The sequence below is a fragment of the Rhodococcus sp. APC 3903 genome, from assembly GCF_030407755.1.
Lineage (GTDB): Bacteria > Actinomycetota > Actinomycetes > Mycobacteriales > Mycobacteriaceae > Rhodococcus_F > Rhodococcus_F erythropolis.
The window spans coordinates 56029-158183 of record NZ_JASDCV010000012.1; the positions used below are offsets into that span (position 1 = coordinate 56029).

Annotated in this window: 90 protein-coding genes and 2 tRNA genes (1 of these 92 running past the window's edge); 52 read left to right on the top strand and 40 right to left on the bottom strand. The window is 62.6% G+C overall.

The annotated features are described in order from the left end of the window. Positions 1-66 carry the 5' portion of a hypothetical protein gene (locus tag QMA15_RS32790; protein ID WP_283301934.1) on the bottom strand. The gene continues 243 nt to the left of window position 1, outside the view, so 66 of the gene's 309 nt are visible here — the first part of the coding sequence; the start codon lies at positions 64-66; its stop codon lies beyond the left edge, outside the window. A gap of 55 nt (positions 67-121) precedes the next feature. Here QMA15_RS32790 and QMA15_RS32795 point away from each other — a divergent pair, with 55 nt between their 5' ends. After that, the gene (locus tag QMA15_RS32795; RefSeq protein ID WP_306294056.1) at positions 122-313 is read left to right on the top strand and encodes a hypothetical protein; all 192 of its coding nucleotides are present in this window, start codon (positions 122-124) and stop codon (positions 311-313) included. A 92-nt stretch (positions 314-405) separates the two neighbouring features. On the opposite strand, the gene pnuC is transcribed toward QMA15_RS32795, so the two are convergent. Both pnuC and QMA15_RS18260 read right to left on the bottom strand, forming a co-directional pair. Next, entirely contained in the window at positions 406-1056 is a 651-nt protein-coding gene (gene pnuC / locus QMA15_RS18255; RefSeq protein ID WP_019744670.1) for a nicotinamide riboside transporter PnuC, read from the bottom strand. Beyond that, positions 1056-2774, bottom strand: coding sequence for a peptide chain release factor 3 (locus tag QMA15_RS18260; protein WP_007728924.1), 1719 nt, complete (start codon positions 2772-2774; stop codon positions 1056-1058). Before QMA15_RS18260 ends, pnuC begins: the two co-directional genes overlap by 1 nt. 239 nt (positions 2775-3013) lie before the next feature. Here QMA15_RS18260 and QMA15_RS18265 point away from each other — a divergent pair, with 239 nt between their 5' ends. After that, positions 3014-4648, top strand: a complete 1635-nt coding sequence (locus QMA15_RS18265; RefSeq protein WP_031331014.1) for a fatty acyl-AMP ligase — start codon at positions 3014-3016, stop codon at positions 4646-4648. Between the two features lie 3 nt (positions 4649-4651). Here the strand turns inward: QMA15_RS18265 and pth are convergent, their stop codons facing one another. Together pth and QMA15_RS18275 are read right to left on the bottom strand one after the other, a co-directional pair. Further along, positions 4652-5224 carry an aminoacyl-tRNA hydrolase gene (gene pth, locus QMA15_RS18270; RefSeq protein WP_003946229.1) on the bottom strand — a complete coding sequence of 191 codons (573 nt, stop codon included), beginning with the start codon at positions 5222-5224 and terminating at the stop codon, positions 4652-4654. Positions 5225-5329: 105 nt separating this feature from the next. Further along, a complete protein-coding gene (locus QMA15_RS18275; protein WP_020908579.1) occupies positions 5330-5938 on the bottom strand; it encodes a 50S ribosomal protein L25/general stress protein Ctc in 609 nt (202 codons plus the stop codon). Between the two features lie 290 nt (positions 5939-6228). Here QMA15_RS18275 and QMA15_RS18280 point away from each other — a divergent pair, with 290 nt between their 5' ends. Continuing rightward, positions 6229-7434, top strand: coding sequence for a GAF domain-containing protein (locus tag QMA15_RS18280; RefSeq protein WP_257237267.1), 1206 nt, complete (start codon positions 6229-6231; stop codon positions 7432-7434). Here the strand turns inward: QMA15_RS18280 and QMA15_RS18285 are convergent. Beyond that, positions 7431-8891 (bottom strand): FAD-dependent oxidoreductase, encoded by a 1461-nt coding sequence (locus QMA15_RS18285; protein WP_031331015.1) that lies wholly within the window; start codon positions 8889-8891, stop codon positions 7431-7433. The genes QMA15_RS18280 and QMA15_RS18285 overlap by 4 nt on opposite strands. Positions 8892-8973: 82 nt before the next feature. Continuing rightward, positions 8974-10155, bottom strand: coding sequence for an aminotransferase class V-fold PLP-dependent enzyme (locus QMA15_RS18290; protein ID WP_021332721.1), 1182 nt, complete (start codon positions 10153-10155; stop codon positions 8974-8976). 14 nt (positions 10156-10169) lie between these two features. On the opposite strand from QMA15_RS18290, the gene QMA15_RS18295 reads away from it, so the two are divergent. From QMA15_RS18295 to QMA15_RS18320, 6 genes are all read left to right on the top strand, one after another. After that, on the top strand, positions 10170-11444 hold the full coding sequence (locus tag QMA15_RS18295; RefSeq protein ID WP_021332722.1) for an APC family permease: 1275 nt from the start codon (positions 10170-10172) through the stop codon (positions 11442-11444). Positions 11445-11522: 78 nt separating this feature from the next. Next, on the top strand, positions 11523-12746 hold the full coding sequence (egtA, locus tag QMA15_RS18300; protein WP_019744662.1) for an ergothioneine biosynthesis glutamate--cysteine ligase EgtA: 1224 nt from the start codon (positions 11523-11525) through the stop codon (positions 12744-12746). After that, entirely contained in the window at positions 12743-14050 is a 1308-nt protein-coding gene (gene egtB / locus QMA15_RS18305; RefSeq protein ID WP_019744661.1) for an ergothioneine biosynthesis protein EgtB, read from the top strand. The genes egtA and egtB overlap by 4 nt, the downstream gene beginning before the upstream one ends. Position 14051: 1 nt before the next feature. Beyond that, positions 14052-14798, top strand: coding sequence for an ergothioneine biosynthesis protein EgtC (gene egtC, locus QMA15_RS18310; protein ID WP_019744660.1), 747 nt, complete (start codon positions 14052-14054; stop codon positions 14796-14798). Beyond that, positions 14795-15766: an L-histidine N(alpha)-methyltransferase gene (gene egtD, locus QMA15_RS18315; protein WP_019744659.1), complete on the top strand. Its 972-nt coding sequence runs from the start codon at positions 14795-14797 to the stop codon at positions 15764-15766. The genes egtC and egtD overlap by 4 nt, the downstream gene beginning before the upstream one ends. Positions 15767-15898: 132 nt before the next feature. Continuing rightward, on the top strand, positions 15899-17104 hold the full coding sequence (locus QMA15_RS18320) for a PQQ-dependent sugar dehydrogenase (RefSeq protein WP_020908570.1): 1206 nt from the start codon (positions 15899-15901) through the stop codon (positions 17102-17104). Positions 17105-17107: 3 nt separating this feature from the next. On the opposite strand, the gene QMA15_RS18325 is transcribed toward QMA15_RS18320, so the two are convergent. From QMA15_RS18325 to QMA15_RS18350, 6 genes are all read right to left on the bottom strand, one after another. Continuing rightward, a complete protein-coding gene (locus QMA15_RS18325) occupies positions 17108-17995 on the bottom strand; it encodes a cyclase family protein (RefSeq protein WP_279163672.1) in 888 nt (295 codons plus the stop codon). Beyond that, positions 17995-19575, bottom strand: a complete 1581-nt coding sequence (locus QMA15_RS18330; RefSeq protein WP_021345090.1) for an SLC13 family permease — start codon at positions 19573-19575, stop codon at positions 17995-17997. Before QMA15_RS18330 ends, QMA15_RS18325 begins: the two co-directional genes overlap by 1 nt. A 78-nt stretch (positions 19576-19653) precedes the next feature. Next, entirely contained in the window at positions 19654-20310 is a 657-nt protein-coding gene (locus QMA15_RS18335; protein ID WP_024487329.1) for a hypothetical protein, read from the bottom strand. A gap of 239 nt (positions 20311-20549) precedes the next feature. After that, complete coding sequence (locus QMA15_RS18340; RefSeq protein WP_019744654.1) at positions 20550-21530, bottom strand: ribose-phosphate diphosphokinase; 981 nt, start codon at positions 21528-21530, stop codon at positions 20550-20552. 72 nt (positions 21531-21602) lie between these two features. After that, a complete protein-coding gene (gene glmU / locus QMA15_RS18345) occupies positions 21603-23054 on the bottom strand; it encodes a bifunctional UDP-N-acetylglucosamine diphosphorylase/glucosamine-1-phosphate N-acetyltransferase GlmU (RefSeq protein ID WP_019744653.1) in 1452 nt (483 codons plus the stop codon). A 90-nt stretch (positions 23055-23144) separates the two neighbouring features. After that, positions 23145-23215 (bottom strand) — tRNA-Gln (locus QMA15_RS18350). Positions 23216-23369: 154 nt separating this feature from the next. Here QMA15_RS18350 and QMA15_RS18355 point away from each other — a divergent pair. The 11 genes from QMA15_RS18355 to QMA15_RS18405 all read left to right on the top strand — a co-directional run bounded on the left by QMA15_RS18355 (position 23370) and on the right by QMA15_RS18405 (position 37936). Beyond that, complete coding sequence (locus QMA15_RS18355) at positions 23370-24023, top strand: TetR/AcrR family transcriptional regulator (protein WP_019744652.1); 654 nt, start codon at positions 23370-23372, stop codon at positions 24021-24023. Between the two features lie 189 nt (positions 24024-24212). Next, positions 24213-24854: a ScbR family autoregulator-binding transcription factor gene (locus QMA15_RS18360; protein WP_003946317.1), complete on the top strand. Its 642-nt coding sequence runs from the start codon at positions 24213-24215 to the stop codon at positions 24852-24854. A 286-nt stretch (positions 24855-25140) separates the two neighbouring features. Next, entirely contained in the window at positions 25141-25587 is a 447-nt protein-coding gene (locus QMA15_RS18365; protein WP_020970291.1) for a holo-ACP synthase, read from the top strand. Further along, complete coding sequence (locus tag QMA15_RS18370; protein ID WP_003946296.1) at positions 25580-25822, top strand: acyl carrier protein; 243 nt, start codon at positions 25580-25582, stop codon at positions 25820-25822. The genes QMA15_RS18365 and QMA15_RS18370 overlap by 8 nt, the downstream gene beginning before the upstream one ends. Next, complete coding sequence (locus QMA15_RS18375) at positions 25819-27009, top strand: acyl-CoA dehydrogenase family protein (RefSeq protein ID WP_042952515.1); 1191 nt, start codon at positions 25819-25821, stop codon at positions 27007-27009. Before QMA15_RS18370 ends, QMA15_RS18375 begins: the two co-directional genes overlap by 4 nt. Then, positions 27006-27962 carry an amino acid--[acyl-carrier-protein] ligase gene (locus tag QMA15_RS18380; protein ID WP_021332724.1) on the top strand — a complete coding sequence of 319 codons (957 nt, stop codon included), beginning with the start codon at positions 27006-27008 and terminating at the stop codon, positions 27960-27962. Before QMA15_RS18375 ends, QMA15_RS18380 begins: the two co-directional genes overlap by 4 nt. Next, positions 27962-28948, top strand: coding sequence for a DUF1839 family protein (locus QMA15_RS18385; RefSeq protein ID WP_021332725.1), 987 nt, complete (start codon positions 27962-27964; stop codon positions 28946-28948). Before QMA15_RS18380 ends, QMA15_RS18385 begins: the two co-directional genes overlap by 1 nt. A gap of 2 nt (positions 28949-28950) precedes the next feature. Beyond that, positions 28951-31536: an O-glycosyl hydrolase gene (locus tag QMA15_RS18390; protein ID WP_021332726.1), complete on the top strand. Its 2586-nt coding sequence runs from the start codon at positions 28951-28953 to the stop codon at positions 31534-31536. 128 nt (positions 31537-31664) lie between these two features. Continuing rightward, on the top strand, positions 31665-35291 hold the full coding sequence (gene mfd, locus QMA15_RS18395; RefSeq protein ID WP_031331022.1) for a transcription-repair coupling factor: 3627 nt from the start codon (positions 31665-31667) through the stop codon (positions 35289-35291). Positions 35292-35298: 7 nt separating this feature from the next. Next, positions 35299-36135, top strand: a complete 837-nt coding sequence (locus QMA15_RS18400; RefSeq protein WP_046378951.1) for a MazG family protein — start codon at positions 35299-35301, stop codon at positions 36133-36135. A gap of 319 nt (positions 36136-36454) precedes the next feature. Then, positions 36455-37936, top strand: a complete 1482-nt coding sequence (locus QMA15_RS18405; RefSeq protein ID WP_019744644.1) for a sugar transferase — start codon at positions 36455-36457, stop codon at positions 37934-37936. Between the two features lie 60 nt (positions 37937-37996). On the opposite strand, the gene QMA15_RS18410 is transcribed toward QMA15_RS18405, so the two are convergent. Then, positions 37997-38518, bottom strand: a complete 522-nt coding sequence (locus tag QMA15_RS18410; protein ID WP_279163674.1) for a YdcF family protein — start codon at positions 38516-38518, stop codon at positions 37997-37999. A 53-nt stretch (positions 38519-38571) separates the two neighbouring features. Between QMA15_RS18410 and QMA15_RS18415 the strand changes: the two genes are divergently transcribed. Together QMA15_RS18415 and QMA15_RS18420 are read left to right on the top strand one after the other, a co-directional pair. Continuing rightward, positions 38572-39351, top strand: a complete 780-nt coding sequence (locus tag QMA15_RS18415) for an N-acetyltransferase (RefSeq protein WP_279163675.1) — start codon at positions 38572-38574, stop codon at positions 39349-39351. 92 nt (positions 39352-39443) lie between these two features. Then, complete coding sequence (locus QMA15_RS18420) at positions 39444-41213, top strand: hypothetical protein (protein WP_279163676.1); 1770 nt, start codon at positions 39444-39446, stop codon at positions 41211-41213. 15 nt (positions 41214-41228) lie between these two features. Here the strand turns inward: QMA15_RS18420 and QMA15_RS18425 are convergent, their stop codons facing one another. The 7 genes from QMA15_RS18425 to QMA15_RS18455 form a co-directional block, all read right to left on the bottom strand. After that, on the bottom strand, positions 41229-42326 hold the full coding sequence (locus QMA15_RS18425; protein WP_031333713.1) for a cellulase family glycosylhydrolase: 1098 nt from the start codon (positions 42324-42326) through the stop codon (positions 41229-41231). A 220-nt stretch (positions 42327-42546) separates the two neighbouring features. Beyond that, positions 42547-43632 carry a beta-xylosidase gene (locus QMA15_RS18430; RefSeq protein WP_279163677.1) on the bottom strand — a complete coding sequence of 362 codons (1086 nt, stop codon included), beginning with the start codon at positions 43630-43632 and terminating at the stop codon, positions 42547-42549. After that, complete coding sequence (locus QMA15_RS18435; RefSeq protein WP_242459854.1) at positions 43625-44713, bottom strand: glycosyltransferase family 4 protein; 1089 nt, start codon at positions 44711-44713, stop codon at positions 43625-43627. The genes QMA15_RS18430 and QMA15_RS18435 overlap by 8 nt, the downstream gene beginning before the upstream one ends. Then, positions 44710-46299, bottom strand: a complete 1590-nt coding sequence (locus tag QMA15_RS18440) for a flippase (protein ID WP_279163678.1) — start codon at positions 46297-46299, stop codon at positions 44710-44712. Before QMA15_RS18440 ends, QMA15_RS18435 begins: the two co-directional genes overlap by 4 nt. A 7-nt stretch (positions 46300-46306) precedes the next feature. Then, complete coding sequence (locus QMA15_RS18445; protein WP_229756551.1) at positions 46307-47329, bottom strand: glycosyltransferase family 1 protein; 1023 nt, start codon at positions 47327-47329, stop codon at positions 46307-46309. Further along, the gene (locus QMA15_RS18450) at positions 47257-48663 is read right to left on the bottom strand and encodes an O-antigen ligase family protein (RefSeq protein ID WP_290285750.1); all 1407 of its coding nucleotides are present in this window, start codon (positions 48661-48663) and stop codon (positions 47257-47259) included. Before QMA15_RS18450 ends, QMA15_RS18445 begins: the two co-directional genes overlap by 73 nt. An 11-nt stretch (positions 48664-48674) precedes the next feature. Continuing rightward, on the bottom strand, positions 48675-50441 hold the full coding sequence (locus QMA15_RS18455) for an alpha/beta fold hydrolase (RefSeq protein WP_290285752.1): 1767 nt from the start codon (positions 50439-50441) through the stop codon (positions 48675-48677). Positions 50442-50557: 116 nt separating this feature from the next. Here QMA15_RS18455 and QMA15_RS18460 point away from each other — a divergent pair, with 116 nt between their 5' ends. Continuing rightward, on the top strand, positions 50558-51694 hold the full coding sequence (locus QMA15_RS18460) for a glycosyltransferase (RefSeq protein WP_019744633.1): 1137 nt from the start codon (positions 50558-50560) through the stop codon (positions 51692-51694). Here QMA15_RS18460 and efeB read toward each other — a convergent pair. The 3 genes from efeB to efeU are packed head-to-tail and all read right to left on the bottom strand — an operon-like array spanning position 51667 to position 54995. Then, positions 51667-52947 (bottom strand): iron uptake transporter deferrochelatase/peroxidase subunit, encoded by a 1281-nt coding sequence (gene efeB, locus QMA15_RS18465; RefSeq protein WP_279163680.1) that lies wholly within the window; start codon positions 52945-52947, stop codon positions 51667-51669. The two genes, QMA15_RS18460 and efeB, sit on opposite strands and share 28 nt — an antisense overlap. Further along, complete coding sequence (gene efeO / locus QMA15_RS18470; RefSeq protein WP_046378946.1) at positions 52948-54078, bottom strand: iron uptake system protein EfeO; 1131 nt, start codon at positions 54076-54078, stop codon at positions 52948-52950. A gap of 14 nt (positions 54079-54092) precedes the next feature. Further along, complete coding sequence (gene efeU, locus QMA15_RS18475; protein ID WP_021345071.1) at positions 54093-54995, bottom strand: iron uptake transporter permease EfeU; 903 nt, start codon at positions 54993-54995, stop codon at positions 54093-54095. A gap of 140 nt (positions 54996-55135) precedes the next feature. Between efeU and QMA15_RS18480 the strand changes: the two genes are divergently transcribed. The 6 genes from QMA15_RS18480 (at position 55136) to QMA15_RS18505 (ending at position 59813) form a co-directional block, all read left to right on the top strand. Beyond that, positions 55136-55948: a lytic murein transglycosylase gene (locus QMA15_RS18480; protein WP_020908544.1), complete on the top strand. Its 813-nt coding sequence runs from the start codon at positions 55136-55138 to the stop codon at positions 55946-55948. 214 nt (positions 55949-56162) lie between these two features. Further along, positions 56163-57449, top strand: coding sequence for a phosphopyruvate hydratase (gene eno / locus QMA15_RS18485; protein WP_019744628.1), 1287 nt, complete (start codon positions 56163-56165; stop codon positions 57447-57449). A gap of 20 nt (positions 57450-57469) precedes the next feature. Beyond that, on the top strand, positions 57470-58201 hold the full coding sequence (locus QMA15_RS18490; protein ID WP_020908543.1) for a septum formation initiator family protein: 732 nt from the start codon (positions 57470-57472) through the stop codon (positions 58199-58201). Next, the gene (locus QMA15_RS18495; protein ID WP_020908542.1) at positions 58198-58743 is read left to right on the top strand and encodes a DUF501 domain-containing protein; all 546 of its coding nucleotides are present in this window, start codon (positions 58198-58200) and stop codon (positions 58741-58743) included. The genes QMA15_RS18490 and QMA15_RS18495 overlap by 4 nt, the downstream gene beginning before the upstream one ends. After that, the gene (locus tag QMA15_RS18500; protein ID WP_279163681.1) at positions 58740-59705 is read left to right on the top strand and encodes a Ppx/GppA phosphatase family protein; all 966 of its coding nucleotides are present in this window, start codon (positions 58740-58742) and stop codon (positions 59703-59705) included. The genes QMA15_RS18495 and QMA15_RS18500 overlap by 4 nt, the downstream gene beginning before the upstream one ends. Positions 59706-59739: 34 nt before the next feature. Further along, a tRNA-Leu gene (locus QMA15_RS18505) sits at positions 59740-59813 on the top strand. Positions 59814-59910: 97 nt separating this feature from the next. On the opposite strand, the gene QMA15_RS18510 is transcribed toward QMA15_RS18505, so the two are convergent. The 3 genes from QMA15_RS18510 to QMA15_RS18520 form a co-directional block, all read right to left on the bottom strand. Beyond that, positions 59911-60597, bottom strand: a complete 687-nt coding sequence (locus QMA15_RS18510; protein WP_029255863.1) for a hypothetical protein — start codon at positions 60595-60597, stop codon at positions 59911-59913. A gap of 548 nt (positions 60598-61145) precedes the next feature. Continuing rightward, a complete protein-coding gene (locus tag QMA15_RS18515; RefSeq protein ID WP_020908540.1) occupies positions 61146-61340 on the bottom strand; it encodes a hypothetical protein in 195 nt (64 codons plus the stop codon). A gap of 290 nt (positions 61341-61630) precedes the next feature. Next, positions 61631-62308 carry a tellurium resistance protein TerA gene (locus QMA15_RS18520; RefSeq protein ID WP_007728823.1) on the bottom strand — a complete coding sequence of 226 codons (678 nt, stop codon included), beginning with the start codon at positions 62306-62308 and terminating at the stop codon, positions 61631-61633. A 297-nt stretch (positions 62309-62605) separates the two neighbouring features. On the opposite strand from QMA15_RS18520, the gene QMA15_RS18525 reads away from it, so the two are divergent. The 8 genes from QMA15_RS18525 to QMA15_RS18560 all read left to right on the top strand — a co-directional run bounded on the left by QMA15_RS18525 (position 62606) and on the right by QMA15_RS18560 (position 72954). Then, a complete protein-coding gene (locus QMA15_RS18525; protein WP_279163682.1) occupies positions 62606-64909 on the top strand; it encodes an EAL domain-containing protein in 2304 nt (767 codons plus the stop codon). Continuing rightward, positions 64902-67277, top strand: a complete 2376-nt coding sequence (locus QMA15_RS18530; RefSeq protein WP_279163683.1) for an EAL domain-containing protein — start codon at positions 64902-64904, stop codon at positions 67275-67277. Before QMA15_RS18525 ends, QMA15_RS18530 begins: the two co-directional genes overlap by 8 nt. Before the next feature lie 46 nt (positions 67278-67323). Continuing rightward, entirely contained in the window at positions 67324-68175 is an 852-nt protein-coding gene (locus QMA15_RS18535) for an SDR family NAD(P)-dependent oxidoreductase (protein ID WP_135000444.1), read from the top strand. Positions 68176-68178: 3 nt separating this feature from the next. Then, complete coding sequence (locus QMA15_RS18540; protein ID WP_279163684.1) at positions 68179-69084, top strand: TIGR03619 family F420-dependent LLM class oxidoreductase; 906 nt, start codon at positions 68179-68181, stop codon at positions 69082-69084. A 68-nt stretch (positions 69085-69152) separates the two neighbouring features. Continuing rightward, positions 69153-69839 carry a nitroreductase gene (locus tag QMA15_RS18545; protein WP_020908534.1) on the top strand — a complete coding sequence of 229 codons (687 nt, stop codon included), beginning with the start codon at positions 69153-69155 and terminating at the stop codon, positions 69837-69839. Between the two features lie 73 nt (positions 69840-69912). Continuing rightward, positions 69913-71049 carry a methyltransferase gene (locus QMA15_RS18550; RefSeq protein ID WP_264613118.1) on the top strand — a complete coding sequence of 379 codons (1137 nt, stop codon included), beginning with the start codon at positions 69913-69915 and terminating at the stop codon, positions 71047-71049. A gap of 177 nt (positions 71050-71226) precedes the next feature. Next, on the top strand, positions 71227-72078 hold the full coding sequence (locus QMA15_RS18555) for a Bax inhibitor-1/YccA family protein (protein WP_007728810.1): 852 nt from the start codon (positions 71227-71229) through the stop codon (positions 72076-72078). Between the two features lie 120 nt (positions 72079-72198). After that, positions 72199-72954, top strand: a complete 756-nt coding sequence (locus tag QMA15_RS18560; RefSeq protein WP_279163685.1) for an enoyl-CoA hydratase/isomerase family protein — start codon at positions 72199-72201, stop codon at positions 72952-72954. A 66-nt stretch (positions 72955-73020) separates the two neighbouring features. Here the strand turns inward: QMA15_RS18560 and QMA15_RS18565 are convergent, their stop codons facing one another. Continuing rightward, positions 73021-74238 (bottom strand): acetyl-CoA C-acetyltransferase, encoded by a 1218-nt coding sequence (locus tag QMA15_RS18565; RefSeq protein WP_019744600.1) that lies wholly within the window; start codon positions 74236-74238, stop codon positions 73021-73023. A gap of 121 nt (positions 74239-74359) precedes the next feature. Next, positions 74360-75322, bottom strand: a complete 963-nt coding sequence (locus QMA15_RS18570; protein ID WP_173362664.1) for an SGNH/GDSL hydrolase family protein — start codon at positions 75320-75322, stop codon at positions 74360-74362. An 80-nt stretch (positions 75323-75402) separates the two neighbouring features. On the opposite strand from QMA15_RS18570, the gene QMA15_RS18575 reads away from it, so the two are divergent. The 3 genes from QMA15_RS18575 (at position 75403) to ilvA (ending at position 79304) form a co-directional block, all read left to right on the top strand. After that, on the top strand, positions 75403-76788 hold the full coding sequence (locus QMA15_RS18575; protein WP_003943292.1) for a cystathionine beta-synthase: 1386 nt from the start codon (positions 75403-75405) through the stop codon (positions 76786-76788). 44 nt (positions 76789-76832) lie between these two features. Beyond that, positions 76833-78005 carry a cystathionine gamma-synthase gene (locus tag QMA15_RS18580; protein ID WP_007728802.1) on the top strand — a complete coding sequence of 391 codons (1173 nt, stop codon included), beginning with the start codon at positions 76833-76835 and terminating at the stop codon, positions 78003-78005. Between the two features lie 135 nt (positions 78006-78140). Beyond that, positions 78141-79304, top strand: coding sequence for a threonine ammonia-lyase (gene ilvA, locus QMA15_RS18585; protein ID WP_230544056.1), 1164 nt, complete (start codon positions 78141-78143; stop codon positions 79302-79304). Positions 79305-79310: 6 nt separating this feature from the next. On the opposite strand, the gene QMA15_RS18590 is transcribed toward ilvA, so the two are convergent. Both QMA15_RS18590 and QMA15_RS18595 read right to left on the bottom strand, forming a co-directional pair. Further along, entirely contained in the window at positions 79311-80105 is a 795-nt protein-coding gene (locus tag QMA15_RS18590; protein ID WP_020970264.1) for an FAD:protein FMN transferase, read from the bottom strand. Continuing rightward, positions 80102-80347, bottom strand: coding sequence for a hypothetical protein (locus tag QMA15_RS18595; RefSeq protein ID WP_153211881.1), 246 nt, complete (start codon positions 80345-80347; stop codon positions 80102-80104). Before QMA15_RS18595 ends, QMA15_RS18590 begins: the two co-directional genes overlap by 4 nt. A gap of 205 nt (positions 80348-80552) precedes the next feature. On the opposite strand from QMA15_RS18595, the gene QMA15_RS18600 reads away from it, so the two are divergent. Beyond that, on the top strand, positions 80553-81653 hold the full coding sequence (locus QMA15_RS18600) for a C40 family peptidase (RefSeq protein ID WP_020970263.1): 1101 nt from the start codon (positions 80553-80555) through the stop codon (positions 81651-81653). An 86-nt stretch (positions 81654-81739) separates the two neighbouring features. Here the strand turns inward: QMA15_RS18600 and greA are convergent, their stop codons facing one another. Beyond that, positions 81740-82234, bottom strand: coding sequence for a transcription elongation factor GreA (greA, locus tag QMA15_RS18605; RefSeq protein ID WP_007726385.1), 495 nt, complete (start codon positions 82232-82234; stop codon positions 81740-81742). Between the two features lie 227 nt (positions 82235-82461). Beyond that, the gene (locus QMA15_RS18610; RefSeq protein WP_020970262.1) at positions 82462-82887 is read right to left on the bottom strand and encodes a DUF4307 domain-containing protein; all 426 of its coding nucleotides are present in this window, start codon (positions 82885-82887) and stop codon (positions 82462-82464) included. A gap of 303 nt (positions 82888-83190) precedes the next feature. Between QMA15_RS18610 and mca the strand changes: the two genes are divergently transcribed. Genes mca through QMA15_RS18625 form a run of 3 tightly spaced genes read left to right on the top strand, consistent with a single transcriptional unit; the run spans position 83191 to position 86427 of the window. Further along, entirely contained in the window at positions 83191-84069 is an 879-nt protein-coding gene (mca, locus tag QMA15_RS18615; RefSeq protein WP_020908526.1) for a mycothiol conjugate amidase Mca, read from the top strand. Then, positions 84066-84380: a hypothetical protein gene (locus QMA15_RS18620; RefSeq protein ID WP_007726381.1), complete on the top strand. Its 315-nt coding sequence runs from the start codon at positions 84066-84068 to the stop codon at positions 84378-84380. Before mca ends, QMA15_RS18620 begins: the two co-directional genes overlap by 4 nt. Positions 84381-84399: 19 nt before the next feature. Beyond that, positions 84400-86427, top strand: coding sequence for a thioredoxin domain-containing protein (locus QMA15_RS18625; RefSeq protein ID WP_290285784.1), 2028 nt, complete (start codon positions 84400-84402; stop codon positions 86425-86427). Here QMA15_RS18625 and QMA15_RS18630 read toward each other — a convergent pair. Continuing rightward, on the bottom strand, positions 86394-87062 hold the full coding sequence (locus tag QMA15_RS18630) for a hemolysin III family protein (protein ID WP_020970260.1): 669 nt from the start codon (positions 87060-87062) through the stop codon (positions 86394-86396). The two genes, QMA15_RS18625 and QMA15_RS18630, sit on opposite strands and share 34 nt — an antisense overlap. A 172-nt stretch (positions 87063-87234) precedes the next feature. On the opposite strand from QMA15_RS18630, the gene QMA15_RS18635 reads away from it, so the two are divergent. Beyond that, positions 87235-88002, top strand: coding sequence for an isoprenyl transferase (locus QMA15_RS18635; RefSeq protein ID WP_003945211.1), 768 nt, complete (start codon positions 87235-87237; stop codon positions 88000-88002). A gap of 6 nt (positions 88003-88008) precedes the next feature. Here QMA15_RS18635 and coaA read toward each other — a convergent pair whose 3' ends face one another. Then, positions 88009-88941: a type I pantothenate kinase gene (gene coaA / locus QMA15_RS18640; RefSeq protein ID WP_003945270.1), complete on the bottom strand. Its 933-nt coding sequence runs from the start codon at positions 88939-88941 to the stop codon at positions 88009-88011. Between the two features lie 172 nt (positions 88942-89113). Between coaA and QMA15_RS18645 the strand changes: the two genes are divergently transcribed. The 5 genes from QMA15_RS18645 to QMA15_RS18665 all read left to right on the top strand — a co-directional run bounded on the left by QMA15_RS18645 (position 89114) and on the right by QMA15_RS18665 (position 95666). Beyond that, positions 89114-90310 carry a DUF885 domain-containing protein gene (locus QMA15_RS18645; protein ID WP_069146350.1) on the top strand — a complete coding sequence of 399 codons (1197 nt, stop codon included), beginning with the start codon at positions 89114-89116 and terminating at the stop codon, positions 90308-90310. Positions 90311-90386: 76 nt separating this feature from the next. Beyond that, entirely contained in the window at positions 90387-91694 is a 1308-nt protein-coding gene (gene glyA / locus QMA15_RS18650; protein ID WP_020970258.1) for a serine hydroxymethyltransferase, read from the top strand. 152 nt (positions 91695-91846) lie between these two features. Then, on the top strand, positions 91847-93280 hold the full coding sequence (locus QMA15_RS18655; protein WP_019744590.1) for an amidase family protein: 1434 nt from the start codon (positions 91847-91849) through the stop codon (positions 93278-93280). Between the two features lie 26 nt (positions 93281-93306). Beyond that, a complete protein-coding gene (locus QMA15_RS18660) occupies positions 93307-94023 on the top strand; it encodes a LuxR family transcriptional regulator (protein WP_007726367.1) in 717 nt (238 codons plus the stop codon). A gap of 275 nt (positions 94024-94298) precedes the next feature. Beyond that, on the top strand, positions 94299-95666 hold the full coding sequence (locus QMA15_RS18665) for a PhoH family protein (protein ID WP_003945274.1): 1368 nt from the start codon (positions 94299-94301) through the stop codon (positions 95664-95666). A gap of 60 nt (positions 95667-95726) precedes the next feature. On the opposite strand, the gene QMA15_RS18670 is transcribed toward QMA15_RS18665, so the two are convergent. From QMA15_RS18670 to QMA15_RS18690, 5 genes are all read right to left on the bottom strand, one after another. Beyond that, entirely contained in the window at positions 95727-96131 is a 405-nt protein-coding gene (locus QMA15_RS18670; RefSeq protein ID WP_019744588.1) for a carboxymuconolactone decarboxylase family protein, read from the bottom strand. 30 nt (positions 96132-96161) lie between these two features. Beyond that, the gene (locus tag QMA15_RS18675; protein WP_019744587.1) at positions 96162-96587 is read right to left on the bottom strand and encodes a limonene-1,2-epoxide hydrolase family protein; all 426 of its coding nucleotides are present in this window, start codon (positions 96585-96587) and stop codon (positions 96162-96164) included. Between the two features lie 17 nt (positions 96588-96604). Continuing rightward, the gene (locus QMA15_RS18680) at positions 96605-98218 is read right to left on the bottom strand and encodes a serine hydrolase domain-containing protein (protein WP_259121093.1); all 1614 of its coding nucleotides are present in this window, start codon (positions 98216-98218) and stop codon (positions 96605-96607) included. A 97-nt stretch (positions 98219-98315) separates the two neighbouring features. After that, positions 98316-99887, bottom strand: coding sequence for an MFS transporter (locus tag QMA15_RS18685; RefSeq protein ID WP_060939512.1), 1572 nt, complete (start codon positions 99885-99887; stop codon positions 98316-98318). A 97-nt stretch (positions 99888-99984) separates the two neighbouring features. After that, positions 99985-100551, bottom strand: a complete 567-nt coding sequence (locus QMA15_RS18690; RefSeq protein WP_003945239.1) for a TetR/AcrR family transcriptional regulator — start codon at positions 100549-100551, stop codon at positions 99985-99987. 340 nt (positions 100552-100891) lie between these two features. Between QMA15_RS18690 and QMA15_RS18695 the strand changes: the two genes are divergently transcribed. Together QMA15_RS18695 and QMA15_RS18700 are read left to right on the top strand one after the other, a co-directional pair. Further along, positions 100892-101347, top strand: coding sequence for a nitroreductase family deazaflavin-dependent oxidoreductase (locus QMA15_RS18695; RefSeq protein WP_259121095.1), 456 nt, complete (start codon positions 100892-100894; stop codon positions 101345-101347). A gap of 59 nt (positions 101348-101406) precedes the next feature. Beyond that, positions 101407-102126 carry an NAD(P)-binding domain-containing protein gene (locus tag QMA15_RS18700; protein ID WP_019744583.1) on the top strand — a complete coding sequence of 240 codons (720 nt, stop codon included), beginning with the start codon at positions 101407-101409 and terminating at the stop codon, positions 102124-102126. Positions 102127-102155 lie beyond the last annotated feature (29 nt).

A 102155-nucleotide genomic window follows, 5' to 3' on the forward strand; every position in this document is an offset into this window, starting at 1 on the left:
GCGCCGTACGACGGTGCGACTCCGAGTCTCGAGTGTCCTCGATGATTCGCGTGTTGAAGCTGGCACTGAAAGGTCCTCTCCGCTGCTGTGTGCGGCCGTGGTTCGGGTAGGAAGCGGAAACGTGAATGCATCCGATTGCTTGGGTGCGGTCGACAGAAAATCCGCTGTGGCGGTGGCACTGCTGGAACCGTTGCTCGTGGAAAGGTTGCTCGCAGAACCGTTACCCGTGGGAAGGTTGCTCGCAGAACCATTACTCGCGGAACTACTGGCTCTCGATCCGTTGCCGGAACCGTTGGGGCCCGTTATTCCGTGAGAATTCTTGTCTTCCATTGTTCGCTCCTGATGCCCGTAAACAGACCGCTGGTTTGCTTAATCGACGCAAACATACCAGGAGTCTGTTTACTGTTACACCCCTTGTGGAGTTCGGCGTTGAATGCGCAGCCACATTGCGAAGCCCCACAGAACGAAGAATGCATAGACCAGATAGAGGATTGCCGACGGGTAGTACCCGGCCCGGAATAGAAGGGGAACGCCGACAGCGTCGACGCCGATCCAGATGAGCCAGAACTCGGTCCAGCCGCGTGCCATCCCGTACGTCGCGAGGATGGAGCCGGTGAAGATCCAGGCCTCCGCCCACGCTCCGTACGAGCCGAGAAGGTCGAAGATCCAGGCGAAAGCGATTGTGCCGCTTGCCATGACGGCGATCATGGCGACTCGCTCGCGAGTTGTCGCCCAGTGGGGCAAGACTGCGCGACCGGAGTCACGTGCCCCACGTCGCCACTGGGTCCACCCGTAGACGCTGACGGTGATGAACAACAACTGACGGCCGGCCTGGCCGTAGAGATTGAGCTCTTGCGGCGTGTGGAAAAGTGCGCCCATGAAGACCGTGAACAACAAGGCATTTCCGGCTATACCGACAGGCCACGCCCATACCGAGCGTCGCGCGCCCGCGATCGCGGAGCCTATTCCGAACGCGTTTCCGATGATCTCTCGCCAGAGAATCGTGGCGCTGCCGATGTGCAGTTCAGCGTCGAACAGCGCCTCGATCAGGCTCATCAGTCCGCAGCAGCGACGAGGGGTTCGAGCGTCAGATCCGGGAGTTCCTTCTGGATGTACTGCAGGCGCCACTTGTCACTGACAAGGGCGAGCAGGACACCGTCGGATCGGGTGAAGACCTCCACACCGCGCTGACGGTTCAGTTCGACCTCGGACGCGGCGTCGGTACGGCGGGCCAATGCGTAGCCGAGTGGTTCCATCTTGGCCTCGACGTTGAACTCGGCCTTCATGCGCGCTGCGACGACCTCGAACTGCATCGGGCCGACAGCAGCCATGACGGGGGAGGCGTCGCCGCGGATGTCGTTGCGGAGAATCTGGACGACGCCCTCGGAATCGAGTTGATCGACTGCACGGCGGAACTGCTTGTACTTGCCGGCGCTTTCGGCGCGCAGGATCGAGAAGTGTTCCGGCGCGAACGACGGGATCGGCGGGAACTCCACCTTCTTCTCGGTGTACAGCGTGTGGCCGGGTGCGAGTGCGGTGGCGTTGACGAGGCCGACGACGTCGCCGGGGAACGCGGATTCGACGGTGGAACGTTCACGGCCGAATACCGTCTGCGCGTACTTGGTCGTGAAGGGCTTGCCGGTTTGAGCGTGTGTGACAACCATGCCGCGCTCGAACACGCCGGAGACGATGCGCATGAACGCCAGACGGTCACGGTGCGCGGTGTCCATACCGGCCTGCACCTTGAAGACGACTGCACTGAACGGATCGGTGACCTCGCGCGGCTTGCCGCTGAGGTCTTCGCGGCCCCGCGGCGGCGGCGCCAATTCGACGAGAGTGTCGAGGATCTGGCGGACACCGAAGTTGAGCATCGCGGACGCGAAGATCACCGGGGACGTCTGACCGGCGAGGAACATCTCCTGATCGTGGTCCTGGCCGGTAGCGGAGAGCAGTTCACTCTCCTCGGCCGCGGTCTCCCACTCGGAGCCTTCCTTGGCGAGCGCCGCGTCGGCGTCCATGACCTCTTCGGGGGCGATCTTCGCGCCGCCTGCGGTACGGGTGAAGCGGACGTACTCGCGAGCCTCACCGTCTTCGCCGCGCCGCAACAGTCCTCGGAAGTCGCCGGCGATGCCGACGGGCCAGTACAGGGGAGTGGGCGTGAGGCCGATGCGTTCGCTGATCTCGTCGAGCAGTTCGAGAGGAGTCTGGCCGGGACGGTCCCACTTGTTGATGACCGTGATGACCGGAATGCCGCGGTGACGGCACACCTGGAACAACTTGAGGGTCTGCGGTTCGAGGCCCTTGGCAGCGTCGATGAGCATGACGGCTGCGTCGACGGCGGTCAGGACGCGGTACGTGTCCTCGGAGAAGTCGGAGTGACCGGGGGTGTCGACGAGGTTGATGACGTTGATCTGCTCGTCCGGGGTCTCGGACGAGTGGTAGTTGAACTGCAGTGCGGTGGAACTGACGGAAATGCCGCGGGCCTTCTCCATCTCCATCCAGTCCGAGACCGTCGACTTGCGGCCGGCCTTGCCGTGGACGGCACCTGCCTCGGAGATCTTCTTCGCGTGCAGTGCCAGCGCTTCGGTGAGTGTCGACTTACCGGCGTCAGGATGCGAGATGACGGCGAAGGTGCGGCGACGCTCCGCCTCGGCGGACAAGCCCTTGGTCGTCGTCGTGACCGCGACCGACCCGCTCTCGGTTGAATCGGGGCCTTCGGTGTCGGACTGGACAGTCGAGTCGGAAGGGACGGTCGAGTCGGACGGGGTAGTCAACGAAGAACCTCTCGAAGTGGGCGTCGGTGCCGGCGACGTGCCGGTGCGCGGACAGGTGGAGAGTGCGGCAGCACAACAGAGAAAGGATACTCGCAGACCACGAGGCAGTAGCCACTGCGGCGTAACACTCGGCGAACGATCGCTGATTATCAATGTATGTGTGTGTTCGAACACACAGCCATTTGTGTCCTGCGAAGAGTTGCACTGAATCGAAGAGTGACACTGACCGAGGAGTTGCGTTGAGCAAGTTCACCGAAGAGATGTACGCGACCGCCGCAGTCACCGACCGCGGCCTGGTGACGGGAGAGCCCGACAACGCTTTCCGTCAGACCTGGGGCGACATCCACCAGGAAGCTCGGCGCATGGCCGGTGGCCTGGCCGAGGTCGGCATCGATCGCGGCGTCGCGATCGGCATTCTCGCCGGACAGCCCGTCGACATCGCGCCTGCCTGCCAGGCGACGTGGATGCGCGGTGCGTCGGTGACGATGCTGCATCAGCCGACCCCCCGAACGGATCTGGGCGTCTGGGCTCAGGACACCGAGACGGTGATCGACATGATCTCCGCAAAAGCCGTCATTCTGGGTGCACCATTCGACGCGGCCAAGCCGCTCCTAGAAGAGCGAGGCATCACCGTCGTGACGGTGGACGAGCTTCGTAGCGGAACGTCGATCGATCCCGTGGAGACGGCCGAATCGGATATCGCACTCCAACAGTTGACGTCAGGTTCCACCGGTTCGCCCAAGGCCGTGCAGATCACGCACGAGAACTTCTACACAAATGCGTACGCGATGATCAACCGCATCAAGTTCTCCATCGAGGACGACGTGATGGTGAGCTGGCTTCCGCTCTTCCACGACATGGGCATGGTCGGCTTCCTCACGGTTCCGATGCAGGTGGGCGCCGAGGTCATCAGCATCACGCCGATGGATTTCCTGCGCACCCCGGTGCTGTGGGCGGAACTCATGGGCAAGTACGGCGGAACTGTCACCGCCGCACCGAACTTCGCGTATTCACTCTTGGCTCGTCGACTCGCACAGGCAGAAGACGGGGCAGTCGACCTCTCCAGCGTCCGATACATGTGGAACGGCGCCGAACCGGTGGATCCCGACACGATGGATGCCCTCGCCGAGGCCGGTGCGCGTTTCGGTTTGAACCCGACCGCGCTCGCTCCCGTGTACGGAATGGCGGAAACCACGCTCGCCGTGTCGATTCCGGATCCCGATCAAGGTCAGGTCCTCGACTACGTCGATCCCGACTTCCTCGAGTCGATGTCTCGGGCGGTGCCGTCCAATCGCCCCAACGCTCGTGCCCTCGCCACACTCGGAAAGATGGTGCCTGACCTCGAGGGACGCATCGTCGACCGCGACGGCCAGGTGCTTCCGGCCCGCGGCGTCGGAATCATCGAGGTTCGCGGCAAGGCAGTGACCCCCGGTTACGTCACGGTGGAAGGTCACAAGCCGGCGCAGGACTCCGACGGTTGGCTCGATACCGGTGACGTCGGGTACTTCACCGAAGAAGGACTGGTCGTGGTGTGCGGGCGAGTCAAGGACGTCATCATCATGGGCGGCCGGAACGTGTACCCCACAGACATCGAACGGGCAGCCGGAAGCGTTGCCGGTGTGCGCCCGGGAAATGCCGTCGCAATCCGTCTCGATGCCGGCCAGAAGCGTGAGAGCTTTGCGGTCGCCGTCGAGACCAACGCTTTCGAAGATCCGGAAGAGGTCAAGCGCATCGAGCGCGAAGTGGTCCACGCCGTGGTTGCCGACGTCGGTGTCCGGCCTCGCGCCGTTGCGGTTCTCGGCCCCGGCAGTATTCCGAAGACGTCGTCGGGAAAGCTCCGCCGCGCCAATTCGGCTGCCCTGCTGGGTAACTGACTGTCAGTGCAAGCGGTTCTGTGCGGCTTCGAGCCCGAGTTCGAGCAGTAGCTCGACTGCATCCGCAGCTTCTTCGCACACGAGATCGAGTTCTTTTCGCTCCGTGGACGAGAACGGTTTGAGAACGTAGTCCGCCGGGTCCATGCGGCCCGGCGGGCGACCGATCCCGACGCGTGTGCGCAGGTAGTCCTTGGTGGTCAACGAACTCGAAATGGACCGCAGACCGTTGTGTCCGCCTTCGCCGCCGCCGAGTTTGAGTCTGATGGTCCCGAAATCGAGATCCAGTTCGTCGTGGACGACGATGATGTTCGCGGCATCGACCGAGAAGAATCGCGCGAGACCGGCGACCGCGCCACCCGAGAGATTCATGTACGAGCGTGGTTTTCCGAGAATCACGCGTCGGCCGGCGAGGCGACCTTCGACGATTTCGGCGCCACTCTTCTTGTGTACGTTGAACTTTCCGCCCATGCGCCCGGCAAGGGTGCCGGCGACCATGAAGCCGACGTTGTGCCGGGTCTTCTCGTACTGCGGGCCGGGATTACCCAGGCCGATGACGAGGGCGGTATCTGTGCTCAACGGACGCTACTTTCTGGCTTGTTTTTCCTGCTACGCACGAACGGCGCGTCACTCCGAATCGGAATGACGCGCCGCGCGCAGTGAGTTCTGTTGGAACCGAGAGGATCAGGCCTCTTCTGCAGCCTCGTCGGCGGCGGGAGCTTCTGCGCCCTCTTCGAGGTCAGCCTCGGTCGGTGCAGCAACGACGTTGACGATCAGGGTGTCGGCGTCAGCCTGCAGGACGGAGCCGGCGGGCAGTTCGAGCTGGCTTGCCAGGATCTGGGTGCCGATTTCGAGGCCCTCGACCGAGACCTCGATCTGCTCGGGGATGTGGAGGGCGTCTGCCTCGATGGAGATGGTCGATGCATCCTGCGCGACCATGGTGCCTGCAGCAGCGTCACCGACGACTACGACGTGAACGTCGATGGTGACCTTCTCGCCCTTCTTGATGACGAGGAGGTCAGCGTGCTCGATGTAGCTGCGGATGGGGTGCACGACGACCGACTTGGTCAGTGCAACCTGCTCCGTGCCCTCGATGTCGAGGGTGAGGATGGCGTTGGTGCCCTGTGCGCGGAGGATGCGAGCGAAGTCGCGAGCCGGCACGTTGAGGTGGCGGGGATCTTCGCCGTGGCCGTACAGAACCGTGGGGACCTGGCCGTCGCGACGTGCGCGGCGAGCTGCGCCCTTGCCGAATTCGGTGCGGACGACGGCGACGAGGTTGTTTTCTTCAGACATGATGAAACGGCTCCTACAACTCACGGGGTTCGTGCTCGGTTTACTGACGTGTGGTTTTGCCTGCGGCAAGGCGGACAGGCGCGCACACGGCCAGGAGCGAAACGCTCGAGCTGAGCCGTAGCCGCGTCGATCACGGTAAACCTGCAACGTGTGGAACTGCTGCGATTCACCCTCGCCGAGACAACTTTGGATACGTTACCGGAGTTTGCTCCCCGCCGCTAATCGCAGGTGGTGGGGACCTGGCCGTGTGGACGTGGTTCGCGTCACATCGAAAGCGGTAGCCTGACGGAGTGACCACCGTGGGGAGCGCTCCCGAAGGCAGTCGGCTCGGTGCCGTCGTGCCGGGTACCGACCTGTCGCAGCATGCGCGCCTACTGAGCCGGGTGCACGACGCAGTTCTCTCGGGGCAGGAACCACCGGCGCAGCCGCGGACCGTCGTGGCGCGATCGTGGTCGCGGGTGGCTGCGGGTGGGCTCGCGCCCGATCATTGCGGCGCGTCCGCTGTCGCCGATTTCTCCGAGTTGGAGTCGAGGCGTTCGCGTACCGCGCTGCGCAGCGTTCTGCCCGAACTGAGAACCACGCTCACCGAGGTCGCCGAGGACGCAGGCTTCATCGTGGTCGTTGCCGACGCCGACGGTGTCCTGCTCTGGCGCGAAGGGGCGAAGACCGTCAAACGTGCGGCGGACGCACTCGGGTTTGCCGAAGGCGCGCGCTGGTCGGAGCAGTCGGTGGGTACCAACGCGATCGGTACCGCGCTGATCGAAGATTCTGCGGTGCAACTCTTCTCGGCCGAGCACTATGCGCCGACGCATCACAATTGGTCATGTACCGGCTCGCCTGTGCACGACCCCCGGACAGGCGAGATCCTGGGTGTGGTGGATATCAGCGGGTCCGCAGCCTCGGTGCATCCCACCACTGTCGCGCTGGTTCGCACCGCGGTTCGCCTCGCGGAGGCGACGCTGTGGCGCGAGCACGCCGCTTCGCTCGATCGCCTGCGCTCGCGGGCGGCGCCGTTGTTCGCTGCGAGCACGGGTCCGGCATTGGTGGTCGACGAGTTCGGCTGGGTGGCCGGCGCCAGCGGGATTGCCGCACCTGACCGCGTGGCGGCACCCAGTGCGGGCAAGCCCGTCGTCGTGCCAGGTCTCGGGATGTGTCTGCCTGAGCCGCTCGGTGACGGCTGGCTGTTGCGCACCGGCGTCGGCGGGCCGGTGATCGAGCTCGAGCTGTCACTCGGTGCATCGCCGCAGGTGACGGTGCGTGGTGATGCAAACTGGACGCGCGCGCTTTCGCCGCGTCACGCTCAGATCTTGCGTGCGCTGGCAGCTGTGGGATCGGCGGGCGTGGATGCCGCAGGCCTGAGCGAAGTGCTCTTCGGTGATCGCGAGCATGTGGTGGCAGTGCGCGCCGAGGTGTCCAGATTGAGGAAACACCTCGGCGCGGTTCTGCAGACTCAGCCGTACCGCTTTGCCGACGGCGTGCGGGTTGTGGTGACCTAGCGTGCTGCGCTGATTCCGGCACGACGTCCGAAGAAGCTGCCGTCGCCGAGACTGGTTCCGCTGGCGTAACCACCTGCGCAGACACCGGACGTGCAGCGCCCCGCTGCGAACAGTCCGGGGATCGGCGCACCCGAGACGTGCAGAACCTCGGAATCGACGGTTGTCTTCAATCCTCCCAGCGTGAATCCGCCTGTGCGGCCACGTAGATCGATTGCCGCGAACGGGCCGACGATCGGCTTGACCCACTCGGACTTCTTGCCGAGCACCGGGTCGGACCCTTCAGCCGCGTGACGGTTGTAGAGGTCGACGGTCGATTGCAGCGATCCGGCGGGAAGCCCCATCTCGGCTTCGAGTTCCTCGACGGTTTCCGCCACCCAGGTCGGCTGCGCCCGCAACTGCGCACTGGACGATTCGGCATTCATGCCTTCGTCATACGCAGCTTCGTCGATCACGAGGAATGCCTGGTTGTCCTGCTGGAACAGTGTTGCCTGTCCGATGCGGCCCGGGTAGGTGTCTTCGGGGATGTATCGCTGACCACGGCCGTTGACAAGAATGCCGCGCACCATCAACTGTGGGTCGCAGAAGAACGCGACCTCGGTGGCGTCCATGTGTGCGGTGTCGGCGCCCAGGGCCTGACCGATCTGGATTGCGCGGCCGTCGTGCGCTTCGATCGAGGCCGCCGGGTGGCCGAAAATACGCGGTGCGTTCGAGCGCACCATCTCGTTGTTGTACGCGAAACTGCCCATCGCAAGCACGACGCCTTTGCGGGCACGAATCGCGACGTCCTTGCCGTAGCGCTTCGCGACAACTCCCACGACCCGATCGCCGTCGGCCACCAAAGTCTGGACACGCAGATCGTATTCTGCACGGACACCGAGCTTTTCGGCCGTCTCGACGAGTGGCTTCATCAGCATGTAGCCGCCGCCCTGCTCGCCGGTCTTCTTCTCGCTCATCTGCGGGACGTGTCCGCGGGGCGCGGGATCGACGAGCGCGTTGAACGGTGCGGCGTTTTCGCCGCCTGAGTACATGAGGCCGTCGTCGTACGGCGGTTCCCAGCCGGGCTGACCCCAGAACGATTCCTTGAACGGGACGCCGGCGTCGACGAGCCAGTTGTAGTGATCGACGCTGCCCTCGCAGTACGCGTCGATCTTCGTGTCGTCGGTTCCGGGGCCGAGCGCTGCCTTCATGAACGTCTTCATGTTCTCGACCGAGTCCTCGAACCCGCACGCCTTCTGCAACGGCGTTCCACCGCCCAGGTAGATGAATCCACCAGCCAGTGACGCGGCTCCGCCCCAACCGCCCGTCCGCTCCAGGACGAGCACCTCGGCGCCCGCACGCGCTGCTTCGATCGCAGCGGTGACGCCGGCGATGCCGTATCCCGCGACGACGACGTCGGCCTCGTAGTCCCAGGTGGTGATGTCTGCAGCGGAGATCGGTCTGACGGTCGGGTCGGCCATGCGAAGCGTCCTTTCGGAAGACGAAACTACTGATCGCCACACAGTTGCAGTTTCGACTTCCGCGGATCAGGTGTGGTCCCGGTCAACGGGAGGTTTGTAATCTCCTGACCGCGCTAAGGAATGCGTCCAGGTCCGCTTCGTCGACGAAGTAGTGCGGCGATGCGCGAACCACGGCGTCGAGCCCGCGTGCATCCATGTCGAGGAGCGTGGACCCGCGACCGCTGACGGTGACGGTGATGTTCTGTGCTGCAAGCTGATCCCGCACGAGGTGCTCGGAAATACCTTCGACGGTGAAGGAAACGATGCCGCTCAGCTGGGTCCCTCGATCGTGGACGTCGACTCCGGGAATCGATGCCAGCCCTTGCCGCAGCGCGACTGCTCTGGATTCGATCTGTGCCCACACCGCGTCGGTGCCGATCGAGAGCAGATAATCGGCGGCGACGCCAAGACCCAGGCGCGCAGCGACACTCGTCTCCCAGAGTTCGAATCGTGTTGCGTCCGGTGCAGGGACGAAGCTGTTCTCGCTCGTCCATTCCGCTCCGTGCAGATCCATCGCAGCAGGTTCGAGCGCGTCGACGAGTCCGGGGCGGACGTACAGGAATCCGGTTCCGCGTGGCCCGCGGAGCCACTTGCGGCCGGTGGCGCTGAGGGCGTCGATGCCGAGTTCGGTGACGTCGATGGGCAACTGGCCGAAGGACTGGCACGCGTCGAGCAGAACGAGAGAGCCATGGGCTCCGGCCAATTCGACGACCTCGCAAACGGGGTTGATCAGGCCGCCGTTGGTGGGGACGTGGACGACGGAGACGAGGCGAACCCGATCGTCGAGCATGTTCTCGAGTGCGTCGAGGTCGATGCGTCCGTACTGATCGCTCGGGATGATCTCGACGTGGGCGCCGGTCGAACGCGCCCGCCCCAGGGCGGCGATGGCGTTGCTCGCGTATTCGACTCCGCTGATGAGGATTCGATCACCAGGTCCGAGCGAAACCGAGGCGAAGAAGTCGTTCCACGCGCGGGTCGCGCTGTCCGTCAACGCGATATCGGTTGCCTGAGCGCCGATGACCCGGGCCAGCGAATGCGGAACAGCAGCCAGGGCGCCGCTCTGACGAGCAGCTGCGACGTATCCGCCGACGTCGGCTTCACGTCGCAGGTGCTCGATCATCGTGGTCAGCACCGGCTCGGGCGGGAGCGAGGATCCCGCGCTGTCGAGGAACACCTTGTCGAGGCATCCGGGAGTGTCGCGGCGGATCGTGTCGAGATCGAACATGGCACCTTCCGTTCATGTCGGTGTGGTTCAAACTACCTGTGAACGAAGCTGTCCCGATGGAGCGAAGGCTGGGCACGGTCGATGCCGTGGTGATCGGCCTCGGCGCGATGATCGGCGCCGGAGTCTTCGTGGTGTTCGCGCCCGCTGCCGCAGTAGCCGGTACCGGGTTGCTTGTGGGCCTGGCGATTGCAGCGTTCATCGCATTCTGCAACGCGACGTCGTCGGCGCAGCTTGCGGCCAGATACCCCACGTCAGGTGGGACCTACGTCTACGGACGTGAGCAGCTCGGACCCTGGTGGGGGTTTGCCGCAGGCTGGTCGTTCGTGATCGGGAAGACCGCGAGTTGCGCGGCAATGGCCCTGACTTTCGCGACGTATGTTGCGCCTACCGCCTGGCGTGTTCCCGTCGCGGTATTGGTGGTGGCGGCGCTGGTTGCAGTCAACTACCGCGGAGTGACGCGGACGGCGCACATGGCCAGGGTGATCGTCGCTGTGTCGGCGACAGCACTGTGCGTAGCGCTGCTGGTTGCCGTCGTCGGTCCTGGTGCAGTGCGCGAGCTCCCGGATCTCGCGTTCGGGTCGTGGTACGGAATCCTGCAATCGGCGGGGCTGCTGTTCTTCGCCTTCGCCGGCTACGCCAGGATCGCGACGCTGGGGGAGGAAGTGCGCGATCCGCGCCGCACGATTCCGCGGGCGATCCTGATTGCTCTCACCGTCGCCGTCATCCTCTATGCACTGGTAGCAGTGGTGCTGTTGGTGACGTTAGGACCTGATCGGCTGGCGAACTCGGCACGGCCCTTGGCCGATGCAGTGGGCGCGACCGGGTGGAACTGGGCAGTTCCCGTAGTGGTGATCGGTGCCGCGGCGGCGTCGGCGGGGGCGCTGCTGGCTCTGATCGCGGGGGTGAGCCGTACGGCGATGGCGATGGCACGCGAGCGTGATCTGCCGGTTGCCCTGTCAGCCGTCCACCCACGGTTCGAGGTACCTCACCATGCGGAACTTGTGGTCGGTGCTGTCGTGATCGTTTTGGTGTCGACAACCGATCTTCGTGGGGTGATCGGCTTTTCGTCGTTCGGAGTGCTGCTCTACTACCTCGTCGCGAACGTGAGTGCGTACAGCCAGCGCGGGGTGGACCGGATGTATCCGAAGTGGCTGCAAGCGGTCGGCGCGGCTGGTTGTGTCGTTCTGGTGGTCACACTTCCGTGGATTGCGGTTGTTTTCGGGGTAGGTGTTGTTCTGGCCGGTTGTGGGTACCGGTGGATACGACTGAAGAAATTCAACGACACGTAACACCACAAAGGGTGCATCTCGGACGTTGGCGTTCTATCGTCGGTAGCGACCGCGAAGACCGCCCGAAGGGGAAGTCGAATGGTGACAGCAGCGTTGACAGCAGCACAGACCACGCAGGTGGATTCGCGTCCTGCGGCCGAGGCCTACGTCGGTGGTGTGTGCTTCAAACAGGGGCCACCCCGCTTGGTAGGAGCTGAACTCGAGTGGCTGACCAGCCACGTTCCCGGTGGAGAGAGGCCGTCAGCCGCGACTCTGGCAAGGGCACTCGGGCGACATGCACCCACCAGTATCGACCCTGATTCACCGGCGGCACCGCTTCCGCGTGGCAGCCTCGTCACCGTAGAACCTGGCGGACAAATAGAACTCTCCTCAGCGCCGCGCACGTCCGCTCGCGAACTGTGTGACTGCCTCGACGACGACCGTCGTACTCTCGAAACACTCCTCGCGCCGTACTCCATCGAAATCAGTTCGGCGGCGGCCGACGTCGCCCGCCCACCTTCCCGGATTCTCCGGCTGCCGCGTTATTGCGCAATGGAATCCCGCTTCGCCGGGATAGGACCGTACGGCACCTTGATGATGTGCAATACCGCGGCAGTACAGATCAGTGTCGATGCCGGCGGCAGCCCGGAGTCCATCGCCCAGCGTTGGCGGCTCCTCGGGGACATGGGCCCGGCTCTCATCGCAGCGTTTGCGTGTTCTCCACGCTTGCAAGGGGTTCCGAAGGGAGATTGGGCGTCCCAACGCATGCGGACGTGGCTCGAACTCGATTCCTGGCGAACGGTCGCAGTCCCGCAAGTGCAGGACTACGCCGGCTGGGCGCTCGATGTTCCGCTGATGTGTGTGCGAAACGAGGGTGACGATTGGACGGCTCCGCGGGGTGCCACTTTCGGAGACTGGATAGACGGCGCTGTGGATGCCGAGATCGGACGCCGACCCGTCTGGGCAGACTTGGACTATCACCTGTCCACGCTGTTCCCGCCGGTTCGCGCCGTCGGCCATCTGGAGGTTCGCTACATCGATGCGCAGCCGGGAGATCTGTGGCGAGTACCGGTAGCAGCGATCGACGCGTTGCTGTCCGGGCCTGCCGTGATGAGGGAGGCCAGTGATGCTGCAGCATCGACGGCCGGGAGGTGGCGGGACGCGGCGGAGTACGGATTGGACGATGTCGAACTGCGTTCGGCTGCAACCTCTCTGATGTCGCTTGCCGCGTCGTACGCGCCGGAGCCGCAGTTCGTTCGTCTTCTCGATGCTGCAGCCGAACGGTGTTGTCGCGCAATCGTGCCCGGTGAGAGCGACACATGACGGGGGAGATCACCAAGGAAGCGGTCGAGGCCGTACTTCTGCGAGCGCGTGAGCGGTCGACGCTGCTCACCGACTGCGTCGACGATACCGAATTGATCGCTCAGCATTCCCCGTTGATGAGTCCACTCGTGTGGGACCTGGCGCACATCGGTAATCAGGAGGAACTCTGGTTGGTTCGCGATGTCGGTGGCCGCGATCCGGTGCGTAGCGACATAGACGAGCTGTACGACGCTTTCAAGCATTCGAGATCGTCGAGACCCACACTTCCCCTGCTCAACCCGGCCGAGGCGCGCGAATACGTACGTACGGTCCGTGGGAAGGTCTGGGATGTGCTCGAAGCCAGCACGTTCGGTCGCACAGAACTCGACGTGGACGGTTTTGCCTTCGGGATGATCGCGCAGCACGAGCAGCAACACGCCGAAACCATGCTCGCGACACACCAATTGCGTTCGGGGCCCACGGCACTCGTTGCGACTCCCGCTCCGCAAGCGGCCCGCATGCCGGAACTCGACGAGGTCACCATCGCGGCCGGCCCCTTCGTCATGGGGACCGACGACGAACCGTGGGCACTCGACAACGAGCGCACTGCGCATCAGGTCTATGTCACCGACTTCGCGATCGACAGATTCCCGGTCACCAACGGGCAGTTCGTCGAATTCATCGAGGACGGCGGGTATTCCCGACCGGAACTGTGGTCTCGCGACGGTTGGCGGCATCGCGTCGACGCGAAACTTCGTGCACCCCTGTTCTGGGAACACGACAATTCGGGTTGGTGGCACGAGACTTTCGGCGTCGAGGCTCCGGTTCCGCCGGACAAGCCGGTCGTGCATGTGAGCTACTACGAGGCCGAGGCCTACGCCAGCTGGGCAGGCAAACGGCTTCCCACCGAGGCGGAATGGGAAAAGGCCGCGCGCTGGGATCCGGAATCCGGAAGATCACGACGGTTCCCGTGGGGGGACGCGTGCGCAGACGAGAATCTCGCCAATCTCGGTCAACGCCATCTCGGCCCCGCCGGCGTCGGTTCTTACCCAGCAGGGGCGTCAGCAGCGGGTGTCGAGCAGTTGATCGGCGACGTATGGGAGTGGACGTCTTCGGGTTTCCATCCGTATCCGGGTTTCCGGGCATTCCCGTATCGGGAGTACTCGGAGGTATTCTTCGGCGGCGACTACAAGGTGTTGCGAGGGGGATCTTTCGGGACCGACAGCGTTGCCTGTCGTGGGACGTTCCGTAACTGGGACCATCCGATCAGGCGCCAGATCTTCTCGGGTTTCCGTTGCGCCAGAACGATTTCGGGTAGACCCTGACATGTGTCGGCACCTCGGGTATCTCGGGCCGCCACGTTCGGTTCGTGAACTCATCCACGACGGCGAGAACTCACTGATGCGACAGTCGTGGGCACCTCGCGAGATGCGCGGCGGCGGGACCATCAATGCCGACGGATTCGGTGCGGTGTGGTGGAACGGTGGAAGACAGGGACGGTACCGCAGTATCTCGCCGATCTGGTCGGACCCGACAGTCGACGAGACGTTGTCCCACATCGTTTCCGGATCCGTTCTCGCCGCCGTACGTTCCGCGACGGAGGGGATGGCCGTCGAGATCGGTGCCTGCGCACCGTTCGTCGACGGAACCTACGCTTTCAGTCACAACGGAGCGGTATCCGGTTGGCCTGGATCACTTGCCGACTTGGCGGCAGAAGTTCCGGCCGTCGAACTGCTGAAGATGCCCGCCCCGACGGATGCTGCCTTGTTGTGGACAGTGCTTCGGCATCGGTTGAAGTCGAAGCCCGCGGAGGTCGCCGTGACGAGCCTCGTTCACGATGTGGCTGCGGCGGCGCCGGATTCACGATTGAACCTCCTGTTCGGCGACGGGCAGGAACTGTGGGCCACGGCGTGGGGCCACACGTTGTACACGCGGGTCGACGAGTCGCGGGCCCTGATCGTTTCCGAACCGTTCGATCGATCCCCGGACTGGGAGCAGGTGCCGGACCGGCACATCGTCTGCGCGCGTCCCGGCCATGTGATCATCACCCCGATCCCGATGGGAGAAAAATGAAAACCCCTACGCTCGAGGTTTATCTGACACCGGCCGAATCGGTCGACGCACTGCGAGCCGAGGCCAGGGAGGGTCTGACCGCTACGCCGAAGTGGCTCTCGCCCAAATGGTTCTACGACGCGCGTGGAAGTGAACTGTTCGAGGAGATCACGGCCTTACCCGAGTATTACCCCACCCGTACCGAACGCGGCCTGCTCACGCAGTACGCCGACGAGATCGCGGCGTTGACCGAACCCGAGATCCTGATCGAACTGGGTTCAGGTTCCTCGGAGAAGACGCGGTTACTCCTCGACGCGATGACGGCTCGCGGAACTCTGCGAACGTATGTACCGCAGGATGTTTCGGTGACGGCCCTCGAAGGCGCGGCGCAGCAAGTCGGCGCCGAGTTTCCCGGAATCGACGTGCTCGGAGTGGTCAGCGACTTCACCGGTTCGCTGCATCATCTGCCCGGTGGTGGACGGCGCGCGGTCGCTTTTCTCGGCGGAACTCTCGGTAATCTCGTTCCCGCAGAACGAGCCGAGTTCCTCTCGGGGATCGCAGCGGTGCTCGCTCCGGGGGAGAACCTGATCCTGGGGGTGGGATTGGTGATCGATCCGGCGGTTCTCGTGCCCGCCTACGACGACGCTGCCGGCGTGACTGCCCAGTTCAACCTCAACGTTCTCGCGGTCCTGAACAAGCAACTGGGAGCGAACTTTCCCTTGGAAGACTTCCGTCACGTCGCGCTCTGGGATGCCGAGAACCAGTGGATCGAAATGCGGTTGGAAGCACTTCGTGAACTCTCGGTGCATATCGACGACCTGGATCTGGAGATCACCTTCGCGGCGGGCGAGCAGCTGCGCACCGAGATCTCGGCGAAGTTCACCGAGGACGGGATTGCCGCGGAGCTCGCGTCCGCGGGCTTCGGGGTACGGAAGGTGTGGACAGATCAGGATCAGCGCTTCGCGTTGTTGTGCGCGCAGCGGGCGTGAGCGTTCACTAATCAACTCGAAACGCGGGTTTCCGCGTCTGGGAACGACTTCTGTGCGCTCGGTTCCGGCAGCGCAGACCGATTTGTCTGTTTATAGTGAGGCGCAGAACGGTTTCCGACCCGAGGAGAACGCGTGCGTCATCCGAAGCTCGCCGCATTGACCGTGGCCCTGACTGCAGTACTGGTGATGCCGGTAACGCAGAGCGTGGCTCAACCCTTCCCCTTCGACCCCGGCAGTTTCGGCAACGGCAGTACCGGATCGCTGGGCGGTGACGACCCGGACATTCCCATAGAGAACACCCTCCCGCAGCTGTCGGTCACCACACTCGTCGACGGACTCGATCACCCCTGGGACGTCGTGGCAGCCCCGGACGGCGCGATCCTGACGGGACAACGGTCCGGTGGATTCTTCGTTCGCCGAGGCGACAACACGACAGGTCCAGTCTCTGCTGACCTTTCGGATCTCTACGCTCAGTCCGAAACCGGGCTCATGGGCATCGCGCTTGCTCGCGACTTCGCTCAGTCGCGCACCCTGTACACCTGCCAGGGATTCAGCGCTGGGGGAGTCACGGACGTTCGAGTGATCTCGTGGACCGTCGACGCCGGATGGACCGCCCTCACTCGAACCGGAACCGTATTGCCAGGAATCCCGGTCTCGTCCGGGCGTCACGGGGGTTGCCGAATTCTGGCGGCCCAGGACGGAACGCTGTTCGTCGGGACGGGTGACACCGCGACGCCGAGCGTTCCGCAGGATCCGAATTCGCTGGGCGGCAAGGTCTTGCACATCAACGCCGACGGATCTCCAGCAGCGGGGAATCCGAATGCAGGCAGCCCCGTCTACACGCTCGGGCATCGCAACGTCCAAGGCTTGGCCGTGCAACCTGGAACCGGCCGGGTCTACTCGGTTGAACAGGGCACAAGCGTCGACGACGAAGTCAACCTGCTTACCCCCGGCGGAAATTACGGCTACCGCCCGGATCGGCTTCCCGGAACGTACGACGAATCCGTGCCGATGACCGATCCCGTGCGAGTGCCGGGAGCAATTGCGGCGGTGTGGCGTTCGGGTAGCTCCACGTTGGCTACCGCCAGCGCTGCCTTCACGGGCGGAGCGGCGTGGGGCGCCTGGGACGGTGCACTCGTGATGGGTGGTCTCAAGAGCAAGGAACTGATTTTCCTCCGCCTCAGTGCCGACGGACGCTCGGTCGACGCGCAGACCTTCGGATTGGTGAACCAGTTCGGGCGCTTGCGCTCGGTGACTCCGACGCCGGACGGCTCGCTCCTGGTGACCACCGACAACGGAGCAGGCGACAAGGTGCTGCGGGTGACGCCAACGCCCTGATCTTCAATACCAGGCAATGACCCGGCACGGACCACCCGAACCACCCGCATGCGTCGGCGCTCCCACCATCACCGTGGCGCCGACGGCCGGAAGTGCGGACAGGTTTGCAAGGGCTTCGACTGCGTACTTTCCTGAGCCCAAAGCGCTTCGGTGAGCCCCGTGGGTGGTGCTTCGGCCCGCGTCGATACTGAGGGTGTCCGAACCCACGGCCGCTATGTCGCGCTCGCGGACGAGAAAGTCGATCGCTTCGGGGGCGAATCCCGGAGTGTGTTGCACGCCGTGTACATCTCGATTCGTGAAGGCCCCGCCGGCACCGGCCCGGGTATCCCAACCCGAGTTCATCGCAACCAGGCTGCGAGGAGAGATCGTCCCGTGGACGGCTTCCCAATCGAGGATGTCCTGACGGGTGAGCAACGCGTCAGGGTCGACGGCGGCTCGGGCGCTGATATCGACGACCGCGATCGGTACGACGAGGTCGGTGACTGGAATCTTCTCGACGGTGATTCCGTCCGCACTGGCGTGCGCGGGCGCGTCGATGTGCGTCCCGGTGTGTTCCTCGAGGCGGAGTTCGTTGAGGTAGAAGTTTCCGCCGAAACCAGAGGACCCGAGCGAGCCCAGTGACCCGCCGGCGTCGGCGATCTTCGCCAGGTTCCTCATCTCGAACGAGCGCGCGCCCGGCCACACCGGGAAATCCGGGGTCAGTACATGGGTCAGATCGACGATGGTCCGACCCGATGGCGCTGCCGACGCAGTGGGCTGCACCGCGCCGGCCACGACGGTCGCACCGAGCGCAGTAGTGCCGAGCGCCGCGAACATAGATCGTCGGCTGACTTTCCGGCCCTCTCGTCCGATCGATTCGTAGACCTCCGACAACACCTTCGGTGAGCACATCAGAAACTCCAGATCACTGGGATCAACACCGTCGCAACTACCAGGAACCACAACAACATCGGGAGTCCGAGCTTCCAGTAGTCGCCGAACTTGTATCCGCCAGGTCCCATCACCATCATGTTCGCGGGAGTGGCGACGGGCGTCAGGAAGGAGGCTGCGGCAGCGACGGTCACCGTCATCAGAAGGGGCAGCACCGAGATATCGAGTTCGCTGGCGACCGAGATGGCGATCGGCGTGATGATCAGCGCGGTCGCGGTGTTGCTGATCAGCTGACCCAGCGTCGCCGTCACGACGAAGAGTCCGGCGACGACGACATACGGGCTTGCACCACCGACGACGTCGACGAAGGCATGAGCGAGTTTCTCGGCTGCGCCGGTCTGCTGGATCGCGGTCGAGAGCGGGATCATTCCGCCGACGAGAATCAACGTGGTCCACGAGATGGACCGATGCGCTTGCTCCACGCTGATCACTCGTAACAAAACCATCGCACACGCCGCGAGGAGTCCGGCTATCGCCGACGGCACCAATCCGAAGGTCAGCAACACGACCATCGCCGCGACGACGACGAGGGCGATGACCGCGCGAGTTCCCAACGGCGCTGCCTGCTTACGGATCTGACCAGGTGCGTCGACCACGAGGACATTCGGATCGACCGCGGTGTGGGTGTCGAGATCGTCCCAGCTGCCTTGCAGGAGGAGCGTGTCACCTGCCGCCAACTTGACGCCCTTCGGGCCGCAGTCCTCACCGGCACGCTGGACCGCGAGGATCACCAGATCGCCACTGTCGGTCACCATGCCGGGAAAAGCCCTGTCGCCGATCATTTCCGAGCGCGGCGGGATTATCACTTCGACCACACCGTCGTGCTTGGTGATCAAGGGCTCTGCGGACGGCGCATCCTTGCCCATCAACTGATACTGCTTCGCGAGGGTCTTGGCGTGCCGACTCAGGTCAGGCGACATCGACGTCCCCGCACGATGGGGGAGGACGTGAGGACCGAGAAGTACGGCGATCGCGATCGTTCCCAATACGAGCGGCGCACCGACCAAGGTGAAACTGAAGAACCCGAAAGCACCGGCCCCGGATTCCTCGGCGGCTTCGGAAACGATGATGTTGACCGGTGTTCCGGTCAAGGTGAGCATCGAACCGGCATGGGCGGCAAATGCCAACGGCAGAAGCAGTTGTGACGTCGACTTACCGAGACGCACTGCCAAGACGACCACCATCGGCACCAGCGCGGCTACGGCTCCGTTGACGCTGATCAATGCGGTCAACGCGGCAACCAGCAACATGATCGCACTCAAGAGACGGACTCGGGATTCACCGACTTTTGCCAGCAATTTCTCGCCCGCCCACGTGGTGACACCGGTGGCGTCGAGGGCTTCGCTGACGACGAAGAGCGCGGCGATGAACACCACCGTGGGATCGCCGAATCCGGCAAGCGCCTGCTCCATCGTGATGACACCGGTGGCGTAGAGCGCCAGGGCAGTGCCGATCGCGATGATGCCGACCGGGATTCGGCCGATCACGAACAGCGCCACGACCAGTGCAAGCACGACAAAGGTGATGGTGATGTCATTCACGATTCGTAAAGGTACCTGCTCATACAGAACGGCCCCGTCTCGCAAGGGAGACGGGGCCGTGGGACGGACGCGAAGGAATTAGTTGGAGGCGGCGATGCGAGCCTTCTCGAGAGCGGCCAGCGTGCGAAGAACCGTGGCCTTCTGCTTGTTGAGATCGCTCAGTCGCGCGCGCGCCGGCAACCCTTGTGCGAGTTCGGCGACCTTGATCTGCTCGTCGATCGAACCGAGCTGATCGAGAAGCCCTAGGACGCGAGCCTGGAGCGTGTCGATGTCCACGGTGTCCGTCTTGACCGGAGCGGCAACGCGCGTCGCTGTGCCCGTGCTGGCGGGGCGGGAAGCCCGTGCGGGTGACGTGTCGGCGACAACCGTTGCGGCACGGGGCCGAATTGCCTTGCGAACGGCGGCCGCATCGGGAAGGACGTCCATGCGGATCTCGTTCAGAACTCGGCGAGCCTCGCGAGCGTTGACGCGGTACTCGCGTTCTTCGTCGTCGTCGGACTGCAGCGTGCCGCCGAGCGGGCGCAGACCGTACATACCGAGGAAGCGCTTCGCGTCGTCGATGATGCCTTCGTTTTCACGACATTTTCCACAGCGGGGTTCGTTGCGGAACATGTCCACGGAGTTGTCGTCTCCGCACCAGACACAAGATCCTGGGCGCCACCGCCGGATCGTCGGAACTGATGAATTCAGGGAATGAGATTCGGGCCGGGATTCCAGGGTTTGCGCGTCGATCACGACGAGCCACACTAGGCGAAGATTGCGGCGCGGTGAACACCGCCCCAACATCGACCTGGGTTTCTGGTCGTGGGCGTGATCAAGATCATGCTGAATGCCGTATTCGGTGGTATTCGTGTGTCCCACAGGTGGTTTCATGATGACCGGGTGGTCTGTTTCTGTGGTGTTCACGAAGACGACGACGGGCGCGTACCAGTGACCGTGAAGTCACAGGTACGCGCCCGTAGAGCAGCGTGAGACTAGGCGCTGCCGTTGAACAGCGAAGTCACAGAACCGTTCTCGAAAACTTCCTTGATGGTGCGAGCCAGCAGCGGTGCGATGGACAGCACCGTCAGCGTCGGGAACTTCTTCGACTCGTCGATCGGAAGTGTATTGGTGACAACAACTTCCTTTGCGCCACACGTCGACAGGCGCTCGGCAGCAGGGTCGGAGAGGACGCCGTGGGTTGCAGCGATGACGACGTCACCCGCTCCGGCCTCCTTGAGTACCTTGACCGCGCCGGCGATGGTTCCGCCGGTGTCGATCATGTCGTCGATCAGGATGCAGGTGCGACCTTCGACATCACCGACGACGCGGTTGGACTTGACCTGGTTGGGTACCAAGGGATCGCGCGTCTTGTGAATGAACGCCAGCGGCGCTCCGCCGAGCGAGTCGGCCCATTTCTCGGCGACGCGAACGCGGCCCGAGTCGGGGGAGACCACCGTGATGTTCTCGAGGTTGTAGCCCGCGCGAATATGGTTGGCCAACTGGCTGTGTGCGTGCATGTGATCGACGGGGCCGTCGAAAAAGCCCTGGATCTGATCGGTATGAAGGTCGACCGTGATGATGCGATCGGCGCCGGCAGTCTTGAGCAGGTCAGCGATCAGGCGAGCGGAGATCGGCTCGCGTCCGCGGTGCTTCTTGTCCTGGCGGGCGTACGGGTAGAACGGAAGAACGGCGGTGATGCGCTTTGCCGATCCACGCTTGAGAGCGTCGATCATGATGAGCTGCTCCATCACCCACGTGTTCAGCGGTGCCGGATGACTCTGCAGGACGAACGCGTCGGAGCCGCGAACCGACTCTTCGAATCGAACGAAGATCTCACCGTTCGCGAAGTCGCGCGCGGTCTGCGGGGTGACGCGGATGTCGAGTTCCTTCGCCACCTGCTCCGCCAACTCGGGATGTGCGCGACCCGAGAACAACATCAGGTTCTTCTGGTTGTCGATCCAATTCGCAGTCACTGGTTCATGCCATCCTTTTGTACTTGCCGGTCGATCTGGTGGTGATCTGTGCTGTCAGGTAGTGCAGGGCTGTCAGGTTGTTGCAGGGCCGTCAGGTTGTGCAGCTGCTGCTGCAGCATCGGCCGCGGGCGTGCCGGGACGATTCTTCTGAACCCAGCCCTCGATGTTGCGCTGCAAACCACCCGAGACGGCAAGCGCCCCTGGCGGTACGTCGTTTCGCAGAACGGTTCCGGCCCCGGTGTATGCGCCGTCACCAACGGTGAGCGGGGCGACGAACATCGTGTCGGAACCGGTTCGCACATGCGACCCCACCACAGTACGGCTCTTGTTCACGCCGTCGTAATTGACGAAGACGCTCGAAGCCCCGATGTTGCTGTGATGGCCGATGGTGGCGTCGCCGACGTAGGTAAGATGCGGAATCTTCGAATGCTCGCCGATGTCCGCGTTCTTCGTTTCCACGTATGCGCCGATCTTCCCGTGGTCACCGAGGCGTGTAGCCGGCCGCAGGTAGGCGAAAGGACCGACGGTCGCGTCGGCTCCGATCACGGAGTCGGTCCCGTGGGAGCGGACGACTTGCGCGCGCTCCCCGACGCTCACGTTGTCCAAGGTGGTGTCGGGGCCGATCACGGCGTCCTCGCCCACCGACGTTGTGCCGGTCAACTGAACTCCGGGCAGGAGCGTCACGTCCTGTGCGATGTGCACGCCGCAATCGATCCACGTGCTCGCCGGATCGACGACGGTGACGCCGGCACGCATCCACGTCTCGAGGATCCGACGGTTCATCTCGCGGGCGAGCGTCGAGAGCTGCACGCGGTCGTTGGCGCCCGCGACGAGAACCGAATCCGCGATGTGCTGCGCGCGAACACGCTTGCCCGCGCGACGGGCGATCATGATCACATCAGTGAGATAGAACTCGTGCTGTGCGTTGTTGGAGTCGAGAGACGCCAGCGCATCGCGCAGAGTCTCGAAGTCGAAGGCGTAGACACCTGAATTGACCTCGGTGATCGAGCGCTGCGAATCGGTGGCTTCCTTCTCTTCGACGATGGCGTTGACTTCGCCGTCCGTCGTACGAAGGATCCGTCCGTAGCCGGTGGGGTCGAGGGCCGTCGACGTCAACACCGTGACCGCAGCCGCAGGGGCGGCAGTGTGCTGAGCGAGGAGGTCTGCGATGGTCTTGCCGTCGAGCAGCGGCACGTCGGCGGCCGTCACGAGTACGGTTCCGGCGAAGTCGGCCGGCAGACCTTCGAGTCCGCAACTGACGGCGTGCCCGGTGCCCTTCTGCTCGTCCTGAACGGCGACGGTGACGGGCCGGCCCAGTTCACCCGCGACTGCGTTGACTGCTTCGGTGACACGCTCACGATCGTGACCGACGACGGTCACCAGGTGCGTGGGGTTCAGTGAGGTTGCCGCGTGAAGCGAATGTGCCAGCATGCTGCGTCCGGCGAGAGTGTGGAGGACCTTGGGAGTCTTCGACTTCATTCGTGTACCGGCACCCGCTGCGAGAACGATCACGGCGGTCTGCACTGGTTTGAGCTCCCTCTGTCGATCAAACTGTCGATCAAGCTGTCGATCAAGACACGCATTTCCGCTCGGAAAATGCATGTTGTTCACCAGCTCCGCCGCCAGGACTCGAACCTGAACTATCTGAACCAAAATCAGAGGTGCTGCCATTACACCACGGCGGATTGCCACGCATTGCCGAGCCTTGCGGCCGAACGCGCGCAAGAATAATCGCATGCCGACCCGCCGTAGGTCGAACCGCTCCTCTGATTGGGTCCCCGAAGTCCCGATAGGCTGAGCGTCCACAGCAGTAATTTGTGTGTCGGCGAGAGGAAGACAATGGCGGCGGTGTCCGGTTCGGGTGGCGGGGATCCAGTTCCCGAACGAGTGACACGGATCCGGATGACCGGTACCCAACGTCGGCAACAACTGATCGAGATCGGGCGGGCATTGTTCGCCGAACGGGGATACGAAGCGACCTCGATCGAGGAGATCGCCCAGCGAGCAAACGTGTCCAAGCCGGTCGTGTACGAGCACTTCGGCGGCAAGGAGGGGCTTTACGCCGTAGTAGTGGACCGGGAGATGTCGCGACTCCTCGAGATGATCACGTCTTCGCTCTCGCAAAATCGCTCGAGAGTTCGAGTCGAGCGGGTTGCGTTGGCTTTGCTCACCTACGTGGAAGAGCACACTGACGGATTTCGGATACTCGTGCGCGATTCGTCCGTTGTTGCGCCCAGTGGGACGTATTCGAGCTTGCTCAACGATGCGATCAGTCAGGTGGGCTACCTGCTTGCGGGGGACTTCTCCAGACGCGGTTTCGACCCCGGACTAGCAACGATGTACGCACAGGCGCTTGTCGGCATGGTGTCCACTACGGCTACTTGGTGGCTCGACGAGCGGACTCCGTCGAAGGAAGTTGTCGCCGCTCACCTCGTGAATTTGTGTTGGAATGGGCTGACGAATCTGGAAGCCGACCCACAATTGGAGGGTTAACCAGGCGCGCCTGCCGCGCAGAGATGGATCGCGGTCTAAGCTGTGTTCGCTGTATCACGATCGTTTGATGGGCAAATGTCTCATTTGTTTGCAGGGTGGGTTGAATGCCGAACCGTGCCTTCCATTTTGACGCTGTGAACGGGTAAGACCAAGGATTCGTTCGATGTGTGGTGATTGGAGGCCGGATCGATGGTGAGGCAAGAACGGGCAGAAGCCACCCGTGATTCGGTGCTGCGCGGAGCAGCGGGTGTGTTCTTGCGCCTGGGTTATGCCAATGCCAGCTTGAGCGAGATCATCGCCGAGTCGCAGGTGACCAAAGGCGCGCTGTACTTCCATTTCGGGTCCAAGGAAGAACTCGCGCGGGCGGTGATCGACGAGGGTTCGGCGCGTTTCGACGCAAAATGTGAGCTCTGGTTGGACCGTCGCACTCCCGCACTCGAGTCGCTGATCGGTATTTCGTCGGTCATCGTCGACATCGGTGCGCATGACGCCATGGTTAGAGCAACGTTCCGCTTGTTGGTCGAGATCGGGGACTATCGGGGCTCCGGGCCGGCGACTCTGGACGTGTGGCTCGATATTTACCGTGAACTTGCCAGCCGTGCGGCAGACGAAGGTGATCTGCGTTCGGACGCGGATTCTGCTGACATCGCTCGTTTCCTGTTGGAAGTGGCGTCCGGAGTTCGGCTGATGGCAGCCGCGACCGGGACCGTTCGTGAGCTTTCGGACTCCATGAAGGCATCGTGGAACCTGATACTCCCGATCGTGGTCCCGGAATCGAAAGTGGAGTACTTCAGGCAATTCGCGGCCCGCCGCCTTGCCAGCGATCACTGAAATCACTGACTCTCCGCACTGCTCCTTTGGCCAGTTTGCTGCAAATGTCCTGGTAGCGACATTGTTCTCTTTGTTCTGCATTCGAAACAAACTAAGAGTATGTTTATAGTGTTGATGGGAATCTGGAAGTCTGATCTTGCCCATCATCTTCGGATTGCGGTATGTTCTACCGGTAGCTGAAGAATTGCTGAGAATGAAGGTTTGTCAGGGCAGGGTGACGGCGTCGGCGCACCGGGCAGCATAGGGGGCTGCCCGGCGTGTACGACCCCAGATGGGGAGTCAACAGATGGGTGACACTGCGCCGACGCCGATGCTCGATATCGGCCCGCGGATCGGCTGTGACGTAGTGAACGTCGTGGATGTCACTCGAAGTATCGAACTCTTCGGGCGGAGGTATCTCGATCGGACCTTCACCCCGCACGAATTGCAGACGTGCGCCGGGCCGGCACGGGATCAACGATTGGCTGCACGCTTCGCCGCCAAAGAGGCTGTTGTGAAGGTACTGCGGCCCGGTGATGTCCCCGTTCCGTGGAATTCCATCGAAATCACTCGGGCCGAGTGGGGTGGCTGTGGGGTGACGCTGTCCGGTAATGCCGCGGAACTCGCGCGGGCCCAGGATCTGCACGATTTTCAAGTATCTATCTCGCACGAAGCGGACGTGGCCATCGCAATGGTGATCGCAACACGCTCGGGCGCTCGCATCGAAAAGAAGGACGACATCGCTGATGATTGATCAGGCAATTCGGAAAGTGCTCGTCGAGCACGGTCGACTGGCAGTCGACGTGAGCACGATCGATGGAGAGGCCGATCTTTACGAGTTGGGTTTGACGTCGCACGCGAGCGTGAATGTCATGTTGGCGCTGGAGGATTCGTTCGACATCGAGTTTCCTGACGAGTTGTTGCGGAAGAGTACCTTCGCAAGCGTCAAGGCGATCGAGGGTGCGTTGACGGAGTTGGGTGCTGCATGAACGCTCCGCAATCGCAGTGCGCCACCGGGACAGCCCTCGAGCGGGCCACACGGTTGGCCGACGAAGTTGCAGCGGTGTGGGCCGACGAAGTCGATGCCGAGGCAAGGTTTCCGCGTGAAACTGTCGACGCCATGCGAAGCGAACGGCTGCTGTCGGTAGCTGTGCCGAGGGAACTAGGCGGCGAAGGACTCTCGCTGCAGGAAGTGTCGCAGATCGCCCGTGTGATCGGAACACGCTGTGCAGCAAGCGGAATGATTTTCGCGATGCATCAGACGCAGATCTACTCGTTGGTCAAGCACGGCAACACCGAAGCGCTACGCGGGTTTGTCGAAGAAACGGTCGACAAGCAACTGCTGTTGGCATCGGCAACCACTGAGCTGGGAATCGGTGGTGACGTCAGCCGGAGTTATTGCGCGGTCGAAGACTTGGGCGGTCATCTGCTGTTGATCAAGAACGCGCCTGTCATTTCGTACGGCGAACACTCCGACGCGATAGTCGTGACGGCTCGGCGAACCCCGGAGAGTCAGCCGAACGATCAGGTTCTCGTTGTGTGTCGTACCCCAGACCTGACGCTCGAACGCACCACCGAGTGGAACACGCTGGGACTCAGGGGAACTTGCAGTCTTGGTTACATCCTTCGGGCCACCTCGACGCCCGAGATGGTCGCCGACGTACCGTATTCCGATATCTCCACCCATACGATGCTTCCGGTCTCGCACGTCGTCTGGAGCTCGGTGTGGTTGGGAATTGCCGACGCTGCAGTCGAGAAGGCACGCAAGTACGTGCGTGCCGCCGCCCGCAAGCAGCCCGGAGTCACTTCCCCCGGAGCGCTGCGGCTCGCCGAAGTTGCTGCTTCGGCACAACAATTCGCCGATCTCGTCGACGCCTCTGCACGCAGGTACGACCGCGCAGTCCACGCTGCGGAAGGCGCCGCCGATTTCGAGGCGACAGGAGCGGTGGGCTTTTCGCTCGCGATGAACAACCTGAAAGTCACAGCCTCCACCGCGGTGGTGGAAATCGTGGGGCAGACAATGCTGATCTGTGGCATCTCGGGATATCGCGAGGACACCGAATTTTCGCTCGGTCGGCACCTTCGTGACGCGCACGGCGCAGCGGTGATGGTGAACAACGATCGAATCATGGCAGGTTCAGCTCACATGGCTATCGGATACCGGGGAACGCTATGACGACGGAGAATGTGACAACCGAGACTGTGACAGGCGAGACCGATCTGGATCGGGCTCGGGCTGCATTTCAACGCGAACTGCTCGTCGAAGGACTACTCGTCGAGACAGAGGTACCGGGACTCTACGGGCGTTCCGGCGTGTTCGAGGACATCGTCGACGGTATCGACCGAGTGGTGGTTGCAGCGGGGCCAGGCGACGCCGCGACTCGGCTGCGGTTCCCGCCGGTGTTCCCTCGTAGCAGTTTCGAGCGCACCGACTACATCGCTTCGTTTCCCAACCTCACCGGCGCCATCAACACCTTCGCTGGTTCCAATCGCGATCACGCGCGACTGCTGGCCGATCGCGCCGACGGACAATCGTGGGATCGCCACCTCGAGCCGACCGAGACCATGCTCGTCTCCGCAGCGTGCCATCCTGCCTATGCGCGATACACCGGAGTTCTCCCCGAAGGCGGGGTGCTGCTGGACATCTACGGTTTTTGCTTCCGGCACGAACCGGCGATCGATCCGGCTCGCATGCAAGCGTTTCGGATGCACGAGTTCGTGACGATCGGTAACGCCGCGGCAGCGCGAGCGCATCGCGAGCACTGGATCGAGCGGGGGCTCGAGGTGCTCGGCCGGCTCGAACTCGACGCCACCCCGGTGATTGCCAATGATCCTTTCTTCGGACGCGCCGGAAAGATGCTTGCAGCCAACCAGCGTGAAGAGAATCTCAAGACGGAACTGACGGTTCGGCTCTACGGAGATCTCGACGAGGGCACGGCGATCGTGTCCTCGAACAACCATCTCGACCATTTCGGTGTCAACTTCGACATCCGAACGGCGGAGGGGGAGGTGGCGCACAGCTCGTGCGTCGGCTTCGGGATGGAGCGAATCGCGTTGTCCTTGTTGCGGACTCATGGTCTTGATGTGGCTGCGTGGCCAACCTCCGTACGCGAACGAATGGGCATCTGATGTCCCGGCTCATCGACATTTCACCTGATCGCTACCAACCCCATTCGTTGCACCAGGACGACCGGGTGTGGGCGCAGACCAACTGCTATACGGATCTGTGGATCGAAGTGTTGCATTCGCTGGGATTGGACCCCGTCCCGGCGCTGGCATGTGCCTTCTCATCGCGGTTCGACGGGACTCAGTGGACGTTCCTCAAGCTCAAGGCCGAGGACATCTACGCGCTGTACGGAATCGAAGTCGCCGAGATGAACGTCTGGCGGGCCCCGCTGATCCATGTCGAGGACAACCTCGCGGTTGGGATGCTGTCGACGGTTGAAGTCGACGGATACTGGCTTCCCGACACTCTCGGAACGAGTTATCACGAGGGGCACACCAAGACCACGATCGTGCCCAATCGGATCGATCGCGTTGCCGGCGAGCTCGAATACTTCCACAACAGCGGGTACTACTTGCTGCGAGGCGACGATTTCTCCGGTGTCTTCGATCTCGATCGTTCCTCACTTCCTTCGTTCGTGCCCTACGTCGAACAGATCAGGTTGAATCCGGTTCACGCGACCAACGCCGGAAACATCGCCGAAGTGGCTCGGCGGAACGTAGCGGTTCGAGCCGCGGGTAATCCCGTGCGAGAGCTGGGACGCCGGGTGATCGACGACCTCGAATGGGTGCAGGGGGCGGGTATGGATGCCTTTCACCTCTGGTCCTTCGGGCTACTTCGTCAGTGTGGTGCCAGCGCGGAGCTGGCAGCCGACGCCAGCGAGTTTTTGGACACTGCAGGTTTCTCCGGGACAGGCGAAGCTGCGCCAGATTTCCGCAAAGTGGCGTCCGGGGCCAAGAGCGTGCAGTTTCAGATGGCGCGTGCCTCCAGGGGCCGCGCGGTGGACCCGCGTGAGCAACTCGACGAGATGGCCGTGTCGTGGAAGAGGGCGATGGAAGTCGTTGCCGACGCAATCGGCGTCGACTCCCATCGACACTTGAGGTTGGTCTAACAGTGCCTCGTTCGTCAGCAGACCTGCTGGCCGGCGCGATATGGCGATGCGCTGCAACCGAACCCGGATCCATATCTGATCCGGATGCCCTCGAAACCGTGACCGAGTGGGTCGCAGCGTCTGTGCCTGGGACAGTCGTTGGTGCGATTCAGGCGGCGCAAACGGACGCCGGACGCACGAAGTCCGTTGCATCGTCGTCGGTTTCATCGTCGTCGGTTTCATCATCGGACTGGTGGTTCGTGACTACCGTGGCCACGACCGGTGAGGGGTCGTGGCTGCTCCAGTTCGACGGTGTGACGGCGTTTGCCGATGTCTGGATCGGCGGCGTCCATGTCGCGTCCACTGAATCCATGTTCACGCCTGGGGAAGTGAGCATTCCGGCCGTAGTCGGCGCTGGTAAACGCGTCCAGGTCGCTATTCATTTTCATTCTCTGTCCGCGATTCTGAGATCGAGGCGTCCTCGAGGACGTTGGCGCTCGTCGATGGTCCGTGAACAGGGTCTTCGGTGGATCCGAACCACGATGCTCGGTATGGCTCCCGTATTCAGTGGCGTTCCGGTACCGGTGGGACCGTGGCGGGGTATCCGTTTGTTGGACAAGGGATTTGCCGCCGTAGTCTCGGCTGTCAAGCACGCGAGTGTTGACGGCACAACCGGTCACGTTGCCGTCAGCGCTCGGCTCACCGGATTGCCGGCCTCGCTGGAGTACGTGACCGTGCGCGTCGGCGAACACTCGCGACAATTGGCTGTAATTGCCGGACCGGACGGATTCCTCGAGGTGTCCGGCGTCGTCGAAGTGCCGGACGCGCAGTTGTGGTGGCCGCACACTCATGGCGCTCCTCGCACGTATCCGGTGACGATAGAAACGGTCGGAGTCTCCGAGCATCTCGGTTCAGTGGGCTTCCGGACGGTGGAGGCCGACAGATCCGATGGTGGATTCCGTTTGAATGTCAACGGCATCCGGGTGTACTGCCGTGGTTCGGTGTGGGTGCCGACCGACCCGATCTCGCTTCAAGACGACGCCGGCACCACTCGTGTCTTGGAACGCCTGGCTGAGGCGGGCCTGAACATGATTCGAATCCCGGGGACGATGGTCTACGAGAGCGACCACTTCTGGGAGGAATGCGCGCGACTGGGCATTCTCGTGTGGCAGGACATGATGTTGGCGACGCTTGATCCGCCCGACACCGACGAATTCTTCGAACTCGTTGCAGCAGAGGTCACCGCGTTCTTGCACAGAGTGCGTGGAAATCCCGCTTTGGCAGTCTTCTGCGGCGGCAGCGAGACCGAACAGCAGCCGACCATGCTGGGCTTGGTCGATCAACACATCCCGCTCATTCATTCGAGACTGCCGGAGCTGATCTCAGCGGTGGCACCTGAACTCGAATACGTGACGTCGTCGCCCTCGGCGCCTCGCGGGGGAGAGCAATTGGCAACGCATGTCGGAAGCGGGGTCGCTCACTACTTCGGGGTGGGTGCCTATCGTCGTCCACTGGCCGACGTGCTCAGCGCGCGAGTACGTTTTGCGACCGAATCATTGGCATTTTCGATTCCACCGTCGAATGCCGTGATCGAGAACGAATTCGGTTCGCTCGCCGTCGCAGGGCACCACCCGGCATGGAAAGCCGCGGTGCCGCGGGACAACGGATCGTCGTGGGATTTCGAGGATGTTCGGGATCACTACGTCCACGCGCTTTTCGGCGAAGACGCTCGTGAAGTCCGGTGGTCCGACCCGGAACGCTATCTCGACCTGGGGCGAGCAGCCGTATGTGAGGCGTTCGCCTCGACGCTCGGCTATTGGCGTCGCCCGGATTCTCGGTGCGACGGCGCCTTGACACTCGCACTGCGAGACCTGGAGCCCGGGCCGGGATGGGGGGTCCTCGATTGGAGCGGCAGCCCCAAGGCTCCGTGGTTCGTGCTCCGTAGGAGCGCCAAACCGATCGCGCTCCTCGTCACGGACGACGGTATGGACGGACTGAGGCTCGACGCGATCAACGAGACTGCCGAACCTGTCGTCGGCGAGATCAGGTTTCGAGCGCACAGTCGGTCAGGTGTCGTCCCAGTCGACGTCGCGCTACCGGTCAAGGTGGAATCGCACTCGAGTCTGACCTGGTCCGTGGACAGCCTTGTCGGCCGTTTCACCGACCTCACTCACGTCTTTCAGTTCGGGGCGCGGACATACGACGCCGTCACCGTCACGCTCGAAGACGAAGACGGCGAGATGGTGGACGAAGTGGTGCACCTCCTGGGGAGTCCGGCACGGCCCCTCGAGCGGTCGGTCGGACTTGTCGCCACGGCGCGCAACGTCGGCGACGAAGAGTGGGTAGTCGACGTCTCGACGGATGCTTCCGCCCAATACGTTGCCCTCGAACTGCAGGGCTTCGAGCCCGAAGACTCCTGGTTCCACCTCGCGCCGAACGGTCGCAGGACTGTACGTCTACGGAGAACCAGCCAGGCAACGAAGGTAATCGGCCGGGTTCGGGCGCTCAACTCTCACACCAGCGTGGCCGTGGCACCGCCGAGCGCCCCGGCCACCCGATCTTCACCGGCCAAGCGGACGACGAAGAAGCCGAGCGTTACGGGAAACTGAACGGATCGGACTGCGCTGCGAGATCGCGCACCGATAGAATCGAACCGGCGCACAACTCTGCCTCGGTGGAGATCTTGCGCTCGGGCTGTGCGTCCGCAACCCGTCATCACTGTTCAGGAGTGCGTTCGTTGACTTCCTTGTCCTCTGCCCAGACTGCGCTCGCTGGACTCGCCGAGGTCGCCCTCGCAGACGCCGCGTTCACTCCAGTGATCGACTCGATCGGTGCGCCTGCCCTGGACATCGTGGCGCCGAAGCCGGCTCGACCATTCATCGCCGCTGCACTTGCCGCGCGCACTCCGGTGCTGCTGGTGACGGCCACCGGTCGCGAAGCCGACGATCTGACGTCAGAACTCACCGAGATGCTCGGTGGAGGCGTCGCGCAGTTCCCGTCGTGGGAAACATTGCCGCACGAGCGACTGTCGCCGAGCGCGGACACCGTCGGGCGACGGGTGGAGGTACTGCGCCGACTCGCCAGACCAGACGACGCCTCGTACGGCTCGCCTCTTCGGGTGATCGTGACCACGGTGCGCTCTCTCGTTCAGCCGATGGCGCCGGGTCTTGGCGAGATCGAGCCGATCACGTTGCGCGTCGGCACCGAGATCGATTTCGATTCTGTTCTGGTTCGTCTGGTGGAGATGGCGTACAGCCGTGTCGACATGGTGGGAAAGCGTGGTGAGTTCGCGGTCCGCGGCGGCATTCTCGACCTGTTCTCGCCGACGGCGGATCATCCGGTACGTATCGAATTCTGGGGTGACGAGGTATCGGAGCTTCGGTACTTCTCTGTCGCCGATCAGCGTTCGCTACCGGACGTCGACGTCGATTCCGTGATCGCGCCGCCGTGTCGTGAGCTGATTCTGACAGCTGATGTTCGCGATCGAGCTGCGGCACTCGCTGCTGAGAATCAGGCTGACGCGTCGTTGGTCGAGATGCTGGACAAGATCTCGGCAGGCATCCCCGTCGAGGGGATGGAAGCTCTGCTCCCGGTTCTCAAACCCGGTGAACTGCAACTACTTTCCGATGTCCTTCCGGTAGGGGCGCACATCCTTCTGTGCGATCCGGAGAAGGTGCGCACCCGCGCCACCGATCTGGTGCGCACCGGCCAGGAATTCTTGGAAGCGTCGTGGACGGCGGCGTCGATCGGCGGCGCTGCACCGCTCGACACGTCGATCCTCAACGGCGGGGGAGTCGATCTCGGTGCCTCCGCATACCGGTCGCTTCGTCATGTTCGCGAATCTGCCGAAGCTGCCGGCCGTCCGTGGTGGACGGTCAGTCCGCTGGCGTCGGGAAATGGTGAAGAACTGGAAATCCCGGTTCAGGCGGCACCGCAGGTACGTGGTTCCGACGACCTCTTGGCCGAGCTGTTCGTCAGCCTCCGGGCACACGTGAGCACGGGCGGTCGCGCGGCGATCGTGGTGGCAGGCGCCGGCACAGCAAGCCGAGTCGTCGAGCGACTCGGTGAAGCCGAAGTACCCGCCAAGATGCTCGATGGCGGAGCGACCCCTGCCCGCGGACAGGTCGCGGTGCTCCGCGGGTCTCTGCACGACGGACTGGTACTCGCCGGCGACGACTCGACGCCGGGGATGGTGATCGTCACCGAGTCCGATCTGACGGGCAACCGCGTTGCTGCGGTCGGCGACGGAAAGCGCTTGCCGGCCAAGCGCCGGAATCAGGTCGATCCCCTCGCGCTGTCTGCAGGGGACATGGTCGTGCACGATCAGCACGGTATCGGCCGGTTCGTCGAGATGGTCGAACGCACCATCGGCGGGGCGCGTCGTGAATACCTGGTCATCGAGTACGCGCCGAGCAAGCGTGGTCACCCGGGTGATCGTCTGTTCGTCCCGATGGAATCGCTCGATCAACTCTCCCGGTACGTCGGTGGAGAGTTGCCTGCGCTGAGCAAGCTCGGTGGATCCGACTGGGCGAACACCAAGCGTAAGGCCCGCAAGGCGGTTCGTGAGATCGCGGGTGAGTTGGTTCAGCTCTACGCTGCGCGTCAGGCGGCCCCGGGGCATGCGTTCGGCCCGGACACGCCGTGGCAGAAGGAACTCGAAGACGCATTCGCCTTCACCGAGACCATCGACCAGTTGACCGTCATCAGTGAGGTCAAGGCCGACATGGAGAAGCCGGTTCCGATGGACCGGGTGGTGATCGGTGACGTCGGGTACGGCAAGACGGAGATCGCCGTTCGTGCCGCGTTCAAGGCAGTCCAGGACGGCAAGCAGGTGGCGGTACTGGTCCCGACGACTCTGCTTGCACAGCAACATCTTCAGACATTCACCGAACGAATGGCGTCGTTCCCGGTGAAGGTGCGAGGGCTGTCCCGTTTCACCGACGCCAAGGACTCGAAGGAAATCATCGCCGGCATGGCCGAAGGCGAGATCGACATCGTCGTCGGTACTCACCGGTTGCTGCAGACCGGTATTCGCTGGAAGGACCTCGGGCTTGTGATCGTCGACGAGGAACAGCGATTCGGAGTCGAGCACAAGGAACACATCAAGGCACTACGCACCCACGTCGACGTCTTGACGATGTCGGCTACCCCGATTCCTCGTACTCTCGAGATGAGCATGGCCGGGATCCGCGAGATGTCCACGATCCTCACACCGCCGGAAGAACGTCATCCGATCCTCACTTACGTCGGCGCGTATGCGGACAAGCAGGTTGCCGCGGCCATCCGGCGTGAACTTCTGCGCGACGGTCAGGTCTTCTACGTACACAACCGTGTCAGCTCGATCGACAAGGCGGCCAAGAAGATCCGTGAACTCGTCCCGGAGGCTCGCGTCGTCGTCGCGCACGGTCAGATGAACGAGGACACTCTCGAAAAGACCGTGCAGGGCTTCTGGGAACGCGACTTCGACGTGTTGGTCTGTACCACGATCATCGAAACCGGTCTGGACATCTCGAACGCGAACACACTGATCGTCGAACGTGCGGACTCGCTTGGCCTCTCGCAGTTGCATCAGCTTCGCGGACGCGTCGGGCGTAGTCGTGAACGTGGATACGCATACTTCTTGTACCCGGCCGAAAAGCCTTTGACGGAAACGGCATACGATCGGCTGGCAACGATTTCGCAGAATTCGGACCTCGGCGCTGGTATGGCAGTCGCGATGAAGGACCTCGAAATCCGTGGAGCCGGAAACGTTCTGGGCGCAGAGCAGTCCGGCCACGTCGCGGGTGTCGGGTTCGATCTGTATGTCAGGCTGGTCGGTGAGGCGGTCGAAGCCTTCCGGGCTGCAGCCGACGGCAAACCGATCACCATGGACGAGGGCACGAAGGAAGTCCGGATCGACCTACCGGTGGACGCGCACATCCCGCCCGACTACGTCACCAGTGACAGGCTCAGGTTGGAGGGGTACCGCAAGCTCGCTGCGGCAACTGATTCCGACGGCATCGCTGCCGTAGTCGAAGAACTGGTCGATCGCTACGGCCCACTGCCCGAAGAGGTTCGACGGCTGATCTCGGTGGCCAAGCTTCGACTGCTCTGCCGCGAGTACCAACTGGAGGAAGTCGCCGTCACCGGAACTCAGCTCAAGATCTCGCCGATGTCACTGCCCGATTCCAAACAGATCAGGCTCAAGAGGATCTATCCGAGCGCGCAGTACCGGGCAACGACCGGGCTCGTGCAACTCCCGCTGCCTCGCACCGGCGGAGTCGGCTCGGATCGCCTGCGGGACGTCGAACTACTTCAATACATCGCGGACTTCATCCTGGCGATAGACGGGCGCGCCGCCGGTGCCGTCCTGGTCGAGGCGTGAGCACTCGGTGAACGAATCGCCCGTCGTCGTACTGCTCGATCCTCTGCGGCCGCATGTCTTTCCGCTGGAGGCGCTCCCGTTCCTGTCCGGCGCGATCGATATCGACCCGGACGTTCCCGACTCGGTACGCGGCGCATTGCCTGCCACGACACCCGGCGCCGCGGTGACTGTGATGATGGACACCGCCGAGCCGAAGATCGAGGCGTTGTCTGCCGCTGGGGTAAAGATGATTCGCGCCGAACCCATTCACGGCGATCGATTGGTGGAAGCGGCGTCGATCATGGACCGGTTGTGGAATCGCGGCGGTTGGGAGTCGACCCAGACGCACGAGAGCCTCTCGGTTTACCTCGTCGAGGAGACCTATGAGGTACTCGACGCGATTCGAAGCGACGACGAGAGCGATCTCCGTGAGGAACTCGGCGATCTGTTGCTCCAGGTGTTGTTCCACTCGCGGATCGCTCAATCTCACGGCGTTTTCGAATTGGACGACGTGGCCGGCGCACTGATCGCGAAACTCGTGCATCGCAGCCCGCACCTGGTCAGTTCCGGGGTGGTCGACATCGCTGAGCAGGAGCGGGCGTGGGACGCTTTGAAGGCTGCCGAGAAGGCGCGCGCGTCGTCCATGGACGGCATCGCTCGGTCGCAGCCGCCGTTGCTCCTCGCCGAAAAAGTACTGAGCAGGGCCGCCAAAGCCGGTGTGATCGAAAGCGCCGACGAAGCTGATCTGGAAGCTTTGATCGAACAGTGCCGACGCGCCGACACTGCACTCCTGGGCGCCCTGGACATGCTGATCGCCGACATTCGGATTCGTGAGGGAAGACGTCTCGAAAATGTGGAGGATTAGCCCACTTTGACGTAATTGCCCGGTAATCATCTGGCAACCGGAAAATAGCTTGGACTCGGTGAGTGCAGTTGAAACAAACCTAAGGTATGTTTACGTACGAAATGAGCAACACTGGGTCGTTTTATGGCACGAAGTGGCCCTTGATCGGCAGTTATGTAGGGGGTCCGATGACGGTTCGTTTCTGCACTGCGAGCAGCGAGGTACGGCAACCGGCGGGGTGTTGCCGTACCTGGAGGCTCGCGGTGGCTACCGATCAGCGATCCGCTGAATCCGTTCGACCCGCTGAAGTCATTCGAATGACTAGAAGGACTGATGGCAAATGAGCGTTCATGCTGAGGTGGAGAGCCGGTCGGCAGCATTGCAGGATTCCGCTCATGTCGGCACCGACTGGCGTCGGGCATACCGGAAGCGGATTGCCGTGAGCGATTCGATCACGGTTCTGTTCGTGATCGCGCTCGCACAGATCGGCAGCATGTGGCCGCATCCGATCGAGTGGCTGACGCCACTCAAGGTGATTGCGTCTGCAGCGCTGGGAGGGCTGTGGATGATCGCGCTCGCACGCGGACGCAGCCGTCATCAGTCGATGCTGGGCGAGGGTAGCGACGAGTACGAGAAGGTGCTGCTCGCTACCGGCCAAGTCTTCGGAGTGGGCGCATTGGCCGGGATCATTCTCGGCGTAGGAATCGCGCGTAGCTATCTCATGATCGCACTGCCCGTCGGGCTCGCTGCGCTGCTTCTCGGGCGCTACCTCTGGCGACGCGACATTCGAAAGAAGCGTGCGAGCGGGGATTGCCGCAACTCGGTGCTGTTGGTCGGTGGACACGCGTCCGTCGTTGCTACTACGCGAGCCTTCGTGCGGGACTCCTCGGCAGGCTACGACGTTGTGGGAGCGTGCATTCCGCGTCGGGCGACCGCGCTGGACGATCACATCGTCGTCGACGGCGCAGCGGTCCCGGTATTGGGCAACGAGTTCGAGGTGGTCGAGGCAATGCGCGCAAGCGGCGCAGACACCGTCATCGTCACCGGAACCGAAGACCTCGGGCAGGTGGGCATACGCAAGCTGATGTGGGACCTCGAAGCCGAGGGCGTCGACATGGTGGTTTCACCGGTCGTAGCCGACGTGTCGAAGGCTCGCTTGATGTTTCGCCCGGCGGCGGGACTCCCGTTGATTCACGTTGCGCGACCGCGCTACCAGGGCGCCAACCGGCTTGCGCCCGCTGTTTTCGACGCGGTGTTCTCGATGCTGATGATCCTCCTCGTGGCGCCGGTCATGGTCGCCGCCGCCGCTGCGGTCAAGTTCACGTCGAAAGGTCCGGTGTTCTACAAGGCAGAACGCATCGGCCTCAACGGGAAACCGTTCCCTATGTTGAAGTTTCGTACCATGGTGGAAGGCGCCGATCAGCAGGTTGTCGATCTGATGGGGGACAACGAAGGCGCGGGAGGCGTGTTGTTCAAGATGCGGGAGGATCCACGAATCACGTCCGTCGGCAAGATCCTTCGTCGATTGAGCATCGACGAGCTACCACAGTTCTTCAACGTCATTCGCGGCGAGATGAGCGTTGTCGGTCCGCGGCCGCCGTTGCGGCGCGAGGTCGAGATGTACGACGACGAGGTTGCCCGGCGCCTGCTGGTCAAGCCTGGCATCACCGGTCTCTGGCAGGTAAGTGGTCGCAGTGATCTCTCGTGGGAAGAATCTGTTCGACTGGACTCTTCCTACGTGGAGAATTGGTCTATCCTGCAAAATCTTTCGATCATTACTCGTACCGTCTCAGCGGTCGCGAAAAGCGACGGAGCGTACTGACTACGCGGTTGGTGCCGGCGCGGATATCCGCGCCGGGCACCCTCCTGTCAGCTGTCGAGCTCAACAATGCGAGAACAGATTCTTGACGTAGCCGGCAGTTTGGTAAACGTAGTTGAATGCCCACGTCCCGATCGAGAGTTCCGGACGGCTTGCGACCATGACCAGTTCTCCTTGATAACACTGCGAAATGATGTGCCGCGCCCGCGAGATATGAGGAACGAACGTCACGACGATGACAGTCTTCCATCCGTTGGCATTGGCCATTCTCCCGATTTCGAACCCCTCGCCCTCGGTGGTGGACGGTGAGGGGACGAAACAGTCGACAGGGAAGTCGAACGTACCCTCGCAGATCGACCGCATCTTCTTGTCGTTGTCGCCGTAAGGATTCGAGAAGATCAGGCGTGGTGCGTAACCGTCTTTCATCAGTTGGATTCCGACCTCCTCGCGTCCGTCGTGTGCTCCGCCGAGGACAACGATAGCGTCAGCACTTCGTGGTGCATCGATCTTGGGTGAGACGAAGACGGGCCAACCCGCTGCCGCACCAAGGGCGAGGAGTGATAGAGGTATGCCCGCAATCTTCAAGGCCGATTTGATCTGCTTGATGGCCCCACAATACCTGGACCCAGGAGACGACGATGATCGGATGGCAACCACTTCGGACGGTGGCGGGGTTGACCGCCTTACGGGATGCCTATGGGCAGAACATGTCTGGACTCGTACCTGAGACCGGTGTGTATCTCGCCGACGACGGTTGGTGGATCGCTCTCACGGGTGCACCCGATCCCAGCTACAACCTTGCATTGGTCCATGGGGGTGATGTGCGGAAAAACACGGTCGCCGTTGTGGAACGAGTGCTCGCAGAGCGACTGCGCACCGTTGTCATGCTCGCCGGGGCGGGTCTGGATGCCGCGACCGTCCTCGCGGATGCAGGGTGGGTGTGCGTAGGTTCGAGTTCGCTGCGCGCGCTACCGAATTCTCCGTCAGCGCCGGATGCCGCGGTGCGGATCCTGGAAGGTGGCGACCTGCGTTCAGCACGACAACTTGCGGAGGATGTTTTCGGTATCGATCGCGAATCTGCGACTCTGGTGTATCAGGAGGCGGCCCCCGACCGACCAAGTGAGCGTTCAGTCGTCGGCCTGTTCGAACTCGACACGCTGCAGACCGCAGCGATGCTGTCGTTCGGTAGGCCCATCAGCACTGTGTGGGCGGCCGGAACCAGGGCGCAAGGACAGCGGCGCGGACATGGGTTGCGGGTCCTTCGGCAAGTGTCGGCAGCCGCATTCGAGGCTGTCGGCGACGGCGCCGTGTGTGGTCTCGCCAGCGCTGCCGGCAATGCTCTGTACGACGCGAGCGGAGCCGAAATCGTCGAGTACTGGCAGATGTGGTCGCGACCGCGATGGCTACTTGGTAGCTGACATCAGCCGTCAGGTATGTTTGTGTGCGTTCGGCAAACTTTTGGTTTCTTTCAGCTACGCTTCAACGCGCGATCCAATCGGGGGTACTCAAGATGGCAGATTCGAGTACCAGGGATGCGGCGATACGTCGCGAACTCGGCGTTCCGCCCACTTTCGACCTAGTGAGGCATGCACGAAACCTTGCAAGAGTGTTCTTCCCCGCTCTTGTCATCGCATTGCTCGTCGGTGGGATTGTCTACGCTGTGCGGGGAAGCGCGACACCGGTGTATCAATCCGACATCGTCGCGGAGGTTCAGTCTGCCTCGCAGATCGTCGTGACGGACGCGAACCTCGGCCAGTTGGTTGCCCCCTATGTCGCACTGGCCACCGATAGCGATGTGGTTGCCGCCATCCACGACCAGTTGAATAACGGGTGGACGACAGCGGATGTCTCGAGCCACATCTCGGTGACGCCGGGTACTTCTCCGGCATTGGTATTCGTCAAGGCGACTGCCTTCAGTCAGGCTGACGCGGACGCGCTGGCACGAATAGTCGTCGCCACCTTGAGCGACGCGCAGGCGCGACGCAATGCAGACACGCTGGATCGTCGTACCCGAGTTCTCACCGACGACATCGCTCGATTGAACGGGGACTTGGACGCAGCGCGGCGAGAAAGCTTGGACGAATACGAGACGCCCGCCGACGATCCGACTATCAAGGCGGATCTCGACGCGAGGCTGGAGCAGTTGCGCCAGTTGAGATCGACCGTATCCGGTTCCGACCGACTGCAGTTGCTTTCCGCCCCCGCGGGAACGGGTCTGCCGGTTGCGCCGAAGCCACTCGTCGAGTCGGCGGTTGCGTTCTTGGTGGTCCTCATTCTCGCTGCCGAAATCCTCTCTGCCTGCCGGGGTCGATTCAGTTCGCGAGTGACCGACGCGTGGGCACGTCGAACGGCCCGGAAATACGGAGCCTCACTACTCCTGCAGCACTCCGAAGCCGCTGAGTTTCCGCCGAACCTCGCGCTGACGATATGCCAGCGTGCAAGTCTCGGTGATCATGTCCTGGTGCTTTCGGGTGACGGCGTCCCCTCCACATCATGGGATGTTCCTGCGCACGTGCGATCCGGGGTCTCCCGATATTCGCTGAAGTCGGACTGGTGGCGCCGATTTGTATCCAATGGAACCGGGTTTGCCCTGGTTGTTGTCTCCGCACAGCACGCCAACCAACGGGAGATCGTCGAATGCCTCAGGGCTTTGGCCGAAGTCGATGTTGCGCGAACACTGGTACTCGTGGGTCCGTCTGCTCCCGAGCCTCTCCTCGACGTACTTACCCTCGCGGTGCTGCGTCGCAGACGCAGGCCCGCAAGTTCAGTGAAACTGGCGGCCGAGCCGACCAACTCGGCCACGAACTCACAGACCCTGTCCGACAGCGCCTGGGTGAAGTCCGGTGCGCCGCGGCTGAACGAGCCTTCCGTTGCCGTGCCCTACGGAATGGATACTTCCGACCTGGTTTCGAGGAGGGATCGCGCCAGCCTGGTGGATGCGAAAACGGTCAGTATTGCGAAGAAGAACCTGCCGAAGGGCACGGCTACGCCCAAGTCGAGCGCAGGGGTCGAGCTCGAAGAGCCGCAGGTCGTGCAGACTGTTGATGTCGAGGGGGCCGGAGTCGAGGCGTCCGTAGTGGAAGCTTCCGGAGCGGAGACGACCAGCACTGATGCAACTGGTGTCAAGGCGTCCGGGGAAGCCGACGGCATCGACTCCGAAGCCTCGACCGAACGAATTATGTTGACCTCCAAGGATATAGCGGAAATTCGAAAGAGGAGGCAAAGAACTCGCGTGAGCCTTATACGTTCGGATTCAGCAGACGGACAGTCGGAATCCTGAAGGACCGGGCTTTGACTAGATCTTGGGTGTGCCGCACCCTCCAACGGCCTGTTTCACCGCCGCGAGTGCGGGTTTCGGAGTGTAATTGATCGTGACCAGACCGAAGTTCTGTTCGATATCCGAAGTGTTGGTTCCGCGATCACGCATGCTGTAGATGAAAATGCGCTCGATGTAACCGAGCACCTTTGCTTGCGCGAATCCATCCGAGATGATGTTGGCCTGTAATTGCGGGCTGACGGCGGTCGGGCCTGTACCTGTCGGAGCTCCGAATTCGGTTGCCCAGACTTTCTTTCCGCTGTCCCCGTTCTGCACCATCGATTCTCGCATCAGTCGGATCCTGTAGAAAGTGTTCCAATTCTGGGTGGACGAATCCGAAGGTAGCGCAGGCCAACTGTACGGATGGATCGAAAAGACATCGAATGAAGACTTTGCTCCTGCCGCGTACATACCCTTGAGATATGTGACCGGTGAGATGTCGGATCCGTTGTCGACGGCCGGTGCCAAACCGCCGTTGAGAATCTTTGCACCCGGTTGTACCGCACGGATACTTGCAGATGCGGCTTTCAGGAGTGCAGTGTAGGTGTTCACATTCGGCTTGGGGCGGAAGAATTGTGTCAGGTTCGGTTCGTTCCAAATCTCCCAAGTGCTGATTCTGTTCGAGTACCGTTGTGCTGCTTGTTGTGCAAACTTGGCAAACGCGGCCGGATCGGATGGATACCCGTGGGTATCGTTGACCCCGGCGACGCGAGCCCAAGCCGGCGTGTACGTAACGATTCCCAAGACGCTCAATCCTTGGAGACGTGCTCGATCGACGACGCGGTCGGTTGCGCTCCAATTCTGTTGGCCCTTGGTTGATTCGACGGCGGACCAATCGACGTCGAACCTGAGCCAGGTTGCGCCGGCATTCTTCATTGCGGTCAGTTCTGCATCGAGATCATTCTGAGAGAGACCGTTGAGTGGGGCGCCCGCGGCGATCCCTAAACCAACGGAACTGCACGTCGAGTTCGGGGTTGGGGTTGTTGTTGGAACTGGACTCGGTGCACACGCGCTCAATGACCCGACAGTCAACAGGGCGCAGGCGAGGGACAATCGAAGTCGACTCACGTCGACCACCTTCTTTCCACAGTGACTCGAAACCGGTGCGGGACAGACAAGTTGGAAGCCGAACTAGATGACCAATCCGACAAATCAAAGAATTGCATGAATTGGGTCACTTGGCACCAGTCTCGAAGTCGGTTCTGCAGTACTTCCGTCCGGTTGGGTGCTACTGCGAAATGCGCCGGTTGGTATTGTCCGATTTTCTCGGTGACTGTGGTCGAAAATGATCAATAGTTCAGAGGCATCCTCCAGTTTCGTTTGCATCTTGCAACACGGCCATAGCGGGCTTCGGTTCGAAGTCGAGATTCAGAAGGCCAAAGTTTTGTTCGCGATCACCGGGATCGGAGCCGCGGTCCTGGAGACTGTAAACGAAGACCTTCTGAACGAACCCTTGGCTACGTGCTTCGTTGAATCCGTCACGCAGTATCTCGGCTTGCATCGACTCGGTCACAGCGTCGAGACCAGTTCCTGTTGGTGCCCCGAATTCGGTCGCCCAAATAGATTTGGTCGAGTCGCCGTTTGCAACCATTGTGTCGTGCATCAGCCGCATTCGATAGAAAGAGTTCCAGTTTCGAGTCAACGGGTCCGAGGGCAGTGCCGGGTAGGTGTACGGATGCATTCCGACAACGTCGAAGTGTTGTCCAGCTCCATATTCGTAGATGTTCGCGAGGAACGTCGTGGGGCTTATGTCAGCGCCGTTGTCAGTTGCGGGGGACAAGCCACCGGAGACAATTGTTGCGCCCGGTTGCACTGCCTCGATTGCTACGCTCGATGCGGCGAGCAGCCTTGAGTAATACTCAGGATCCGGCGTCGGATTGAAGAATGTTTGGAGATTGGGCTCGTTCCAGATCTCCCATGACGAAATGGAATTCGAGTAGCGGGCAGCGGCAAGCGCCGCGAACCTACCGAACGCGTCCGGGTCGGCCGGACGGGTATGCGTGTCAGGACTCGTCGCTGCCGGATCTCTTGCCCAGGCAGGCGTGTAGGTGATGAGACCGAGAATCTCGAGCCCGGAAGATTTTGCGATGTCCACGAGGCGATCGGTTCCGGACCAGTCGAAGGCGCCCTCGGTACTTTCGATGGCGGACCAGTCGATGTCGAATCTGACCCAGTGCGAACCCGATGATCGAATAGCTTCCACCGTTCGATCCATTTCGGCGTCACTCATTGCGGTATAGCCGGAACCAAGTGCGATGCCAGTATTGTCTGACGAAGGTTGAACTGCGCAAGGTTCGCCGGTTGCGGTAATCGAAGAATGGACTACCAATCCGACAATCAACAAGACCACTGCGACTGCGGCGACTCGACGTGCCTTAGCCATCGATGAGCTCCTTCAGCAGAGCCGGAAGATTCTTCTGGATGTCATATCGGTCCTCTACCTTCCGCCGGCCGATGCGTGACAATTCGGATCGTGCACTCCCGTCCTCCAACAGTCTCGTTATCTCGGCTGCGAGTTCTACTGAATCAGATGGCTCGACGAGCGATCCGGCGCCGTCCCCCAGCAGCTCGCTGGTGCCGCCGAGATCGGTTCCGACGACTGGCACTCCGATGCTCATTGCTTCGAGTGCCACGAGTGGGCCGGCTTCGGGAGAGGTGCTCGCAGAAATCGCGATGTCCCATCCTTTGATAGTTGCCAGTGAATCGACATATCCGAGAAATGTGACGCGACCCGCCAGATCCGACTGCTGTGCGCGTTCACGTAGTACTTGTGCGTACATTTCATCGCCCGGGAACGGAAGTCCGGCGATTTCGAGTTGGACGTCTACTGTGCGGGCGATGGCATCCATCAACACCAAGTGGCCTTTCCACGGCGTCAGTGACCCGATGATTCCGACAACTCGGCGTGCCGGTGATCGAACTTCCGTTACCTCAGTGGGAACTACAACACCAAGTCGTGACACCGAGGTGGGAATTCCCAGCGAAAGAACAGGAAGCGAGGTCGGTCCGGAGACGGCGACTGCTCGTCGGATCCCGGGTTTTGCAATCCGTACGACGATTCGTTGTTTTGTGCTCGAGAGAGTGTCGTGGACAAGCCACGTTGCACGTTGCGGTACGCGGCCGAGCCTGATCACCGGCAATGCGAACAGTGAGTTGACTATCACGGTCGAGCTGGCCGACTGAGCCCGAGACGCAATGATGCGCCCGGCAATTCGCCAATTCTTTGCAACTTCGAGAATCGCCAGGACGCGTGCCAGACCCCCTTCGCCTCTGAGCGACAGGGTTGGTAGCGTGACCGTTTCGAAGTCGACTGACGCGCGTGCGCGATCCCTCAGCGGCCCTTCCGGACAAGCCAACGTTACCGTGAAACCCTGCTCGTGTGCCAAACGCATCAGTTGGAGCATGACCAGTTCGGCGCCGGAGATCTCTCCAGTGTGGCTGACGAAAATGATCGTTCGTGTCATTTTACTTCCCTGTCGGGTTTTACCATTGCGAGTGGCGACTTCCCGCCCGCGAGCGATACAAGTGCATAGATTCCGACTGTCCCAAGTGGAGCGAGAACCGAAACGACTGGCCATGGCACGCTCAACCTTTCGACGCAGATCGTTCCTGCCACTGTGACCACCGCGCAGAGGGCGACGGCCGCTCCGAGCGGGAGCATCGGAAACATTCTGTGAACCGGCAGACTTTGCCGCACTACAATCCAAATTGCAACGAAAAGAAGCAGTTCGGTCGATACGGTCGCAACTGCCGCTCCGTTGAATGACATTCGAGGAATCAACACGATGTTGACCGCGATATTGAAGAGTAAGCCGCCCAATGCAATCCACGGATATATTCGATGCCGGCCGCTCGCAACCAGGATCATCAACCCCAACTGGGTGAGCATCGAGAAGCATGCGCCAAGCACCAACAGTCGCGTCGAGGTCCCTGCAATTGCGAACCGCTCTCCGTACAGAAAGGTGAGCACTCCGGTGGCAGCAGGCCAGAACGCGGCGATCGATGCGCTCCCGAGAACTGTCAGGACGATGAATGTTTCGCGGCTTCGTTCGCGGAACACTCCCACGCTGTCGGGCCAATATGACACGAGAAGTGTTGTTACCGGGGTGACTACGGTGATTGCGACGATTTGCAGAAGGTCCGCGAATTTGTACCCGATGGTGTACAAGCCGACCGAATCGAAAGTATCGAGCTTGCCCAAGAGCAGCACATCCACCTTGGACAGAAGCGTGACCAAAGCGAAGCCGATGCTCAAAGGGATTGCTTCGATCAGCATTTCCCGCCACCTACGAAACTGCGCTCGTGACGACGGCCTTGGCCCGGCGACGCCCTTTCGGACACCGCGCACTTTCACGACGGCCGCGACCACTTCGTTGATGACCGCAGGGATGACGAGAACGAGGAGGATCGGCTGCCACAAAACCGCGACGATGGTCGCGACAAGCTGGGCGAGTTGCCCGACGCCCTCGGCGATTGCGACATACGTCATGCGCAGGCGGCTCTGGTACATGACGGAAAGTGCATGGCTGGGAGTGGCAACGACAACGACCAAACCAGCGACCGCCGTTGCTTCGACCACTTCTGCGGGGTAGCGGAGAATCCAGACATAACCCACCGCGACGATGTATCCGAAAAGACCAAGGGCGACCCGTAGGGATATGAACGCGGTGGTGACCAGCGAAACTTCCCACGGATTGCACTCGACCAACTTCGCGAGCACCACTCGGCCGACGCCGAGATCGGTGACGACGGACAACAATCCGAGCAATCCGAAGATGAGGGAGAACTGACCGAATTCGTCAGGGCTGATCGAACGCGCGATCAGAACCGAGCCGGTCCACCCCATCGCTGCCACTGCGATCCGGCTTCCGAGCATGATCGCAGTGCTTCGGCGTGCATCGTTCGCAGTCAAATCCGGAGCGGCCGGCCCGTGGATTTTCGTCTCTCGCTCGCGACGTTCCTTCTCGAACTTGTCGATAGCGGCCTGGCGCAATTCGGCGAACTCTCGCGGCGATACGGGCTCGGTGCCCGTCGAATTGCGATTCGTCATGAGCAACTCACACGCTCAGCCCTGCAATGCGGTACGCGTCAACCGTGTATTCGGCTGTTCGGGTCCACGTCGATCGGGCCGCGACACGTGGCGCAGATATACGGAGTGCGGTGTTGACATCGTCGTCCAGGACGACTGAGCGAAGAGCGGCCAACCAGGAAGCCTTGTCGTGCTTGCGGACAAGCACGGCGGCGTTGTCGGCGAATTCGGTCAGTGCTCCGACCGCACTCGCAACCACTGCCGCGCCGCACGCCATGGCTTCGAGTGGCGGCAGACCGAACCCCTCGTAGTGGGAGGAGTAAGCGACAGCAGTTGCGGCGGAATAGAGTGCCGGAAGGTCTTCTGTCGCGACGTAACCCAATCCTCGGGCGGAACGGGGCGCGTCGGGGCCCGTCGAGCCGGAGCCCGCCAGCAGAAAAGGAATCGACAGCTCCGTGCACGCTTCGGCGACCAGAGCGACATCTTTTCGAGGTTCGATCGTTCCGACCTGCAGCACGAATCGCTCCGGCAGTTTCAATCGCCGCCGAACTTCGGTCACTGCAGCTTCGGTGGGGATCGTGGCCCAGGATGCGGGTGCCAGCGGCGTGACAACGGCATGCCGACCGCTCAGTGCGAATATTCGTTCGGCGGTGAAGTCCGATACTGCAATGACGACGTCGGCCTTGCGTAGCGCCGCGGACAGGAGTCGGCGTTCGCCAGCTGCTCGATATCGACTGAAGGCCCACGGAACGTCGAATACCGACATGTCGTGAAACGTCGAGATCTTCAGGCCGCCTTGCCCGATCGGGAGGTCGACGTCGAGGCTGTGGAACAAGTCGCTGCCCGCGACCGGCACCATCGCCCACGCGGCTCTGCGTGCTCCGGAGGCAACAGGGCGCGTCACGGCGCGCACTCCGGTTGGAATTTCATCGACAGCGTCGATTTGCACTGTTGCGCTGAGGTTCGTCGATTCGCTGATCAGTGGGGAGAGTTCTCGGAGTAGTTCGCGTGCATAGGTTTGGACGCCGCCCCCACCAGGTCGGAGTGCCATGGCTCCGAGGGTGATTCGTGATCGGATATCGCTTCTTTCTCCGAGTGGTGTTGAGTCAGTGCGCATCCCACGGTTCCAATCAGTAGCCAAAAGTAGAGGTCGAGGGGAAATATCTCGAAATATGTCGAGACGACAGAAGCGACCGCGGCCGCGACGATCGAGGCGCTGACACCGAGAGCCAAAGCGCCGTCCGAGCCGGGAAGCACACGCGATGCCCTCAGCGCGGACGCTCCGGAAGATATGAGGACCAGGACAAAAATCCACAAGCCGATCGGTCCGAGCTCGACTGCGACTTTCATGTAGTAGTTGTCGGGCTGATAGGGGATCAGCCCAAGTGTTGTCGCGGCCTTGATCGTCATCGTGTTGAGCATCGGTTGCGCTGCTTCCGCCGCCTTTGCCGCCGCGGATCCTGTTGCGCCCAAACCTTGCCCGAGTGGATGCAGGAACAGCGAGCTGATTGTCGACGACCATCCGCTACCGCGTTCTTCGAGACTGTACGACGAGAACAGTGGTTTGACGATTGATGGTGGTGCCAACAGAAGTACGAAGGGAACGGCAGCGGCAGCCGCGCCGAACAACATCAAGATAGACCGATACTTGTATACGGCAATCCAGAGAAGCCCGACAGCCAACCCGATGTAGCTGGCTCGCACAATCGAGACTCCCATGCCTACGACCATGATCGGAGTTGCGGCCAGAAAGATAATGTTGCGCAGCCGTTTCGGATCCGCGAGAGCGACCGAAATGCCGACGATCAAACTCAGCATCACGAAGAGACCGAACGCAAACGGACCGGTGAAAGTGCTGAAACTTCGCAAGATCGAGCCGGTGATTCGAATCTGCTCGGTGTAGCTGTAGCCGAGATCCACCAGGTATGCAGGCCCTACTGCTTGCTGAAGGAGTCCGATGACTGCTGTCAGTATCCCCATACCCATCAGGACGGACACGAGATGATCTCGGTCGTCCCGCGAGAACGGTGCGCGCCAGAGAATGACGGGTATCAAGATGTAGAAGTAGGTGATCTTTATCGATGTCACCCCGGCGATACCGGACAGAAGCAGTGCTGACGCGGAACCGAAAGCTACCCAGGCCGCGGCAGCCGGCCACCAAGGCATCGAGGGGCGCACTACCCGAAGGCGATTGGGGCTGACGAAGGTGCATCCCAACGTGAGCAGGAGCAACCCCTCCTTCCAACCGGCCATCGATGTCCCGCCGGGAATGATCGCCAACAGACCGTGGAGCGGAGCGAACAGTGCAACAAGCAGCAAGCCGCGTTGTGGTCGCTGGTAGATCGCAACGACGATGGGTACTGCGAAGATTGCAGCAACAATCATGAATGATGTGTTCACGCGATGAACCGGTTCGCATTCGCCGTGTCGGCCCGAGGGACCGTCGTAATTCCGAATGCTCTTGCTATCGAAGAAATCGCCTTTGTTTGCACGATATTTCGGAGGTCACGATGGTAGGACGGGTGATCGCCGACCGGTGGCATGATCGCGTTGAACGTTTGTCCTCGGTGAGTCATCCGGGCAACGCCTTCGGGTCCGCGTTGCTGATTGAACCATGCGGCGTCCGCGGGGGAGAGGATGACGGTGGTATCCACCCCACGCTTGCAGAGTGCCTCCAGCATTACCTCAGGAACCTGCGTGATTCCTCTGATTCCCAGTAGCTTCCACGCTGAATAGGGGAGACGGGACTGCAGTACGCCTTTCACCCGTCCGCGGAGGGGAAGTTTCGTGGTTTCGGCACCTGGATCGATTCGAGGAGCCTCCGGCAAGACAGCATCCATCAGGGACTTCTTGCGCCTCACCGACCACAGAATCATGTTCACGAGTATTGTCGATCTCGCACCCATCTCGAGCGCCATGGACGCTGAGGTCCATGCCCCAGAACACAATCCGGTCATCACGAGGTTTCTCGGATCTGCGCCGAGTGCAGCAACGGCAGTACGTGCGTCCTCGTCTGCCGCGTGTGAATAGACCGACGTCGGATTGTCGGCGTCGATCGGGCCCGAGTCGCCGACCCCTCGTCGGTCGAATCGGAGACTCGTGACCGAGAGAGCCGCGGCCTCACGAGCGATGGTCACCCACGAGCGGCCAGGCCCGACTCGATGCTCGATTGCCGTAGTGAAGAACAGTAGTCCGCGCTCGGGAGGCGCATCGGTGGTCGATATGTTGCCTGCCTCGGATTCGGGAGAAGTTGCGGGATGCGTGCGGATCGCGAAGAGCTCCTGAGCACCGAATCGTTCCAACGTCTCGAACACCTCCTCGCCGACTTCGGTGATCGCGACGCGAGCTGTGGTGGTGATCGCGGGAGTGAACGCGGAGGAACTCGTGGGCGCGTGGCGATCCAACCACTGTGCGATTTCGCTGATGTGTGTGTAGGGGATGTCGACGTAGAAACTGGGAGGCGACGTGAACGCGTCGTGGTTCTCCAAGATCATCATCTCGGGATCAAGAGTTGCTGCGAGCCCGGCGACAGCCCTGCTGTCCAGTACCGAAGACTTCACGGCCAGAAGGGTGCGTGGACGTCCGAGAAATGGTCCGGTGATGCGGAGACGTGACAGTTGGTCGGCGCATTCGGGTGCCAGCACGCCACCCATGATCGACACACGTGAGTCGGTGGGATCGTCCTCTCCGACGCTGATCGCGTAGAACGCACGTTGTTCCCTGAGGTAGTTGCGGCCGGTCAGAATTGGGTCCCACAGGACTATCGAGTTGACGGCTCCGCACTCCTGCAATGCCGACGCTGCCAGGAGGGCCCCAACTCTCAGTCCGACGATACTGACGGATTCCGCGCCCGCTCGTCGGACATAGTCCACAGCGCTGACGATGCTCTTCAGCCAGAGGGTGAGAGCGTCAGGATCGTCTTCGGCACCGGCCGAGTCGCCGACTCCCGCGTACTCGAAACGAAAAGCGGCCATACCCTGTGCCGCGAGTTTTTCGCCGAGAAGTCGCATGCCGCGATAGGTGTCGATGTGCTCCTTGCCCAGCGGGGGACACATGACCACGGCTTCTCGGACAGTTCCTGAAGAGGGCACGTGAACGAATCCGAGCAACGGCCTGTCTGCCGACTCGAACCACGTGGCCAGTTGAGTCTCGATGGTGATCACTCCGGTCAAGATCGGTTGCCTGTATGTTGCTAGTAAACATACCAGTAGTCTGTTTGGTGCCGATCCGGCAATCTCTAGGTTTGTGGAGCGCCAAAAAAGCGCATAGGAGTCCGAAAATGTCAGGTGTACTCGTCCATGAATGGATAGAGCGTTCGGGCGGCGCAGAGAAGGTGCTGGACGAGTTCGTCAACTGCTATCCGGACGCTGACCTGTATTGTCTGTGGAACGATGCTCCCGGGCGTTACTCGACAACCGATGTCAACGAAAGTGCGCTCGCTGCAACGCCATTGCGTCGTAGCAAAGCGCTCTCATTGCCTGTCATGCCGTTTACCTGGCGAGGGTTGGAGAACCGCGACTACGACTTCGCGCTGATCAGCTCCCACGTGTTTGCCCATCACGCAACATTCAGGGGGCAGTCTGCGCGATTCCGGAAATTCGTCTACGTGCACACCCCCGCCAGGTACGTGTGGAACCCCGAACTGGACGAGCGTGGAAACTCGCCACTCGCGAGGCTGGGATCACCCATTCTGCGCAAAATTGACCGCAAGAGAGCGTCGGAGGGGGCCTCGTTCGCAGCGAACAGCGAGTTCGTCAGTCGACGGGTTGAGCGTGCCTGGGGCGTGCAGTCACGGGTCATCCACCCCCCGGTGGACGTCGACCGGATCTCTGCCGTCGAGGATTGGCGGTCCCGTTTGAGCGAAAACGAACTTCAGCTACTATCCAGTTTGCCCTCACCATTCGTTCTCGGTGCCTCGAGGTTCATTCCGTACAAGCGTTTGGACTGGGTGATCCGGGCAGCCGAGCGGGCCGGGACGGCTGCTGTCATCGCAGGGTCGGGCCCGGAAGAGGATCGGCTCCGCGCGATGGCTGACTCTGCGTCGGTTCCCGTTCGAATTGTTCGTCGCCCCTCGGATGCGTTGCTTTTTGCGCTGTATCAGCAGGCACTCGCATACGTCTTTCCGGCGATCGAAGACTTCGGAATCATGCCGGTGGAGGCGATGGCTGCGGGTGCGCGCGTGATTACGAACAGCATTGGTGGAGCTTCGGAAACCGTGACACCTGGTGTCGACGGACTCCATTTCCACGACGACAGTTGGGAATCGGTGGCCGAGTGCATCCGAGATGTCGCCGCGGTGGACGTGAATGGTGCCCGCTCGTACGAGAAGTACTCCGTGCGCAGATTTCGCTCCGAGATCGCAACCTGGACCGGTGTTCCGGTGTTCGGCTACGCGAACAGTGTTTCGCCCCAGTAGTGTCCGTCGGCGAGACCGCCGGGGCACGCGAAGACGGCAGAACCGACGTGTTGGATGTATTCGTTCAGCGCATCGTGTCGTGAAAGGTTTTGCTGCATCGGAACAAATTGCTCGACCGGATTCCGGCAGTACGCAACGAAGAACAGTCCCGCGTCCAGGTGGCCGAAGCCGTCGGAGCCGTCGGTGAAGTTGTATCCGCGGCGCAAGATCTGAATCCCACCGAGTTCCTCGGCAGAGGCCAGGCGCACGTGTGAATCCTCCGGGATGACGAAGTCGTGGCCCATTTTGGAATCGAGATCGAGTTCGTCGAACTCGTCTTTGGCGCCGAGTGGCGCTCCGCTGCGTTTGGAGCGGCCGATGACAGCTTCCTGTTCCTTGAGTACTGCGCGATCCCACTGCTCGATCAGCATGCGGATTCGTCTGGCGACGAGGAATGATCCGCCTGCCATCCAGGCCTGATCGTCAGTGGGATCAACCCAGACGTGCTGGGCGAGTGCGTTTGGATCTTCCGCCTTGATGTTGGCTGTTCCGTCCTTGAACCCGAACAGATTTCGTGGTGTCGCCTGCGTCGTCGAGGTCGAGGACGTTCGCCCGAACCCGAGTTGTGACCACTTGACCGACGCGGTCCCGAAAGCGACTCGCGCGAGGTTGCGGATCGCATGGACGGCAACCTGGGGATCGTTGGCGCACGCTTGGATGGCGATGTCGCCCCCGCTGCGATTCGGATCGAGGTTGTCCGCGCGGAAGTGGGGGAGATCGAGCAGGGCAGCAGGTTTCTTGTCTGCGAGCCCGAAACGGTCGTCGAAAAGTGACGGTCCGAATCCGATGGTCAGGGTGAGTTGCGACGGCGCGAGATCGAGTGCCTCACCGGTATCGCTCGGTGGCGCGTACGGACCGTCGCCGGTCGCTCCGTCCTGGGTTGCTTCCTGACCCGCCGTCATTCGTTCGGCCATCGCCGTCCACGTCTGCAGCAGCGTGATCAGTTGGTCGCGCGACTTCGTCGTCACATCGAAAGCGACGAAGTGCATGCGATCCTGGGCCGGCGTCGTGATGCCTGCCTGATGCTCGCCGCGGAATGCCACCACGTCTGCGTGATCGGTGCCGGAATTCTCGTCGGCGGTCACCCGCCCGATGACGGCACCGGCACCGGCCAGGACGGCGCCGGCCCCCACAGCGCCGAACAGTCGGCGCCGTGAGACCGCATGCGGTGCTGCGTTTTGCGCAGCGGGTGTGCCTTCTGGTGAATCAGTCATCTACTGTCCCGCGACTACTTCCTGGACCTGGCTGACCTCGGCGGACAGAGCATCGATTTTACGCGAGAGTTCTTGACGCTGCGCTTCGGTGACGGTGTCGTAGTACACGAATCCGTCGCCGACGCGGAACTGCGCCAGAGCGGCGTCGAGGTCGGCGAATCGGTCCGCGATGCGCTGGGCGAGCTCGGGATTACGTTCCTGCAGAATCGGGTTCAGTGCCGCGATCGCCGCCTGTGAGCCGTCGACGTTGGCCTGGAAGTCCCACAGGTCGGTGTGCGAGAAGATGTCTTCCTCTCCGGTGATCTTGGAAGTCGAGATCTCGTCGAGCAGTCCTTGGGCGTCGCCGGCGATCTTGGTTGGGTCGATCGTGTAGTCCTCGGCGTTCACCTGATCGGCAAGATACTGAATGTCTTCGAGCAGTTGATCGGCGACTGCGTTGGTATCCGGCTGAAATCCGGTGACCCACAAATCCTTCTCGAGGCGGTGGAATCCCGTCCAGACCTGACCGGGCTCCAGGTCCGCTTCGCGCAGGTCAAGCTTGGGATCGAGTTCGCCGAAGCTCTCGGCTTCGGGCTCGATGCGCTCGTAGTAGGTACGTGCGATCGGGAACAGTGCCTTCGCCTGGTCGACGTTGCCGGACTGGACGGCGGCGACGAACTGAGCTGCGGTGTCCTGCAATGCGACGATCTGGCTGCGAATGTACCGCCGGTAGCCGTCGGCAGCTTCGGCGAGTTGTCCGCTCTCGTCGGTGGCCGCCTGCGAATCGCCCGTGACGACGAAGTCCTGGCGGATGCCGGTTCCGACCATGCCCGGCTTGCACGCGAGTTGATAGGTCGCAGCCTCGGGGAGGGAGACGATCAGCTGCCGGGTAAGGCCGGGGCCGATGTTCTCGACTTCGCCCATCGCTCGATCACCCTCGGCGAAGACGTAGAACTCGGTGACCTTCGAGCCGTTGTTCGTCACCTGGAACGTCGAACTGCCAGTGGTCCCGGTGGTGGCACTGACGTCACACGAATCGTCGGTGGCCGTGACGACGATGTCGCCGTCGCTCGCCGTCGTCTTCTCGGTGCACGCGGCGAGGGAGAAGGGAAGTACCGCAGCCGTGGCCAGTACGAGGGTGGATTTACGCATGTCGGCAATGCCTCTCAGGATTTTTCGGGAACGTGTGTGTCGTGCGCAGGCGGGGCCGTCGGCTCGGTTGGCTTCGACGGAAGGGGACGCAGGAAGAGTGCTAGGACGACTACGAGGTAGACGACCCACGCGACGGCTTGCAGGACCGTCGGATCCGGGCGGAAGTTGAAGATTCCGGCGAGGACGGTGCCGTACCAGGTCGACGGGTCGTAGCCGGGCGTCAGGTTGAACGCGAGATTCGAACCGCCCGGAAGCACATTTCCGGTCTGTAGAGCGCGAACACCGTACGAGAGGATTCCGGCGGCTACGACGATGAGGAAGATCGCCGTGTACCGGAAGAAGGTCGTCAGGTTGAGACGGAGGGCGCCGAAGTACATGGCGACGGTCAAGACGGCGGCCAGGAGAATTCCGAGGAGCAGTCCGACCAACGGCCAGGAGCTGCCTGCGGTGTTCTCGGCGTATCCGACCATGAGCAACGCTGTCTCGACGCCTTCACGACCGACCGCGAAGAACGACAGCGACAAGATGGCGACGGGGCCGGCGATCAACGCCTTCTCCATCCCCGCTTTCAGATCGCCGGAAATGTTCTTCGCAGCCGTGCGCATCCACAGGACCATGATCGTGACGATGACGACGGCGACCAGGGAGGCAACGCCCGCGATGATCTCTGCGGTCAGGCCGTCGACCGTCGACGTTCCGTAGTGGATCGCGAAAAAGATGATCGCCACCATTGCGACGGCGATCGCGACGCCGAGCCACACCCATTTGAGTGCATCCCTGCGCTGAGCTTTCACGAGGTAGGCAGCGAGAATCATCACCACGATGCCCGCTTCGAGGCCTTCGCGCAGACCGATCAGGCCACTGCCGAATAACTGGGTGGCAACTGATGGTGTGCTCGCGGCAGCGAGTACCGACACGGGCACGGGCGACTCCTGACTGAGTGAGTGCGACAGCTTCTGACGAACTTATGAGGCTAGGCCAGCCTTAACTCAGAAGAAGATACTCCACAATCGGTGGTGAACCACGCCCTGACCTGTACTTTTGCTGTTCTTTACCAATGGGTTCGGGAGTACTTCGCTCGCATGTGGATGATGGAAGGGTGTACCGAACTCCCGCAGCCCGCAGAAGTCCCCGGCGTCTCTCGAGAGTCGTAGCCGCAGTAGCTGCCGGAACAGCCTTGCTGGGCGCAGGCATCGTGGCGTGTGGATCGAACGAACCGAAAGTAGCCATTCCGGAGGGCATACCCCCAGGTACAGGCTCTCCGACGCCGCCGATCGACATCAATGCCCCCGGCCGCAGTGCTGATCAACTCGCCGACTGGGCCGCGGGATTGTCGGACGACATCGGGATTGGGACGACGGCACTCGAGGCATACGGGTACGCCGCTGCGGTCATGGCCGAGACGCTTCCCAGCTGCGGAATCGGGTGGACGACATTGGCCGGTATCGGCAGCGTCGAGAGCCGCCACGGGACCTACGACGGTTCGTCGGTCGATGCGTTCGGCCAGGTCGCCCCGGCCATTCGGGGAATCCCTCTGGACGGTGGCCCGGGAGTTGCCGAGATCCCCGACACCGACGGCGGGGCGATGGACGGCGATCCAGTGCACGACCGTGCGATGGGGCCCATGCAGTTCATCCCTGAGACGTGGCTCAAATGGGGAGTCGACGCCAACGGCGACGGCCGGGTGGACCCGGACAACATCGACGACGCTGCCCTCACCGCCGCTCGTTACCTGTGTGCACGCGGGGGAGACCTCACCGCCGCTGCCGGGTGGCAGCAGGCGCTCATGGCGTACAACCTCTCGGGCGACTATCTCGCGCTCGTTCGTGATCGTGCGTCGGCGTATTCAGTCGGGGTACGGCCGGACTGACGGCGATCGATCCGCAGGTCGGGCCCGTGACCGCGCGTCGATAAAGAAGCCTTCGGCCCGTGCGGTTAGGCTGTGTGCTGGCACTACAGAGGTGCTGGCACTGCAGAGGCCCAGCCGCGATCGTGGTCCTCTTTCGACCGGAGGGGTCGGAGCCCAAGTGTCAAGCACGCAGAGCGTGCCCCAATGCGAAGCCCATTCGAAGGAGAACCACACAGTGGCCAGTATTGAGCAGGTCGGAGCTCGCGAGATCCTTGATTCACGTGGCAACCCCACGGTTGAGGTCGAGGTTCTGCTCGAAGACGGAAGTTTCGCCAGGGCTGCGGTGCCGTCCGGTGCTTCCACCGGTGAGCACGAAGCCGTCGAACTGCGCGACGGTGGCGCACGCTACGGCGGAAAGGGCGTCGAGAAGGCCGTGGAGGCTGTGCTCGGCGAGATCGCTCCGGCCATCATCGGCATCGACGCAACCGAGCAGCGCACGGTCGACCAGGCGCTGCTCGACGCAGACGGCACCCCGGACAAGTCGCGTCTGGGCGCAAACGCTCTGCTCGGTGCCTCGCTTGCCGTGGCTCGCGCCGCTGCCGAGTCCTCGGGCCTCGAGCTGTTCCGCTACGTCGGTGGCCCCAACGCTCACGTTCTCCCTGTCCCGATGATGAACATCCTCAACGGTGGCGCGCACGCAGACACCGGTGTCGACGTCCAGGAGTTCATGGTTGCTCCCATCGGCGCACCGAGCTTCAAGGAATCGCTGCGCTGGGGTGCCGAGGTCTACCACTCCCTGAAGTCGGTCCTCAAGGAGAAGGGCCTCTCCACCGGTCTCGGTGACGAAGGCGGATTCGCTCCCGACGTCGCGGGCACCAAGGAAGCACTCGACCTCATCACGATCGCCGTGAACAAGACCGGCCTCAAGCTGGGCACCGACGTCGCGCTCGCTCTCGACGTCGCCGCCACCGAGTTCTACACCGACGGCACCGGCTACAAGTTCGAGGGCAAGAACCGCACCGCGGCCGAGATGGCGGCGTTCTACGCCGAGCTCATCGACGCCTACCCGCTCGTTTCCATCGAGGATCCGCTCGACGAAGACGACTGGGACGGCTGGGTCGCACTCACCGATCAGATCGGCAACAAGGTCCAGCTCGTCGGCGACGACCTCTTCGTCACCAACCCCGAGCGCCTCGAAGAAGGCATCGTCAAGGGTGCGGCAAACGCACTCCTGGTGAAGGTCAACCAGATCGGCACTCTGACCGAGACCCTCGACGCCGTCGATCTCGCTCACCGCAACGGCTACAAGACGATGATGAGCCACCGTTCCGGCGAGACCGAGGACACCACCATCGCCGACCTCGCGGTTGCCGTCGGCAGCGGTCAGATCAAGACCGGTGCTCCGGCCCGCAGCGAGCGCGTTGCCAAGTACAACCAGCTGCTGCGTATCGAGGAGAACCTCGGCGACGCAGCACGTTACGCCGGCGAGGTTGCGTTCCCGCGCTTCGCTTTCGAGGCCTGACGGAAATCTAAGATTCAGTAGTGTCTGCACAGCGCGGTAAGCCACGATCCCCCGGCGGAAGTCCGGGGGGTCGTGGTTCCCGTCGTGGGGACACACCGTCGCGTGCGCGTCGTGACAGCGCTCGACGCCCACGCGCGTCGGAACCGGCATCTTCGGTCGATCCGGCAGCAGTTGATTCCGCTGCGACAGACCCCGCGCAACCGGGGGTCTCCGCCGAGAAAGCGTCGGCGCGTGGGTCGAAGTCGGCCCGGGGGAAGAGCGGAACCAACAAGTTCTGGTCTCGGCTTCCGAAGTCGGACAACACCATTTTCGGCTTGTCCACCAGTCGGGCCGTTGTGCTCGCGATGGTTGTGCTCATGCTGGCGCTGACACTGGCAGTGCCGCTGCGTACGTACATCAGCCAGCGTTCGGATGCCGCGCAGGTGGCGGCCGAACGTCAGGTGCTCGAGGAAGAACTGCGAAAGCTGCAGGGCCAGAACGCGCGCTTCGACGACCCTGCGTACATCGAAGCTCTTGCACGAGAACGCCTTCGGTACGTCAAACCGGGCGAGACCCCGTTTCAGGTTCAGCTTCCCGGCGACTACAAGGAACCCGAGAAGAAGCAGGAAAAGGAAACACCGCTGACAGGTCCGTGGTATCGCGATCTGTGGCAAACGATTTCGGAACCGCCAGTGGTTCCCGAGACGACGACACCGGCCCCGATGCCGTTGGCGCCGATAGAGCCAGAAGAACAAGGAGTACCCACCGGGTGAGCAACACGTCCGAAAATTCCCCACAGGTTTCACAAGCGGATCTCGACGCCGTTGCCGCTCAATTGGGCCGTGAGCCACGCGGAGTGATCGAGATCGCGTACCGCAGCCCGGACGGTCAGCCCGGCGTCGTCAAGACTGCCCCCAAACTTCCGGACGGAACACCGTTCCCGACGCTGTACTACCTCACCGACCCGCGACTGACTGCCGAAGCGAGCCGTCAGGAATCCGCCGGTGTCATGCGTGAAATGACTGAACGCCTGACCCAGGATCCGGAACTTGCCGCGGCCTACCGACGGGCATACGAGTCGTACCTTGCCGAGCGGGACGCGATCGAATCTCTCGGAACCGACTTTGCCGGTGGCGGGATGCCGGATCGCGTCAAGTGCTTGCACGTGCTGATGGCGCATTCGCTTGCCAAGGGTCCCGGCGTCAATCCGCTCGGTGACGAGTCCGTTGCCTTGGCCGGCCACGGAAAGCTCCGCGGAACTGCAATTCCCGCGGACTGGCCTGGTATCGACGACGCCGACACCGCCGACCGGTGACTCGCCGTGTTGCCGCAGTCGATTGCGGTACCAACTCCATTCGACTGCTGATCGCCGACGTCGGCGCCGACGGCCGTCTGGTGGATGTCCGGCGCGAGATGCGCGTCGTGCGACTGGGTCAAGGTGTTGATGCGACAGGGACATTCGCGCCCGAGGCCATCGAACGCACCCGGGTCGCGCTGGTCGAGTACGCGTCGATGATCGCCGATGCCGGAGCAACCGCCGTTCGAATGGTCGCGACGTCGGCTACTCGCGACGCTGCGAATCGGGAAGACTTCTTCACGATGACGCGGGACGTGCTCGGTGCGGTGATTCCCGGATCCGGAGCGGAGGTGATCACCGGCGACGAAGAGGCGCGACTCTCGTTCGGTGGTGCTGTGGGAGAACTTGATCCCTCCGAGGGCCCCTTTGTGGTAGTCGATCTCGGCGGCGGGTCCACCGAAGTTGTCCTCGGCGACGCGTCGGGCGTCCAGGCTGCGTACTCCACCGACATCGGCTGTGTGCGCGTCACTGAGCGGTGCCTACCGTCGGATCCGCCTACGGCAGAGCAGGTTTCCGAGGCGACGGCTTTTGCGACCGCGAAATTGGCCGAGGCATTCGAGGCCGTGCCCGTCGAGAAGGCTCACACCTGGGTGGGTGTCGCTGGAACCATGACGACGCTGGCCGCGATTGCTCAGGAACTCCCGGAGTACGACGCCGAGAAGGTGCACCTGTCGAGGATTCCGTTCAAGCAACTTTTCGAGGTGTGCGAGCGACTTACCGCCATGCCTCGGGTTGATCGTGCCGCCTTCGGCCCGATGCATCCGGGGCGGGTGGACGTCATCGGTGGCGGAGCGATCATCACCACGGTGCTGGCTCAGACATTCGAAGCCAGAGCCGGGATCACCGAACTGGTTGTCAGCGAACACGACATCCTCGACGGCATCGCGATGTCGATAGCTCAGACCCACCCGATAGTCTGATTCCCGACGCACCCGACCAGTCGGGTGCGTCAAGGCCCCCATAGCCCAATTGGCAGAGGCAACGGACTTAAAATCCGTCAAGTGTCGGTTCGAGTCCGACTGGGGGCACCGCGTAGTCCAACATTCGGTGCGATATCGAAGAACCCCGCTCGTCCTCATACGGACGGGCGGGGTTTTCGTGGAGCAACGACTGCTCACCAAGTGGCTACTGGGCCCAGACGGTCGTTCCGGCAGGCGCATTCAGTGTGTTGACGAGATCGATGCCGGCTACGACAGCCGCGCCGCCGCCACCGAGGATCGTTCCGGCGACACCGCCGATTCCGGCTCCTGTTGCGAGGCCACCCAGGCACAGTGCCGCAGCGACGGGGAGTCCGACGATGGTCAAGCCCAGCGGAGCGCCGACAGCGCAACCGATTCCGGCGCCGACGATGGTGCCGAGCAGGCTGCCGACCTGAGTGCCGAGACCGAGCTGACTCTGGAAGTGCGCAATCGCCCGATCATTCTCCTCGGGTGACGCTACCGGCGTCCATTCCTTTGCCGCAGGCGCACTCTCGGGTCGAGGTGTTGCCTTCGCCGAATCGGTGATCGGTGTCAGCGTGAGGGTCTTACCGTCTTCACTGATCGTGCGATCGAAGGGGAACTGCAGATCCCCGAGGTTGTATGCGAGAGGCAGTGAAACAAGGTCGGCTCCCTTGCTGTCCTGCAAGACAACAGACTTGCCGTCGCCGGACACCTTGAACAACCCGGCATCGATGGTGGTGACGATCGACTTGTCGACGATCTTCGCTTCGTAATTCACGTCGGTTGACGGATCAGCTGATGCGATCCCTGTTGATGCTCCGACTGCAGCGACCGCTAGAGCAGTCACAGCCGCCTTCTTGAAGAAACCCATAGTTCAACCCCGTGTTCGCCTGCGTGTGCTCGCAGAAACTCGACAACTTCGGACATTGGTAAACCCCCGACAAAGCCTTCGTATTAAAGCAGACCGAAGTGACAGAAGGGATAGTTGCGCTCGGGCTGACCGGAAGCGGCCGGTGCAATCGAATTTGCAGTGTGCAGTACCAAGGTATCGAACGTGTGTGCGAAAATGTGGAGATGCGGCTAACCGAGCGATCCCCGGACCGCTGCCCGAACGGACACCCGCTGACGGCCAATACGTGCCTCGTCGGCTGGGAGGTTTGCGGGTGTGCCTCGACCGAGAATGGCGGGCATCGGACCCATTACTGCAGGCGCTGCGGTGAAACTGTCCGGACGCCAGAGTGTGTCGGCGTGGATCCGCAGAAAAGTCGATGGAGTTGAAGGGGTGCCCTGCCTGCTTGGGTGGGGCAACCAGGCAGGGCAGTGGTTGGCCGTCCCTCTCAATACCGACCTACGGCGAACCATTGGCGTTGAAGGTACCCACACTTCGTGACGCGCGCCACTTACGTACCAGTACCTTCGTTAGCCGAGGTCAGTGGTGGCGACGACGGAGGTTACCGACGTCCCCGCGGGGACGTGGTTCATGGAGAAATCGCGGTCCCGGTCAGGGTTGACGACGCTTGCCAGCAGGAGCATGGCGGCGACAAAGAGAACTCCCGCGGTGAGGTAGGCGATTTTCACGGGCAGGCGCGGGCGTCGATCTGAATTCGTGGACATTCACGTTCTCCATCGGTACATGTTGGACGAACGCTTAGTTTAACGATCAACTAATAAAACGGGTCCGAACAGTGACGCAAGATACGAAAAGACCCTCGATCTCGGGGGAAATCGAGGGCCTTTCCGGTCGAACGTCGGTGTCGCCAAGCACATAGCGTCACCGACCCACTATCGGTGTCGAGCGTGACCCCTCATGTCCGACCCCACTTCTCGACACTATCCAGTAACTTGCGACATTGTGGACGATTCGGACATTGTCATTCGGATGGGGGACACCCCGCCCGCGACACCTACTTTCGTCCAGCCGCCCATTTCATTCCCCAGTTGTAGGCCCGATCGAGATCTGACTGACTGCCGTTGATGTACTGAACTTCGCGGGTCACCGTCACGCCCTGACCTGAACTCTGGATGAGAGCGATTGCGCACAACCGCTCCTGGTTGCTGGCCGAATCGAGCCGCACTTCCACCTCGGGGCCGTTGGTGGGATACAGGGTGACGACGCCGTCCACGGCCGCCCAGTTGGGGGCGCCGTCGTAAATCATCGCGAAGATCAGGATTCGCCGGAAAGCGCTTGGGTCACCGAGATTGACGTGCATGTTCTCGCCGCCGGTGTTCGCGCCACTGCGGTCATCGCCGTCGAGGGAGATGTAGGGCGGAGAAGTCAGTGAACCGAAACTGTTGCCCAAGGCCTGAACTACTCCCTTGGACCCGTCGGCAAGTTCGTAGAGGCATCCGAGGTCCAGGTCGACCGCGCCAGAACCTGCGCCGGCGAGTTTGGCGAGGAAACCGGTCTTCTTCGGTGGTGCTCCCTGCGACCAGTTGAGGTTCACCCGCATATTGCCTTGTCGTTCACCCGCCTTCGCGAGGTTGACCGTCGGTGCCGATTTGGTGAGCGTGATCTTGCTCAGGCTGACCGGTGCTTGCGACGGAGTGGACTCGCCGGAACGTCGGGTGTAGTCGATTGCCATCGTGATAGTCCTTGTCTGAACTCGAATGAGTCCGATCGTGTTACCCGTCGAGGAATCTCCACCGACGTGATCGGCGATCTCCGGCCATTGTCCCTCATGTCTGATTTCAACCCATCCGCATCAAACTTGCCGCACCAACTACCGGCAGACCAGTAGTTTGCTGATTACTGTGTCTGTGGGCAGACCTGACTCCGAAATAGGTCGGACGTACTGGTTGGCAGCGCAGTGCTTAATTACGAGAGAATTGCTGAGTCGGACGTCCGATTCGAATTGAGTCGTGGGAGCGGGAGGTAAGTGATGTCGGTCCTGTCTCTTCTGCAACCCCACCAGAGAGAAAGATTGACGCCCGCGCAGCGCGATGACGTCACTCGTGAGCAGATAGCCGTCACCTTCGGCGTGCTGCCGTGGGCCGCTGCTGTCCACCTAGTCGTCACACTCGGGCTGACGTTGTATGTGATTCCGCCGGACAGCGGACCGTTGCCGCGCCTGTGGCCATTCCTGTCCGGAGTGATCGGGTTGGTGGGGATGTGCGTCGGTCTCGCCATTCATTTCAACCTGATCGCACCCACGTACCGGATGTCCTACGCGTTTCTCATCGTCGAATTTGCTGTAGTCGGGATCCTGTATTCCTCGCTCGCCCTGGTCCTGTACCCGATCCTGGACGATTCCGGCGACCTGATCCTGATAGCGGTCACCACATCCATCACCGGTGCCGGAGCCGTGGCCACCGCGATGTTGCGGATGGTGGGGGTCACCTGGATCCTGTCCAATATGGTCATCCTCGGGGTGGCATTCTGGCTTCAACCGGGGCCCGAGTTCGAACGAATTCTCATTGGAATGATCGCCTACGGCGCAGCTCTGATCGGCGGCACGATAGTGGTCTCGGGCAACCTGGAATCTCGCTACCGAGCTGAATTGAGCGCCGCGTCGGAACGATCGGTTGTGCAGATGCTTCTCGAAGATTTCGAAGGCAACGCGGGGGACTTCGTGTGGGAGACGGACCAGAAAGGCAAGTTCAACCGAATCCCGACGCGGCTCGCGGTCGAAGCGGGGCTGGACTCCACCGAGTTGCAGGGAACGGCGTGGCAGGACCTGTTCATGGAGTTGGGCACCCTACGGATCCCCGGCGGAATCGATGCGCTCATGGAGTTGCAGAAAGCCCGCCACACGAAGACCGCATTCGTCGACGTGCTCGTTCCGGTCCGAGTGCACGGTGAAATCCGGTGGTGGCAGATCTCCGGACGCCCGCGCCCCGGCCGCACGCCTGACGAGTTCGTCTGGCGGGGAGTCGGTTCCGACGTCACGGAAGTGAAACTGCAGAGTGACGAGATCGTGCGGATGGGTCGGGTGGACGCACTCACCGGCATGCCGAACCGGCACAGCTTCTGGACCGAGCTCGAGCGACTGCTGCGTGATCCGTACACAATCGAAAGTGGTCTCGCGTTGGCGATGCTCGACCTCGACAACTTCAAATCGGTCAACGACACACTGGGTCACACCGTTGGCGACGCGGTTCTGCGAGAGGTCGCGGATCGCCTGTCCGAGGCCGGCGGGATGTCACAGCTGTTCGCACGTCTGGGTGGAGACGAGTTCGCGATTCTTTTCACCGATGTAGGTGACAGTTCGCAAGTTCGTACTCTGCTCGGCCGCTACATCGAAACTCTGCATGAGCCGATCACAGTGGCCGGCACGCGGTTGGAGATCGGATGCAGCATCGGGTACTACCTCCCCGCCGAACTGCCGTCCTCCGCCGACGAAATGATGGGCGCTGCGGACCTCGCGTTGTTCGCGGCAAAGGAATCCGGGCGCGGGGCCGTGCGTGAATATCGAGACTCGATGAAGTCCGTGGCCGATCGGCGGGCCCGCCTACTCGAAGATCTGGGAAACACCGTCGCGGAGAAGGACCTCGAACTCGAGCTGCTGCCCAGGATCGACGTGCTCTCCCGCGAGATCGTGGCCGTGGAGGTCCGCGTGGTCTGGCACAACGCCCGCCTCGGAGCTGTGACGTCCGCCGAATTCATGAGCGTCGCAGACGACACCGGTTTGGCTTATTCACTAGGAACGACCGTCTTCGAGCTGGCGTGCGAGGCGGCGTCGCGTCTTCCTGATCACCTGCGGGTAGCCGTCGCGGTATCGACGCGTCAGCTCGAATCGGATTCCTTTGTCGACTCGATAGGGGATTCGCTTCGACGATCGGACGCCGGCGCACATCAGCTCGAGCTCCAACTCAACGAATCCTCGGCGATCACCGACGAGTCCAAGTCTGCATTGCACGCCATTGCAGACATGGGAATCGCGCTGACCGTGGACGAGTTCGGTGCCGGATTCTCCTCGCTCGCATCACTGTCCGGCCTTCCGTTCACCCGAGTCCGGATAGAACGCTCCATTTCGGGTGCGGCGCCTGGTGGACGGCCGATTCTCGAAGCTGTCGTGGATCTGGTCGACGCGCTGGGAATGGAGGTCGTCGTCTCGGGAGTCGACGGTGAGGAGGACTTGAAGTCCGTGGCCGCTGCAGGGGTGAGGACTGTTCAGGGATACATCGCCGGCGGGGTCATGTCGGTCGACGCGGTCGCAGCGGCGGTAGCAGGCCGACGTGGATGACCCGGCGGTACTCCGTAGGCGTCGTGTCGAGACGTCTGTGCGCAAGCTCGGTCGCAGCGGCACGGAACAAAACCTCTCGGATTACGATCGCCGCCGCTTACTCGATCGACGCCTGCGGTTCACCGCGCGCGTACTTCCGTGGTCGTTTCTGACTGCGGCGGTTGCGTTGTCAGCGATCGTGGTGCTCCTGCCGGTGGATGCCGGATGGTTCAGCTTCGCCTGGTCGAGTGTCATGCTGTTGTCGAGCGCTGGGTTCAGTGTCTATTGGCTCCGGCGCTCGCGTATGGGAGTCTCAGAGTCCCAGACCACCGAATTGGTGGTGCTCACAGTCGAAATCATTGTCTGGGGAGTGCTCCTGGCGTGCTTGGCTCTCGTTCTCTTCCCGATGCTCGATCCTGGTGACGAATTGGTACTGAGCTCGACCTTGATCGGTGGGATCGCGGTCGGCGTGTTTCCCACCATGATGTTTCGCGGAATCACTGTCGTCTGGATCAGCCTGGTGGGAGTCGGGCTTGCCGGGGCGTTCTGGACGGAACCGGGCACATCGCGTTTCGTGCTGATCGGGGTGCTGGTCATCTTCGTAGGTTCGCTCTACAGCGGAACTTTGCTGTTGGCCAACCTCTTCGAGAGACGGCTACGCGCCGAACTCGTAGCCGAGGACGAACGAGATCTCGTCGAATTGTTGCTCAACGATCTCGAAGACGGAGCGCAGGATTGGCTCTGGGAAACCGATTCGCGCGGTATCGCCAGTACCGTGTCGTATCGATTTGCCGAGCAGGTCGGTTTACCGGCAGCGCAGATTCGGGGCCGCACCATGCACGAGATCCTGATCGGGATCGGCGCATCTCGAACAGATGCGGGCAGGAAGTCCCTTGATCTTCTCACCGCGAATTTTCAAGCCGGGACGGCGTTTCGGGACCTCACCATGCAAGTTGTCGTACGGGGCGATACTCGCTGGTGGTCGATGTCAGGTCACCCCGCCAGCGGCGACGGGGCGGACTACGGGTGGCGCGGTGTCGGATCCGATATCACGCACTCTTATCACCAGCGTCAAAATATCTTGCGACTGGCGGAAGTCGATTCGCTGACCGGGCTCAAGAATCGGTACAGCTTCAACTCTCAGCTCTCGTCGAGGCTTCGGGACGGACGCAGAGTGTGGTTGGCGATTCTGGACCTGGACAACTTCAAGTCGATCAACGACCGGTTGGGACACCACGTCGGAGACGACGTGCTTCGCGATGTTGCGAGCAGGCTGCACAGCGTTCTGCGATCGAACGAGATCTGTGGGCGACTGGGGGGTGACGAGTTTGCCATCGCCTTCGACGACATCGCGAGTGCAGATGAGGTTGAGGAACGATTCCAAACGATTCTCGACTCATTCGAACGACCATTTTCACTGGTCGGCAACCAGATTCGCATTCGTGCCAGTCTGGGGTACGGCTCGATGCCCGACGACGCCGACAGCCTCGAAGACCTGGTGATTGTTGCGGACCTCGCGCTCTACCACGCAAAGGAGAGCGGTCGGAACCAGATTCGCGCCTTCGATGCGACTTTGCGGGATCGTGCGACAGGTCGGGCCAGAGCACTGTTGGATCTTCGTCGTGCGTTGATCGACGAAGAGTTCGAGTTGGTCTATCAACCGCAGGTTTCAGCCGCGACGGGAGTTGTTGTCGCGTTCGAGGCTCTGCTGCGGTGGAACCATCCGACTTCAGGTCTCGTCTCGCCGGGAGACTTCATTTCGGTCGCCGAGGAAACCGGCTTGATCGTGCCGATCGGTGCAGGTGTTTTGCGGGCTGCCTGCACGGCAGCGACAACGTGGCCGGAGGACATTCGGGTTGCCGTCAATGTTTCTCAGGTGCAACTGCGTTCGAGTCGATACGTCGAATCGGTACGCCAGACACTGAACGAGGTGAACCTCCACCCCAGCCGACTCGAGATCGAGGTGACCGAATCGCTGGTCATCGACGATGCCGACCGAGATGTGTTGGTACAGCTCTCGGCGCTCGGAATCGCGATTGCGATGGACGACTTCGGTACAGGGTTCTCCTCGGTTGCCAGCTTGGCCCGACTGCCGCTCGATCGGTTGAAGATCGATCGGGCGTTCGTCGCACCGCTGGACGCGGATCCCTCGAATTCGAGGTTCGCTGTCCTGCGAGCCGTCATCGCGATTGCCAAATCTCTCGGGCTGGACACCGTTGCCGAGGGCGTGGAGACGGAGAGGCAGCGCGCGATAGTGACGGAGTGCGGATGTGACGTGATCCAGGGGTACCTGGAGGGAATGCCGATACGGGCAGCCGAGATTCCGGACTATTTGAATGAGCGACCAGGCGGTCCGAGCAGGCTGGGTGTCGCGGCTACCACTGAGTGAGAACTTTGCGCCCGTTTTGCCGATCGATGTGTGACGGTACGCCGAAGTGATTCACATCGAACTGCAGAAGGGTGTCTTCGTGGTGGTCGGATCGGCGTACTTCCCAGGGCCGATGTTGGTGGGTAAGAAGGCAGTGGTCACAGGCGGTTCCCAGGGAATCGGCGCAGCGATCGTTCGAGCATTTGCCTCGCATGGCGCGTCAGTTCTGGTTGTGGACATGGCACCGCTGGGCGAGGTCGAATTCGACTCAGCTGCAGGTGGTTCGATCAACCATCTCGAGTACGACGTGCGTGCGCAGGAGGTCCCCGTCGCGTTGACCGAGTTCGCGCCGGACGTTCTGGTGAACAATGTGGGTCATTTCCTGAACCCGCCGACAGCGTTCACCGGTACGGATCCAGGATTCTGGTCCGAGGCGGGCAACATCAATTTCGATCACGTCGTGCGCCTGACCCATGCCCTGCTTCCCGGCATGATCGATCGCGGAGCCGGTGGATCGATCGTGAACCTGACGACGGTGGAGGCGCATCGAGCGATCCCGGGCCACACCATGTACTCGGCATACAAGGCTGCGCTGACGCAGTTCACCAGAAGTCTTGGTGTGGAAATCGGTCGAACCGGAGTGCGCGTCAACGCCATTGCCCCCGACTTGATCGAGTCGGTACAGGTGCCGTATCGCAGGATCGTCTCTGCCGATGACTGGGACAAGTGGCCGGGGTGGGCACCGCTGGGTGGACCGGGCCAGCCGGTCGACATTGCCGGCCCCGCGCTGTTCCTGGCTTCAGACCTGGCGAGATACATCACCGGAACCGTCATCCACGTCGACGGCGGCTCGCACGCTGCCGGAGGCTGGTTCCCCACCGAAGAAGGCGGCTGGACCAACCGGCCCCGAAAGGCTTGACACATGACAACTTTCAGTCTGAACGTTCCTAATTTCGGCACCACTCTCGCGGAGAACTCCTACGGGAAACTCGTGCAGGTCTGTCAGAGCGCGGAAGCTGCCGGCTTCGACCGGGTCCTCGTCACCGATCATGTGGTGATGGGCTCGGACAACTCGGCATATACGTGGTCGGCGTTCCCCACCGAGCCTGACGCCAACTGGCTCGAACCGCTGACCGTCCTGGCTTTTGTTGCCGGACAGACGAAGACAATTCGCTTGGGGACCGGAATCGTCATCGCGGCGCTTCGCGGGGGAGCGGTACTTGCCAAGACTGCCGCGACACTCGATCTGCTGTCCGGTGGCCGCCTCGACCTTGGCGTCGGAACCGGTTGGCAGCAACGCGAATACGACGCGGTCGGTATGGACTTCGGTAAACGAGGACCGTTGCTCGACGACGCTCTCGCTGTGTGCCGGGCCCTGTGGAGTTCGGCGCCGGCGAGCATCGACACTCCTCGTCTGAAGTTCGACGACGTGTATTGCGCGCCCCGTCCAGCCGCTGGAATCCCGATCTGGGTATCCGGTTCGCTCTCCAAAGCCGTCGTACGACGCGTCGCAACCTGGGGTGACGGGTGGATTCCGATCATGGGCGCCGCGGACGACGACCTACGTGAAGGGATCGATGTCATCGAGAAGGCCATGGCGGATCTCGGACGCGATCCAGCGGAATTGCAGGTCCGTGGGCGACTGACCGTTGTTCGCGGGGCTGACGGTTCGATCGATCTCCCGGCGACGATGATCGGTGCCGAACAGCTGCTCGAATCCGGTGCTACCGATGTGCTGGTCGCGCTGGCAGCTGTTGATCCGGATCCGGACACGGCGATGTCGGAGTTCGGCGAGCTGGTGTCGGCCTTCGCGAAGGTGACCCGATGACTATTGCGTTGAAGCGATAGTTCTATCGTGCGAAGTGTTGTAGTGCAGCCTGATCGAGGAGAGAGCACATGACCGAGAGCATCGTCGTGGATACGAGCCTGGAAGGGTTGCTCGATGCCCGGATCAGCTGCCGCGCCTACGAGGACCGTCAGGTGCCACGTGAGGTGATCGAGGAGATCCTTCGGCTGGCGCAGAAGACGCCCTCGTGGTGCAACACGCAACCGTGGCAGGTTGCGATCACCGAAGGAGAGGGCACCGAACGATTCCGCGCCGGCCTCGGTGAGTACGTGATGGCCAACGCCCAGGAGTCGGACTTCGAGTTCCCCCGCGAGTACCAGGGCATCTACAAGTCGCGTCGGTTCGACTGTGCGATGGCGCTTTATTCGAGCGTCGGAATCGAGCACGGTGACCGCGCCGGTTCCGCGGCACAGACGATGAAGAACTTCGAGCTCTTCGGCGCTCCCCACGTCGCGATCATCACCACCGACGAGGCATTGGGCACCTACGGCGCCGTCGACTGTGGGTTGTACGTGAACAGCTTCCTGCTCGCGGCCCAGAGCCTGGGGGTGGCCACCATTCCGCAGGCGGCGCTCGCGGGTAGCTCCAAGTTCATTCACGAGCACTTCGGCATCGACGACACTCGCAAGGTCGTGTGCGCGATCTCGTTCGGATACCCCGATACCGACCACCCGGTGAACGGATTCCGCACCGAACGCGAAACCGTCGACAACGTCGTGCAGTGGATGTCGAACTGATGTGGATGTCGAACTGATCACCTGCACTTCCAGGGATTGAGTGTTGAGCTGATTCACCTGAAAGACTGGTTGCATGTCCGACACACCCGAACTGTTCGATCGTCTGCGCCGATTCCCCGATGTCGAGGCACCCAATCTCTTTGCCGTCGACGCGGCTGATCGTCTGATCCTCGACGAGGCCGCCGACGCTCTTGCCGCGGCACCGGCGGGCACCGTCGTCGTGATCGGCGATCACTACGGTGCGCTGACCGCCGGTGTTGCGCTCGTTCACGGAATCGCCGGCGTGCGGGTTCACCAGGATCCGCTCACCGGAGAGTTGGCCCTCGCGAACAATGCGCGCGAACTCGGTTTCAGTGATGCCTTCACCTCCCACGGACTGGACGAGGAGTTGCTCAGCGGCGCCCGCGTCGTGCTCATGCAATTGCCGCGTAGCCTCGCTGAACTTGCCGAGATCGCTCAGCTGATCGCGCTCCACGCCGACCCGGCGGTTCGTGTCTTCGCCGGTGGGCGTGACAAGCACATCACCCCGGCGATGAACAAGGTTCTCGGCGAATCGTTTTCCGACGTCAGCGCCTCGCGTGGGCGTCAGAAGTCCCGCGTACTCAAGGCATCGGAACCGAAGACCGATGTTGCCATCACGTTCCCGATGACCGAACGCCTCGACGAGTTCGACCTCGACGTCGTTGCTCACGGCGCCGTGTTTGCCGGTGCGAGCCTGGACATCGGCACCCGGTTGCTCCTGGAGAACCTCGGAAAGATTGCGGTCGATCCGCTGAGCGACGTGATCGATCTGGGTTGTGGCAGCGGCATTCTCGCGGCGGCGATCGCGCGTAAGTTCCCGGATGTCCACGTGATCGCAACGGATCAGTCCTCGGCAGCCGTCGCTTCCGCTCTGGCGACCGCAACTGCTAACGGCGTCGGCGATCGGGTGAGCGGCCTGCGCGACGACGCCGTGAGTTCGTTGCCCAGTGCGAGTGCCGATCTGGTTCTGTTGAACCCGCCGTTCCACGTCGGCGCGGCGGTGCACACCGGCGGAGCACTCAAGATGTTCGAAGCCGCCGGTCGCGTCCTGCGTCCGGGTGGCGAGTTGTGGACTGTTCACAACGCGCATCTGGGGTATCGCGAACCGCTGAAAGCCGCGGTGGGTCCGAGCGAGGCGATGGCGAAGAACGCGAAGTTCATCGTGATGAAGTCGGTCAAACCGTCCTAGTATCGAAGAGTGTTGATCTTCCGGAAATGCGCCGGGAACTACAACCGACGCTTCGACGTTGTAAATTACGAGTGCTTTACTTTTAGTTAGGTACACGGACCGTGTCGGAAACTCGGATCCGTACGGCGAACCCGCGACGCACCCGTCGTAGGCCACCACGATGAAGGGATGATCACGGTGCGCACCACCAGCAACCCGGTGTTCCGCAATCTGCCCAAGCAAGAGGGCAACGGATACGCCTCGTTCGGATCTGCGACGGCGGGCGCCTCGCAGGCAACCCAGCAGTTCGGTCAGCCGCAGTACGCTCCGGCCGAGCCGTACCAGACCGGTCCCACCTCGCGGGCCATGACGATCGACGACGTCGTCACCAAGACGGGCATCACGCTCGGTGTGCTGACGATCTCGGCGCTGGTGTCGTACTTCCTCGTCAACAACAACGCCGACCTTGCAGCCCCGCTGGTCATCGGCGGCGGTCTCGTCGGCCTCGTTCTGGTTCTGGTCGCGACGTTCGGTCGCAAGATGGACAACCCGGCAATCGTGTTGGCGTACGCCGTCGCCGAGGGTCTGTTCCTCGGTGCGCTGTCGTTCATGTTCACCGATATTCAATTCGGTGGCGTCGGCGGATCGGCACTGATCGCTCAGGCGGTCCTCGGAACATTCGGCGTGTTCTTCGGCATGCTCGTGGTTTACAAGACCGGCGCGATTCGGGTGACACCGCGTCTGACGCGAATGATCATCGGCGCGTTGATCGGCGTTGTCGTTCTGGCGCTCGGCAACCTCGTCGCGAGCTTCTTCGTCGACGGCGGGCTGGGACTGCGTGACGGCGGAACGCTCGCCATCATCTTCAGCCTCGTTTGCATCGGCATCGCAGCCTTCAGCTTCCTGCTCGACTTCGATGCCGCTGATCAGCTGATCCGCGCACAGGCGCCCGAGAAGGCAGCCTGGGGCGTCGCATTCGGCCTCACCGTCACCTTGGTCTGGCTGTACGTCGAGATCCTGCGTCTGCTGAGCTACTTCAACAACGACTAGTTCTCGAGTCGTTCCGTAACACGAAGAAGGGCCCCGCGAGGGGCCCTTCTTTTGTCGTCTGTGGGCGGTTACGGTGCTTGGATGCCTAGCAACTGCTTGGTTTGGAGCGAAGGGGAGCGAATGTCGACAAACACCACCGAACCCGTGCTGGTGGCGGATGCCGGAGCAGTGCGAACGCTGACCTTCAACAATCCGGGCCGCCTGAACGCTTTCGATGCGGCCGGCTTTCGAGCGTTGACCAAGGCGCTTGACGACGCGGCGTCGGACGAGGCCGTGGCCGTGGTGATCGTCGAGGGCGCAGGTAAGGCATTTTCCAGTGGCGTCGACCTACGCGCACTCGCCGAACCAGGCGCCGACAATTCAGACTTCGGCCACGCATTCGCGCCGCTGATCGTCGCGCTGGTGGAGTTCCCGAAGCCCTTGATCGCCGCGGTACACGGCGCTGCCGTCGGTATCGGCCTGACCATGCTGCTTTACTGCGACGTCGTCTACGTTGCCGAGGACGCACGTCTGCGGGCACCGTTCACGTCGCTGGGTACAGCTCCCGAAGCTGCCAGTAGTTGGTTGCTGCCCAAGGTGATCGGAACACAGCGCGCCGCCGAGCTGATCCTGTCGGCCCGGTGGCTCAGCGGCATCGAAGCTGCCGCCTACGGACTGGCGACCGCTGCCCTACCGGCCGACCAGGTACAGGCACGTGCCCGCGAGAGTGCCGAGCAGATTGCCGCCAACATCGGACCGGCAGTCCTTGCCGCCAAGCGACTGCTCCGCCACGGTTGGGCCGACGACGCCCGCGCCGCTGTGCAGCGTGAGGACGACGCTGCCCGAGCGTTGATTCGCGAGTTGGGGAGTTTTGCTCGGAAATTCACGACTACCTGAAACACGACCACACGAAAGCGGCCGCCCGGCAGAAGCCGGGCGGCCGCTTTCGACGTGCTCAGGGGATCAGCTGAGGCGCTCGATCACCATTGCCATGCCCTGTCCGCCGCCGACACACATGGTCTCGACGCCGAAGGTCTTGTCCTGCTCCTGCAGGTTGTTGATCAGGGTGTTGGTGATGCGGGCACCGGTCATACCGAAGGGGTGACCCAGGGCGATCGCGCCACCGGAGATGTTGAGCTTGTCCTCTTCGATGCCCAGTTCGCGAGCGGATCCGAGGACCTGCACGGCGAATGCCTCGTTGATCTCGAACAGGTCGATGTCGGAGATCGACTTGCCGGCGATCTTCAGGGCGTTCTTGACGGCCTGGATCGGGCCGAGGCCCATGATCTCGGGGGACAGGCCCGAGACGCCGGTGGAGACGATGCGAGCGAGCGGGGTCAGGCCGAGTGCCTTCGCCTTGGTGTCGGACATGATCACCAGTGCGGCTGCGCCGTCGTTGAGCGGGCAGGCGTTGCCGGCGGTGACGGTGCCGTCGGGGCGGAAGACGGGCTTGAGGCCGCTGATGCCCTCGTAGGTGGTGCCGGCGCGGGGGCCGTCGTCCTTGGAGACGACGGTGCCGTCGGCGAGCGTGACGGGCGTGATCTCACGCTCGAAGAAGCCGCGAGCGATGGCTTCCTCGGCGCGGTTCTGGCTGCGCACTGCCCAGCGGTCCTGGTCTTCGCGGGTGATGCCGGTGGCTGAAGCGACGTTCTCGGCGGTCTGGCCCATGCCCAGGTACACGTCGGGGATCAGGCCTTCTTCGCGAGGATCGGTCCAGGCGACTCCACCCTCGGCGAGCTTGGCGCTACGAGCCTGCGCTGCGTCGAAGAGCGGGTTCTTGGTGTTGGGTAGGCCGTCGGCGTTGCCCGTGATGAAACTGGAGACGGACTCGACGCCGGCGGAGATGAAGACGTCGCCCTCGCCTGCGCGGATGGCGTGCAATGCCATACGGGTGGTCTGCAGCGAGGAGGAACAGTAACGGTTGACCGTCACACCGGGGAGGAAGTCGTAGCCGAGCTGAACGGCGACGACGCGGGCGATGTTGAAGCCCGACTGGCCGGCGGGCTGGCCGCAACCGAGCATGAGGTCGTCGATCTCGGTGGGGTCGAGCTCGGGGATCTTTGCCAACGCGGCGGCAACCATCTGAGTTGCGAGGTCATCCGGGCGGATGTCCTTGAGCGAACCCTTCATTGCGCGGCCGATGGGCGACCGTACTGCTGAGACGATTACTGCCTCGGGCATGAAAACTCCTTTTGTGTACTGCTCGTGGGCGGCTTGAAACGCCGTCGAGCAGGGCAAGTTGAATGCAGCTTCGACTTACAATTTACGTTGCCGCTCCCAGATGGTGGTCACGCAGTCTCACTCAGTTGACGTCGGGGCGCTGAACTGCGGGTTTGGTGCGTCTCGCGAAGGCTTTCCACTGGGTTGCCGCTGCCGTCAGTCGGGCCGCGACGGTGCGAGCTTGCGCCGCCTCCGAGACATGGGGGAGTTCGGGTAGCGGGCCACCCTGCCACTCACCCAGAGCCGACGCGAGAACCGGGACGATCTGCTTCGCCGCGAGTTCGTAGCCGGCCGCCGACGGGTGGAAACGATCAGCCGAGAACATCGTGTCGGGCGAGGCCAGGAATTCCTTGGCCAGCAGGTCGGCTAGTGGAACGGGATGACCCCCGGCGTTTCTGGTCGCGGACGCCTGGGCGAGCGCGAGACGATGACCCCATTCACGCACCACGGAGCGCAGTGGTTGTGGGATAGCCGTGACCACCCCCAGATCCGGGCAGGTGCCGACAACAACGACGGCGCCACTCTCGCGTAGCCGTCGTACCGCGTCGCCGAGGCGTTTTGCCGAAGCATGAATTGCGTTCTTCGCCGTGACGTCGTTGGCGCCGATCAGGATCACGGCAGCATCCGGGGGAGGGCCGGCGACGAACATGGCGTCGACCTGCCCACTCAACCCGCGTGAGGTGGCGCCGCCGATGGCCTTGGTGCTCAAACGGATTCGCTTCCCGGTTTCACTCGCAAGCAGCTTCGCGACCTGCACACCCGGAACTTCCGACGCCGTCAGCGCGCCGACGCCGGCCGCCGACGAATCGCCGAAGATCATCAAGTGGAGATCGAAGGGCACGGCCCGCCACCAGAGTTCCGGGCTGTCGGCGCCGGGTGCGTACACCCCGTCCGCCTCGGGTGGCTTGGCGATATTGCGACCGATCACCCCGCGGGCCGCCCCCGCCTGCGACATCAGATAGTTGTAGCCCAACCAGGAGAGCGTGCCTGCACTCGATCCGGCCACCACCGTGGCCACCGACGCTTTCAGTCCGGTTCGACTCACACTTGCCAATCTAGCCGGATTGCACCACCTTCGCCCGACGTCCGCGCGCACCGTTTTCTTTCATCTGGGAACATGGACGAATGCGCATCGCGGAACACGTCGTCGACCTCATCGGCAACACCCCACTCGTCAAGCTCACGTCCGTCACGGGCGAAAACTTCGGCACGGTGGCAGCCAAGGTCGAATACCTCAACCCTGGCGGTAGCTCCAAGGACCGCATCGCCGTCAAGATGATCGACGCAGCCGAGGCTTCGGGTGAACTGAAGCCTGGCGGCACCATCGTCGAGCCGACTTCGGGCAACACCGGAATCGGCTTGGCACTCGTGGCGCAAAAGCGTGGATACAAGTGCGTTTTCGTCTGCCCAGACAAGGTCAGCGAAGACAAGCGCAACGTCCTGCGTGCCTACGGCGCCGAGGTGGTCGTGTGCCCCACGGCCGTCGCACCGGACAACCCGAACAGCTACTACAGCGTCTCCGACCGCCTCACCCGTGAGATCCCCGGCGCCTGGAAGCCCAACCAGTACTCCAACCCGGGCGGACCGGAGAGCCACTACGAGACCACCGGTCCCGAGATCTGGGCCGACACCGACGGCAAGATCACGCACTTCGTCGCGGGCGTCGGCACCGGCGGCACCATCACCGGCACCGGCCGCTACCTCAAGGAAGTTTCGGGCGGCAAGGTCAAGGTCATCGGCGCAGACCCCGAAGGCTCCGTCTACTCCGGTGGCACCGGTCGCCCGTACCTGGTCGAAGGCGTCGGCGAAGACTTCTGGCCGTCGGCATACGACCCGTCCATCCCGGACGAGATCATCGCCGTCTCGGATGCCGATTCCTTCGAGATGACGCGTCGCCTCGCCCGCGAAGAGGGGCTGCTGGTCGGCGGTTCCTGCGGTATGGCCGTCGTCGCTGCCCTCGAAGTAGCCAAGCGCGAAGGCCCCGACGCTCTGATCGTCGTCCTCCTCCCGGACGGCGGCCGCGGCTACCTGTCCAAGATCTTCAACGATCAGTGGATGGCGTCGTACGGATTCCTGCGCACCCCACTCGACGGCAAGACCAACGTCCCCACCGTCGGCGACGTCCTGCGCGGCAAGTCGGGCGAGCTGCCGGACCTCGTTCACACTCACCCGTCGGAGACTCTGCGCGACGCGATCGAGATCCTGCGCGAGTACGGCGTGTCCCAGATGCCCGTCGTCGGAGCGGAACCGCCGGTCATGGCAGGCGAGGTCGCCGGAAGCGTGTCCGAGCGAGATCTGCTGAGCGCGGTATTCGAAGGCCGTGCGCACCTTGCGGATTCCGTCGAGAAGCACATGAGCAAGCCGTTCCCGCTCATCGGTTCCGGCGAGCCGGTCTCGGCTGCCACGAAGGCGCTCGGTGACACCGACGCACTCATGGTCGTCGACGACGGCAAGCCGGTCGGTGTCATCACGCGCCACGATCTCCTGGGTTTCCTGAGTTCGGATTCCTGAGTACGGATTCCTGCGCCGGTGCCGGCGCCATTAGGCTGGGGACCATGAGTGAGCAACGCAGCAAGGCCGACAACATCAGCTGGCAGGGTTTCTCCACGAAAGCGGTGCATGCGGGTTACGAACCCGATCCGCTGACCGGCGCGGTCAACGTGCCGATCTACGCAAGTTCCACCTTCGCCCAAGACGGCGTCGGTGGAATGCGCAGTGGCTTCGAGTACGCGCGAACGGGCAACCCCACCCGTCGCCCGCTCGAGGCGAACCTTGCCGCGCTCGAATCCGGAACCTACGGCCGAGCGTTCAGTTCGGGAATGGCGGCCACCGACTGCCTGCTCCGTTCGGTACTTCGACCGGGCGATCACCTGGTCATCCCCGACGACGCGTACGGCGGAACCTTCCGTCTCATCGACAAGGTGTTCACGCAGTGGGGGATCGAGTACACCCCGGCTCCGGTGTCCGACGTCGATGCGGTGCGCGCGGCGATGAAGTCCAACACCAAGCTGGTCTGGGTCGAGACGCCCACGAACCCGCTGCTCAATATCGGTGACATCGAGCTTCTTGCCGAGGTCGCCCACGAGGGCAACGCAAAGATCGTGGTGGACAACACCTTCGCGTCGCCGTACCTGCAGCAGCCGCTGCAGCTCGGTGCCGACATCGCGCTGCACTCCACGACCAAGTACATCGGCGGACACTCCGACGTGGTCGGTGGCGCTCTCGTCTGCAACGACGAAGAACTGGATACCGCGTTTGCGTTCCTGCAGAACGGATCCGGTGGCGTTCCCGGCCCGTTCGACGCGTTCCTGACGTTGCGCGGAATCAAGACACTGGCGCTGCGCATGGAGCGTCACAGTGACAACGCGGAGAAGGTCGTCGAATTGCTCGACGGCCACCCCGCGGTTGCCAGCGTCATCTACCCGGGCCTGGCTTCGCATCCGTCACACAAGGTCGCGGCCAAGCAGATGCGACGCTTCGGCGGCATGATCTCCGTCCGCCTCAAGGGCGGCAAGGCGGCAGCTCTCGACCTGTGCTCGCGCACCGAGATCTTCACGCTGGCAGAATCTCTCGGCGGCGTCGAATCTCTCATCGAGTTCCCCGGCGCGATGACCCACGCCTCGACGGCCGGTTCCGCTCTCGAGGTTCCCGACGATCTGGTTCGCCTGTCGGTCGGCATCGAAGACGCCTCCGATCTGGTCGGCGACATCGAGCAAGCGCTGTCCTGATCTTCGCTCTACAGTAATTCGACTTCGAATCTGCAGTGCGCCTTCACACCTCACGAGGGTGTGGAGGCGCACTTTCTGGAGGCATGCGTGAATCTCGAACAGATAAAGGCTGCACAGCAACTGCTCGCCCCGGTCATGCGACGCACCCCGGTCGTGGCCTCGCGAGTGTTGTCCGAAACCACCGGCTTCGCCGTGAGCTTGAAATGTGAAAACCTGCAGCGCACCGGCTCTTTCAAACCGCGCGGTGCGTACAACCGCATTGCCAATCTTTCCGCAGAGGAACGGGCAGCGGGCGTCGTGGCGGCCAGTGCCGGTAACCATGCGCAGGGAGTTGCCTGGTCTGCAACAGAACTGGGAATCAAGTCGACCGTCTTCATGCCGACGGGTGCGCCGCTGCCGAAGTTGGTGGCCACCAAGGCATATGGAGCTCAGGTCCACCTGCACGGTTCGACTGTCGACGACGCGCTCGTGGCCGCTCGCGAATTCGCGGACCGGACGGGAGCAGTTCTGGTCCACCCGTTCGATCACGAGGACGTCGTGGCGGGGCAGGGGACTGTGGGGCTCGAAATCCTCGAGCAACTGCCTGAGGTCGGCACTATCCTCGTCCCCACCGGCGGCGGTGGGTTGATCGCCGGAGTGGCCGCAGCAGTCAAAGCTGTACGCCCGCAGGTCCGCATCGTCGGAGTGCAGGCCGAGACGGCGGCTGCCTGGCCGGCGTCGTTGGCAGCCGGGAAGCCGACCGCCTTGGCGTCGATGTCCACGATGGCAGACGGTATCGCCGTTGGCTGCCCTGGCGAGGTTCCGTTCGCCGAAGTTGCCGCCCATGTCGATGCCGTGGTGACGGTCAGCGAGGAAGCGCTGTCCAAAGCGCTCCTGCTGTGCCTCGAACGCGCCAAGCTCATCGTCGAACCGGCCGGCGTTGCGGCCGTTGCGGCCTTGATGACCTGCTCTCCGGAGGAGCTGGGACTGACAGGGCAGGTGTGCGCCGTGCTTTCCGGCGGCAACATCGATCCGCTACTTCTCACGCACGTCATCTCGCACGGTCTGCGAGCGGCCGGACGGTTCCTCGGCGTTCACATCACCATCGACGATCGGCCGGGCGCACTGGTCTCGTTGCTCGAAGTGGTTCGAGCGAACGGCGCCAGCGTGGTCGACGTCATCCATTCCCGTACCGGTGGCGAACTCGCGCTCGACGAAGTGGAAGTCTTCCTCACCGTCGAGACACGGGGTCCGGACAACAAGGCGGAACTTCTCACAGCCTTCGACCGTGCCGGCTACGCCGTACGACTGCAGAACTGACGCGACTTACTCGTCAGGCCAGCCGCCCAGAACCGTTACGCGATACTCCTGGTCGACCAGCCTGGCGGGTACGTCGAGTTGATGTAGCCAGTCGATGGCCGAACCGCCCATGCCGACCGCAACCCGACTGAATGCGGCGGCCTGGGCGCAGGAGGGCGCAATCACCGACACCGTGCGCCACATCGGCGTCGCCGTCGATTCGCGGTGCAGTGGTTTGACGGTGCTGGCCGTGGCGATCCCGCAGTCGGAAGGAAGCGCTACCTGGCACGTCGGGTCGCCGGGCAGGTCTTGAACCTGAATCTGCCAGCCGTCTTCCGGCGCCGGGCCGGCAACCGCGATGTCCCCGCCGAGGCCGACCAGTACTCCGCACCCGAGAAGCGTGGCGGTGGATGCCGCGCAGTGGTCCGCTGAACTGGCGCGGGCCGTCGCGGACAGATCGAGAACGACGTCGTCCGGGCTGTACACGCGGTTGTTCTCGACGCGAATCTTCCACCAGGAGTGAGGGTCTGCCGACCCGGCCGTCGGCGTGAGTTTGCCGTCGGTCAGTCGTGCGACAGCCAACGCGTCTTCGAGGAAGTGCGCGAACATCGGGGTCACGGCGACGCCGTCGACGTTGCTCGCGGCGCTGACATAGGTACGAATCTCGGAGTCGGCACGATCTCGATTGGTGGCAGCGTCGGCAGCGGTGAGGTATCCGCGAACCAGGCTGGCCGCGGAGGGAAGGACCTCAGGGTCGGTGACGACGACCCGGGCCTGCACACCCCACGTGAGCCACTCGGAGGCCGAGCGCGGAGTGCTCACGAACCGTTGGAGACGGCGTCCGGGGTTCCGAATCCGGCGACCACGACGGGCCGCTTCGCTACGGGATTCTTGGTGTGAGAAGCCGAGGTGTCCGGCGCGAGTGCCGTGGCAGTGGGAGAAGAAACGAGTGAAAGTCCGCCGCTTGCGAGCGCTCCCGCCACAGCCGTGGCTGCGAGGGCGAGGCGAACGGGTCGATACACCGTAGTGCGTCCCCGGGCGGGTCGTGGCCGATCGTCGCTCATGCACTCAGCTTGCACGCCGAACCTGAGAAAAGCCTTGGTGTCTGTAGTCATTTGCGTAACGCCCACCGAGATAAATGAGACATTGGTTACAGGAGTCGCGAGACTGAGCCGTGTCGAATGCATGTTCGAAAGGGTAGATGTTCGCACCGACAAGTTTCGGGTACGACCACGTACGTAGATTTTCAGAGGTTTATCGGAGGTTCGGATGGCAGTCGGTGTCCTGGCGATCGCTGTGTCGATCGGCACCGCACTGGGCGTGATGAGTGGAACTCTCGGAGCGCCCGCACAAGTCGAGAAGAACGAGTCTTCGAATGCTGCAGTCTCACTTGCAGCCTGGAACGGACCGGCACGAACTCAGGACACACCTGAGGGAATCGTGCCTTCCGTACCCTCCAACTTTCCGGGAGCGACATTGGCGCCCGTTGGAGCGGTGGCGGTGTTCGCGCCGTGGATCAAGAAGGCCGGTGCTCTGTGCTCGGAGATCACGCCCGCGGTGATCGCTTCGCTGTACTCGGTCGAGAACGGATTCAAGTACGGACCCGATACCGACATCTCACCGGAAGGTGGGCGCGGGCCTGGCCGCTTCACCACCGCAGCGTGGACGGCATACGGCAAGGACGGTGACGGCGACGGAAAGATGGACATCCTGGGCGTTGCCGATCCGGTGATGACAACCGGATACCGGTTGTGCGATCTCGTGAAGCAAGCGCAGTCCTGGCAGAAGTCCGGTGAGGTCGAGGGCGATACCGTCGACCTCGCGCTCGCTGCCTACGACGTCGGGCCGGACGCAGTTCGCGAAGCGGGCGGCGTTCCCGCCGACAAGGCGGGCAAGGTTCCCGCGGAGCAGGCGGTCGCCGCTCCGTTTGTCGCACAGATCAAATCGTTGCAGGACTCGTTCGCTCTGATGCTCGCACCCTTCGACTACAACAACCTCGCCGCTGCCGTTGGCGGTGTCGTCGAGGCCGGTCTGAAGTTTCTCGGATTGCCGTACGTGTGGGGCGGCGGAAACATCAACGGGCCCTCGATGGGCGGGTTCGACTGCTCGGGTCTGACGTCGTACGCGATCCACGCGGCCACCGGAGTGACTCTGCCCCGGACCTCGGAGACACAGTGGGGCGTCGGCGTCGAGGTCCCGCTGGATCAGGCGCAGCCCGGTGACCTGTTGTTCGGCAACTGGCAGGCAGGCGGTCCCGGCCACGTGGCGATCTATGTCGGGAACGGACAGATGCTTCACGCACCCACATTCGGTGACGTGGTGAAGGTCGGCCCGATCTTCGCAGGCATGAAGGCTCGCCGCGTGGTGTGAGTGGGCCGGAACTGCAACGCCGACAGAGCAAGAAGCGCCACCCGACCGAGTCGGGTGGCGCTTCTTTTCAGAGCTGGTACAGCCGATCAGCTGTGGTAAGGCTCCGCGCTCAGCAGGGTGACCTTCATGGTGCTGCCGTTGGGCAGGTTGTACTCACGCGTGTCGCCGACCTTGGCTTCGAGCAGCGCGCCGCCCAGCGGTGAGTTCGGGGAGTAGACCTCGAGCTTGGCGTCACGTGCGCCTTCTTCGCGGGTAGCGATGAGGAACGTCTCGGTGTCACTCTCGTCGCCGTCGTAGTAGACCTTGACTACGGATCCGGGCAGTGCAACACCGGACTGAGTGGGGGCCTCGCCGACCTTTGCGCTGTTCAGCAGCTCCTGGAGCTGGCGAATGCGGGCTTCCTGCTGACCCTGCTCTTCGCGGGCAGCGTGGTAGCCGCCGTTCTCTTTCAGGTCACCCTCTTCGCGACGCTCGTTGATCTCGGCGGCGATGACCGGGCGATTGGCGATGAGCTGGTCGAGTTCGTTCTTGAGCCTGTCATGTGATTCCTGGGTAAGCCAGGTCACCTGGGTCTCGGTCATCTCGATCACTCCCTAGTAGTCGGAGCCGGGGGCTCCCTCGACGATCGCTGCAACAGCAGCGAACAACGACTCGGAAGCACCACCAGGGATGCAACCTTGCCGTCAAACCTTGCGTCAATGCAGCAATACACGGTTCCACCCGGAACCGTGTATCGGGCAATTCTATCACGCATGACTACCCGCCCTGTCCGGCGCCAAACGTCCGGCAGGGTGGATGCATTCCGAGGTCAGCTCTTGGTCAGGTACTCCGGAACGTCGAAGCTACAGCCGTAGACGTCGGCCATGCCTGGCGGCTGGGACGTCTTGACCTCGGTGTTGAACTCGAGGGTCTGATGCTCGGAGGACGGGACGTAGACCTCACGTCGTCCGGTTTCGGATCCGTCCTTCGAGCGAGCGCGCACGATGCACATCGCGTCACGTGACGAGTCGTCGCGTGTGACGGTGAAGCGGATCTTCACCGTGGAGTCGTTGGCGATGTCGAACGAGATGGTCTCGGTCTCGATTTCCTTGACCGCAAATTTTCCGTACGCGTAGTACGCGATTCCGCCGCCTACGACGATGACGAGTGCGGTCAGAGCCCACACCATCCACTTGCGGGGACTGCCCGTGCGAGTTGTGCTCGGGTACCGATCTTGGGGAAGCGGTTTGCTCATCACTCTGCTCTCGAAGACTCGAGTTCACGTGTCGTGCAGCAACTGACTGTGTCCCGCCGAATTACCGAAGGGGTCACGGCTGCGCCAGGAACTCTCGGGTGGAACTATAGAGGACGTGTCCCGTCGCGCCGTCGGTAGGTTTGTCGGCAGTCGGTACGTTTGACGGCAACCACCCGGAGTAATCCGAGCGGTGCACAGCGTGTGACTCGAAGACTGCCGGTGACGGCTACAGGTGAACTGCCGGTGACGGCTACAAGTGAACTGCCGGCAACGGCTACAGGTGAAGTTGAGGTGAACGAACACGTGAGCGGATTCCGGCTCATGGCCGTCCATGCCCATCCCGACGACGAGTCGAGCAAGGGTGCGGCCACCACCGCCCGTTATGCAGCCGAAGGCCACGAAGTGATGGTCCTGACGCTCACCGGGGGTGAGCGTGGCGACATTCTCAACCCGGCCATGGACGTTCCCGGTGTCCGCGATCGAATCAGCGAAGTTCGCCAGGAGGAGATGGCCGAGGCCGCTCGCATCCTGGGCGTGAAGCAGCGCTGGCTCGGTTTCGTCGATTCCGGGCTCCCCGAGGGTGATCCTCTTCCTCCGCTGCCCGAAGGGTGCTTCGCCCTCGTTCCGCTCGAAGAGTCGACGCGCGCTCTGGTCAAGGTGATTCGCGAGTTCCGTCCCCACGTCGTCACGACGTACGACGAGAACGGCGGATACCCGCACCCGGACCACATCCGGTGCCACGAGGTGTCGATGGCTGCCTACGAGGCCGCTGCCGATCCCGAGTACTTCCCCGAGGACGGTCAGCCGTGGGAAATCAAGAAGGTCTACTACTCGCACGGATTCATCCGTAAGCGCCTCGAACTCTTCCAGGAGGAGTACGAGCGTCGCGGTGAGCCGTTCCCGATGGCGGACTGGCTCAAGAAGTGGAAGACCGAGCGCGGCGACATGATGGTCCGGGTGACCACTCAGGTCACGTGCGGCGACTACTTTCCCCAGCGTGACGACGCTCTGCGTGCGCACGCGACGCAGATCGATCCCAACGGTTCGTTCTTCGCTGTGCCGCTCGATATTCAGCAGAAGATCTGGCCCACCGAGGAATTCGAGCTCGCCAAGACGCGGGTCACCACGTCCATTCCGGAAACCGACCTGTTCGCAGGTCTCGAAGAGGACGCTCAGAAGTGAATGCTCTGTCCGCCGAGGTAGTTCTCGGCACCACACAATTTCTTGCTCAGACCCCGAGTAACCCATCCGGTCCGGAGTTCGGAAAGTCGTCTCCGGTCGGCCTGCTGGTGATTCTTGCGCTGCTCATCGGTGTGATCCTCTTGGTTCGGTCGATGAATCGCCAGCTCAAGAAGCTGCCGGAAACGTTCGAACCGGATCATCCCGAACTCGATCAGCAGGCAGACGAAGGCACCGACCGGGGAGCGATCACAGCTCCGAGCCCGGCGGAACCGAACGTCTCTACCGAGAAGAAGCCGAAGCAAGAATCCTGAGACGAACGAGGTAGCGACGATGGACCCACGGCTGCGGAACAACCTGGGTGGGTCCTCGAGCCCTTACCTGCGTCAGCACGCCGACAATCCGGTCCACTGGCAACAGTGGGGCGAAGAGGCGATGGAGTGGGCGCGCGAGCGCAACGTGCCGATCCTTCTCTCGATCGGATACTCGGCGTGCCACTGGTGCCACGTCATGGCGCACGAGTCGTTCGAGAACGCCGAGATCGCGGCCGTCATGAACGCGAACTTCGTCTGTGTGAAGGTGGACCGCGAAGAGCGTCCCGACATCGACGCCGTCTACATGAATGCGACGGTCGCGATGACCGGTCAGGGCGGCTGGCCCATGACCTGTTTTCTGACTCCCGACGGTTCACCGTTCTACTGCGGCACGTACTACCCGCCGAGGCCTCGCGGCGGAATGCCGTCGTTCACACAGCTTCTCGAAGCGATAGCCGACACCTTCACGAATCGGCGCGACGAGGTCGACAACGCGGCGCAGTCGATCGTCACGGAACTTCAGCGCGCGTCTGGCGGAATTCCGTACAGCGGAGCGCCTATCGACGCCGAACTGCTGAACGCGGCGGGTCGATCGATCCTCGGTGACGAGGACATCCCGCGCGGGGGATTCGGTGGGGCACCGAAGTTTCCACCGTCGGCACTACTGGAGGGGCTGCTCCGACAGTTCGAGCGAACGGGTTCGGGCGAGATCCTCGGCGGTATCGAGCGCACCGCCGAAGCAATGGCACGCGGCGGTATCTACGACCAGTTGGGCGGGGGATTCTCGCGCTACTCGGTCGATGCCGAGTGGGTGGTTCCGCACTTCGAGAAGATGCTCTACGACAATGCGTTGCTCCTGCGGTTCTACGCGCACTGGGCGCGGCGGACCGGATCGGACCTGGCCACCCGCATAGCCAGGGAGACCGCAGGATTTTTGCTCTCCGATCTGCTGACCGAGAACGGTTGCTTCGCTTCGGCTCTCGATGCCGACACCGACGGCGTCGAAGGCCTCACGTACGTATGGACGCCGACGCAGCTGGTCGAGGTACTCGGTGCGGAGGACGGGCAGTGGGCGGCGGACTTGTTCCGGGTCACCGATACCGGAACATTCGAAGAGGGTGCGTCGGTATTGCAATTGCTCCGTGACCCCGACGACTGGTCGCGCTGGCAGACGGTCTCCGACGCTCTACGCGCCGCCCGGGCTCAGCGTCCACAGCCTGGCCGCGACGACAAAGTGGTGACGGCCTGGAACGGGTTGACCGTCACGGCTTTGACGGAAGCGGGACTTGCCCTGGATCGATCCGACTGGATCGCGGCGGCGGCCGAGTGCGCTGGCGCTCTTCTCGACCTTCACCTGGTGGACGGTCATTTGCGTCGCGCTTCCCTCGGCGGGGCTGTCGGCACCCCGACGGCAGTGCTCGAGGATTACGCAATGTTGGCCACCGGCCTCCTGGCTCTCTACCAGGCAACGGGATTCGCGCGGTGGCTCGATGCGGCGCAGCAGTTGCTCGACGTCACGCTCGACCACTTCGCCGATCCGGCCGAGCCGGGAAGCTGGTTCGACACGGCCGATTTCGCGGAGTCCCTCGTCACACGGCCCCGAGACCCGTTGGACGGCGCGACGCCGTCCGGTGCGTCGAGCGTCGCGGAGGCTCTGTTGACCGCGGCGGCGTTGACCGATGCCGATCGATCCTCTCGTTACGCCCAGGCCGCGGCGGACGCGCTGGCGAGGGCCACGCTGCCGCTCGAGCGTGCGCCTCGGTCGGCGGGACACTGGCTCACAGTGGCGGAAGCATCGTTGCGTGGTCCGATACAGGTGGCCGTCGTCGGGGAAGGTTCGCTGTTGGCCGATGCCCGGCGGCTTGCCCCGGGTGGTGCAGTGGTTGTCGGCGGAGCGCCGGATTCTTCACCGCTGCTTGCAGATCGCCCCCTTGTCGACGACGGTGAAGCCGCGTACATCTGTCGGGGATTCGTGTGTGATCGGCCGGTGACGACGGTGGTGGAACTGGCGAATCAGTTGAACACGACGAGCCATACCGCGATGTAGTGGCAGATCGCTGCAATGACAGTGGCAGCGTGGAAGAACTCGTGATGCCCGAACGTCGTCGGCCACGGGTTGGGCCATTTTGTCGCGTACAGAATTGCGCCGACGCTGTAGAAGATTCCGCCGACGAGCAGCAGCACCATCGGCGCCACACCGACCTGGTGTGTCAGTTCACCGACCACGGGAACGATCGCCCAGCCGAGGAGAAGGTAGAGCGGTACCCCCACCCATTTCGGCGCGGTGGGCCAGAGCATCTTGAGGGCAACGCCGGCCAGTGCACCTGCCCACACGATCGCAAGAATGATCTTGCCGGTGTGGGTGGGAAGGCCGAGCATGGCGAACGGTGTGTAGCTGCCGGCGATGAAGAGAAAGATCATCGAATGGTCAGCACGCTTCATCCACGTACGGCCCTTGACGGTCTGCCACTGGATGCGGTGATACGTCGCGCTGATGCCGAAGAGGCCGCAGATCGTGATGCTGTAGATCGCGGTTGCCCAAGCCGCCTTGGCGCCCACCTGAGCGCCGGCTACGGAGACGAGAACGATGCCCGCGACGACGGAGACACCGAGCGCCCACAGATGGATCCAACCGCGCATGCGTGGTTTGACCGGAAGCTCGTCGAGCCCGAATGCCGTCATGTGCAACCCCTCTCGTTCCGTGCTGTTGCGAACTACGTAACCTACGGTACCGTAGGTTACGCACCAGTAGCATAACCTACCTGCGGGTTTTCGACGCGTACAAAAAGCGTGACGGCGCTCGCATGTGGCTGTCACTGCCGGGCGTAGTCTTTGACACCATGGTGATGTCACGGTGAATCTGCGCGGACTGCTGTACAGCATCTACGAGCGACGGCTCCTCAGTCATCTCGACGGTCTCGCGCACCCACGGCACGTAGCCGTGATGTGTGACGGAAACCGGCGATGGGCTCGCGAGAACGGCTTCACCGATGTCAGTCACGGGCACCGCATGGGCGCGCTCAAAATTGCCGAATTGCTCGAGTGGTGCGACGCCGCCGGAATCGAGATGGCAACCATCTACCTGCTCTCGACCGAGAACCTGCGCCGCGAGCCGGAAGAACTCGACACGCTCCTCGAGATCATCACCGACGTCGTCGAAGAGATCTCCGGGCCCGGCAAGAACTGGAGTGTGCAGATCGTCGGTGCTCTCGATCTTCTGCCCCCCGAGCAGTCCAGGCGCTTGCGGGAAGCGGCGGCGGGGACCAGTGGCCGAACCGGGACACATGTCAACGTCGCGATCGGATACGGCGGGCGTCAGGAGATCGCCGACGCCGTCCAGTCGCTCCTGCGCGACAAGATCGGTGCGGGTCTGAGCGGAGACGAACTGATCCAGGCCGTCACGGTCGACGGCATCGACGGTCATCTGTACACGTCGGGACAGCCCGATCCGGATCTGGTGATCCGCACCTCCGGCGAGCAGCGGCTCTCCGGATTCCTGTTGTGGCAGAGCGCTTATTCGGAAATCTGGTTCACCGAGGCGTACTGGCCCGAGTTCCGTCGAGTCGACTTTCTTCGAGCCTTGCGTGACTACGCGGCGCGGCACCGCCGGTTCGGCGCCTGAGCCGTCTCAGAGCTTGCGCAGTCGGAGCCGGTTGATCGTGTGATCGGCGTCCTTGCGCAGCACCAGGGTTGCGCGGGGGCGGGTGGGGAGAATGTTCTCCACCAGGTTCGGGTGATTGATCGAGTTCCAGATCTCCTTCGCCGCGATGGTCGCGTCACGGTCGGAGAGGCCGGAGTAGTGGTGAAAGTGAGCGTTCGGATCGGCGAACGACGTGTTGCGTAGCGCGAGGAACCGCTGGATGTACCAGGCTTCGATGTCCTCGATACGGGCGTCGACGTAGATCGAGAAGTCGAACAGATCGGAGACCATCAGACGCGGGCCGGTCTGCAGGACGTTGAGGCCCTCGATGATGAGGATGTCAGGCTGGCGGATCAGGTGGTACTGGCCCGGGATGATGTCGTACGACGTATGCGAATAGACCGGCGCCGCTACCTCTTCCGCCCCGGACTTGACTTCGGTGACGAAGCGCAACAGCTTGCGGCGATCGTAACTTTCGGGAAAACCCTTGCGGTGCATGATGCCCCGACGCTGGAGTTCCCTGGTCGGATAGAGGAATCCGTCCGTGGTGACGAGGTCGACGCGTGGATGGTGGTCCCAGCGGGCCAGGAGAGCTTGCAGCACACGAGCAGTCGTGGATTTTCCGACCGCGACCGAACCGGCGACACCGATGACGAAGGGCACCTGACGGTCGGGATGCTTCTCACCGAGGAACGTCGCGGTGGCCGCGAACAGCCGTTGGCGTGCCGCCACCTGCAGGTGGATCAGACGTGCGAGGGGGAGATAAACCTCGGCAACTTCTTCGAGATCGATCTGCTCGCCGAGACCACGCAGGCCGTACAACTCGTCCTCGGTCAACACCAGCGGCGTCGACTTACGCAGTGTCCGCCACTGCTTGCGGTCGAACTCGACGTAGGGACTCGATTCGTTGGTGCGCGCCATCAGCCCAGCTCACCGGCATGTAGTGAACCCGGGGCCCGGCGGACGAAACAGCTATGCGAGCAAGCCAGGCGCGTGTGCGCACGATCCGAGTGCATAGTCGGATTGTGCTCGGTGCCACGTCCGGGACTTTCGCCGGGTGGCATTCCGGAGCGAGCGGCTAGGCTCGGTCGTTATGGATCCAGACACACTTGTTCGCCAATATCTGCTGCTCGGACTGGGTTTCGACCGTCTCGAAGACGGGTTCGTCGACGCGTTCACCGGTGACCCGGCGCTGCGTAAGCAGATCGAGAGCGCCCCGAAGCCCGATCCGCGTGAACTTGCCCGCACGGCACGTGAATTGCGGGGCGAGCTGGCCGGAAGTGGTCTGAATGCCGAGCGCGCTCATTTCATCGACGTTCACCTCCGCGCCCTGGAATGCTCCGGGCGCAAGTTCGCGGGTGAGGACATCGGCTTCGTGGACGAGGTGGAGGCGTACTTCGACGTACGAATCGAAAAGGGAAACGAGGACGCCTACAGCGACGCTCACCGGTTGATGGGTGAAGTTCTGCCCGGTCCGGGACCGCTGGCGCAGCGAGTGCAGGCGCATCGCAAGGCCGACGAGATCCCCGCGGGGAGACTGAACGAGTGCGTCGAGGCAATGTCGAGTGCGCTGCGCGATCTGGTCCGCGGCACGTTCGGGCTTCCGGCGTCGGAAACCGTCGAATACGAAGTGGTGGGGGACAAGCCGTGGTCCGGCTTCAACTACTACCTCGGTGACTACCGCTCCAAGGTTGCGATCAATTCGGATCTGCCGCAGTTCATGGCCAACCTGCCGCGGCTGATCGCGCACGAGTCCTACCCCGGCCATCACACCGAGCATTGCCGTAAGGAAGCCGGTCTGGTCGGTTCGGGTCAGCTCGAGCAGACACTGTTCCTGGTCAACACGCCGCAGTGCATCATGGCCGAAGGCCTCGCAGATCTGGCGCTGGAAGCGATCGTCGGTCCGGAGTGGGGCTTGTGGGCGCAGGACATCTACGCCGATCTCGGCTTGTCTTTCGACGGGGAAAAGGCGCAACGGCTCTCCGCCGCGTCGGGGCAACTGCTGAGTGTTCGTCAGGATGCCGCTCTGATGTTGCACGACGAGGGGCGCAGCCTCGACGACGTGGCGCTGTTCCTCGAACGGTGGTCGCTGTCGACGCCGGAACGCGCTCGCCAATCGCTCAAGTTCCTGTCTTCACCGCTGTGGCGGGCGTACACCAGCACGTATGTCGAGGGATACCGGCTGCTCGGGGGCTGGCTGGACGAGGTGCCGGTGGGCGCAGAGCGCACCGAACGCTTCCGCAGGCTGCTCGACGAGCCGCTGGTCCCCAGCTCTCTGCGTGCTGCCTAGTGCCGGGTGGAGACGGCGGGAGCGAACTTCGTAGACTGGACGCATTCGTTTCCGCATCCAGCTTGGAGATTCCTCGATGACCGCTGTGCCCGGCTCCGACGTCAACTCTGCATCACTCGCCGAACTCGACCCCGAAGTCGCCGAGGCGATGGCTGGTGAATTGGCTCGTCAGCGCGACACGCTCGAGATGATCGCGTCGGAGAACTTCGTTCCCCGCTCGGTTCTGCAGGCTCAGGGCAGCGTCCTGACGAACAAGTACGCCGAGGGCTACCCGGGACGTCGTTACTACGGCGGTTGCGAGCACGTCGACGTCATCGAGGATCTGGCGCGCAACCGTGCGAAGGAACTCTTCGGTGCAGAGTTCGCGAACGTTCAGCCGCACTCGGGCGCACAGGCCAACGCTGCTGTTCTGATGGCACTGATGAACCCGGGTGAGAAGCTGCTCGGCCTCGACCTTGCCCACGGTGGTCACCTCACGCACGGCATGAAGCTGAACTTCTCCGGCAAGTTGTACGACGTCGCGTCCTACGGCGTCAGCAAGGAAGATCACCGCATCGACATGGACGAGGTGCGCTCGATCGCCCTCGCCGAGAAGCCGAAGGTCATCGTTGCCGGTTGGTCCGCATACCCGCGTCAGCAGGACTTCGCGGCGTTCCGTGCGATCGCCGACGAGGTCGGGGCGTACCTGTGGGTGGACATGGCTCACTTCGCCGGACTGGTTGCCGCAGGCCTGCACCCGTCGCCCGTCCCGTACGCGGACGTCGTGTCCTCGACCGTCCACAAGACCCTCGGTGGACCGCGTTCCGGCCTGATCCTGGCGAAGAAGGAGTGGGCCAAGAAGCTCAACTCCGCTGTCTTCCCGGGTCAGCAGGGTGGACCGCTCATGCACGCCATCGCGGCCAAGGCAGTCACCTTCAAGATCGCTGCCGGTGAAGAGTTCAAGGATCGTCAGGCACGCACCCTTTCCGGTGCGCGCATCCTTGCCGAGCGTCTGGGCAACAAGGACGTCGCAGACCAGGGCATCAGCGTCCTGACCGGCGGCACGGACGTCCACCTCGTTCTCGTGGACCTGCGTAACTCGCAGCTCGACGGCCAGCAGGGTGAGGACCTTCTGCACGAAATCGGCATCACGGTCAACCGCAACGCTGTTCCGTTCGATCCCCGCCCGCCGATGACCACCTCCGGTCTGCGTATCGGTACCGCAGCGTTGGCCACCCGCGGATTCGGCGATACCGAGTTCACCGAGGTCGCCGACATCATCGGTACCGCTCTGGCCGGCAACGCGGATCTGCCGGCGCTGCGTGCGCGCGTCGCCAAGCTCGCCCTCGACCTTCCGCTGTACGACGGTCTCGAGAACTGGGGCCTGCTCAGCAAGAACGTCTAGGTATTCCTTCACCGACGGCCCGGTCCCTTTCGAGGGGCCGGGCCGCTGGTTTTTTGCCAGTCGCGGATTGTGGCATCGGTCACATGACCGATGGTGGCCGAGTTCGGCGCTTCCTAGCCTGAGAGCATCACCCCTCCGGCGAAGGAAACCCCATGACCGAACAGAATCTGCATTGGCTCTCCGCTACCGAGATGGCGGCGTCGGTCGCGTCGAACAGTCTCTCGCCCAACGAGATTGCCGAAGCGATGATCCAGCGCGTCGACGCTGTCAATCCGTCGATCAACGCGATAGTGCAGTTCGATCGCGAGCAGGTCACGCGCGACGCGGCCGAACTCTCACGGCAACAGGAATCGGGCGAGAAACTCGGCCCGCTGCACGGCGTTCCGTTCACGATCAAAGATCTGACGGCAGTCGACGGGCTGCCGACCACGTTCGGGATGAAGCCGATGGCCGACAACATCGCGACGGGAAATGCCGTCGTCGTGGACAGGCTGCGCGGCGCCGGCGGACTGTTCCTGGGAAAGACGAACACTCCCGAAAGCGGTTACTACGGTGGCACGGACAACCACCTGTACGGGCCGACGCACAACCCGTGGAAGCTCGGCAACAGCGCGGGCGGGTCCAGCGGAGGTGCGTCGGCTGCCGTGGCTGCAGGCCTCGGGCCACTTGCCGAGGGCAGTGACGGCGCCGGATCGGTGCGTATCCCGTCGGCGCTCTGCGGGGTCGTCGGGCTCAAACCGACCACCGGCGTCATTCCTCAGACCATCCTGGCCGGGCGCTTCTACAACTGGGCGTACCACGGTCCGATCACCAGGACCGTCGCCGACAACGCGCTGATGCTCGACATCATGGCCGGGCCGGACAATGCGGATCCGCTCTCGATCGAGCGTGCGGAGACCTCGTACGTCGAAGCGGCGAAGGGTGACGTGAAGGGGCTTCGCGTCGCGTGGTCGACGAATCTCGGCCTCGGCCATGTTGATCCGGAGGTGCTGGCGGTGTGCCTCGACGCGCTGGCGGCATTCGAGGAATTGGGTGCCCAGATCACCGAGGCGACCCCGCAGTGGGGAAATCCGTCGGAGTCGATGTGGAACGGCATCTGGGTTCCCGGTTTCGCTTCCGAATACGACTTGCTCGACTGGGAGAACCAGCGCGGCGAGGTCGACGACAACCTGATCGAGATCATGCACGAGGCCGAGCGGCTCACCGGTGTCGACGTCGGGCGGGCCGACGCATTCCGCGGCGTCATGTGGGACACGTGGACCACGTTCATGAACGACTACGACGTGTTGGTCTCGCCGACCTTGGCTTCGGCCACGTTCCCGCTCAGTCAGTTCGCGCCGTCATGGCTCGAAGGTGCGTCGTTGCGTGAGCAGTTGCTCGATTGGCTCTTCACCTACCCGTACAACATGCTCAACAACCCCGCGATCACCGTGCCCGCCGGATTCACCGCCGACGGTCGACCGGTGGGGCTGCAGATCGCCGCACGCCACCGCCAGGACGCACTGGTTCTGCGGACTGCCGCGAACTTCGAAGCGGTGCGTCCGTGGGCGGACAGGAAGCCGGCCGATTCACTGGTGGTGGCCTAGCTCACACGATTGGCTAGATTGGTGTGATGACGTCTGTACTGCCTGATCGCGGCGCTGGACCTGACATGTTCGCGCCGCGATCGCCGGCGGCCGGGGCGTACGGCATTCTCGGCCTGTGTGCCGAAGAACTTCGCGCACGTGGACTCGCGTACTCGGCTGCGGCGGTCACGTACCGAGACCCGTCGAGCGGACGACATCGGGCTCTGGCGAGTTCCGGATACGACGCCAGGGTGCTCGAGTTCCTGCTCGACGACTTCGTCGCCGATCGCAATCTCTTCGGCATCATTCGGGAGGCTTCGGGCGTGCCAGTGTTCTGGCAGGACGTGCCACGATTCGAGCAGGTCGAGATGGTTACCGATGTTCTGCGGCCGTCCGGGTACGCCGAGGGCGCGTCGGTCGCATTGGGGTTCTCCGGCCGTGAGGTGACCGGATTGCTGCACATGAGCTTCGCGGATTCCGGCGTCGTCGATCGCGTGCGCGAGGTGGTGGCGGCGTCCAGCGCGGCCTGCTCGCGCGTCGTGGGGGACCAGGTGGCGCTCGATCGTGTCCATCTGAGCCCACGGGAGATCCAAGTACTGCAATTGGTGGCCAGGGGCGCGGGCAATGTCGAGATCGCCGAGGAGTTGTTCGTCAGCCGTCGCACTGTCGCCACCCACCTCGAGAACATCTTCGTCAAGACCGGAACCAATTCGCGGGTTCAGGCAGCGGTGCGCGCCGCGAAGTGGGGTCTGATCGAGTCCTGAGTGACGCTGAATCACACGAGTGGCATTTTGTTACCTGGCGTTCACCAGATGTGCGGCTCGTTCCGTGGCGCGAGTGTCCGATCCGCAGTACCGTCGGCAGTAACGAGTAACCAGAAGTTACTTGTGCGGGAGGTTCTGATCGTGACTGAAGCACTCAGTACGAGAGGGCCGGCGCCCGGCCCTTGTTTCAGCTGACACAGCGTCACCTGACACCAGAGCCGTCCGGCCCAGCGAGCTGAGTTTGCGCGGGTGCCGCGCAGACCTAGGAGCCCAACGTGACTGCATCACGCTCCGTCTCTGCCCACTCGGCCCGGGCTGATCTATCAGCCGGGAATCATTCGGGAGATGCACTTCGCACGTACGTCTTGGATACCTCGGTACTACTGTCCGATCCATGGGCTGTCACTCGATTCGCCGAACACCACGTGGTACTGCCACTGGTCGTGATCAGCGAACTCGAAGGCAAGCGACACCACCACGAACTGGGATGGTTCGCCCGAGAATCGCTCCGCATGCTCGACGATCTCCGGATCGAATACAGCCGCCTCGACCGTCCGGTACCGATCGGCACCGAGAACGGGACACTGCAGGTCGAACTCAATCACACCGACCCTGCGGTCCTCCCCGTCGGATTCCGCACGGACAGTAACGATTCGAGGATTCTGGCGTGCGCGCTGAACCTTGCGGCGGAGGGCAAGGACGTAGTCCTCGTCAGTAAGGACATACCGCTTCGTGTGAAGGCAGGCGCGGTGGGACTACCTGCCGACGAGTACCACGCTCACGACGTCGTGCCATCGGGATGGACGGGCATGACCGAGCTGGACGTCGCCTCGACGGACATCGACGAGCTGTTCAACGAGGGTTTCCTAGACCTTGACGAAGCACGAGATCTGCCGTGTCACACGGGTCTTCGTCTGCTCGGTGGCTCGTCGAGCGCCCTCGGTCGGGTGACTCCCGACAAGCGCATTCAGTTGGTGCGCGGTGAGCGTGAGGCGTTCGGGCTGCACGGCCGCTCCGCCGAGCAGCGCATTGCGCTCGATCTCCTCATGGATGAGAGCATCGGCATCATCTCTCTCGGCGGCAAGGCAGGCACCGGTAAGTCGGCCTTGGCTCTGACAGCAGGTTTGGAAGCCGTTCTCGAGCGCCGCACCCAGCGCAAGGTCGTCGTCTTCCGTCCGCTGTATGCCGTTGGCGGACAAGAACTCGGCTACCTTCCCGGTAGTGAGAGCGAGAAGATGGGCCCGTGGGCTCAGGCCGTTTTCGACACTCTCGACGGGTTGGCTTCGCCAGAGGTTCTCGAAGAGGTTCTCGCCCGCGGAATGCTGGAAGTGCTGCCGCTGACGCACATTCGCGGTCGGTCGCTGCACGATTCGTTCGTGATCGTCGACGAAGCGCAGTCACTCGAACGAAATGTTCTGCTGACAGTGCTTTCTCGTCTGGGAACCGGCTCGCGGGTGGTTCTCACGCACGACGTCGCGCAGCGTGACAACCTGCGAGTGGGTAGGCACGACGGAGTTGCGGCCGTCATCGAGAAGCTCAAGGGGCACCCGCTTTTTGCGCACATCACACTCACGCGCAGTGAGCGGTCGCCGATCGCCGAGTTGGTGACCGACATGCTCGAGGAGTTCGGCCCCACTTCCTGAGAAGCGATCTCCCCGTGCGGACTTCGGTCTGCACGGGGAGATTCTTGGGTTTTCAGTAGTTCAGTTTTGCAGCGGTCCGAGTTCGTTGTCGAGAACCTCTTGCACGACACGCATCGCCGCCAGCCCCGCCGGCGCGCCGCAGTACGCGCTCGCGTGGATCACGGTTTCGACGATCTCGGTGCGCGTCAAGCCGTTTCGTAGGGCTCCGCGTACGTGGCCTTTGAGTTCGTTCTCCGCGCGCAGCGCGATCAGCATCCCCAGATTGATCAGACTGCGGCTGCGGCGATCCAGTCCGGGACGCGTCCATACCGAACCCCAGACATTGGCCGTCACGAAGTTCTGCAGTTCTTCGCTGTCGGTGCCGCGGGTGCGCTCGAAGGCGGCGTCGACAAAATCGGCCCCCATGACTTCGGTGCGCACAGCCAAGCCGGCGTCGAAGGAGTCAGGCGTGGTGTTCTCGGGCATGGCAGGTTCGCTCGCTTTCGGCAGGTGATTTCAGGCCGGAGCAAGCCTACTTCGTGTCCCGCTCCCGACGACTGCACGGCCGACCGCGGTCACCACACCCCACGCGACGTCTCGCAGACTGAAGTAGTCACGCCAGACGGAGACCTTGCCGTCGCGCAGTTCGAAAGTTCCGCACACCCAGAATTCGATGCGCAGCGGCCCGACGGTCAGGATGTCGGTGCGTTCGGTGAGCACCGTGGACTCGTCGCCGACGATGTGGTGCATCTCGGCCTCGAATTTCAGTGAAGGCTTGGTGACCAGACGAAGCGCTCGCACGACGGTCTTCTTGCCTCGCAGTGTGGGGAGCGAGACGTTCTGCCAGACGATGTCGTCTGTCATCAATTCCGCTGCTGCGTCCACGTCGAAATCGGTGAGGGCCGCGAACATTGCGTTCACCGTGGCTGTCGAACTACTCATGGGGTGTCCTTGGCTGATTATTCGGCCGGTGTTGCCCGGATGAAGGTACCGAGATGATCGTGATCGAAGTACTCCAAGGTTAGCGAGTTTCCGTCGAAGGTGGCCTTCGAGACCGTCCCGGCCGGTGCGTTCTCGCCGCTGAGCGGAAACGTGAAGGTGTTTCCGTCCCAGTGGGTCAGCGGATACGTCACCGCGGCGGGACCCATCGTCAAGGTCAGCGCAGCGTTCTGCTGCGTCACGAGTGCGGGACCCCAGTACGGGTTGCCGTAGTCGCCGGTCAATTGGTTTGTCGGTGGGGCAGGAGCGGGAGTGGCCGGCGGTGTCTTCCCGGCAAGTTCGCCCTCGGGATCGGCTTGTGAGGCAAACGCCGCTTCGTACAGCGGGCGCCACTCGCGGGTGATCTTCCCGAACTGCACCAGATCGGCGAACTCGGCGGTCAAGGTCTCCGCGACGCCGGTGGGCGTGCCGTTGGTCAGAACGACGATGCCGACGTCAGCGGAGGGAATCGTCACGAAATTTGTCCCGGCTCCGACCAGGAAAGCGCCGGAGTGGCTGGCGGTGACACGGCCAGCGGCGCTGTCGGAAACGTTGAACCCGTAGCCGTAGAAGCCGGAGCGTTCCCCGATTTCCTGCGCGTGGCGCGAGACGATCTCCGGGTTCACTGCGGGCACGAGCGCATCCGTCTGAACGACCTGCTGCCCCTGATACTGACCGCCGGACAGCACCATGTCCAACCACTTGGCCATGTCGTTCGCCGAGGAGCTGACTCCACCGGCGGGGGATTGGGCGTCGGCGTCCCGAACCGGGCCTATCTTGTACTTTCCGTCTTCGAGGATGTGGCCCACTGTTCGATTTTCTCGGGCTTGGTAATCGGCGAACCGCGAAGACGTCGACGTCATACCGAGCGGGCCGTAGATCGTGTTCTGCGACAGCGTTTCCCAATCGGTGCCCGCCGCAGCTGCAACGGCCTCAGCGCCGGCTGTGACGCCGAAGTTCGTGTACTCGTATGTGATTCGAAATGGATTGAGCGGTAGTTGGCGTAGCTTCTCGAGCACCTGGGCCCGGTTGTAGCCCAGGTCCTCCAGCCCGTCGCCGGCGTGGTCCGGTAATCCCGACCGATGCGTGTAGAGATCGGAGATCGTGAGGTGGTCGGTCACCCACGGATCGGCAAGCGCAAACCCCGGCAGTTTCGAGATCACCGGAGTGTCCCAGTCGACGGTCCCGATTCCGACTTCGTGGGCGACCACCGTGGCTCCTACCGATTTCGACACCGACGCCAGTTGGAACACGGTGTCGGCATCGACGGTGGCGCTCTTACCCAACTCGCGAACCCCGAATCCCTTTGCATACACAGTCTTACCACCGTGCACCACGGCCACAGCCATGCCGGGGACGCCCGAACTTGCCATGAGATCGTTCGCGAGGCCGTCGAGCTTCCCGACCGCGTCGTCGATTTGCCCGTCCGGGATCGGCACCCCGGCGTCGAGACCGGGGCTGGCGTCGCTGACGACCGGCCCGGGCGCTGAGGTGGTGTCTGAATCGGACGAGCATCCGGCGAGCAGGGCGACCGTCAGTACTACCGGAACCGCCGCAGCCGACAGGCGCGAGCTGTTTCTACTGGTGATGGACACGAGATTCTCCCTAGCAGGGCTGTCGTCGGTACCACTCGGTCAATCCAGTATCGGGGAACGGCGGGCTGAGATACGGACAAATCGGGAAACCTTGTAGCTACTTCGGGGTCTTGGTCGCCAGACTGCCGAGAATGGAGCCTTCTGTGACGGGCTTCCAGGGGAGCAACAACGCGACCAGCAGCGCGGTGATCAGTGCTGCGCCGACCGTGAAGTACGACGCGATGGCGAAGCCTTCCAGGCATGCGGCCTTCATCGTGTAGATCAGACTGTCCTTCTGCTGCTCGAAGAGCGGACTGATGTCGCGCGAGCGGATCTCGATGACGCTGAGCACCGACTCACGAGCGAAGCCCTTCTCCTGTGCCGACATCACGGCGTCGGGAATGGCGTCGACGATCGGAGCCACCTTGGACGTGTAATACGAGGCGACGATCGAGCCGATGACGGCGACGCCCAGGGTCCCGCCGAGTTCACGCGTCGTGTCGTTGACTGCCGAGCCTGCGCCGGCTTCGTCGAGGGGCACCGAGGACATGATGGAGTCGGTAGCCGGTCCCTGGACAATTGCGAGGCCCAGACCCATGAGAACCATCGAGATCACGACGGGTCCGAGGTAGGGCGTCTCGACGGTCGTCTGGCCGGCCAGGAACATGCCGCCGCTGAGGACGAGGAGGCCGAACACCATCACTGCGGTCGTGCCGAGTTTCTGTGCCGCCAAGGTGGCGACGGGAGCGCCCACCGCAACAGCGGCGGCGAAAGGCAAAGAGTGGATGCCGAATTCGAGTGGCGAATATTCGCGAACGCCCTGGAAGTACTGCGTGATCAGGAACAAGAACCCGAACATGCTGAAGTAGCTGACCGCAATAGCCAAGGCGGGGAATGAAAACCGCCGGATTCGGAAGAGATTCATGTTCAGGATCGGCGCATCGGTGCGCAGTTCCCATGCGACGAATGCCGCCAACAACACTGTTGCAGAGAGGTATCCCGTGATGCTGAATGTCGACACCCATCCGCGATGTGGTGCGTCGATGATGGTCCACACCAGAATGACGATGCCGAGGAGCGACAAGATTGTTCCGACGAAATCGAATCGGCCGACGTGAAGCGCCTTCGATTCCGGAACAACCAGCAGCACACCGACGATGACCAGCAACGCAGCCGGAACGTTCATCCAGAACACCGAGTGCCAGGAGAAGTGCTCGAGAAGCCAACCGCCTGCCGTCGGGCCGATGGCAATCGCGAAGCCGGCCATTGCGGTCCAGGCAGCGATGGCGATGGCGCGTTCTCTGGCGTCGGTGAAGATATTCGTGATCATGGCCAGGGTTGCCGGAAAGACTGCTGCGGCAAAGACACCCATGGCAGCGCGCGCCATGATCACCTGTTCGAGGTTGGAAGCCAAAGCGCCGACGAGCGACATCGCGCCGACGCCGATCAGACCGATGATCATCACTCGGCGGCGTCCGAAGCGGTCACCCAGGTGGCCGAAAGTGAGTAGGAACCCGGCGAAGGTCAACGTGTACGCGTCGACGATCCATTGCAGGTCACTGACGCTGGCGAACAGGTCGACGCTCATCGTCGGCAGTGCGACGTTGACCACTGTGTTGTCCAGCACGACAAGGAGTTCGGCGAGGCAGATGAAGATCAGCGCAGTGAATCGACGGGACTTGGTCATCATAGGCGCCGAGGGCGCCGGTGCAAGTGTGTGAGACATGTTTGTACGCCATCTCTGCTCCTGCGCGGACGGCAGCAGCGGTTGGAAGTAGAGGGGTTGGTCAGCTCGGGGCCGAGACCAGAGCCTTGAGGTGCGCGCCGATCCGATCGAGAGGCGCGGTGGTGTGCTGAGCTTTTGCCATCAGAGTCGCGCCTTCGATCGACGCGATCACGACGGTTGCCCACTGTGCTGCAGTCTCGGACGGCTGTCCCTGCTGCCAGAAGAACGATGTGAGAAGCGATTCCCACGAGGTGAAGGATTCGCCCGCAGCAGTTAATGCCGCCGGCGTCGACGCGCCCTCCACCGCCGCGGCTGCGACCGGACAGGAGGAGGTGAAATCGCTCTCTACCAGGCTGTTTCGAAATATTGTGACAACCGCGTCGATGATCTCCGGTGGGGAAGACTGAGCGATCATCGAACTGATGGCGGCGCTGACGCCTCGGCCGAAGTAGGCAACTGCTTCGCCGGCCAGCTGTCCTTTGCCTTCGGGAAAGTAGTGGTACACCGACCCGCGGGGAGCTCCCGAGCGTTCGACGATCTCGGTGAGCGAGGTCGTCGCGATCCCGTGTTCACGGAAGGCATTGATGGCGCCGACCAGCATCAGAGTGCGGGAATCGGAGTCGGCCATCCCGCCATCGTATGCAATCGCAGAGCTGTTCGATTCATCTGGTGCCGCTGATTCTCTTGGTACTCCCCACTTGCGACGCGCTGCGGCGATCGGACAACGCGTCTGCGGGCCGGTCATGGCAACGAGGTGTCTCGAGGTGTGTTCATCACTGCCTCCCAGTATGTCGATCGGTATAGGAACGAATCTGAGACTAGATGTAACCGACAGACACAGTCAAGTGTTGTGTGCAGGTAGCGGGTATTGATCGATATTCATGGTGGCAAAACCCCCGGATCAGTGGTTATATCGTGCGGTATAGAGCTGTTGCTTCGAGTGTCAGCTCCGGAGGAGAGGAAACGGCATGCCGGTACCGACGTCAGTTGCACGAAAACGAAGAATCGAAGTCGCAGTCGGGAAGTATTTCGCCAATCCGCTGGTCACCGGATTGAATCGGATCGGCTTGATGCCGTCGTTGATGACCGAGATCGAGACGGTTGGACGCCGAACCGGTCTGGCCCGCCGAGTGCCCGTTGCGATCACCTACGACGGCGACGAGGCGTGGGTCATCGCGCAGCACGGCATCGACAGGGGCTGGGGCGCCAATATCTCTGCGACGCCGAAGGTTCGGATCCGTCGCCGCGGCGAGTGGGTGGACGGACAGGCCCAGATCATGCCGGACGACGACGTCCCGGCGCGGGTGAAGACATTCACGTCGGGGAAGGTCAGATCGGCGCTGACGGCCTCTGCCTTTCGCGGATTGCAGACCGATCCGGTCAGTGTTCGCATCAGGCTCGAACTCGATCCGTCAACTGATTGAATCAACGGGAGTTGAAGTAGTCGGTACGGAATGACCCGGTGCGTTCTCGTCGTTGACGAATGCAGCGGTGGCGCGATCGCCACTGCACACGACGAAGGAGCAGGGTCATGCGCATCGGAATCATCGGAGCCGGTCAGATCGGTGGCACGCTCACACGTAGGCTCGCTGCGCTCGGTCACGACGTGCGCGTCTCGAACTCGCGGACACCGGACACCCTTGCAGAACTGGAAGCGGAGACGGGCGCGAAGGCAGTCCGCAGCACCGAGGCCGCCGAGGGCGCCGAGCTGGTCATCGTGAGCATCCCGCAGAAGAACGTGGTCGATCTACCGGCGGGGATCCTCAGCGGTGCGGTCGCCGGTGCCCCGGTCATCGAGACCAACAACTACTACCCGCAACAGCGTGACGGTCTGATCTCGGCCATCGAGGACGGACAGACCGAAAGCGGATGGGTGCAGGAGCGCCTGGGTGTACCGGTATTCAAGGCGTTCAACGGAATCTGGTGGAAGCATCTCCTCGAGAAGGGGCTTCCCGAAGGTGCAGAGGGGCGCATTGCGCTACCCATCGCCGGCGACGACGACGCGAACAAGCAGGTCGTGTTCGATCTGATCAATCAGTTGGGCTTCGATCCTGTCGATGCGGGAACGATCGACGATTCCTGGCGTCAGCAGCCGGGAACTCCGGTGTACGGCAAGGACTTCGATCGTGAAGCGACGTTGAAGGCATTGGCCGAGGCGAGCCCCGATCGCACCGACGAATGGCGCGCAACCACTACGGTGTAGGGAAAAGAGTGGCGGTTTCGAAGGGGGAA

Excerpts from the sequence above, each read along its gene's own strand:
- QMA15_RS18420 (WP_279163676.1), top strand. The coding sequence starts at position 39,444 with ATGGCAGATTCGAGTACCAGGGATGCGGCGATACGTCGCGAACTCGGC.
- greA (WP_007726385.1), bottom strand. The coding sequence starts at position 82,234 with ATGACCGAGACCCAGGTGACCTGGCTTACCCAGGAATCACATGACAGG.
- QMA15_RS18625 (WP_290285784.1), top strand. The coding sequence starts at position 84,400 with ATGGACCCACGGCTGCGGAACAACCTGGGTGGGTCCTCGAGCCCTTAC.
- efeO (WP_046378946.1), bottom strand. The coding sequence starts at position 54,078 with ATGCGTAAATCCACCCTCGTACTGGCCACGGCTGCGGTACTTCCCTTC.
- efeB (WP_279163680.1), bottom strand. The coding sequence starts at position 52,947 with ATGACTGATTCACCAGAAGGCACACCCGCTGCGCAAAACGCAGCACCG.
- QMA15_RS18685 (WP_060939512.1), bottom strand. The coding sequence starts at position 99,887 with ATGATGACCAAGTCCCGTCGATTCACTGCGCTGATCTTCATCTGCCTC.
- QMA15_RS18375 (WP_042952515.1), top strand. The coding sequence starts at position 25,819 with ATGAACGCTCCGCAATCGCAGTGCGCCACCGGGACAGCCCTCGAGCGG.
- QMA15_RS18460 (WP_019744633.1), top strand. The coding sequence starts at position 50,558 with ATGTCAGGTGTACTCGTCCATGAATGGATAGAGCGTTCGGGCGGCGCA.
- QMA15_RS18415 (WP_279163675.1), top strand. The coding sequence starts at position 38,572 with ATGATCGGATGGCAACCACTTCGGACGGTGGCGGGGTTGACCGCCTTA.
- egtD (WP_019744659.1), top strand. The coding sequence starts at position 14,795 with ATGAAAACCCCTACGCTCGAGGTTTATCTGACACCGGCCGAATCGGTC.
- QMA15_RS18290 (WP_021332721.1), bottom strand. The coding sequence starts at position 10,155 with ATGTTCGATCTCGACACGATCCGCCGCGACACTCCCGGATGCCTCGAC.
- QMA15_RS18520 (WP_007728823.1), bottom strand. The coding sequence starts at position 62,308 with ATGGCAATCGACTACACCCGACGTTCCGGCGAGTCCACTCCGTCGCAA.
- QMA15_RS18575 (WP_003943292.1), top strand. The coding sequence starts at position 75,403 with ATGCGCATCGCGGAACACGTCGTCGACCTCATCGGCAACACCCCACTC.
- QMA15_RS18660 (WP_007726367.1), top strand. The coding sequence starts at position 93,307 with ATGACGTCTGTACTGCCTGATCGCGGCGCTGGACCTGACATGTTCGCG.
- QMA15_RS18655 (WP_019744590.1), top strand. The coding sequence starts at position 91,847 with ATGACCGAACAGAATCTGCATTGGCTCTCCGCTACCGAGATGGCGGCG.
- glyA (WP_020970258.1), top strand. The coding sequence starts at position 90,387 with ATGACCGCTGTGCCCGGCTCCGACGTCAACTCTGCATCACTCGCCGAA.
- pnuC (WP_019744670.1), bottom strand. The coding sequence starts at position 1,056 with ATGAGCCTGATCGAGGCGCTGTTCGACGCTGAACTGCACATCGGCAGC.
- QMA15_RS18275 (WP_020908579.1), bottom strand. The coding sequence starts at position 5,938 with ATGTCTGAAGAAAACAACCTCGTCGCCGTCGTCCGCACCGAATTCGGC.
- QMA15_RS18645 (WP_069146350.1), top strand. The coding sequence starts at position 89,114 with ATGGATCCAGACACACTTGTTCGCCAATATCTGCTGCTCGGACTGGGT.
- QMA15_RS18600 (WP_020970263.1), top strand. The coding sequence starts at position 80,553 with ATGGCAGTCGGTGTCCTGGCGATCGCTGTGTCGATCGGCACCGCACTG.
- QMA15_RS18690 (WP_003945239.1), bottom strand. The coding sequence starts at position 100,551 with ATGGCCGACTCCGATTCCCGCACTCTGATGCTGGTCGGCGCCATCAAT.
- QMA15_RS18370 (WP_003946296.1), top strand. The coding sequence starts at position 25,580 with ATGATTGATCAGGCAATTCGGAAAGTGCTCGTCGAGCACGGTCGACTG.
- QMA15_RS18325 (WP_279163672.1), bottom strand. The coding sequence starts at position 17,995 with ATGTGCTCACCGAAGGTGTTGTCGGAGGTCTACGAATCGATCGGACGA.
- QMA15_RS18360 (WP_003946317.1), top strand. The coding sequence starts at position 24,213 with ATGGTGAGGCAAGAACGGGCAGAAGCCACCCGTGATTCGGTGCTGCGC.
- QMA15_RS18355 (WP_019744652.1), top strand. The coding sequence starts at position 23,370 with ATGGCGGCGGTGTCCGGTTCGGGTGGCGGGGATCCAGTTCCCGAACGA.
- QMA15_RS18675 (WP_019744587.1), bottom strand. The coding sequence starts at position 96,587 with ATGAGTAGTTCGACAGCCACGGTGAACGCAATGTTCGCGGCCCTCACC.
- QMA15_RS18560 (WP_279163685.1), top strand. The coding sequence starts at position 72,199 with ATGTCGACAAACACCACCGAACCCGTGCTGGTGGCGGATGCCGGAGCA.
- QMA15_RS18610 (WP_020970262.1), bottom strand. The coding sequence starts at position 82,887 with ATGAGCAAACCGCTTCCCCAAGATCGGTACCCGAGCACAACTCGCACG.
- QMA15_RS18385 (WP_021332725.1), top strand. The coding sequence starts at position 27,962 with ATGTCCCGGCTCATCGACATTTCACCTGATCGCTACCAACCCCATTCG.
- QMA15_RS18440 (WP_279163678.1), bottom strand. The coding sequence starts at position 46,299 with ATGACGAATCGCAATTCGACGGGCACCGAGCCCGTATCGCCGCGAGAG.
- egtB (WP_019744661.1), top strand. The coding sequence starts at position 12,743 with ATGACGGGGGAGATCACCAAGGAAGCGGTCGAGGCCGTACTTCTGCGA.
- QMA15_RS18540 (WP_279163684.1), top strand. The coding sequence starts at position 68,179 with ATGACAACTTTCAGTCTGAACGTTCCTAATTTCGGCACCACTCTCGCG.
- QMA15_RS18565 (WP_019744600.1), bottom strand. The coding sequence starts at position 74,238 with ATGCCCGAGGCAGTAATCGTCTCAGCAGTACGGTCGCCCATCGGCCGC.
- QMA15_RS18700 (WP_019744583.1), top strand. The coding sequence starts at position 101,407 with ATGCAGCGGTGGCGCGATCGCCACTGCACACGACGAAGGAGCAGGGTC.
- QMA15_RS18525 (WP_279163682.1), top strand. The coding sequence starts at position 62,606 with ATGTCGGTCCTGTCTCTTCTGCAACCCCACCAGAGAGAAAGATTGACG.
- QMA15_RS18630 (WP_020970260.1), bottom strand. The coding sequence starts at position 87,062 with ATGACGGCATTCGGGCTCGACGAGCTTCCGGTCAAACCACGCATGCGC.
- QMA15_RS18480 (WP_020908544.1), top strand. The coding sequence starts at position 55,136 with ATGGGTTCGGGAGTACTTCGCTCGCATGTGGATGATGGAAGGGTGTAC.
- ilvA (WP_230544056.1), top strand. The coding sequence starts at position 78,141 with ATGCGACGCACCCCGGTCGTGGCCTCGCGAGTGTTGTCCGAAACCACC.
- egtC (WP_019744660.1), top strand. The coding sequence starts at position 14,052 with ATGTGTCGGCACCTCGGGTATCTCGGGCCGCCACGTTCGGTTCGTGAA.
- coaA (WP_003945270.1), bottom strand. The coding sequence starts at position 88,941 with ATGGCGCGCACCAACGAATCGAGTCCCTACGTCGAGTTCGACCGCAAG.
- QMA15_RS18545 (WP_020908534.1), top strand. The coding sequence starts at position 69,153 with ATGACCGAGAGCATCGTCGTGGATACGAGCCTGGAAGGGTTGCTCGAT.
- QMA15_RS18405 (WP_019744644.1), top strand. The coding sequence starts at position 36,455 with ATGAGCGTTCATGCTGAGGTGGAGAGCCGGTCGGCAGCATTGCAGGAT.
- QMA15_RS18445 (WP_229756551.1), bottom strand. The coding sequence starts at position 47,329 with ATGGCACTCCGACCTGGTGGGGGCGGCGTCCAAACCTATGCACGCGAA.
- QMA15_RS18510 (WP_029255863.1), bottom strand. The coding sequence starts at position 60,597 with ATGGGTTTCTTCAAGAAGGCGGCTGTGACTGCTCTAGCGGTCGCTGCA.
- QMA15_RS18365 (WP_020970291.1), top strand. The coding sequence starts at position 25,141 with ATGGGTGACACTGCGCCGACGCCGATGCTCGATATCGGCCCGCGGATC.
- QMA15_RS18435 (WP_242459854.1), bottom strand. The coding sequence starts at position 44,713 with ATGACACGAACGATCATTTTCGTCAGCCACACTGGAGAGATCTCCGGC.
- QMA15_RS18450 (WP_290285750.1), bottom strand. The coding sequence starts at position 48,663 with ATGATTGTTGCTGCAATCTTCGCAGTACCCATCGTCGTTGCGATCTAC.
- QMA15_RS18295 (WP_021332722.1), top strand. The coding sequence starts at position 10,170 with ATGTCGGTGTGGTTCAAACTACCTGTGAACGAAGCTGTCCCGATGGAG.
- egtA (WP_019744662.1), top strand. The coding sequence starts at position 11,523 with ATGGTGACAGCAGCGTTGACAGCAGCACAGACCACGCAGGTGGATTCG.
- QMA15_RS18695 (WP_259121095.1), top strand. The coding sequence starts at position 100,892 with ATGCCGGTACCGACGTCAGTTGCACGAAAACGAAGAATCGAAGTCGCA.
- QMA15_RS18515 (WP_020908540.1), bottom strand. The coding sequence starts at position 61,340 with ATGTCCACGAATTCAGATCGACGCCCGCGCCTGCCCGTGAAAATCGCC.
- QMA15_RS18550 (WP_264613118.1), top strand. The coding sequence starts at position 69,913 with ATGTCCGACACACCCGAACTGTTCGATCGTCTGCGCCGATTCCCCGAT.
- QMA15_RS18380 (WP_021332724.1), top strand. The coding sequence starts at position 27,006 with ATGACGACGGAGAATGTGACAACCGAGACTGTGACAGGCGAGACCGAT.
- QMA15_RS18670 (WP_019744588.1), bottom strand. The coding sequence starts at position 96,131 with ATGCCCGAGAACACCACGCCTGACTCCTTCGACGCCGGCTTGGCTGTG.
- QMA15_RS18580 (WP_007728802.1), top strand. The coding sequence starts at position 76,833 with ATGAGTGAGCAACGCAGCAAGGCCGACAACATCAGCTGGCAGGGTTTC.
- QMA15_RS18430 (WP_279163677.1), bottom strand. The coding sequence starts at position 43,632 with ATGGCTAAGGCACGTCGAGTCGCCGCAGTCGCAGTGGTCTTGTTGATT.
- QMA15_RS18285 (WP_031331015.1), bottom strand. The coding sequence starts at position 8,891 with ATGGCCGACCCGACCGTCAGACCGATCTCCGCTGCAGACATCACCACC.
- QMA15_RS18595 (WP_153211881.1), bottom strand. The coding sequence starts at position 80,347 with ATGAGCGACGATCGGCCACGACCCGCCCGGGGACGCACTACGGTGTAT.